Raw genomic sequence first — 115343 nt, 5'->3', positions numbered from 1 at the left:
CGCTGCGGCTGCCCACCGCGTAGATCAGGTGGTCGTACCCGAGGGTGCCGCCGCCGGCCAGCGAGACGGTGCGCGCCTGCCGATCTATCCCGGTCGCGGTGTCGACCACGAGCTCGACGCGTTCGCTCAGGACGTCCTTGTAGTCGACGACCGCGTCGTCGGACCCCGCCACCAGCTGATGCAGGCGCAGGCGCTCGACGAAGGTCGGGCGCGGGTTGACGAGGGTCACGGCCACGTCGTCGCGGCAGGTCAGGCGGTTGGCCGCCAGGACGCCGGCGTATCCGCCGCCGATCACGATGACTTCGGTCCGGCCGCCGTTGTGCTTCGTCATGGTCTTTGTTCCGTTCGCTCGGGGATTCGCACACAAGGCGCCGGGCGAAGGGAACTTGTGACACGGTGTGGCCCGGATCACATTCGGTGGTGGATCGGGGCGCGTCGGACGGGTGGACGCGCTGGAGGCGGAGCCGAGCGGCCGGCCCCGAGACTCCCGTCCGGTGACCGGCCGGAGCCGCCGGATCGTGTTGCCGGAAGGTCGGTGTTCAGCTTCCGTTCCAGGTGCGGGGCAGGAAGTCCCCGATCAGCGGGGCGATTTCCGGGAGCTTGTCCTCCAGGGCGAAGTGGCCGGTGTCCAGGATGTGCAGCTCGGCATCCGGGAGGTCGGCGAGGTACGCGTGTGCGCCCGGTTCCGGGAAGAAGATGTCGTTGCGGCCCCAGAGGATCAGCGTCGCCGGGCGGTGTTCGGCCAGCCAGACCTGCCACTTCGGGTACAGCTCGACGTTGGTGTGGTAGTTCAGCGCCAGATCGACCTGGGCCTCCTTGCGCCCGGGTCGGTCCAGGAAGTGCTGGTCCAGGGTCCAGCCGTCGGGGGCCACCAGGGTCGGGTCGGCCGTGCCGCCCTCGTACTGGCCCCGGGTGACCGGCAACACCAGGAGTTCGGCGGCCTTCTCCCGCGCGCCCGGCACGTCGGGGGTGAGCGCGATGAAGTCGCGGGCCATCTCGGACAGGCCCTCGGCGTACGCGTTGGCGTTCTGCACGATCAGCCCGGCCACCGCCGCGGGCCTCCGCTCGGCCAGTCGCAGGCCGACCGGGCCGCCGAAGTCGAAGGTGTAGAGCACGTACCGGTCCAGACCGAGCGCGTCCACGAACCCCTCGACCACGTCGGCGAGCCGCTCGAACGAGTAGGTGAACCCGGCGGGCACCTCGGTGTGCCCGAACCCGGGGTAGTCCGGCGCAACCAACCGAAAGTCGTTGCCCAGCGCGTCCATGAGGCGCCGGAACTGATGCGAGGCCGACGGAAACCCGTGCAGCAGAAGCAGCGTGGGCGCATCCGCGGGCCCGGTCTCCCGGTAGAACACCCGAACCCCGTCGACGTCCACGAAACGGTGTGCAACCTGGGGAATGGCGGCGATGCCCATGATCTCTACCTTCGTCGGCGTGCTGATGCCTCAGTTGTACAGTCGGGCGCACTAATGGGTCAAGTGCAATTCGATCATTAGGAAGGCGGTGTGGCGCCGCGTTGGCGGCGCGCGGGGCGCCTGGCACATCCGGAGCGGCGGTCGGTCTGCGCGGGGTTGCATCGCGGGACGGGATCGGTCGGCGCGGCCCCTGTTGCGCGGGCGGCCGCCCTTCGGCCGGTCCATATCGAAAACGATATGCATCACGGTCCAAAGGGCATTGGACGGGCATGTCGTTGCCGAGAGAAGCTCCCTGTGTGTGACGGGGCTTGTGGCGAAGGGATGGGCGATGGCACGGTCGGCGGCCGGGGAGAGTGTGCTGCCCGCGCACTATGTGGCGGGTGAGTTCACCCGGGCGGGTGGCGGGGCGTTTCCGCTGGTGAACCCGGTGGACGGGGCCGTCGTGGGGGAGGTGCCCGAGGCCGATCGGGCGATCGTGGATGCCGCGGTCGTGGCCGCGCGTGGTGCGCTCGGCGAGTGGGGCGCGGCGAGCGTCGAGGTACGGGCCGAGGCGATGCGGCGGATCGCGGACGGGATCCAGGCCCGGTTCGACGAATTCGTGGACGCCGAGGTCGCCGACACCGGCAAGCCGCGCGAGCTGGCGGCCGGCGTCGACATCCCGCGCGCGATCGGCAACTTTCGCGCCTACGCCGACCTGCTCTACGGGCGGCCCGAGCGCGCCCACTCGACCGCCGTGCCGGGCTGGAGCGGCGGCGTCGGCCAGGCGCTCAACTACACCGTGCGCCGCCCGCTGGGCGTGGTCGCGATCATCTCGCCGTGGAACCTTCCGCTACTGCTGCTGACCTGGAAGGTGGCCCCCGCGCTCGCGGCCGGAAACACCGTGGTCGCCAAGCCGTCCGAGGAGACGCCGTCCACCGCGACGCTGCTCGCCGAGGTGATCCACGACGCCGGGCTGCCCGTCGGCGCGTTCAATCTGATCCACGGTCACGGTGCGGGAGCCGCCGGAGAGTTCCTCACCGCGCATGCCGGCGTCGATGCGATCGCCTTCACCGGCGAGTCGGCCACCGGCAGCGCGATCATGCGCAAGGCCGCCGAGCACATCACCCCGGTGTCCTTCGAACTCGGCGGCAAGAACCCGGCGATCGTGTTCGCCGACGCGGACTTCGAGGAGGCCGTGGCGGGCACCGTACGGTCCGCCTTCACCCACTCCGGACAGATCTGCCTGTGCACCGAGCGGGTCTACGTCGAGCGCTCGATCTTCGCCGATTTCGTCGCCGAACTCGGCGCACGGGCACGGGCGTTGACCGACTACGGGCCGATGATCTCGGCGGCGCACCGGGACAAGGTGCTGTCCTACTACCGGCTTGCCGTCGAGGAGGGCGCCACGGTCGTCGCGGGTGGCGGGGTGCCGAGCTTCGGCGACGAGCGCGACGGGGGGTTCCACGTCGAGCCGACCGTGCTCACCGGCCTGGCCCAGAGCGCGCGCACCGTGCAGGAGGAGGTCTTCGGGCCGATCTGCCACGTGCTGCCGTTCGACACCGAGGACGAGGCGATCGCGCTGGCCAACGACAGCCGGTACGGCCTGGCCGCGACCGTGTGGACCCGCGACCTGTCCCGCGCGCACCGGGTCGCCCCGCGCGTCGAGGCGGGGATCGTGTGGGTCAACTGCTGGAATCTGCGGGACCTGCGGACGCCGTTCGGCGGGATCAAGGCATCCGGGATCGGCCGGGAGGGCGGCGAGTACTCGTTGGACTTCTTCTCCGAGCCGGTGAACATCTGCATCAAGATCTGAAGGATCGGTTCGTGACGGTGACGGTGACGGTGACATGACGGAGACAGAGACAGCGATGAATGCCATCGACGACGCCGCCGCGCGGCTGCTCGACGCGGAGCGGACCGGTGTGCCGTGTGCGCCGATCCGCGACCTGATCACCGGCGTCGAGGACGCGTACGCGGTCCAGGAGCGACTGACTCTGGGCCGGCTTGCCGAGGGCCGCCGGCTGGTGGGGCGCAAGATCGGCCTGACCTCCGCGGCCGTACAGCGCCAACTCGGGGTGCGGGAGCCGGACTTCGGCATGCTGTACGCGGACATGGCGGTGCCGGACGGTGCCGAGATCCCGGTCGGCGCCGTGCTCCAGGCCCGGGCCGAGGCCGAGGTCGCGCTCGTGCTGGACGCCGACCTGACGCACGAGCGGCACACCGTCGCCGACCTGATTCGGGCCACCGCCTTCGTGCTGCCCGCGATCGAGGTGTGCGGGAGCCGGGTGCGGGACTGGGACATCACCCTCGCGGACACCATCGCGGACAACGCCTCCTCCGGGATGTACGTGCTCGGCAACCGACCGACGGCGCTCGGCGACCTGGACCTGCGCCTGGCCGGCATGGTTCTGGAGCGGCGCGGCGAGCCGGTCTCCACCGGTACCGGCGCGTCCTGCCTGGGCCACCCGCTGAACGCCGCGATCTGGCTCGCGGACACCCTGGTCCGGCTCGGCCGACCGCTGCGCGCCGGGGACACCGTGCTCACCGGCGCGCTCGGCCCGATGGTGGCGGTCGCCCCGGGCGACGTACTGGAGGCCCGGATCGACGGGCTCGGCGACGTCCGGGTCGCATTCGCGGCGACCACCCCGCAGGAGGAGACCTCGTGAGCAACAACCGACTCGAAGCCGTGACCGGCGTCGAAGACCGAGGCCGAGGCCACGCCGACGCCGAACTCGTCGCCCACCTCGCCGGCATCCTCGACGAGGCGGCCACGGCGCACCGGACCGTGGCCCGCCCGACCGACACCACCGACCTCGATCTGGCCACCGCGTACCGGGTGCAGCGCGCGGTGATCGACCGCCGGCTGGCCCGGGGCGAGGCACTGATCGGCGTCAAGATGGGCTTCACCAGCCGCGCCAAGATGGTCCAGATGGGCGTGGACGACGTGATCTGGGGCCTGCTCACCGACGCGATGCTGGTCGAGGAGGGCGGCGTGCTCGACCTGGCCGAGCTGATCCATCCCCGGATCGAGCCGGAGATCGCGTTCCTGATCGGCAGCCCGCTGTCCGGCACGGTCACCCCCGCGGAGGCGGTCCGCGCGATCGCCGGCGTCGCGGTCGCCTACGAGGTGCTGGACTCGCGCTACGCCGACTTCCGGTTCACGCTCCCCGACGTGATCGCGGACAACGCCTCGGCGGCCGGCTTCGGGTTCGGCCCCTGGCACGACCCGGCCGGGCTGGACCTAAGCAACCTGGGCCTGCTCGTCGAGGTCGACGGGCGCGTCGTGGCGAGCGGTTCCTCGGCGGCGATCCTGGGCAACCCGCTGCGTTCGCTGATCGCGGCGGCCCGGCTGGCCGCCGAAGCCGGCCTCGAACTCCGGCCCGGATGGGTAGTGCTCGCGGGGGCTGCCACCGCCGCGCTGCCACTGCCCGAGGGCGTGCACGTGCGCGTGTCCGCGGCCGGCCTGGGCCGCGCGGAGGTGACCACCCGATGAGCGCCGACGACGGCATCCTGGTCGCCGGCAAGGCCACCCCGCGCGGCCGATTCCCACACGTCAAGCGGGCCGGTGACTTCGTCTACGTGTCCGGCACCAGCTCCCGGCGGCCGGACGGCACGTTCGTCGGCGCGAGCGCGGACGCGATGGGTACCACCGACCTGGACATCCGAGCGCAGACCCGGGCGGTGATCGAGAACATCGCCGACCTGCTCGCCGCCGCCGGCGGCGGCCTGGCCGATGCGGTCTCGCTCACCACCTACCTGGTCAGCATGAACGATTTCGGCGGCTACAACGAGGTCTACGCCGAGTACTTCGACGAGACCGGTCCCACCCGCACGACCGTCGCGGTGCACCAACTCCCGCATCCGCACCTTTTGATCGAGATCTCCTGCGTCGCGTACCTGCCGCGGCCCACCCGATCCACCCCGTCGAACCCCACCGCCGCCGGCGCCGTCGAGTCCTGAGGCGACAGCGACGACGAGAGAAAGGGACCGCGAGATGAGCCTGCCGAAACTGACCAATGGCATGCCGTTCAACTTCAACCGGTGGATCGACGAGCACCGCGACCTGCTGAAGCCGCCGGTCGGCAACATCCAGATCTGGACCGAGGCAGACCTCGTGGTCACCGTGGTCGGTGGGCCCAACCAGCGCACCGACTTCCACGACGACCCGATCGAGGAGTTCTTCTACCAGCTCCAGGGCAACATGGTGCTTCGGGTGATGGAGGAGGAGGGCAAGCCGCCGGTCGACATTCACATCAACGAGGGCGATGTCTTTCTCCTGCCGCCGCACGTGCGGCACTCGCCGCAACGGCCGGAGGCGGGCAGCATCGGCCTCGTGGTCGAGTTCAGCCGGGCCGAGGGCCTGATCGACGCGTTCGAGTGGTACTGCGTCGAGTGCCACCGGCTGGTGAACCGCCTGCCGGTACAGCTGCGTTCGATCGTCGACGACCTGCCGCCGCTGTTCGAGGCGTTCTACGACGGGGACCGTACCTGCCCGCACTGCGGCGCGGTTCACCCGGGCCGGGAATGGCCGGAGGCACTGCGCCCACGGACCGTGCCGGGAGCCGACACCTCCGCGTGACGCCGGTCCGCGTGCGCGCGGTCCCTGGGACTCCGGTCGGTGTGCCTGTGGTCCGCGCTCATGCGGTCCGCGTTCCCGCGAGCCGTGGGACTGTCGGCACCGGGCCCCGCGACCCGATCTCCCCTCAGCCGAGCCGCACCACTCACCCGATCTCCACCACTGCCCCGACCGCCGGCCGAGCCCGGCGGTGAACCACGGAGGTTCCGTGACTGTCATCGACGTCCACTCGCACGTCTTCCCGAGGATCTCGCAGGCCGAGAGCCGCATCCTGACGGGCGCGGGCGAGCCGTGGCTGCGGGTCCACGGTGACGGCACCGGGATGATGATGAGCGGCGAGGACGAGTACCGTCCGGTGATCGCGCCGCTGTGGGACCCCGAGCGCCGGTTGGCCGACATGGACGCGCTCGGCGTGGACGTACAGGCGATCTCCTCGACGCCGCTGATGTTCGGGTACGCAGCCGAGACCGCACGTGCGGTCGAGTGGTGCGACCTGGTCAACGAGCGCATCCTGGACTACTGCTCGCTCGACCCGGGGCGGCTGTTGCCGTTGAGTCAGGTCCCGCTCCAGGACATCGGCGCGGCCTGCGAGACCGCGTCCCGGGCGGCGGCGGCCGGGCACCGCGGCGTGCACATCGGCAACCACGTGGGCGAGCGGTACCTCGGTGACGACGGGATCGTGGAATTCCTCGCGCACTGCGCCGCCGAGGAGATCCCGGTGCTCGTGCACCCGTGGGACATGCTCGGCGGCGAGCGCATGCGCGGGCACATGTTGCCCTGGCTGGTCGGGATGCCCGCGGAGACCCAGCTGAGCATCCTCGGGATGATCCTCCAGGGCGCGTTCGAGAAGTTGCCCGAGTCGCTGAAGTTGTGCTTCTGCCACGGCGGCGGCAGCTTCGCGTTCCTGCTCGGCCGAGCCGACAACGCCTGGCACAACCGGGACCTGGTCCGGGCCGATTCGCCCAGACCGCCGTCGGAGTACGTGCGCCGGTTCTACGTCGACTCGGCCGTGTTCGACCCGCGCGCACTGCGACTGCTGGTCGAGGTGATGGGGCCCGACCGGGTCATGCTCGGAACCGACTTCCCCTTCCCACTGGGCGAGTCGGACCCCGGCGGCGTGGTCCGGGCCTGCCCGGAACTCACCGCGGAGCAGCGCGAGTCGATCCTCGGCGGCAACGCGGCACGATTCTTCGGACTCGGCACGCGACGAGCCCGGGCCGCCGGGCCCGCCGGCACCGCACCCGGGACGGCCCGGCAGTCGGCGGGCGAAACCGCGCCCGGGACCACGTCCGAAACCGCGCCCGGGTCGGCACGGGATGCGGCGCGGGACGCGAAGCAGGAAGCCCCGCAGGCCCCGGCGGCGGCCTCGGCGCGACACATGGCGCACCTCACGAAGGGACTGAAGCGATGACCGACCGGACCAAGGTCGCCATCATCGGGTCGGGCAACATCGGCACCGACCTGATGATCAAGATTCTTCGGGTGTCCCGAACGCTCGAACTCGCCGCGATGGTGGGCATCGACCCCGCCTCGGAGGGCCTGGCCCGGGCCACCCGGTTCGGTGTGCCGACCACGGACGAGGGCGTCGAGGGCCTGATCGCACTGCCCGGGTTCGCGGACATCGAGATCGTGTTCGACGCGACCTCGGCAGGCGCGCACCGGCACAACGCCAAGGTGCTGGCGCCGTACGGGAAGCGGCTGATCGACCTGACGCCGGCCGCCCTCGGCCCGTACGTGATCCCACCGGTCAACCTGGACGAGCACCTGGACGCGGCCAACCTGAACATGGTCACCTGCGGCGGCCAGGCGACCGTGCCGATCGTCGCCGCGGTGTCGCGCGTGACGCCGGTGCGCTACGCGGAGATCGTCGCGTCCATCTCCTCCCGCTCGGCCGGCCCCGGCACCCGGGCCAACATCGACGAGTTCACCGAGACCACCTCGCAGGCCCTGGAGCAGGTCGGCGGCGCGGCCCGGGGCAAGGCGATCATCGTGCTGAACCCGGCCGAACCGCCGATGATCATGCGGGACACGGTGTACTGCGTGATCGGTGAGGACGGCGACGAGGCGGCGGTGACCGCGTCGATCCTGACCATGGTCGGCGAGGTCGCCGAATACGTGCCGGGCTACCGGCTCAAGCAGGACGTGCAGTTCCGAGCGATCGCCGCGGGCGATCCGTTGGCCGAACTCGCGGGCGGACCCGGGCGGTTGGTCTCGGTCTTCCTGGAGGTCGAGGGCGCGGCCCACTACCTGCCGGCCTACGCCGGAAACCTGGACATCATGACGTCCGCCGCGCTGCGCGTGGCAGAGAGGTCGGCCACCCGATGACGTACGAGATCTACGTTCAGGACGTGACCCTGCGGGACGGCATGCACGCCATCCGGCACCGGTACGGCACGGACCAGGTCCGCGAGATCGCCGCCGCGCTGGACGCGGCCGGGGTGGATGCGATCGAGGTCGCGCACGGCGACGGGCTGGCCGGGTCGAGCGTCAACTACGGGCCGGGCGCGCACTCCGACGACGAGTGGATCGCCGCGGCGGCGGAGGTGGTCACCCGGGCCAAGCTGACCACGCTGCTGCTGCCGGGCATCGGCACCCTGGCCGAATTGCGCCGGGCCTACGACCTGGGCGTTCGCTCGGTCCGGGTGGCCACGCACTGCACCGAGGCGGACATCTCCGCCCAGCACATCGCCGCGGCGCGCGAGCTGGGCATGGACGTCGCGGGCTTCCTGATGATGAGTCACCTTGCCCCGGCGGACGAACTGGCGCGCCAGGCACGGCTGATGGAGTCCTACGGCGCCCACTGTGTGTACGTCACCGACTCGGGTGGCCGACTCACCATGGACGGCGTGCGCGACCGGGTACGGGCGTACCGCGAGGTGTTGGCGCCGGAGACCGAGATCGGCATCCACGCGCACCACAACCTCGGCCTGGGCGTGGCCAATTCGGTGGTGGCGGTGGAGAACGGCGTGCGCCGGGTGGACGCCTCGCTGGCCGGGATGGGTGCGGGTGCGGGCAACTGCCCGTTGGAGGCGTTCGTCGCGGTCGCGGACCTGATGGGGTGGCGACACGGCTGCGAGGTCTTCCGGTTGATGGACGCGGCGGACGACATCGTGCGCCCGTTGCAGGACCGCCCGGTCCAGGTCGACCGGGAGACCCTGACCCTCGGCTATGCGGGCGTGTACAGCAGCTTCCTGCGCCACGCCGAGGACGCGGCCGGCCGATACGGCCTGGACACCCGGGACATCCTGGTCGAGGTCGGCCGGCGCGGCATGGTCGGGGGCCAGGAGGACATGATCGTCGACATCGCGCTGGACCTGGTGAACGCCGCGAAATAGCGGGCGGACGTGCACGGGAGCCGGTTTCGCCGAGGAGGCGGGACCGGCTCCGGTGTCTGCTCCGGAGTCGGCTCCCGGGTCGGCTCCCGGATCGGCTCCCGTGCCGGTTCGCGCCGGGCCGGTATCGCCCGAGACATGAGACGAATTTCGCCCGGGCCTTGACTGGTATAGACCATTCGTATTGAGTGAGCCCCGCAACACCCCGTCCAGGGGCCTCGATCGAGGCAAGCGCCGGTCCCGGTACGGCCATCGAAGTACGTGTATCGGTACTTCCGTCGATCACGCGCAGTGTGTCGTCCTGTGCGAGGGAGTGGGCTTTCCATGGCGAGAAAACGGATCGTGGCGTTCCTGTTGGCCATCGTGGTGATCGGGGCGTTGGCGGCGGTGCTGCCGTTCGCCTCGACCGCGTCCGCGGCGAGTTGTGCGACCGGATGGAACTCGTCGGCCGTCTATACGGGCGGCGCGACCGCCTCGTACAACGGACACAACTGGGGCGCCAAGTGGTGGACCCAGGGCGAGGTGCCCGGAACCACGGCGGTCTGGGCGGACCAGGGCTCGTGCGGCGGTGGCGGCGGCACGACCACGGGCGGCGCGACCGGCGGCTCCACCGGGGGTGGCGGCGGTACCTGTACGTTCCCGAACTGGGTTGCCGGCACGTCCTATTCGGTCGGTGACGTGGTGCGCTACAGCAACGGAAACCTCTACCGGGCGAAGAACGCCAACCCGGGCTACGACCCGGTGATCAGCACCTGGTTCTGGGAGCCGTTCACCTGCGGCGGCTCGACCACCGGCGGCTCGACCACCGGTGGAAGCACGGGCGGAAACGGCGGCAACCCCGGCGACTTCGTGGTGAGCGAGGCGCAGTTCAACCAGATGTTCCCGAGCCGGAACCCGTTCTACACCTACGCCGGCCTGACCGCCGCGCTGAGCGCCTACCCGGGCTTCGCCAACACCGGCAGCGACACGGTCAAGAAGCAGGAGGCGGCGGCGTTCCTGGCCAACGTCAGCCACGAGACCGGCGGTCTGGTGTACATCGTCGAGCAGAACACCGCGAACTACCCGCACTACTGCGACGCCAATCAGCCGTACGGCTGCCCGGCCGGGCAGGCCGCCTACTACGGGCGCGGTCCGATCCAGCTGAGCTGGAACTTCAACTACAAGGCGGCCGGCGACGCGCTGGGCATCAACCTGCTCAACAATCCCAACCTGGTCCAGACCGATCCGGCCGTCGCCTGGAAGACCGGCCTCTGGTACTGGAACACCCAGAACGGCCCCGGCACGATGACCCCGCACAACGCGATGGTCAACGGGGCGGGCTTCGGTGAGACGATCCGCAGCATCAACGGCGCATTGGAGTGCAACGGCGGCAATCCGGCGCAGGTGCAGAGCCGGATCAACCGCTACCAGTCGTTCGTGGCGATCCTTGGCACGAGTGCCGGCAGCAACCTGGGCTGCTGAGTCCGGGCGCGGGGCGGGCGGGCCCAGGAGCGGCCTCGGCGGGCCCGCCCCGCGGTCGTTTCGGTACGTCAGCGTGTGCGGCGTGTGCGTGTGCGTGCGTACGTGTGGCGTCGCGGGTCAGGCCGGCGGTGCCGGCGGCTCGCCCTCGACGGTTATCCGGGCGACGGTGTCGTAGAAGCACAGGTGCCCGGCGATGGCGGGGACGGCGTCGATCGGGTCGGGGTACTCCCAGGCCACGTCGGTCCGCGGGCCGGTGTCGCCGTTGCCCAGGTAGGTCCAGTAGGAGGCCTCGCCCTTGAACGGGCACGTGGTGTGGGTGTCGGTGGGCTCGAAGCGGGTCAACTCCACGTCGTCCGGCGGGAGGTAGTACCGGATCGGCAGCCCGGTCTCGAAGAGCACGACCGGTCGCTCGGATCGGGCGACGATCTCGCCGTCGATCTCGACCGTCACGGTCTGCGTGCTGTGCACGGTCGTCACGAGGTGACCCCGCGGGGGTGTCGACATGCGCATCTCCTTGGGTGTCGCCGGCGGTCGTGGCGCCGCCGGACGTCCTTCGGACAACCGGCACGGTCGGCGAACCATTCCGGCCGGTGCGGGTCGGCGTCGTCCACCGAACGTGTGAGAAACGTGTGGATCGATTCAATTGGTATAGACCTATTGCTCGGGTCCAGGCCACCGGCTAGCTTTTCAGGGTGCGCGCCGGCACGACAGCACGACCGAATTACCGTTCCAGCAAACCGAGTTGCCCTCGGGGCGAGAAATGGAGTCGAGCACATGCGCAAGGCTATGGCGGGTGTCGCGTTGACCGCGGCGTTGTTGGGCGTGGGGGCTGCCGCGCAGCCCGCGATGGCGGACCCGGCCCCGGGTGGCAGCTTCATCTTCTACGGCTACTACCCGTCGCAGGCGTCCTGCGACGCGGCCGGCCGCGCCGCCGCACCGGCACACGGCCCGGTGTACCTCTGTCTCAACAACGGCGGCACCCTCTGGTCGCTCTGGGTGCACTAGGACCACGATCCGACGGCCGGGCCCGGGCGTCGGAGCAGGGCATGAACGGGGCGGCGCCACCGGGAGGTGGGCCGCCCCGTTCGGGCAGGTCGGGCGGCGGTCAGGCCGGCGCCGCCACGATCGCGGAGGCGGCCCGGGAGGAGTCCTTGGCGCGGAAGGCGACGAGGCGGCGGTCCGGGGAGACCGCGCTGCTGGGCGGGACCAGGGCGAAGGCCATCACGAGTTCGTTCCGGTCCGGCTCCATGGTCGGGTAGATCAGCAGGCAGCCACGACGCGGCGCGACCAGGCCGTCGGCGACCGGGTCGCCGATCGAAGGTCCACTACCGGCGATGCGCCGGGCCGCGTAACGATGCGGCGGAAAGCTCACCTTGTTGAACAACGTGCCCGTACGTCGGTTTCGGCTGACCACCGCGAGCGGGCCGAAGCCGTGCAGGGTCACCGACGCGCGATCGGGATCATGGAGTTGCGGCGCGATCACGACCCAGTCCTCGATGTGGTCGGCGATCCTGGGGTTCTCCAGGTACACCAGGTCCGGGCCGAACTGGCCCGGATCCGACCAGCGCAGCTCACGCAACACGGGCAGTAGCCGCGTATTCGTGATCCGACCGAGGTATGCCGGGAACCGGCGCAGTCGATCCTCCACGGGAAAGGCCAACTCGACCTGCCCCCGGTCCAGCGCGGCGATCACCGGGGCGAACCGCTCGACGTTGTGCCGTAGGTCGGCCGGCTTCGTCGGATATCCCGAACGCTCCACCCACAACCCCGGCGACCGGGTCTCCACCAACTCCGCGTTGAACATCTTGTTGCGTGCCGTCGGTCTGAGCCACGGCAGCCGCTGGGTGACCAGTGGCGGGATCTGTGCCGGGGTCACCTGGGGAGCGCCGTCGACGAGTTCGGCGTACAGCCGGAGTTGGTCGCGAAATTCCTCCTCGTCGCGACAGATCGCCTCGAACGCCTCGTACAGGTCGCCGTTGCGACCGCCCTCGTCCCGGCCGATGTACAGCCGAACCAGGTCGCGATAGTTCTTCCGGAAACCGAACCAGCGCCCCATCTGCATGAGTGTGTCGCCGGCGAGCGTCTTGCGCCGGTAGTAGGAGACGGTCAGGCCCTCGATGGTGAAGCCGCGCGAGAGCTTGGCGCCGCCGACCAGGATCCGCCAGACCTTCTGCCGGTCGAAGTCCGCGGTGCGCTGCTCGATCTCCTTGTCACCGTTGATCACCACCACCGGACTGCCGATCGAGTCCTCGATCCGCATCGCGGCGATGCCGATGTACGGCGCGATGTCGGCGTACGACCCGGGGATCGCCGCGCCCGCCGCGTGTGCCTCGCTGACCGGTCGCACGTCCTGCTCGTACAGCCGGCGCAGCCTGGCCTGCGCGCCCGAGCCGAGGTAGCCCGCGCGGCGCCAGATGGCGTTGATCAACTCGGCTTGGTCCCGGTGTACATGCGTCTTCACCGACTCGTGCACGAGCATGGTGTGATGCCGGAAGTGGTCGGCGCCGAGGCCGTAGTCCTCGCGGAACAACTTGATCGCGCCGGTCAACACGAACATGTCGATCGCGGTGCACAGGTCCGTGTCGTCGTCATCGTGCAGCGGCCGGACCGACCGTACGTGGGCGAGACCGGCCGAGTTGGCCACCGTGCGCTCGTCGGCGGGGATCGTGGAGTCGATGTCGTGGAAGTCGGCGACGCCCATGTAGCCGGCCGGGCGATCCAGCGAGATGACGAAGTCCTTGGGGAAGATGTCCTCGGCGTCGGCCGGATCGATGAACACGTTGGCGAACGGGGTCGCGGTGTAGCCGACGTACTGGGCGCGCGGCAACATGCCGAGCAGTTCCGAGATGATCCCGTTGATCGCGGTGCGCTGAACTTGGTCCTGGGCCCACTTCCTCGGGTCCGAGGTGTTCACCGACGCCTGATCGGACTCGTCGTCGATGATCAGCGTGGGGATCTCGCCGCGCTCGGTCTTGATCCGGCCGAGGTCCTTGACCAGCTTCTTGAGCACCGAGGCGTTCTTCTTGACCACCATCAGCCGGGCCGAACTACGGTGCAGGTTCTCCGGCGCGTACAGCGGGGTGAACCGGTCGGCCTTCTCGAACTCCAGCGCGCTGAGCCCCTGACGCAGCGCCTGATAGTCGTCCTGATGCCGGGTCAGTCGCACGATGTCGAAGCCGCCGAGCCGGGACGGCAGCGCACCGTGCCGCAGGAACTTGCCGTCCAGCCGGTCCCGGTCGTCCAGGTAGTCGTAGTCGCGGAACGCGAGGGTGCCCGCATCCGGATCCTGGCCGTAGTAGATGTTCTCGACGCCGACCAATTCCATGTCCAACCGGCGCTGGGTCTGCGCGCGCAGCGCCTCGATGGTGCCGGTCAGCACGATCACCAGGCGGTAGCCCGCGTCGATCGCCTTGGCGACGACACCGGTGAAGTTGGCGGTCTTGCCGCTTTGTACGTAGCCGACCACCAGGCCCTTGGACTGGTACGGCTGTTCCCCGGCCGGGTCGGCGAGTCGTTCGACCACGCGGGTCGTGTCGCGATCGAGTGCGGCGACGGCCTCCGGAGCCCACTTCTTGCCGAGCAGGGTGTCTCGATAGGCGTCCCAGTAATGGCTGTGGTGTCGGGCCACATCCTGGGTGTACCAGGGATCGCAGCCCTCGTCGGTGATCACCACGGCGCCGCTTCCGCGCGCGAACGGTGCGCGTCGATCCAGGAGTTCGCGGGTCGCGGGTTCCAGGCCCAGGGCCTGGTAGGTGGCGGCGCGGCGTTCCTCGGTGTTCGAGGCGGTCTCACCGTCGGCGAAGTCCCAGCGGCTGAGCCGGTCGCGCCACAGGATCAGCAACGGGTCGTCCGGGTGCGCGTGGTGCAGTCGGCGGCGCAGCGCCGGCTCGCCGAGGTCGGGGAGCGGCCCACCGTGTTCCTCGGCCTGGTAGGCCAGCGCCTTCGCCAGGTTCCTGGGGCCCGTGGCCATGCCGCCGAAGGCCGCCCGGTGCAGTGCGAGCAGCGCGAGGTCGTCGGTCACCGGTGCCCGTCCTTCGGGTCGTGCGGGTCGGACAGGCCCGACGCGACGTCGGGCGGCAACGTGCCCAGGTCGACGGTACGGTCGAGTCCGTCCGGGGAGGGGGCGATCGAGGGGATCAGATCGGCGACGTCGATGCGGTAGTCGATGTCGACGATGCGCACCGTGAGGGACTCGGGCAGGGTCTGGAGGAGGCTCTGGGTCAGCCGAGGAAAGTCCGCGTCCACCGGGAATGCGAGCGTGGCCCCGGCCGGCGCCCAACGATGCTCGCGGGGAATCGCGTGCCCGCCGGCGGTGACCAGTAGACGCCGGGCGTCGAAGTCCTCCAGGGCCCCCGGAGCTTCCGCGCGGATGGCCGAGCGGATGCTTTCGATCAAACCGAGTACGGTGCGACCGGCGTCGCTCTCCTCGACCATGTGCGAGACGAACCACAGTGGTCGATCCGCATGCGGCGTGAGCTGGGTCAGCCCATGGATCGTGTGCACGCGGGCCCGCCCGGCGACGGTCTTGACCTCGATGTCGTACGGGCCGACCGTGAAGTCGTGGTCCGCGCACTTCGGGTTCTGCCACGCGTCGACGGCCGCGTGCCAACCCCGGGCCGCTGCCAGGCCGATCAGCGTGAGCAGTTCGCCGAAGAGGCCGATCTCCTCTTCGAGCGACATCTGCCGACCTCGGGCCAGCAGCTTGCGCCAGGCCATCACTGTCGTCTGCACGGCCGCTACCGGAGCGACCCCATCCTCCTGGACACGATCCGCGATCTCACAACACACGATGTGGAACTCGCGGAGCAGCTTGGTCTGTTCGATGAAGACGTGGAGGAACTGCGCACCCCCATCCAGCACACACACCGCCCGAATCCCCTGTGTCCCCAGCCGCGGCGCCTTCGTGCCGGGCGGGACCGGGATGCGCAGGGCCGGGCGCAGGCCGCCCGCCTCCAGGTGCCAGTACAGCGGCGGATCGCCCTCGACCGGGATCAGCATCGGCATCCGGTTGTCGAGGTGGTCGCGCAGCGCGTCGCAGCTCAGGTGCCTGCTGCGACGGTCCGGGCTCACGAGGCGCCCTCGGAGCCGTACTTGGCGGTCTCGCTCTTGACCGCGGTCAGCAGCAGCGACTGCCACAGGTCCAGGTTGTCCTTGACCCGCGGGCCGATCCGCTCGCCCGTGAACGCCTCGTTCATCAGCAGGTACAGCAGCGTCTTGAGCACCGGCACGTCGTTGAGGCCGCCGCGTCGGCCGCCCAGCAGCGCGGCGCGGAACTGCTTGTTCAGCAACAGTCGGCGCTCCTCGCGGTCGATCGCGAAGAACACGTCGCCGCCCAGCGGCGCCCAGCGCACCTCGATCGGCTCCTCGCCCGGTACGAAGGGGAGTTCCTCCTCGATCGCGGCACGCAGCTCCGGGGCGAAGCCCTTCCCGGGCGGCAGCACCGCCTTGCGCTCGCGGGTGGTGGTACGGGCCTGGCGGTAGGCCCCCTCGGCGTCCTTCAGGAACTCCAGGAAGGTGCGCCCGTCGGCGTCGGTGGCGCGTTCGACCGCGTCCACGAAGCCCGGGATCGGCTGTAGTTCGGCCTTCTTGACGGTGAGTCCGAACGCCTGCTCCGACTCGGCCGGCAGATCGAATTCGATCCGGGCCAGCGACAGGTGCTGCTCGCCCTGACGCAGCCCGTGCCAACCACCGGCCTGCACGAGTCGGTCGTTGCGGTAGGCGTACAGGCCCTGACGGGCCAGGACGCCGCCGGGGAGGCGGAATTGCTCGGCGTTGGAGCGCGGTGTCCACACGTGGGCGGTCAGCTCCAGTGCGCCCACCCCGTCCAGGGTGGTGGTGAACGTGCGCGGGTAGCCCGGCAGTCCGGAGATCGGATAGCCGAACGGGTCCACGCCCTGGACCTGCCAGGTCATCGGCGGCGTCGCGTCGTCGGTGCCGGAGACCGCGATGGTGATCCGGATCCGCCCGTCGGCGAGGAAGCGGTGCAGGTGCAGGCCGAGATGGTCGGCCAGCGAACGCATGGTCTTGGTGAGGTAGATGTCGGTCTGTCCGGCGTCACCGCGTGCGGGGAAATCGCGGACGCCGTCCCAGCGCACCGCGGTGCCGTTCCACATCACGTACTCGTCGTACAGGTCCAGGAAGCGCTTGGCGAACTCCAGCTCGACGATGTCGCACTGGAAGCTCTCCTGCGCCTGCTCGGTACGCCAGCGCCGGCCCACCGTGCCGGCCCGCTTGGCGCGGCTGATCACCGTGACGCTCTCCGCGTGGCTGAAGGACGCCGCCTTCAGGCCCATCCCGAACATGCCGAGCGCCTTGTCGCCGTACGCGCGCCGCTTGCCCACCGTCATCGCGGTGTCCAACTCGGCCTCGGTCATCCCGCGTCCGTTGTCCACGACGACCAACGAGGTCAGCAGGTCACCGGTGCGCTGGAAGTGCACGACGACATCCGAGGCGCCGGCGTCGATCGAGTTGTCCACCAGGTCGGCCACGGCCTCCTCGAAGCGGTAGCCCTGACTGGCCAGTCCCTTGATGTACCCGGGATCCGGGGGCAGGTGCTTGCTGCCGCTCGTAGGTACGTCGAAACGCCAGTCGTCCATGCCCACCCCTGGATCCCACACCCTCGGTGCGCGCAGTCGCGCGCCCGCCCCATTTGCGCTGGACCGACCGTAGCGGTTGGGCCGGCAACCCAAAAGCGGAACGCCCGACTCGTGACTTGCGCGGTACCCGGACGGGGCGAGGACCGGGCCGAGCGGCGGCTACAAACCCCGGCGCAGTCGCGGCCGGGCGAAGTCGGCCCACTGGCTCGGGAATTCCTCCTCGATGCGTTGCGCGAGCGCGACCTCCTCGCCGTAGAGCAGGCCCCACGTGAAGGAGCTCTCGCCCGCGCCGTGGGCCGCGATGGCCAGTCGGCGCAGGGCCTTGCGGGTCTGCACGCTGTCCTGGTGCGTGCCCAGCAGGCTCTGGATCCGCTTGGCCCGCTTGGTGAGCCGCTTGGCGGGTTTGCCCAGCGCCGGGCGGGTGGCCTCGCCCGCGTAGCGGACCCGTTTGGCGGCCTTGCGCACCTCGTGCAGAGCCGTGTCGCGGGCCCGCCCGGCGGGGGAGCGCAGCGCGACCCGGGCCCGCCTGGAGATCCGCCGATCGCTGCGGCGCAGGGCGGCCGCGGCCGGACGGCGGGCCGGTTGGCCCGCCCGGGCGGTGAACGGCGGCCGGGCGAGCAGGACGTCCAGCGCGTCCAGGAGGGCGAAGTAGCGTGCGCCGTCGAGTTCGGCGAGGATCCGGACCCGGGCCTCGGCGCGGCGCCGCGCGTCCCAGGCGGTCAGCCGGGCCTCCACCGGGCCGAGTACCGCCTCGGCGGGCAGCGCGGCGATGCGTTCGCGCAGCCGTTCGACCAGCACCTCCTGGTCCCGAGCCCGACCCAACTCTGACGCAAGCCACTTGAGTTCGGCGCCCAGGATGCCGGTCACCCGCTCGTCGAGCACACGCGAGAAGACCCGGAACGCGCTGCGCAGCCGCCGGGTGGCGACCCGCATCTTGTGCACCGCGTCGGGTTCGTCCAGGCGCACCCGGGGGTCGTAGGCGAGCAGCGTTTCCACCTGCTCGCGGACGTAGTCCAGCGCCACCGCGCCGGCGCTTCCCGCGCGCGGCCTCGCGATCCGGCGCTCCGGCCGCAGGCCCGCCTCGGCCAGCGCGTGCCCGAGCTTGGACGCCGCCTCGGAGCGCCGCCAACCCCCCTTGGTCAGCCGCCGATCCAGCGCGTCCAGCAGCGCCGGATCACCGTCCACCAGTTCGACCTCGACCTCGGTCCAGGACATCGTGGTCATACCCGGCCCGACGAACACCTCGGCGGTCACCGTGTCGTGTGCGATCTCGGCCAGGGTCGGCCCGCCCGCCCGGACGATCCGCACCTCGCGCACGGTCCGCAGCCGCACCGTCGGCACCGGCTCGCCGCCGCGCGTGTACGCCCGGATCCGCACCGCGAGCCCGTCCGGCACCTCCCGCTCGGACGCGCCCAGCGGCTCCCGTACCTCGTCCCGCGCGTCCACCCCGGCAGGCAGCTTCAGATGCCACCCGGCATCCGCGCCCCCGGTTCGTCGGCGCAGCGTGATCCCGCGCGCGGCCAACGCCAGACCGGGCGTGTCGAAGTACATCGCGTCCAGCTCGACGGTCTTGCCGACCTCGACTCGCACCCCGTCCGACATCCCGGCGAAGTCGGGCACACCGACCCCATCCGGCGCGACATATTTGCGCTCGACCTCACGCACGACCTGGGCCATGGCATGCACCTGCTTCCTCGGAGCGTCGCGAGGGCTCGACCGGGTCGTCGAGCACCCCGCGGGGCGGATGGCCGACGCGTCCGGAACCGGAGCCGGCCGACCGGTCTCGCGGATACCTGTGCCCGATTCGGCCGGCCCGACACGGGTGGGCGTGCCGGCTCAGGTGTCGAAGGTCCAGGCGAACATGACGTGGTCTGACTCGGTGTCGGCCGTGGCGGAGCGGTAGGTCGCGACGGCGGCCTCGTTGTCGCGGTCGGTGAGGACCCACATGCCGTAGCAGCCGCGTTTGCGGGCCAGCTCGGCCAGCGCCTCGGTGAGCGCGCGGCCGACGCCGTGGCGCCGGTGATCGTCGGCGACGGCCAGTTCGTACAGGAACATCTCGGTGCCCTTGTCCGGGTGCGTCGTCTCGACGCCGGTGACCATCCCGACCGGGGTGGCGCCCACGTAGGCGAGCAGGATGTGATGCCCGGCCTCGCCCAGGAAGCGGGCCGCCCAGTCCGGGCGTACCGGGTCGTCGAAGAGGTCCCCGGCCGCGATCACGTCCGCCACCGTCGTCACACGCCGAATCGTCGCCACATTCGTATCCACGACGACATTCAACGAGATTTGGCCCCATTCCAGAAGCCGCTGCAGGCAATGGACACCCCATGGTCGGGGCGGGGCGGGGGCGCTTCAAGCCTAAATGCGGGCATTGGTACGGGTCGGGTATGGGTGTTGTCGAGGGCCGGCCGTGCGATTCCCGGGCAGCTTCGGTCCCGGCGCGGTCTCGTCGCCGCGCGCCGCGCGCCGCGCGCCGCGGGTTGCGGGTTGCGGGTTGCGCCGGCAGGCCGCACGGCTACTTGTCGGACGACCTCATGCCGAACGACAGTGCGCGGCGCACGTCGCGGCCGGCCTGGCGGGATTGCGCCCAGACGGTGCGTGAGATCGCGCCGACCGGTTCGAGCGTCGCGCGCCAGGCGTGTGCGAGTGCGCGAGAGGCCGGTGTCAGGACCGCCGTCCTCGCCCGCACCAGCGGTCGCCGGATCAGCACGCGCAGCGCCCGAGCGGTCGCGCCACCCAGGAGCACCGTACGGCGCCCGACACGGATCGCCGGTCGGACCGTCGCGAAGTGCAGTCCCCGGCCGAGCGACCGGCCCGCCGACATGGTCCTGCGGCCGACCCAGCGCGCCGGCACCACGATCAGGAAGCGCAGGGCTCGGCCGATCAGTCGGACCAGGATCACGGTTTTGTGCCCCGCCCAGCGCAGCGGCAGCACGATGAGGAAGCGCAGCGCCCGACCGATCAGCCGGACCAGGATCACGGTCTTGCGGCCGGCCCAGCGCAGCGGCAGCACGATCAGGAAGCGCAGCGCCCAGCCGAGGGCCCGACCGAGGGCTCGGACGAGGCGGACGACCCGATGCCAGGCCCAGACCACCGGTCGGGCGACGGCCATCTCGAACACGATTGCGATGCCGCGCCCGATCATCGCGAGGCCGCGCCCGGCGAGCCGCAGTGCACGCAGCGTGCCGCGGCCGGCCCAGCGGATCGGGACGACGAGGCCGAGGTAGAGCGCACGTTCGGCGATCCGGGCGCCCAGGAGCAGGCCGTGTCGGATCAGGGCGGCTCCGCGGACCAGGCCGCGCCATACCCACGCGGCCGGCCTCGACACGGCGTGCCGGAGCACGAAGCCCACGCCCCGCCCGAGCGCGACCAGGGCACGTCGGCCGACCCGCGCAATGGCCACGACCCCGCGCCCCAGCCATTTCAGCGGCACGATCAGTACGTAGTGGAGCCACCGTGCGAAGCCGCGACCGATCACCCGGGCGGCCCGCCAACCCCAGCGGGCGGGCACCACCAGAAGCAGGTACAGGGCGCGTGCGAGTGCGGTGCCCAGCATGCCGGCGACGCGGATCGTGAAGCGGGCGAGTGCGATCAACCCGGTGCCGAGCGGACGCAGCAGCGCAGTCCGGACCCAGCGCAGCGGCAGCACGACGGCATACCGGCCGAACAGCCGCAGCCCGCGCCACGACACGTCGACGGCCAACCACCGCAACCCCCGGCCCACCGCGAACACACCGGCCCGCACGGCCTTCGCGAGCGGGACGAGGATCAGCCTCCACAGCCACGTGTCGAGCCGGCGCCCGACGGCCAGGATCGTCCGCACGATCGGGACCAGGAGCCAGTCCCACACGGCGACCTTGAGTGCGCGCCCCAGCCCCACCAGGAGCCGACCGGCGGGGAACACGATCCGGTCCCGGGTGTCCCGGGCCAGGACCTTGAGTAGTTCCCATGCCAATCGGGTGGGCAGCAGCACCATCACCGCGATGATTCGGATCGGCCAGCGGATCAGGTCGTAGAGCAGACCGGTCGGTTCCGGCGCGGACGCGGGTGCTTGACGACCCGTCATCGGTTGGTCGGGCTTGCGAGGGTGCGCTTTCCGGAGGTCCGTCTTGTGCGGGTCCGCTTTCCGGAGGTCCGTCGCCTCCCGGTCCGTCGGGCGATCGAGCGACACCCGAGAAACCGTCGTTTGCCCATCCAGGGGCGGGCGTTCGCTGTCCTGCCGGGCGGTCGAAGGGTCTTTGCCCGGATCAACCGGAATATCACCGTCCGGTTGATTGCCGTTGTGCACGGTTTCCTGCATGGCGTCCCCCCGAGGTGACCCGGCCCCCGCCGGATCCTGCCTCCGTGGGACACCGCGGCCGGCGAATCCTCACGCTCCGCACGCGAGGAATCTTTCGGGCGGGGTGGGTGCGGCGGTCGACGCGGAGGCGGACGCGGAGACCGGCGCGGGGGCGAAGCGGGATCGACCCGGCCGGCCGATCCCGCGCCGCACCGACGAGTGCCTCCGCGCCCGTACCGACCGCACGCCCGCCACCCCCCGCCCCGCGTCCCCACGCCGCGTCCCCCGCACCCTGCCCTTCCGCACCCCAGCGCGTGTGTACAGGTCCGGTCCGCGCGCCGCCCGGGCGATCGCGGGCCGGATTCGGGCTCGGGCTCGGATCCGCGGCCGATCAGACCTCCTGGCGGACCGGTTCCGGCAGCCGCGTGCCCTCCGCCGGCAACGTGGCCGTGTCCGGCTCGGCGGCCGTGGGCGCGGCCGGTGCGCGGCGCAGCAGCAGTCCGACCGCGCCGACCACCACCGCGATGGCGATCAGGTAGGTGAAGGTGCCCTGGAACGCGGGCACCACGGCGTGGCTCTCGGTGCGCTTCTGCAGGACCAGTGCGGCGATGGCGATACCGAGCGTGCCGCCGATCTGGTTGCCGAGGTACACGGCCGCGGTCGCGCTGGGCACCGACTCCGGGGCCACCGAACCGAACACGGAGGACATCGCGGGTGCGCCGACGAAGCCCAGGCCCGCGCCGGTCACCAGCGAATAGCCCACCAGGATCGCCGTGTTCGTACCGGCGTCGGCGGTGCTGAAACCCAGGATGCCGAGCGCGGCCAGCACGCCGCCGAACGGGATCAGCGCGCGGGCGCCGATCTTGTCGAACAGTTGGCCGGCGATCGGCATGCCGATCCACACGCCGACGCCCTGCGGCACCAGCAGCAGGCCGGCCGCCATCACGCCGCGGTCGCGTGCCACCTGGTAGTACAGCGGGATCAGGAACAGCAGCGAGAACAGCAGGATGCCGGTCAGGAACACCGCGCCGATGCCGCCCGCGAAGCCGCGGATCCGGAACAACCGCACGTCGATCAGCGGGTGTTCGGTGCGCAGCGCGTGCAGCACGTAGCCGACGATCAGCGCGGTGCCCGCGACCAGCGCCGCGATCACCCGCGGTGCGCCGAAGCCGCTGTCGCCGGCGGCCTGGGAGAGGCCGTAGACGACGGCCGCGAAGCCGGGGCACAGCAGCGAGATGCCGCGTGCGTCCAGCGGCGGCGGCTCGCCCTCGCGCGGCGGATCGGCCGGGATCTGCCGGTAGGCGAGCGCCAGGGCGACCACGCCGATCGGCAGGTTGATGATGAACATCCAGCGCCAGTTCGCGTGTTCGAGCAGGACGCCGCCGAGGACCGGGCCCAGGATCGGACCCAGGGTGACCACGGCGCCGACGATGCCGATCATCTTGCCCGCCCGCTTGGGCCCGGCGGCCAGGGCCAGCATGGTCAGCAGGGTCGGCTCCAGCGCACCGACGCCGATGCCCTGGAGCACCCGGAACGCGATCAGGCTCTCCGCGTTCCAGGCGATCGCGGACAACGCCGAGCCGGCCAGGAAGACGGTCAGACCGGTGAGCCACACCGTCTTGCCGCCGAATCGGCCGGCGGCCCAGCCGGCCAACGGCACGGTCGCGGCCAGGGCCAACAGGTAGCCGGTGGCCACCCATTCGATGGTCTCGAGCGGTGCGTCGAAGTGTTCGCCGAGGGTGTCGATGCCGACGTTGACGATCGTGGTGTCCAGGATCCCCATCACGCCGCCGAGCAGCATCACCAGCATCAGACGCAGGAGTGGCCCGTCGATTTTGGTCTCGGGGTCGGGGGGTGCGGTGGCCATGAATGCCTCCAAGTTACCGATGAGATCAGTTAACTAAACTCGCGAGTAAAAATTAACAGCACGTCTGGTAGCGTCGCAACATGGTCGAGGGAACGAAGAGAACGGCGACGCGAGCGGCCGGCGACACGGCGGCACGGACCACGCCCGCGGGCCGAGCGGCAGCGGGATCGGCGACGACCGGATCGGCAACGAGCGGATCGACAACGACCGGATCAGTGCCCACGGGACCGTCGGCGGCGGATCCGACGACAACCCGCGCGTCCGCGTCCGCGCCCCCTCCTGCCCACGGCACCACGCGCGGCCGGATCGACAAGCGTCGGGCGATCCTGGCCGCCGCCGAGGCGGTGTTCACCCGCGAGGGCTACACGCAGGCCGGCATCGATGCGATCGCCGCCGAGGCCGGCGTGTCCAAGCCGACCATCTACAACCACCTCGGCGGCAAGGAGAACCTCTTCCGCACCGTCATGGTCGAGGCCGCGATCGAGTCCAGCGGCCGGATCCTGGCCGCGCTGGAGGCGTTCCCCACCGATGCCGAGGAGTTGCATTCGCGGCTGACCGCGATCGCACACCGCGTCGTGCAGTGTCAGGCGGGCGAGAAGGGTTGGGCGCTCCAGCGGCTGGTGTACGCCGAGGCGGCGCGCTTCCCGGACCTGTACGACACCATCCGCGAGGGTGGCACCGTCCAGATCATCGACGCCCTGGCCGGCCGGCTGGCCCGGCTCGCGCACGGCGGACACCTGGACATCGACGACCCGGTCACCGCCGCGAACCAGTTCCTGGCGCTGATCTCCGGCGACCTGCCCACGCTCACCGCGCTGGGCACCCGGCCGGTGGACGACGCGGCCCTCGATCGCGCGGTCACCGCCGGGGTGACCACGTTCCTGCGCGCGTTCGCCCCGCGCGAGGGCACAGCGATCACGACGCGGCCCCGCCACTGAGCACCCGCCCACCGCGCGCCTCCGGCTCCCCGGGGCCTGCCGGACTCGCCGGACCCGCCGCGTCCGCCACCTCGCCGGCCGTCGCCGCGCCGACCGTCTCGACCGCCGCTCCGGACGCCACCTGCGCACCCCGCGCCACTGTTTCCCCGGGCGCCTCCGCCACCCCGGCAACCTTCCCCGCCCCCGCCCCAACCGCCGCAATCGGGCGCGGTACGGCGGCCAGCAACTCGCGCGTGTAGGGCGCCTCGGGCCGGGTGAACACCCGCTCGGCGTCGCCGCTTTCCACCACCCGGCCGTCCTTCATCACCAGGATGCGATCGCTCACGTGCCGGATCACACCCAGATCGTGCGAGATGAACAGCAGCGCCAGGCCCAACTCGGCCCGCAGATCGGCGAGCAGGTCCAGGATCTGCGCCTGGATGGACACGTCCAGCGCGGACACCGGCTCGTCGCACACGATCAACTCGGGCGACGGTGCCAAGGCCCGGGCGATGGCCACCCGTTGCCGCTGGCCGCCGGACATGTCGCGCGGTCGCCGATCCAGCAGATCCGTGGACAGGCCGACCTGATCGAGGAGTTCGAGAACCCGGGCGCGATGCGCGGCGCGGGTGGAGCGCAGCCGGCCGCCCGGCAGCCCCGCCGCGGCGACCGCCTCGCCGAGGATGCGGGCGACCGGATACCGGGGGTCGAACGAGCCGAGCGGGTCCTGCTGTACGGCCTGGATCCGGCCGCGCGAGGCGCGCCGCGCGGATTCGGGCAACTCGCTCCAGGGCACGTCGCGAAAGCGCACCACGCCCGCATCGGGACGTTCCCAACCCAGCACGATCCGCGCGACCGTGGTCTTGCCGGACCCGGACTCGCCCACCACGCCCAGGGTTTCGCCCGCCCGCAACTCGAACGACACGTCCCGCACCGCGTGGTGCCGGGTCCCGTCCGGGCCGCGGAAGCGCTTGCCGATCCCGGTCGCCTCCAGCAGCACCGCGCCCACCGGCGGCGCGGCGGGCACCGCGACCCGGGTCGGGCCGACCGGTGCGGACAGCCGGGTCCCCTTCGCGTGGCCCGACGGCACCGCCGCGAGCAGTGCCCGGGTATAGGTGTGCTCCGGCTCGGTCAGGACCCGTTCGGCGGGCCCCTGTTCGACGATTCTTCCCGCGTGCATCACCGCGATCCGGTCCGCCAGCCGGGCCACCGCGGCCAGGTCGTGGCTGATCAGCAACACGGCGGTGCCCTGCTCCTTGAGTCGGCCCAACAGGGCGAGCACCTGGGCCTGCACGGTGACGTCGAGCGCGGTGGTCGGCTCGTCCGCGAGCAGCAGTTCGGGGCCGCCGGCCAGCGCGGATGCGATCAGGGCGCGCTGGCGCAGGCCGCCGGAGAGCTGGTGCGGATACTGCCTCGCGCGGCGCGCCGGATCCGGGATGCCCACGTCGTCCAGGAGTTCGAGCACACGATCGCCGACCCGAGCGCGTGGTACCACCGCGTGGGTGCGCAGCGCCTCGGCGACCTCCGCGCCGACCGTGCGCAGCGGGTCGAGCGAGACCAGCGCGTCCTGGAGGACCAGGCCGATCCGGCGGCCCCGGAGCGCCCGCCAGCGCGATTCGGACAGCCTGCTCAGGTCGGTGCCCGCGAAGGCGAGTCGGCGGGCGGTCACCCGGGCCCCGCCGCCGGTGAGTCCGACCAGGGTGCGCGCGGTGACGCTCTTCCCGGAGCCGGACTCGCCGACCACGGCCAGGCATTCGCCGCGTGCGAGGGTGAACGACACGTCGCGCACCACCGGTTCTCGGCCGGGAAAGGCGACGTCGAGTCCGTCCACGACGAGCAGCGGCTCGGTCGGGGCAGTGCTGGTCATCGGGGAATCCCTCCGGCGAAACGGGTACGGGCATGCCGACCGGCCACGTTCACCGCGATCACCGCGCAGGTGACCGCGGCGCCGGGGAAGACCCCGATCCACCACGCGGTCTCCAGGAAGCCGCGCCCCTCGGAGAGCATCGCGCCCCATTCGGGTGAGGGCGGTTGCGCGCCCAGGCCCAGGAAGCTGAGCCCGGACGCATAGATCAGCGACGTGCCGAAGCCGACCGTGCCCAGCACCAGGAGCGGCCCGATCGCATTGGGCAGCACATGCCGCACGATCAGCACGGGTCGGCGCAGACCCAGGCCGGCCGCCGCCTCGACGTATCCCGAACGCCGCACCACGAGCGCCTCGGCGCGAACCAGGCGTGCGTAGCCGGGCATCGCCGCGACGGCCACCGCGACCATCACGTCCACGGTGCCGCGGCCGAGCAGGGTGACCACGAACAGCGCGAGCAACAACTCGGGCAGCGACAACATGATGTCGGCCAGGCGCATGCAGAGCTGATCGGCGGCCCGGCCGCCGAGCGCCGAGAGCAGCCCCCAGACGGTGCCGCCGACCAGGGCGAATGCGGTGGCGCCCAGGCCCAGCAGCAGGGAGGGGCGGGCGCCGTGCAGGACCCGGGCGAACACGTCGCGGCCGAGTTGATCGGTGCCGAACCAGTGCTCGGCGCCGGGTCCCCGCAGAGCGGCGAGCGGATCGGTCTCGATCGGTGAGGTGCCGGTGAACAGGCCGGGCGCGAGCCCGATCAGCGCGAACAGCACCAGGACGGCGAGCGCCACCACGACGCTCGGACGCGGGGCGGCGCGCCGGCGGATCCGGACTCGCCGTTTCCCGGGTGCCAGGGTCTCGCTCATTCGCTCATCCCTTCCGCAGCCGGGGGTCGACGACGGCGTAGAGCACGTCGGTGAGTTGCGAGATGAGCACGAAGACCAGGGCGGCCAGCAGCACGACGCCCATCACCACCGGCATGTCCTTGGTGTTCACCGACTGCAGTGTCAGGGCGCCGATGCCGGGCCGGGCGAAGACCTTCTCGACCAGCACCGTGCCGCCCAGCAGGGTGCCGGTCAGCCAGCCCGACAGGGTCAGCAGCGGGATCGCCGCATGCCGGAAGGCGTGCCGGACCCGCACCGCACCCCGGCTCAGCCCGCGCGCTCGCGCGGTGACCACGAACGGCTCGGCCAGCGCCTTCTCCAAGCCCTCGCGGAACACCTGGGCCAGCACGCCGGCGATCGGCAGGGCGAGTGTCACCGCGGGCAGCACCAGTGTCTGAATGCCCTCGGTGCCGGCCACCGGGAACCACTGCAGGCGGAACGAGAACACGGTCAGGAGCACGATGCCCAGCCAGAACGACGGCGTGGAGACCGCGACCAACTCCCAGGCACCGAGCGCCGAGCGCAGTACCGACCGGCGCCCGGCGGTGGCAAGCGCGGAGACCACCGCGATCGCCACCGCCAACACCAGGGCAGCCATCGCCAGTTCGAAGGTCGAGCCGAACTGCTCGCCGATCAGCGCGGACACCGGCTGCTGGAGCTGATAGGACTCGCCCAGCCGACCGTGCAGCAACTCGCCCAGATAGTGCAGGTATTGACTGATCAGCGGATCGTCGAAGCCGTAGTCGGCCCGGATTTGCGCGCGCACGGCGGGAGACGCGGTGGTCTGCGGGCCCAGCAGCGTGGCCACCGGATCGCCCGGCAACAGCTTGAGTCCGGCGAACGCGAGTGTCGCGGCGCCGAGCAGCACCGAGGCGATCGCCACCAGCCGCCCGCCCACCGCGCGCAATACGCGCGGCAGTCGGGCCGGCTCGATCGATGTCACGGCGGAGGTCATCGCCGTGCGGTCCACACGTCGTGGAACAGCGGCCAGGCATTCGGGTCCAGCCGCAGCCCGTTGATCTGCTTTCCGGTCGCGAACAGTGTGGTGGCCGAGTAGAGCGGCACCACCGCGGCGTGCTCGACCACCCACGCCTGGGTCTGTGCGTAGAGCCGGTCGCGGGTGGGCCGATCCAGCGTCGCCGCCGCCGCGTTGGTCCACTCGTCGATCTGCGGGTTGCTCAGCCAGGCCGCGTTCTGTCCGCCGGCGCTGGGCAGGTTCGCCGAGTTGAAGTACAGCCGCAGCACGTCCGGCTCGAACCGGGCCCAGCTCATGTCCAGCACGTCATACTTGCCGGCGTACGCGTTCGTGGTGAACGCGCCCAAGTCCAGCGCCGGACGCTGGACCTCGACGCCGATCTTCTTCAGGTCCGCCTGCACCGCCTGGGCCAGGATGTCGCGCTGCTCGCGTACCGCCGCCGGTGCACTCGGCCACTGCACGCTCAGTCGTTTGCCCTCGCGGGTCCGGTAGCCGTCGCCGTCACGCGCGCTCCACCCGGCCTCGTCCAGCAACCGCCCGGCAAGCGCCGGGTCGTAGGGCCAACTGTTCTCCAGCGACCTGTCGTAGGCGGGTGTGGCCGATCCCAGCGGGCCCCAGGCACGCCGATACTGGTCGAAGTAGATCGACTGGATGTTCGGCCCGATGTTGATCCCGCGCTGTACCGCCCTGCGCACCCGCTCGTCGTCGAACGGCGCCCGGGTGGTGTTCAGGAACAGGCTGTACACGGCGCCGGCGAAATCGTGGCGCAGGACGCGTACGTCCGCGCGCCCCTCCAGGCTCTTGACGTTCACCGGCGGGATCGACCCGGCGATGTCCACCTGACCGCCGGAGAACGCACCCACCCGGACCGAGTCCTCGGGCAGGAAGCGGAAGGTGAGCCTGTCCAGGTAGGCGGCGCCCTGGTGCTTGGATCCGGCGGGCGCCCAGTTGTACGCCGGATTGTTCTCCAGGGTCAGGCTCTGGCCCTTGGTGTGCGCCGCGAACCTGAACGGCCCGGTGCCCACCAGTTGCGCACCGCCCGCGCACAACTTGTCGCCGCTCGCGGCCAGGGCCTGCGGCGAGTAGAAGCCCAGGTAGGCGGTGCTCGCGGCCTGGAGGAACGGCGCGAACGGCTTGGCGAAGGTGACCTTGACGGTCGCCGGGTCGAGCACCTCGGCGCCGGTATAGGGGCCGAGCAGACTGGCCGCGTACTGGGACTTGGTGGTCTTGGCCGCGATCCGGTCGAAGTTGACCTTGACCGCGTTCGCGTCGAAGGCGGTGCCGTCGGTGAACTTCACGTCGGTGCGCAGCTTGAACGTGTAGCTCGTCAGGTCAGGCGCGGTCTCCCACGAAGTGGCGAGCCAGGGATGGAAGTTGCCCTGATCGTCCTCGGAGACCAGCGAGTCGAAGACGTTGCGCTGAATGGACGCGGTGATGTCCTGCGGACTGACGTGGATGTCGAAGCAGGTCGGCTCGGTGTTGATCGCCACGGTGGCGGAGCCGCCCTTGACCGGCGGACCCGCGTCCGCCTCCGCGCCGGCCTTGCCGGTCTCGGCGGTGGCGGAACAGGCGGACAGGACCAACGCGGCGGCCAGGGCCGCACCGACGATTCCGGGTAGACGTGGTCGGATTACGCGCATGGTCGAGTCCTGTCGAGAGTGGGAGGTGCTGCGAAAGAGGCGCAGGGCGGAGCGACGACCGCCGCCGGCACATCCAGGAAAGTAGTGGCGCCGCGCCGACCCCCAGCACCCCTAACGAACCCCTACCGACCCTTGTCGGTACGCGCGTGATCGGGATGTTGGCCGGAGTTGTCCGCCCGGGCGGCATTCGTACGCCCGGCCCGCGGCAGAATGGGACGAACGGCGCGTGCGGGTGTCGGCTTTCTTTCGCGACACCTTCGTGTTGACGCGACGCGAGCGGATTTCTAGACTGCCGTGCAGCTATGAAGCGAAAGTCCGGATCACCGACTCAGAGCTTTTCTACTTCTTCTTCGGAGATGGCCGTGCAGGGGACCCGTGGTGCGAGCGCCTCGCGACTCGCCCTGGTGTCCCGCCTCGACGTGGACCTCGCGCGCATGTCCAGCGGACTGTGTCGCTGAATCCGTCGTCGTAGGGATCGTTCGTCGGGTCGAGGCCCATGTGTTGCCCGGTGCCGGGAGCGCCCGGTAGCGGGTGCGCATGGCCGTCGCACCCGTACATCCGACCAGGACCGGATCGATCCCTCTCCGTTTCCGAGGTCTCCTCGGGCTCGCCGGCATGCCCGGCGGCTCCGGCGCCCCGGGCCCCGAAATCGTGCGTCCCGGTCGTATCGAGGCGTGGATATCCTGCCTCGCCGCGGACCGGGCGTGGTACGCGCGTGGGGAAATATTAATCAGAGTTAATAGCGAATTCAACACGCGGAAACGCATGGATTTCCGCCGGGGGAGTGGCACGTGTTTTTCGTGGGGCGTACCGAGGAACTCAGCCGATTGGATACCGCCCGGGCCCGCTGCGCGACGGGCGTCGGCGGCGTGACCACCGTCTGCGGACCCGTGGCGGTCGGCAAGACCGCCCTCCTGCACACCTTCGGCGATCGGGCCGCGACCGACGACGCCCTCATCCTGCGCGCCGTCGGCACCCCGATGGAGCAGGACTTCCCGCTCGGCGTGGTCCGCCAACTGGTCCAGTCCGCGCCCCTGGCGGACGCGGACGCGCAGCGGATCGGCAGGCTCCTGGACGACGGCGCGTACACCGCCGCCTTCGGCGGCACCGACGCGTTGGATGCGACCACGGTGCGCGCGGTGCACGAACTGTGCGCGGTGATCCTGGCGTTGGCCGTGGTGAACCCGGTCGTGGTGGTGGTGGACGACATCCAGCACGCCGACCCGGTGTCCCTGCAATTCCTGGCCCACCTGATCCGTCGGATCCGCAGCGCAGCGGTTCTGGTGCTGCTCGGCGAGCGCGAGCACGCCGCCGCCCCCTCGGCCGCCTTCGCCGCGTTCTCCGCGGACGTCGAACGCCAGCCGCACCACCAGCGGATCCGCCTCGGACTGCTCGGCAAGGGCCCGATCACCGAATTGCTCGGCCACCACCTCGGCCCGGTCGCGGCCGCCCGGCTGTCCGCCGACGTGCTCGAACTCAGCGGCGGCAACCCGCTGTTGGTCCGTGCCTTACTGGAGGACATGGGCCCCGGGGCGCGCTCCGACCCGGCGCGGCGCCCGTTGCGGCCCACCGTCGCGGACGCGTACTGCCGGGCCGTGGTCGGCTGCCTCTACCGGCTCGACCCGGCCACCGTGCAGGTCGCACGCGGACTGGCCGTGCTCGGCGAATCCGAGACCACCGAGGGCCTGGCCGAGCTGCTCGAACTCGAACCCGCCACGGCCACCCGCGCGGCGCGCACCCTCAACGACGCCGGCCTGGTGGCCTGCGGCAGATTCCGCGACGACCGGGCCCGGTCGGCGGTGCTGGACACGATGACCCGCCCGGATCGCGAGCGCGCGCACGGCCGGGCGGCGACCCTGCTGCACATCGACGGCGCCCCCTCCGAGTCGGTCGCCAAACACCTCGCGGGCGCCGGGGACTTCCGCGCCCCGTGGGCGGTTCGCACACTGCGCGAGGCGGCCGAGACGGTGGTCGCCGAGGGCGATCTGCGGCTCGCCGTGGACTACCTCAAGCTGGCCGAACGGATCGCGCCGGACGAATGCACCCGGGTGTCGATCAAGGCGTTCCTGATCGGCCTGGAATGGCTGGTCAACCCGGCCGCCGCGGCCCGACACGTGCCGTGGCTGGCCACCGCCGTGCGGGACGGCCGGCTCGGCGGTCGCGACGCGCTGGTGTGCGTGCGCTACCTGGCCTGGTACGGCCGACTCGACGAGGCCAAGGCCGTGATCGACGCCGGTTGGCGCTCCTGCGCGCCCGGCGAGGCGGACGCATGGGTCACCGCCGCCGAGGCCCGCGCCGCCCGGACCTGGCTCAAGTACTGGTATCCGGCCGGGGACGCGGGTCCGGCCGGGCCCGAACCGGAGGTGTCCCCGCTGCCCGCGACCATCGGCCGGATCGAGGGACTGGACCTGCTGACCGCCGTACTGGCCGGTCGGCTGAGCGGCGACCAGGTCTACGACCGCGCCGAACGCATCCTGCGCGGCTCGCGCCTGGAGGACGCCACGGTGGAGTCGCTCACCTCCACGCTGACCGCGCTCGTCTACGCCGATCGGGCCGCGCAGGCGCAGGAGTGGTGCGTCGCGCTGATCGACCGGGCCGCCGCCCGGCGCAGCCCGATCGCCCATGCCCTGCTCGCCGCGGTGCTCGGCGAGATCGCGGTCCGTCAGGGCGACCTGCTCGGCGCCGAGGACAGCGCCAAGACCGCGCTGACCCGGATCGTGCCGGAGGGCTGGGGGGTTGCGGTGGGCGTCCCGCTGGCCGCGCGGATCTCCTCGGCGGTGGCCCGGGGCGACCACGAGCAGGCCGCTCGCTACCTGGAACTGCCGGTCCCGGGCGCCATGTTCCGCACCCCGGCCGGACTGCACTACCTGCACGCGTGCGGCCGGTACAACCTGGCCACCGGCCGCCCCGACGCGGCCCTGCACGACTTCATGTCCTGCGGCGAGCTGATGACGGCGTGGCGGATGGACCTGCCCGGGATCGTGCCGTGGCGGGTCGAGGCGGCCCGCGCCCACGTGCGGCTGGGCGACCCGGAAGCGGCTCGGGAACTGCTCGCGGAGCAGTTCGACCGATTGCCCGACGAGCCGTCCCGCACCCGCGGACTCGCGCTGGGCGTCCAGGCCTCGGTCGTCGAACTGCGTCGTCGACCCGCGCTGTTGTGGGAGGCGATCCGCGAACTCCAGGCGTGTGGCGATCGCTTCGAGCTGTCTTTGGTCTTCGCCGACCTGGGCGACGCGTACCGCGAGCTGGGCGAGTTCGGCCGGGCCCGGCGCGCGGCGCAGCGGGCCCGACACCTGGCCGAGATGTGCCAGGCGGAACCGCCGCGCACCCTGGTGCGGACCGAGCGGCTGGCCGCGGTACCCGACCGGGACGGCGCGATACCCGAGGCGCCGGAGCCGGCGCCGCTGCACGAACCGGCCCGGATCGGCGAGTCCGGCCGGGTCGGCGAGTCCGGCCGGGTCGGCGAGTCCGGCCGGGTCGGCGAGTCCGGCCGGGTCGGCGAGTCCGGCCGGGTGCGCGCGCCGGAGCCGCCCGCGATGGTCGCGGCGCCCTCCGGCGTCGACGAACAGTCCGGCGCGGGGCTGAGCGACGCCGAACGCCGGGTCGCGGCACTGGCCGCACAGGGTCAGACCAACCGGGAGATCTCGCGTCGGTTGTTCATCACGGTCAGCACCGTCGAACAACACCTGACCAGGGTCTATCGCAAACTCGGCGTGGCCCGCCGGCTGGACCTGCCGCCCTGGCTGGAGGAGGAGATCGCGGGCTGAACGGCCCCCGACCGGGAGTGGGACCGGGGCTGCCGCGCCGACGCGCGGCGGACTCGGAACACCCCGGTCGGGGGCCCTTTTCGTGGGTCCTCGCCTGTGGGGTCGGTAGGGGATCGACAGGGGTTATCGGGGTGGGGTGCGCCGGACGAATCTGGAGACCGTTCGGCGCATTCGTCGCCGTTCGGGATCGGACCGTTCGGATGAGGGGCGAGCACTCCGCGATGATGAGCCGCGAGAACACCACCGGCAAGAGCGACCGGCACGGCACCGCGATCGCCGTCATCGGGACGGCGTGCCGGCTGCCGGGCGCCGCCGACCCCGCCGCGTTCTGGGAGTTGCTGCGCGAGGGCGCCGCCGCGGTGGGCGAACCCACCGCAGCGCGTCGACGTGGCGCCGAACTGCGGCCCGGGGGCTACCTGGACCGGGTCGACGCCTTCGACGCGGCCTTCTTCGGGATCTCGCCGCGCGAGGCGGACGCGATGGACCCGCACCAGCGGCTGTTCCTCGAACTCGGGTGGGAGGCCGCCGAGGATGCCGGTCTCCCACCCGGATCGCTGGCCGGCACCCGGGCCGGGGTCTTCGTCGGCGCGATCGCCAACGACTGGTCCACGGTCGTCCACCGGCACGGCACCGACGCGATCACCCGACACACCTTCACCGGCGTCGCCCGCGGCCTGATCGCCAACCGGCTGTCCTGGGCCCTGGATCTGGGCGGCCCGAGCCTGACCGTCGACACCGCGCAGTCCTCCTCGCTGGTCGCGGTACACCTGGCCTGCGAGAGCCTGCGCAGCGGCGAGTCGACCGTCGCGTTCGCCGGCGGCGTGCACCTCAACCTGGCGCCGGAGAGCACCGTGGCGGCGGAACGCTTCGGCGGTCTCTCGGCCGACCACCGCTCGTTCACCTTCGACGCGCGGGCCAACGGCTTCGTGCGCGGCGAGGGCGGCGCGGTGGTGCTGCTCAAGCCGCTGGAGGCGGCACTGGCCGACGGCGACCCGATCCACGCGGTCATCCACGGCAGCGCGGTCACCAGCGACGGCGACACCGACGGATTCACCGTGCCGGACGCCGGCGCGCAGACGGACGTGCTGCGCCGGGCGGCTCACGCGGCGGGCATCACCCCCGAACGGATCCAGTACGTCGAACTGCACGGCACCGGCACCCGGGTCGGCGACCCGATCGAGGCCGCCGCCCTGGGCGCGGCGTACGGCGCGGGGCGAACGGGCGTCGATCGGGTCGCGGTGGGCTCGGCGAAGACCAACATCGGCCACCTGGAGGGCGCGTCCGGCATCGTCGGCCTGCTCAAGACCGTGCTGGGCATCCGGCACCGCACCCTGCCCGCGAGCCTGAACCACGCCACCCCCAACCCGGCGATCGACCTGGACGCGGCCGGCCTGCGGGTGCAGACCGAACCCGGCCCCTGGCCGCACCCGGACCGCCCCCTGCTCGCCGGGGTCAGCTCGTTCGGGATGGGCGGGACGAACTGCCACGTCGTGCTGGGCGAACCGCCCGCCACCCGCTCCGCGGACCTGCCCGGAGCACGCGCGTTCACCGAGGCCGCCACCGTGCTCCCGTGGCCGCTGTCCGCCCGCGACCCGCAGGCGCTGCGCGGTCAGGCCGAGCGGCTGCACGCGGCGCCGACCGCGCACACCGCGCCGCAGGACGTCGCGCTGACCCTGGCCGCCGGCCGTAGCGCGTTCGAGCACCGGGCCGTCGTGCTCGGCGCAGACTCCGCCGAACTCCTCGAAGCCACCGCCGCGTTGGCCGCCGGCCTGCCGACCGCCCGTGCGGTGACCGGGCGCGCCCGCCCGCACACCTCGACCGTGTTCGTCTTCCCCGGCCAGGGCTCGCAATGGATCGGCATGGCCGGCGAACTGCTGCACGCCTCACCGGTGTTCGCCGCGCACCTGGACGCCTGCGCCGACGCGCTCGCGGCACACGTGGACTGGTCGCCGCACGACGTCCTGCGCGACGCACCCGGCGCGGCCTCCCTGGAGCGGGTGGACGTGGTACAGCCCGTGTTGTTCGCCGTGATGGTCTCGCTGGCCCGCCTGTGGGAGGCGTTCGGGGTCCGCCCGGACGCGGTGATCGGGCATTCGCAAGGCGAGATCGCCGCCGCGCACATCGCCGGAGCGCTGACCCTGGCCGATGCGGCCCGCCTGGTGGCCCGACGCAGCCGACTGCTGGCCGGCCTCGCGCCCGGCGGCGGCATGGCCTCGATCCCGCGCCCCGCCGACGAGGTGCGCACCACGCTCGGCGACCGGGCCGACCGGGTGGGCATCGCGGCGATCAACGGCCCCGCGTCCACGGTGGTCTCCGGCGACCGGGCCGCGCTGGACGCACTGCTCGCCGAGTACACCGCGGCAGGTGTGGATGTGCGGGCCATCCCGGTCGACTACGCGTCGCACTCGCCGCACGTGGAGCCGTTGCGCGCCGACCTGACCCGCGAACTCGCCGGGATCGCACCGGGCCCGAGTCCGATCGCGTTCTACTCCACCGTCACCGGCGGCCTGCTGGAGACCACCGAACTGGACGCCGACTACTGGTACCGCAACCTGCGCGGCACGGTGCGCTTCGACGACGCGGTCCGCGCCGCGCTCGCCGACGGCCGGCGCACCTTCGTCGAGGCGAGCCCGCACCCCGTGCTGACCATGGGACTTCGGCAGATCCTGGACGCGGACGAGATCGCCGGCGCGCACGCGCTGACCGTGGGCACGCTGCGCCGCGGCGACGGCGGCCCGCGCCGGTTGTTGACCTCGCTGGCCCAGGCGTACGTACACGGCACCCCGGTGGACTGGACCGCCGCGCTGCCGGCGAGCGCCCGACGCACCGCGCTGCCCACGTACGCGTTCCTGCGCACCCCGCACTGGATCGCCGAACCCGCCGAACCCGCCGAACCCGCAGCGCCCACCACCGCTTCGCCCGCCGCCGCTCCCGACACCGCCGCACAGGCGGCCGCATCCGAGGACCCGGCCACGCAGCCGGAGTCGGCCGCCGCGACCGGGCCCGACCCACTGATCCTGGTCCGTGCCACCGCCGCCGTCGTGCTGGGCTACGCCGGCCCGGGCGCGGTCGACCCGGACCGCACCTTCAAGGACCTCGGCTTCGACTCGGTCGGCGCACTGGAGTTCCGCGACCGGCTGGCCGCCGCTCTCGGGACCCGGCTGTCCGCCTCGCTGACGTTCGACCACCCGACCCCCCGGGCGGTGGCCCGCCGACTCGCGGACCACACGGCCGGCACCGTGCCCGCCGGCGCGGGACCGTCCGGGGCCGCGCCGGCGCCGGTCGCGCACGAGGACGACCCGATCGTCGTCGTCGCGGCCGGCGGCCGGTGGCCCGGCGGCGCGGACACCCCCGAGGCGCTGTGGGACCTGCTCGCCGACGGGACGGACACGATCGGACCGTTCCCGAACAACCGCGGCTGGGACCTGGACGCGCTCTACGATCCCGAACTGGCCCGGCCCGGCACGTCCTCCGTGCGCGCGGGCGGCTTCCTCTACGACGCGGACGCGTTCGACCCCGGCTTCTTCGGGATCAGCCCGCGCGAGGCGGCCGCGATGGACCCGCAGCAGCGCCTGCTCCTGGAGACCGCGTGGGAGGTGGTCGAGCGGGCCGGCATCGCGCCGAGCACGCTGCGCGGCACCCGGGCCGGCGTGTTCGTCGGCGCCATGCCGCAGGACTACGGACCGCGCCTGCACGAGGCCCCCGAGGGCTACGGCGGCCACCTGCTCACCGGCAGTCTGAGCAGCGTCGCCTCCGGCCGGTTGGCCTACACGCTGGGCCTGGAGGGTCCGGCCCTGACCATCGACACCGCGTGCTCCTCGTCCCTGGTCGCCCTGCACCTCGCGGTGCGTGCACTGCGTGCGGGCGAATGCACCCTGGCGCTGGCCGGCGGAGTCACGGTGATGTCCACGCCTGGCATGTTCACCGAGTTCAGCCGGCAGCACGGGCTCGCCCCGGACGGGCGGTGCAAGCCGTTCTCGGCCGCCGCCGACGGCACCGCGTGGGCCGAGGGCGTCGCGCTGGTCCTGGTGGAGCGCCTGTCCGACGCCCGTCGCCTGGGCCACCCGGTACTCGCGGTGGTGCGCGGCAGCGCGGTCAACCAGGACGGCGCGTCCAACGGGCTGACCGCCCCCAACGGCCCGGCCCAGCAGCGGGTGATCCGCCAGGCGCTGGCCGACGCCCGGCTGACCCCGGCCGAGATCGACGCGGTCGAGGCGCACGGCACCGGGACCACGCTCGGCGACCCGATCGAGGCGGAAGCGCTGCTCGCCACCTACGGTGCGGACCGTCCCGAGGGTCGCCCGCTCCTGCTCGGCTCGGTCAAGTCCAACCTCGGACACACCCAGGCCGCCGCCGGGGTCACCGGCGTCATCGCGCTGATCGAGGCGATGCGGCACGGCGAACTCCCGCGCACCCTGCACCTGGACGCGCCGTCCCCGCACGTGGACTGGTCCCGTGGCGGTGTCGAGCCGCTCGCCGCGCGGAGCGCCTGGCCGCGGCACGATCGGCCGCGCCGCGCGGCGGTGTCCTCGTTCGGGATCAGCGGTACCAACGCACACGTCATCCTGGAACAGGCCCCGCCGACCCCGCCCTCGACCGGTACCGACCAGGGCGGCCCGTGGTTGTTGTCCGCCGCGAGCGAGGAGGCGCTGGGCGCCCAGGCGGCTCGGCTGCGCGCCCACCTCGCCGACCACCCGGACGCCGCCCTCGGCGACGTGGGCTTCGCGCTCGCCGACGGTCGGGACACCTTCGCCCACCGGGCGGTGGTCACCGGAACCGGCCGGGACGACCTGCTGCGCGGTCTCGACGCACTGGTCGACGGAGTCGATGCGGCGAACCTGATCCGCGGCGAGGCCCGCCCGGCCGGGCCACTCGCCGTGCTGTTCGCCGGCCAGGGCAGCCAGCGCGTCGGCATGGGCCGCGAACTGTACGCAGCGGAGCCGGTGTTCGCCCGCGCCCTGGACGAGGCACTGGTGCACCTGGACGCCGCCCTCGGTCGCCCCCTGCGCGACCTGCTGTTCGCCGCGCCGGACAGCCCCGAGGCCGCGCTGCTGCACGCGACCGAGTACACCCAGCCCGCGCTGTTCGCGGTGGAGACCGCGCTGTACCGACTCGCCGAGTCGTACGGGATCCGCGCCGACCACCTGATCGGCCACTCGATCGGCGAACTGACCGCCGCGCACATCGCCGGCGTGCTCACCCCGGCCGACGCCGCGACCCTGGTGGTGGCCCGCGGCCGGTTGATGGGCGGTCTGCCGGCCACCGGCGCGATGATCGCGCTCCAGGGCACCGAGGAGGAGATCGCCGAACTGGTCGCCGGACGCGAGGCGCACGTGGGCATCGCGGCGATCAACAGCCCCGATTCCGTGGTCGTATCCGGTACCGCCGAGATCGTCGAAGAGTTGGCGGCGCGATGGCGCGCGACCGGCCGCAAGGGCAAACGACTCCGGGTCAGCCACGCGTTCCACTCGCCGCACATGGACGCCGTCCTGGCCGAGTTCCGCGCCGTCGCGGCGGGCCTGCGCTTCGCCGCACCGCGCATCCCGATCGTGTCCAACCTGACCGGAGAGGTGGCCGACGCCGCCGAACTGGCCGACCCGGACTACTGGGTTCGGCACATCCGCGAGGCGGTCCGGTTCCGCGACGGCATCCGCACCCTCGCCGAACTCGGCACCACCACCTACCTCGAACTGGGCCCCGACGCGGTGCTCACCGCACTGACCCTGGCAAGCCTGGACGACCCCGCGCCGGTCGTGCTTTCCGCACTGCGCGCCGACCGTCCCGAAGCACACACCTTCACCGGTGCCCTGGCCCGCCTGCACGTCACCGGCACGCCGCTCGACTGGACCCCGACCTGGGCCGACCGCGCGGTGCGGCGCGTCGACCTGCCCACGTACGCGTTCCAGCGCCGCCGGTACTGGCTGGATGCCCCGCAGCCCGCCGCCGACCCGATCTCGGCCGGATTCGATCCGAGCGAACACCCGCTGCTCGGCGCGGGTTTCGAACGCGCGGACGGCTCAGGGCCGGTCTGGACCGGCGTGTTGTCCGCCCGGACCCCGTGGCTGGCCGAGCACGCCGTGCACGACACGATCCTGCTGCCCGGCACCGCCTTCGTCGATCTGGCGCTGTACGCCGCCGCGCAGGTCGGTGCCGGCGGCATCGACGAACTCGTGCTGGCCGCACCGCTGGTGTTGCCCGCGGACGGCACGGTGCGGATCGAACTCGCGGTGGGCGCCGCGGACGCGGACGGTACCCGACCGGTGACCGTGCACTCGCGTACCGCCGACGCCACCGCCTGGACCCGGCACGCCGCGGGCCGGCTGACCCCGGCCGAAACCGCCGAAACCGGCCGGGCGCAGGGCGCGTGGCCGCCGCGGGACGCCGTGCCGATCGACGTCGAGGACCTGTACGGGCGGCTCGCCGACCTGGGCTATCACTACGGCCCGACCTTCCGCGGCCTGTTCGCCGCCTGGCGGCACGGCGACGACCTGCTCGTGCAGGTCGCCCTGCCGGAGTCGACCGAGGAGGCCGGGCACCGGGTCCACCCCGCACTGCTGGACGCCGCGCTGCACGGCGTGGTGGGGCTGCTGCCCGGCGCCGAACCGGGCGCGCCCACCCGGTTGCCGTTCGCGTGGGCCGGGGTCACCGCACACGCGGTGGGCGCCCGGGAGCTGCGGGTGCGGATCGCGCCGATCGGCCCCGACGCGGTCGCGCTGACCGCGGCCGACGCCGAGGGCACGCCCGTGCTGTCGATCGACCGGCTGACCCTGCGGGCGATCCCGGCCGAGCGGCTCGGCGCGCGGCCGACGGCTGCGGAGGACTCCTGGTATCAGGTGCACTGGGTGCCGGTGCCGGCGGCCGGGGTGGTGTCGGAGGTGGTGCCGAGCCCGAGCCCGGTGCCGGGCGCCGATGTCGAAGTCGAAGTCGAAGTCGGGCAGGGTCGCTGGGTCGTGCTCGGGAGCGGGGGGTCGAGCCCGCTCGGGGCCGCCGCCCAGTCGGCGGCTTTCGGTCGGCCGGTGGAGGTGCACGCCGACGTTGCCGCGCTGCGCACCGCGCTCGCCGCCGGGGCGACGCCGCCCGCCTACGTGCTGGTGCCCTTCGATCGGCCGATCCCGGCCCTGGGCACCGTGGTCGCCACCCACGCGGTCACCGAGCGGGCCGTCACGCTGCTGCGCGAATGGTCGGCCGAACCGCGCTTGGCCGACACCGAACTCGTCCTGGTTACCCACGAGGCGGTCGCCACGCACGCCGGCGAGGATGTCCGCGATCTGACCGCCGCCGGCCTGTGGGGCCTGGTCCGTGCGGCGGCGGGCGAACACCTCGGCCGACTGCGCCTGCTCGACCTGGACCGGCACCCCGACTCGGCCGCCGCCGTGCCGTCGGCGCTGGCCGGCGGCGAACCGCACCTCGCCCTGCGCGACGGCGCGATCCTGGCACCGCGACTGGCTCCGGTACGTCCCGGGGACGCGCTCGAACCGCCCGCCCCGCCCGCACCCTGGCGCCTGGACGTGATCGAGCCCGGCAGCATCGACCACATCGCGCTGCTGCCCGCCCCCGAGGCCGCCGCGCCCCTGGCGCCCGGCCAGGTGCGGATCGCGGTGCGCGCGGCCGGCCTGAACTTCCGCGACGTGCTGATCGCGCTCGGCGGATACCCCGGCGCCGCCCGGATCGGCGCGGAGGGCGCCGGCCGGGTCCTGGAGGTCGGCCCGGACGTGACCGAACTCGCGGTCGGCGATCGGGTGATGGGCCTGCTGCCCGGCATCCTGGGCTCACACGCCGTGGTCGACCACCGCATGCTCACCCCGATCCCGGCGGGCTGGACCTACGCCCAGGCCGCGACCGTGCCGGTGGCGTTCCTGACCGCCTACCACGGCCTGATCGAACTGGCCGGCCTACGGCCGGGCGAATCGGTACTGGTCCACGCCGCCACCGGCGGAGTCGGCACGGCCGCCGTGCAACTGGGCCGACACCTGGGCGCCGACGTCTACGGCACCGCAAGCCCGGCCAAGTGGCCCACGCTGCGCGCCCAAGGGCTGGCCGACGACCGGATCGCCTCCTCGCGCACCCTCGACTTCGAGACCGACTTCCGTGCCGCGACCGCGGGACGCGGCGTCGACGTCGTACTCAACTCGCTGGCCCGCGAATTCACCGACGCCTCACTGCGGTTGCTCGCGCCCGCCGGCCGATTCGTGGAGATGGGCAAGACCGACCCGCGCGAGCCGGCCGCGGTCGCCGCCGCACACCCCGGCGTCGACTACCGCGCATTCGACCTGCTGACCCTGGAACCGGCCCGGATCGGCCGGATGCTCCGGGTATTGGCACCGCTGTTCGCGGCCGGCACGCTCACCCCGCTGCCGGTCACCGCGTGGGACATCCGACACGGCGTGCGGGCGCTGCGCCGGCTGAGCCAGGCCCGACACACCGGCAAGCTGGTGCTGACCATCCCGCCGATACCCGGGGGCCTCGACCCGACCGGCACCGTGCTGATCACCGGCGGCACCGGCGCGCTCGGCGCACTCGCCGCCCGCCGGCTGGTCACCCGGCACGGCGCCCGCCGGCTGCTGCTGGTCGGCCGAGCGGGGCCGGCCGCCCCCGGAGCCGACGAACTGCGCGCCGAACTGGCCACATCGGGCGCCGAGGTGCAGATCGCCGCGTGCGACGTGGCCGACCCGACCGCCCTCGCCGAGCTGCTGGCCGGCATCCCGGCCGCCCACCCGCTCACCGCCGTCGTGCACACCGCCGGCGTGGTCGCGGACGGCGCGCTCACCACCACCGACCCCAAGCGGCTGCACGCCGTTCTGCGGCCCAAGGTGGACGCCGCGTGGAACCTGCACACCCTCACCGCCGACCTGGACCTGTCCGCGTTCGTGCTGTACTCGTCGGCCGTCGGCGTACTCGGCAACCCCGGCCAGTCGGCCTACGCCGCCGCCAACACGTTCCTGGACGCGCTCGCCCACCACCGACACAGCCACGGCCTGCCCGCGACCTCGATCGCATGGGGCCACTGGGCCGAGGCCGGCGGCCTGGCGGCGCACCTGACCGACGTGGACCGCCGCCGGATGGCGGGCAGCGGACTGGCCCCGATGAGCACCGAAACCGGCCTCGACCTGTTCGACCGCGCACTGGACACACCACTGCCCGCCCCGCTCGCGGCCCGGCTCGACACCGGCGCGCTGCGTCCGGACGCGGCCACCGAGCTCTTGGCCGACGTGGCCCGCGCGGCCACCCCCGGGCGGGTACCCGCGCAACGCGGCGCCCCGACCCGCGCGGGCGCGGTCCGCAGGCCCGCGGCCGGGATCCGGGAGCGGCTCGCGGGCCGCCCGGTGGACGAACAGCGGCGCGAGTTGCTGCTGTTCGTCCGGCACACCGCGGCAGCCATCCTCGGGCACGACGGCCCGGCCGCGATCAAACCGGAACGCGGCTTCCTGGAGACCGAGTTCGATTCGCTGGGCGCGATCGAGCTGCGCAACCGGATCAACGCCGGCACCGGTCTGGAGCTGCCCTCCACGCTGATCTTCGACCACCCCACGCCGATCGCGCTGGCCGAGCACCTGCGCGAGCGCCTGTTCACCGCGACACCGCCCCCGGCTACCGGCTCGCTGCTCGCCGAACTCGACCGGTGGCAGGTCTCGTTGACCGACCTACTCGCCGACGGCGCGGTTCCCGACGAGGACTTCCGCACCGGCGCGGTCAGTCGGCTGTACGACCTGCTGGGTCGGCTCGGGGCCGCTGCTCCCGGGGATCCGACCACGGCGCTGATCGAACAGCTCGGCGCGGGCGGCGACGACGAGCTCTTCGACTTCATCGACAACGAACTCGGCATCTCCTGAACCCGGCCCACCCACTGCCCCGCGGGGCGCCCAGTACTCGCACCACGACCACGGCGAAGCCGCCGCACGGAAAAGGCAGATACCCCATGGCGAACGAAGAGAAGCTGCGTGACTACCTCACCCGGGTGACCGCCGACCTGCACCAGGCCCGGCGCCGGCTGCGGGAGAACGAGGAAGCCCGGAACGAGCCGATCGCCGTGGTCGGGATCGGTTGCCGACTGCCCGGCGGCGTGCGCTCGGCGGCGGACCTGTGGCGGCTGGTGACCGAGGGCCGCGACGCGATCGGCGGCTTTCCCACCGACCGCGGCTGGGACCTGGACGGCCTGTACGACGCGGACCCGGACGCGGTCGGCAAGACGTACACGCGTCAGGGCGGATTCCTGTACGACGCGGCGGAGTTCGACGCCTCCTTCTTCGGCCTCTCGCCCCGCGAGGCACTCGGGGCGGACCCCCAGCAGCGGCTGCTCCTGGAGACCGCGTGGGAAGCACTGGAGGACGCCGGGATCGACCCGGCGGCCGTCCGCGGTTCGGCAACCGGGGTGTTCGCCGGCGTGATCGCCCAGGAGTACACCCCGCGCCTGTACAAGACCACGCCCGACCGGGTGGACGGCTACGTGCTGACCGGCAGCACCACGAGCGTGGCGTCCGGCCGGATCTCCTACACCTTCGGCTTCGAGGGCCCGGCCGTCACGGTGGACACCGCATGCTCGTCCTCGCTCGTCGCGCTGCACCTGGCCGCCCAGTCGCTGCGCTCGGGCGAGTGCAGTCTCGCGCTCGCGGGCGGCGCGACGGTGATGGCCTCGCCCGGGATGTTCGTCGAGTTCGCCCGCCAGCGCGGCCTGTCGGCGGACGGCCGCTGCAAGGCGTTCGCGGGCGCCGCGGACGGCACCGGTTGGGCCGAGGGCGTGGGACTGCTCGTCCTGGAACGGCTCTCCGACGCGCGCCGGGCCGGACGCCGGGTGCTCGCGGTGATCCGCGGCAGCGCGGTGAACCAGGACGGCACCAGCAGTCAACTGACCGCCCCGAACGGCCCGGCGCAGCAGCGGGTGATCCGCAGGGCATTGGCGAACGCGGGCCTGACTCCGGCCGACGTGGACGTGGTCGAGGCACACGGCACCGGCACCCGGCTCGGCGACCCGATCGAGGCGCAGGCCCTGCTGGCCACCTACGGCCGCGACCGCGCTCCGGAACGGCCGCTGTGGCTGGGCTCGTTGAAGTCCAACATCGGGCATGCGCAGGCCGCCGCGGGGGTGGCGGGCGTGATCAAGATGGTCCAGGCGCTTCGGCACGGTGTACTGCCAAAAACGCTGCACGTGGACGAGCCCACGTCGCATGTGGACTGGTCCTCGGGCGGCGTACGACTCCTGACCCGGCCTCGGCCGTGGCCGGACACGGCGGCGCCGCGTCGGGCCGCCGTCTCCGCCTTCGGGGTCAGCGGAACCAACGCGCACGTGATCCTGGAACTGCCGGACGAGGACCGCGAGTCGGCGCCGGCTCGGGCGCAGGTGTCCGCGCCGTCGACTCCCTGGGTGCTCTCCGGCACGTCCGCGCAGGCACTGCGGGCCCAGGCCGCCCGGCTGGCCGACCACCTCGACGCGCAATCCGTCGCGGGCGCCGCGGAGATCGGCTTCTCGCTCGCGACCTCGCGCTCGGTCTTCGCCGAACGGGCGGTCGTGGTCGGCGCGGATCCCGCCGCACTGACCACCGGGCTCGGTGCGCTGGCGCGCGGCGAAGCGGCACCGGGCCTGGTCACCGGCTCGGCCGACGCGGCCGGCCGGACGGTGTTCGTCTTTCCCGGGCAGGGCTCGCAGTGGACCGGGATGGCCGCCGACCTGTACGCCCAGTCCCCGACCTTCGCGGCCCGCTTCGACGAGTGCGCCAAGGCGATCGAACCGCACGTCGACTGGTCGCCGGTCGAGGTGTTGACGGGTGTGCCGGGTGCGCCGTCGTTGGATCGGGTGGATGTGGTCCAGCCGGTCTTGTGGGCGGTGTTGGTCTCGCTTGCCGAGGTGTGGCGGTCCTACGGGGTCGTGCCGGATGCGCTGGTGGGTCACTCGCAGGGGGAGATCGCGGCGGCGGTGGTGGCCGGTGGGCTGTCCCTGGAGGACGGCGCCACGGTCGTCGTGCTGCGCAGCCGGGCGATCGTCGCGCTGTCGGGTCGGGGCGGCATGGCGTCGGTGGCGTCGGCCGAATCGGAGGTGCGGACGCGGATCGCCGGGTGGGGTGGGCGGATCTCGGTCGCGGCGGTGAACGGACCCGGACAGGTGGTCGTCTCGGGCGAGCCGGAGGCGCTCGCGGAGTTGGTCGCGTCAGTGACGGCGGAGGGTGGTCGGGCCCGGCTGATCCCGGTGGACTACGCGTCGCATTCGGCCCAGGTGGAGGAGATCCGGGAGCGGATCGTGGCCGATCTGGCCGGGATCACGCCGGTGTCCGGAGCGATTCCGGTGTGGTCGACGGTGACCGACGACTGGATCGATACGGCCCGGTTGGACGGTGCGTACTGGGCGACCAACCTGCGCGAGACCGTGCGGTTCGCGGCGGCGGTGCGCGGTCTCGTGGAGGCGGATCACGGTGTGTTCGTCGAGGTGAGCCCGCACCCCGTGCTCACCGCCGCGATCCAGGAAACCCTGGAGGAGGTCGGCGCGGCCGACACCGTGGTCGTCGGCACGCTGCGCCGGGACCAGGGCGACCTGGTCCGGCTGCACACCTCGCTGGCCGAGGCGTTCGTGCGCGGCGTGCCGGTCGCCTGGGACGCGGCGTTCGAGGCGGAGGCGGTCGAGCGGGTGTCCCTGCCGACCTACGCCTTCCAGCGTGAACGTTTCTGGTTGGACACGGGCGAGTACGCGCCGCCCACCGCGGCGGCCGTCGACTCGGCGTTCTGGGATCTCGTCGAAGGGGGCGACCACGCGGGCCTGTCCGCCGCGCTGGGCGACGTCGACGGCGATCTGGCCGAGCCGCTCGGTGCGGTACTGCCCGCACTGTCGTCGTGGTGGGAGCGCCGCCGCTCCGATGCGGCCGGCGATGCGTGGCGGCACCGGATCGTCTGGCGCCCGGTGGCCGCCGCGCCCGAGGGCCGACTTGCCGGGACCTGGCTGCTGCTGGTCCCGGAAGGCTTGCAGGACACGCCGTGGGTCGAGTGGTTCGGTGCCGCGCCGGCCGCCTCCGGAGCCCGGGCACTGCCCGTGGTCGTCGGACGGGATCGGGTGGATCGCAGCGCGCTGGGTGCGCTGTTGACGGCGGCCGTGGCGGCGGCCGACGGGCCGATCGCCGGGATCGTGTCGCTGCTCGCGCTCGCCGAGGGTCCGGTCGCCGGGTTCCCGGCGGTGCCGTGGGGCGCGGCTGCGACGGTGGCGCTGGTCCAGGGCCTGGGCGACGCGGGTGTGTCGATCCCGGTGTGGGCGGTCACGAGCGGTGCGGTCTCGATCGGCGACGACGACCCGGTGCGGGCGCCCGAACAGGCCCAGATATGGGGCTTCGGCGGCATCGCCGCGGCCGAACTGCCCGACCTGTGGGGCGGCCTGATCGACGTGCCGGCCGAGATTCCGGCCGACGCCGAGCCCGCACGATTGGCCTCGGTGTTGTCCGGTGCGGCCGGCGAGAGCGAGATCGCGGTCCGCGGTTCGGCGGTATGGGCACGCCGGTTGGTCCGGGCGCCGCACGGGGCCGGTGCCGCCGGGTCGTGGCAACCGTCCGGGACGGTGCTGATCACCGGTGGCACCGGCGCGCTGGGCGGGCATGTGGCCCGCTGGGTCGCCGGGCGCGGGGCCGCGCACGTGCTGCTGGTGAGCAGGTCGGGAGCGGACGCCGCCGGCGCGCCGGAACTCGCCGCGGAACTGGCCGGGTTCGGCGTACAGGTCTCCTTCGCGGCCTGCGATGTCGGCGACCGGGCCGCGCTGGCGGACGTACTCGCGGGCATCCCGGCCGAGTTCCCGCTGACAGCCGTCTTCCACGCGGCGGCCGTGCTCGACGACGCGCTGATCGCCGATCTGAGCATCGATCAACTCGACCGCGTGTTGCGGGTCAAGGTGGACGCAGCCCGCCACCTGGACGAGCTCACGCGCGACCTGGACCTGTCCGCGTTCGTGCTCTTCTCCTCGCTCGCGGGCATCTGCGGCGTACCCGGCCAGGGCAACTACGCACCCGGAAACGCCCATCTCGACGCCTTGGCCGCCCGGCGCCGGGCCGCCGGGTTGCCCGCGACCGCGATCTCCTGGGGCCACTGGGCCGGCGGCGGGATCGCCGCGCCCGAGGTCGAGCAACGATTGGCCCGCCAGGGGCTGCGGATGCTCGACCCCGAACCGGCCGTCCGGGTACTGGGACAGGTGCTCGACGCCGACGAATCCCACCTGACGGTGTGCGACATCGACTGGGACGTGCTGTTCCGGGATCGACGCGCGCCGCTGGTTCGCGAGTTGCTGCAAGCGAGGCGCCCGGATGCCGCCGCGTCCGCCACTACCCTCGCCGAACCGGGCGCCGGTGGGGACGACTTCGCGGCTCGGCTGACCGGGCTCGGTGCCGCCGATCGACTGCGCTTCCTGGTCGAGGTGGTGCGCACCCAGGCGGCGGTCGTCCAGGGGCATCGCAGCGCGACCGCGGTGGATCCCGGAAAGCCGTTCCGCGAGCAGGGGTTCGACTCGTTGACGGCGGTCGAGCTGCGCAATCGGCTGACCGCCGAGACCGGCCTGCGGCTGCCCGCGACGCTGGTCTTCGACTACCCGACCCCGAACGCGCTCGCCGAGTTCCTGCGCGGCGAACTCCTCGGGGAGATCGAGACGACCGACGACGCCACCGCGCAGGGTGAGGCACACGCCGACGACCCGGTCGTGATCGTCGGGATGGCCTGCCGGCTGCCCGGCGGGGTGACCTCGCCGGCCGACCTGTGGCGGCTGGTGGCGGCGGGCACCGACGCCGTCGGCGAATTTCCCACCGACCGGGGCTGGGACGTCGAGGGGCTGTACGACCCCGATCCGGACCGGGTGGGCACGTCCTACACCCGCAGCGGCGCGTTCCTGCCGGACGCGACCGAGTTCGACGCAACCTTCTTCGGCATCTCGCCGCGTGAGGCGCTCGCCATGGATCCGCAGCAGCGGCTGCTCCTGGAGACCGCGTGGGAGGCGTTCGAGCGGGCCGGCATCAACCCCGACACGCTGGTCGGCAGCCGGACCGGCGTGTTCGCCGGAATGGCCGGCCACGACTACGGGCGCGGTTCGACCGAGACGCCCCCGGGCCTGGAGGGCTACCTCGGCACCGGGAGCGCGGGCAGCGTCGCGTCCGGTCGGATCTCCTACTCGTTCGGTTTCGAGGGCCCGGCGGTGACCGTGGACACCGCGTGCTCGTCGTCGTTGGTCGCGCTGCACCTGGCCGCCCAGTCGCTGCGCTCCGGCGAAAGCGACCTCGCGCTGGCCGGGGGCGTCGCGGTGATGGCCACACCGGGCATGTTCGTCGAGTTCTCCCGGCAGCGCGGGTTGTCCGTGGACGGCCGTTGCAAGGCGTTCGCCGGTGCCGCCGACGGCACGGGCTGGGCCGAGGGCGTCGGCCTCCTGCTGCTCGAACGCCTGTCGAACGCCCGGCGCAACGGGCACCGGGTGCTCGCGGTGGTGCGCGGCAGCGCGGTGAACCAGGACGGCGCGTCCAACGGTCTGACCGCGCCGAACGGCCCTTCCCAGCAGCGGGTGATCCGTCAGGCGCTCGCGAACGCGGGGGTCTCGGCGGCCGATGTGGACGTGGTGGAGGCGCACGGGACGGGTACGACGCTGGGTGATCCGATCGAGGCGCAGGCGTTGTTGGCCACCTACGGTCAGGGACGACCGGCCGATCGGCCGCTGTGGTTGGGTTCGTTGAAGTCGAACATCGGTCATGCGCAGGCCGCTGCGGGTGTGGCGGGTGTGATCAAGATGGTCGAGGCGTTGCGACACGGGGTGTTGCCGAAGACGTTGCACGTGGACGAGCCGAGTCCGCATGTGGACTGGTCGGCGGGCGCGGTGCGGTTGTTGACCCAGGCCCGACCGTGGCCGGAGGCGGATCGGCCGCGTCGGGCGGCGGTGTCGGCGTTCGGGGTGAGTGGGACGAACGCCCACGTGATCCTCGAACTGCCGGAGGACGACGGGCGGCAGGTCGAGGAGCCCACGACGCAGCCCACGGACGGCGTGCTGCCCTGGGTGTTGTCGGGCCGGACACCGGACGCGCTGCGGGCGCAGGCCGGCCGGATCCGAGGCGCACTGGGCGAGGACCCCGTGGACGTCGGCTTCGCACTGGTCACGTCACGCGCGCTGTTCGCCGAACGGGCCGTGCTGGTCGGCGATTCGGCCACGCGGGTGGCGGGCCTGGATGCGGTGACGCGCGGCGAGGGTGCCGCGGGCGTGGTGACCGGGTCGGCCGGGCCGCTCGGGAAGACGGTCCTCGTCTTTCCCGGGCAGGGCTCGCAGTGGACCGGGATGGCTGCGGAACTGCACGCCCAATCAACTGTGTTCGCAGCGCGGTTCGAGGAATGTGCGGCGGCCCTGGCGGAATTCGTCGACTGGTCGCCGGTCGAGGTGTTGACGGGTGTGCCGGGTGCGCCGTCGTTGGATCGGGTGGATGTGGTCCAGCCGGTGTTGTGGGCGGTGTTGGTGTCGTTGGCCGAGGTGTGGCGGTCCTTCGGGGTCGTGCCGGATGCGCTGGTGGGTCACTCGCAGGGGGAGATCGCGGCGGCGGTGGTGGCCGGTGGGTTGTCCCTGGAGGACGGTGCGCGTGTGGTGGCGTTGCGCAGTAGGGCGATCGTGGCGCTGTCGGGTCGTGGCGGGATGGCGTCGGTGGCCGAGCCGGTGGCGGCGGTCCGCGAGCGGCTTGCCGGGTGGGACGGGCGGATCTCGGTCGCGGCGGTGAACGGTCCCGGACAGGTGGTCGTCTCCGGAGAGCCGGAGGCGCTCGCGGAGTTGGTTGCCTCGGTGACGGCGGAGGGCGGTCGGGCCCGGCTGATCCCGGTGGACTATGCGTCGCATTCGCCGCAAGTCGAGGCAATCCGGGAGCGGATCGTGGCGGACCTGGCCGGGATCGCGCCCGTCTCCGGGAGCGTCCCGGTGTGGTCGACGCTGACCGGGGACTGGATCGATACGGCGCAGCTGGACGGCGCGTACTGGGCGAGCAACCTGCGGGAGACGGTGCGGTTCGAGGAGGCCGTGCGAGGGCTTGCGTCTTCCGGGCATGGGGTGTTCGTGGAGGTGAGTCCGCATCCGGTGTTGACGTCGGCGATCGAGGCGACGTTGGAGGAGGCGGGTGCGCCGGATTCGGTCGTGGTGGGGACGTTGCGACGCGATCAGGGTGGCCTGCAACGCCTGTACACCTCGCTGGCCGAAGCCTTCGTCCGCGGCGTGCCGGTGGACTGGACCGCCGCGTTCGCCGGCGCTCGACCGCGCCCGGTCGATCTGCCCACGTATCCCTTCGAGCGCAGGCGCTACTGGCTCGACGCCGGGGAACAGGCCGGGTCGACCGGGTCGAAGGGCGGCGGCGCCGGCTCGGGGGACACGATCGACGCGGCGTTCTGGGCGCTCGTGCAGAGCGGCGACCGGGACGGGCTGGCCGAGGCGTTGGGCTCGGACGCCTCGGCGGAGTCGCTGGAAGCCGTGTTGCCCGCACTGTCCTCGTGGTGGGACCGCAGGCGCTCCGGCGCCACCCTGGACGCGTGGCGGCACCGGATCGTCTGGCGCCCGGTCGGTGGTACCGAACCCGGCAGCCTGCGCGGCACCTGGTTGCTCGTGGTGCCCGAGGAGGCGGCGGCGACCGCGTGGGCGGATTTCCTGACCCCCCTGCTGGCCGCCGCCGGGGCCCGGGTCGAACGGGTGCCGGTCGCGCGCGACCAGGGTGAGCGGGCGGCGCTGCGGGTCCTGCTGACGGGACAGCACGAGCCGGTCGCGGGTGTGGTGTCGCTGTTGGCCTTGGCCGAGGGCACGGTGGACGGGTTCGACGCGGTGCCGTGGGGTGCGGCGGCGACGGTGGCGCTGGTTCAGGCGCTGGACGACGCCGGTGTGCCCGCGCCGCTGTGGGCGGTCACCGGCGGTGCGGTGTCGGTGGGCGGGGCGGACCGGGTCCGGGTGCCCGAACAGGCACAGGTGTGGGGCTTCGGCGGGGTCGTCGCGGCCGAGAGCCCGCAGTCCTGGGGCGGTCTGATCGACCTGCCGGGCGAGTACCCGGGCCCCGACGCCGAAGCACCCGCGTGGGCCCGCCTGGTGGCGGTCCTGGCCGGTGTCCTGGACGAGAAGGACGTCGCCGTGCGGTCGACCGGGGTGTGGGGGCGCCGGTTGGTGCGTGCGCCGCTCGGTGCCGCGCGGCCGGCCGGGACATGGCAACCGTCGGGCACCGTCCTGGTCACCGGGGGCACCGGTGCGCTGGGCGGGCGCGTTGCTCGCTGGGCGGCGGAGCGCGGGGCCGAACACGTGCTGCTGGTCAGCCGTACCGGCGCGGACGCGCCCGGTGCGGACCGGCTGGCCGAGGAGGTGCGCGCACTGGGGGCCAGGGTGTCCTTCGCGTCGTGCGACGTGGGGGACCGGGACGCGCTGGCGGCCGTACTGGCCGCCGTTCCGGCGGAGTTCCCGCTGACCGCGGTGTTGCACGCGGCGGCGATCCTGGACGACGCGGTGATCGGCGAGTTGACCGTGGAACAGCAGCAGCGGGTGTTGCGGGTCAAGGTGGACGGCGCCCGACACCTCGACGAACTCACCCGGGACGCGGACCTGTCGGCGTTCGTGCTGTTCTCCTCGATGGCCGGCCTGTGCGGCGTCGCCGGCCAGGGCAACTACGCGCCGGGCAACGCGTATCTGGACGCTCTTGCGGCTCGGCGTCGGGCCGACGGGTTGCCGGCGACCTCGGTGTCCTGGGGGCACTGGGCCGGTGGCGGGATCGCCGCGCCGGAGATCGAGGAGCGGCTCGGTCGACAGGGGCTGACCATGCTCGATCCGGCGCTCGCGGTCGAGGCGCTGGGGCGGATCCTGGACGCGGACGAGAGTCACCTGGCGGTGTGCGACATCGACTGGGACGTGCTGTTCCGGGGTCGTCCGCACCCGCTGGTCGCGGAACTCCTGCGCGCACCGGCGACATCGGCCGGAGCAACCGGCTCGGCCCCGGCCACAGCCACCGCCGAGACGGCGGCGGGCAGGTTGACCGCGGCGCTCGCGGACCTGGCCGAGGAGGAGCGCCGGCCGCATCTGGTCCGGCTGGTACGCGCCCAGGCGGCGATCGTGCACGGGCACCCGTCCGCCGACGCGGTGGCGCCCGGAAAGCCGTTCCGAGAGCAGGGGTTCGACTCGTTGACGGCGGTCGAGCTGCGCAATCGGCTCACCGCCGAGACCGGCCTGCGGCTGCCCGCGACGCTGGTCTTCGACTACCCGACCCCGAACGCGCTCGCCGAGTTCCTGCACGGCGAACTCGTGCCGCACACGGTCCCGAGCGCCGACGCCGTGCGGGCCGAGATCGACCGGCTGGAGGAGTTGCTGGCGCATGCCGCCGCCGTCGATCCGGCCGAGCACGCGGCAACCGCGCTACGCCTGGCCGAGATCGCCGCGCGCTGGGCCGCCGGCGCGCCCGCCGACGCCCCCGCCCGGCCCGAAGTCGCGAGCATCGCCGAGGAGATCGACTCGGCCGGCGACGAGGAGCTCATCGAATTCATCGGCAAGCAGTTCGGCATCTCCTGACTTGTCGGTCCCTGCGAAAGGCACAACCATCATGAGCGACCAGCAGATCCGCCACCTGCTCAAGCGGCTCACCGTCGAGCTGCACGACACCCGGGAACGGCTCAAGGAAGCGCAGAACCAGACCCCCGAGCCGATCGCGATCGTCTCCGCCGCGTGCAGGCTGCCCGGTGGCGCCGAGTCGCCCGAGCAGTTGTGGCGCATCCTGGCCGAAGGCATCGACGTGGTCGGCGACTTCCCGCAGGACCGCGGCTGGGACGTCGAGGAGTTGTACGATCCGGATCCCGATCGACCCGGCACCTCGTACACCCGGCAGGGCGCATTCCTGTCCGACATCGCGGGGTTCGATGCCGAGTTCTTCGGCATCTCGCCCCGCGAGGCGCTCGCCACCGACCCGCAACACCGGCTCCTGCTGGAGACCGCCTGGGAGTTGTTCGAGCGGGTCGGCATCGACCCCACCACGCTGGCGGGCAGCCGGACCGGCGTCTTCGCGGGTCTGAACGGCCAGGACTACGCGGCCCGGCTGACCGCGGTGCCCGACGAGGTCGGCGGGTACATCGGCAACGGCAACGCGGCGAGCGTGGCGTCCGGGCGGATCGCCTACTCGTTCGGATTCGAGGGTCCGGCGGTGACCGTGGACACCGCGTGCTCGTCCTCACTGGTGGCGTTGCACCTGGCGGCGCACTCGTTGCGCAGCGGCGAATGCGACCTGGCGCTCGCGGGGGGCGTGACGCTGATGGCGTCGCCGCTGGGGTTCATCGAGTTCTCCCGGCAGCGCGGCCTGGCGCCGGACGGACGCTGCAAGGCGTTCGCCGGCGCGGCCGACGGCACCGGCTGGTCCGAGGGCACCGGCCTGGTTCTGGTCGAACGGCTGGCCGACGCCCGTCGGTTGGGCCATCGGGTACTCGCGGTGCTGCGCGGCAGTGCGGTCAACCAGGACGGTGCGTCCAACGGGCTGACCGCGCCGAACGGTCCTTCCCAGCAGCGGGTGATCCGGCAGGCGCTGCGCAATGCCCGGCTGACCGCGGCCGACATCGACGCGGTCGAGGCGCACGGCACCGGGACGACGCTGGGCGACCCGATCGAGGCGCAGGCGCTGATCGCGACCTACGGCCGGGACCGGCCCGAGGACCGGCCGTTGTGGATCGGCTCGGCCAAGTCCAACATCGGGCACACCCAGGCCGCCGCCGGGATCGTCGGCGTGATCAAGATGATCGAGGCGATGCGGCACGGCGTGCTGCCCAAGACGTTGCACGTGGACGAGCCGACCCCGCACGTGGACTGGTCGGCGGGCGCGGTCCGCCTGCTCACCGAGGCGCGCGCGTGGCCGGAGACCGGGCGTCCGCGTCGGGCCGGCATCTCCGCGTTCGGCGCGAGCGGTACGAACGCGCACCTGATCCTGGAGCAGCCCGAACCCGTCGAGGCCGATGCGGCCGTCCGACCCGTCGAGACGGACCGGGCCGACGAGGCGGTCGGATCGGGCGAAGAACGCGCGGGCGGGCTGCCCGCCGTGCCGTGGCTGCTCTCCGCGCGGACGCCCGCCGCGCTGCGCGCCCAGGCGGCAAAGCTCGCGGCACACGTCAGAGACGCCGCGGTCAGGGCGCGCGACATCGTCGACATCGGCCATTCGCTGGCCACTTCCCGGGCCAGGTTCGACGAGCGCGCCGTGCTGGTCGCCGGGGACCCGGCCGGGTTCCTGGCCGGCCTCGACGCGCTCGCGGCCGACCCGGCGGCCGCGGCGGTCACGGGCTCGGCGCGCGGTTCGGCCGCCGGATCCGGTGCGCTGGCCTACCTGTTCACCGGCCAGGGCAGCCAGCGGGTCGGCATGGGCCGTGAACTGTACGACGCCTACCCCGTGTTCGCCGCCGCGTTCGACGAGGCCGCCGCCGCGCTGGACCGCGAGCTCGCCGGCCACGTCCGACATCCGTTGCGCGACGTGGTGTTCGGGGTGGCCGAGGACGCGGCCGAGCAGCTGGATCGCACCGTGTACGCGCAGCCGGCCCTGTTCGCGATCGAGGTCGCGCTGTACCGGCTGTATGCGTCGTGGGGCCTGCGGCCGGACTTCGTCACGGGACACTCGCTCGGCGAACTCACCGCCGTACACGTCGCGGACGTGCTCTCGCTCGCGGACGCCGCGACGCTGGTGGCGGCCCGGGCCCGACTGATGCAGGCGATGCCGACCACCGGCGCGATGATCGCCATCCAGGCCACCGAGCAGGAGGTCGTCACCGCGCTGGCCGGGCACGAGGAACTGGTCGGCATCGCGGCGATCAACGGACCGCACGCGATCGTGCTCTCCGGCGACACCGACGCGGCACTCGCGGTCGCCGCCGGGTTCGCCGAACAGGGCCGCAAGACGAAGCGACTGCGGGTCAGCCACGCGTTCCACTCGCCGCTGATGGCCGGGATGCTCGCCGAGTTCGAGCGGATCGCGGCCACGCTCACCTACCGGGCACCACGCGTCCCGGTGGTCTCCAACCTCACCGGTCGGCCCGCCGGCATCGAGGAACTGGGCGACCCGGGGCACTGGGTGGCGCACGTGCGCCACGCGGTCCGCTTCCGGGACGTGATCGAGCACCTCGCGACGGCCGGCGTGACCACGTATCTGGAGCTAGGCCCGGACGGCGTGTTGACCGCGATGGCCCAGGACACCCTGGCCGAGGCGCCCGCCACCGGCGAGCCCGTCGCCGACAAATCCGCAGCCGACAAACCCGTGGCCGACGAGCCCGCGTTCGCCGCCGCGCTGCGTCGTGACCGGCCGGAACCGGACACCGCGCTGCTCGCGCTGGGCACCGCGTACGCGCACGGCCACGACGTGGACTGGTCCGCGCTGTACGCCGGTTCCGGCGCACGTCGGGTCGACCTGCCGACCTACGCCTTCCAGCACCGGCGCTTTTGGATCGAGCAACCGGCGGCCGGTGCCGCGAACGCCTCCGGGCTCGGACTCGCGGCGGCGGACCACCCGCTCCTGGCCGCCTCGCTGCGGGTGGCCACCGGCGAGGTCACGGCGGCGGCCGGCGGGACCGATGCGGTGCTGCTGACCGGCCGACTGTCCGTGCGCACGCATCCGTGGTTGGCCGACCACGTCGTATTCGGTTCGGCCCTGGTGCCCGGAACGGCCTTCGTGGAGGCGGCGATCCGGGCCGGCGACGAAGTCGGCCTGGACACCGTCGACGAGTTGGTGATCGAGGCGCCGCTGATCCTGCGCGAGCGGGACGCGGTGCATCTCCAGGTGGTGGTCGGCGACTCGGCGGGCGAGCGGGCCGACCGGCGGTCGATCGCGGTGTACGCGCGGCCGGAGCACGCCGAGCCGGACGCGCCGTGGGTGCGGCACGCGGCCGGCTTCCTGACCGCGTCCGGGGATGCGCCGAGCCTCGCCGCCGAGCCCGAGCAGTGGCCACCGGTCGGAGCGACGGTGCTCGACGTGAGCGGGGCCTACGCCGCGCTCGCCGAGGCCGGAATCGCATACGGGCCCGCCTTCCGGGGCCTGCGCGCCGCCTGGCGGCTCGGCGACGAACTGCTCGCCGAGACCGCGCTGCCCGCCGAACAGCACCCGGACGCGGCCCGGTTCGGCCTCCACCCGGCGCTGCTCGACGCGGCGCTGCACATCGCCTCGGTGCGTAGCCTGGACGAGTCCGACGCGGGTGAGGGCCGCCGCCTGCCGTTCGCCTGGAACGGTGTGCGGCTGCACGCCACCGGCGCGACCGCGCTGCGCATCCGGATCGCGATGACCGGTCCCGGGGAGCTGACCTTCACGGCCACCGACGAGAGCGGCGCGCCGGTGGTGTCGATCGAGGCGCTGGCGACCCGGCCGGTGACGGCGGATCAGCTGGACGGGACCCGCTCGGCCGGTCAGGACGCGCTGTTCGAGCTCGACTGGGTCGAACAACCCGCGGTCGCCGCGCCCGGTACGACCGCGGTGACCGCACTCGACGCGGACTCCGGGCAGCTCGACGACGGCACCCTCGTGCTGCTGGTCGAGGCCGCCACTGAGGACCCCGTCGGCGCCGCGCACCGCGAGAGTGCCCGCGCCCTGGCGGCACTCCAGGGCGACGCCGAGCGCATCCTGGTGCTCACCCGCGGCGCGTTCGCCGTGGCCGACGGCGACGTACCCGACCCGGCCGGCGCAGCGGTGGCCGGCCTGGTCCGCTCGGCCCAGTCCGAACAGCCGGGCCGGATCGTGCTGATCGACCTCGACGGGGACACCGCCGTGCCGGCCGCGGCGTACGCAAGCGCACTCGCGGCCGACGAACCCCAACTCGCGGTGCGCGCGGGGGCGCTGTACGTGCCGCGGCTGCGCCGGCCCGTGCCGCTGGATCCGCGCGAAGTGCGCGGCTGGGATCCCGAAGGCACGGTCCTGATCACCGGCGGCGTCGGGGCGCTCGGCGCCCTGCTCGCCCGCCATCTGGTGGTCGAACACGGCATGCGGCGGCTGCTGCTGACCGGCCGTCGGGGGACGGACACCCCCGGAGCGGCCGACCTGGTCACCGAGCTGACCGGGCTCGGCGCGCACGTGCGTGTCGCGGCGACGGACGTGTCCGACCGGGAGGCCCTGGCCGCGCTGATCGCGAGCGTGCCGGCGGCCTACCCGCTGACCGCCGTCGTGCATGCGGCCGGGGTGATCGACGACGGCGTGCTCGACGCCCTCACCCCCGAGCGGGTGTCCGCGGTACTGCGGCCCAAGGCCGACGCGGCCTGGCACCTGCACGAGCTGACCAGGCATCAGGACCTGGCGGGCTTCGTGCTGTTCTCCTCGGTGGCGGCGGTACTCGGCGGTCCCGGCCAGGGCAACTACGCGGCGGCCAACAGCTTCCTGGACGCACTCGCCGTCCGGCGCCGCGCGCTTGCCCTGCCCGCGGTGTCGTTGGCGTGGGGCATGTGGGCCGAGGCGGGCGGCATGACCGCGCACCTGGCCGAGGCGGACCGACAGCGGGCGGCCCGGGCCGGGATCCGCGCGCTGGCCTCGGCGGACGGGCTGCGGCTGTTCGACCTGGTGGTGCGGCCGGACGGTGGTTCGACCACGTCGGACCGGGCCGTGCTGATTCCCGCGCCGCTGGATCCGGCGGGTCTGCGGGCCCGACCACACGCCGTACCCGCGCTGCTGCGTGGCCTGGTCCGGCCGCAGCGGCGGCAGGCGGTCAAGGCGGCGGGCGCGGCCTCGCTCGCACAGCGGTTGGCCGGTCTCGGCCGGGCCGAGCGCGAGCAGGTGCTGGTCGACCTGGTCCGCGCCGAGGTCGCCGGCGTACTGGGTGCGGATCCCGAGGCGGTCGGCGCCCGGCGGGCATTCGGCGACCTGGGTATGGACTCGCTCACCGCCGTCGAACTGCGCAACCGGCTCAACGCCGGCACCGGCCTGCGGTTGCCCGCGACGCTGGTGTTCGACTACCCGACGCCGGGTGCGCTCGCCGAATACCTGCGCGGCGAACTGCTGGGCGACGCGCCGGCCGAGGCGGCGCCACCGGCCGCGGCGAACGGGCCCGTCGGGATGGCGGACGATCCGATCGTGATCGTCGGCACGGCCTGCCGACTCCCCGGCGGCGTCGCCTCCCCGGGTGATCTGTGGCGCCTGGTCGAAACCGGCACCGACGCCGTGGGGGAGTTCCCGACCGATCGCGGCTGGGACGTCGAGGACCTGTTCGACCCGGACCCGGAGGCGGCCGGCAAGTCGTACACCCGGCACGGCGGATTCCTCTACGACGCCGCCGACTTCGACGCGGGCTTCTTCGAGATCTCGCCGCGCGAGGCGCTGGCCACCGATCCGCAGCAGCGGCTGCTCCTGGAGACCACGTGGGAGGTGATCGAGCGGGCCGGCATCGACCCGACCACGCTGCGCGGCAGCCGGACCGGCGTGTTCGCCGGCGTGATGTACCACGACTACGCGCCGCATCCGGGCAACGTGCCCAGCGCGTTGGAGGGTTACGTCGGCAACGGCAACGCGGGCAGCGTCGCCTCCGGCCGGATCTCCTACTCGTTCGGCTTCGAGGGCCCGGCGGTGACCGTGGACACCGCGTGCTCGTCCTCGCTGGTCACCCTGCACCTGGCCGCGCAGTCGCTGCGGCTGGGCGAGAGCGATCTGGCGGTCGCCGGCGGCGTGGCGGTGATGGCCTCGCCGGGTGCGTTCACCGAATTCTCCCGGCAGCGCGGGTTGTCCGTGGACGGTCGTTGCAAGGCGTTCGCGGGGGCGGCGGACGGCGTCGGCTGGGCCGAGGGCATCGGCATGCTGCTCCTGGAGCGGCTCTCGGACGCGCGGCGCAACGGGCACCACGTGTTGGCGGTGGTGCGCGGCAGCGCGGTGAACCAGGACGGCGCGTCCAACGGTCTGACCGCGCCGAACGGCCCTTCCCAGCAGCGGGTGATCCGTCAGGCGCTCGCGAACGCGGGGGTCTCGGCGGCCGATGTGGACGTGGTGGAGGCGCACGGGACGGGTACGACGCTGGGTGATCCGATCGAGGCGCAGGCGTTGTTGGCCACCTACGGTCAGGGACGACCGGCCGATCGGCCGCTGTGGTTGGGTTCGTTGAAGTCGAACATCGGTCATGCGCAGGCCGCTGCGGGTGTGGCGGGTGTGATCAAGATGGTCGAGGCGTTGCGACACGGGGTGTTGCCGAAGACGTTGCACGTGGACGAGCCGAGTCCGCATGTGGACTGGTCGGCGGGCGCGGTGCGGTTGTTGACCCAGGCCCGACCGTGGCCGGAGACCGGCCGTCCGCGGCGAGCCGGAGTGTCCTCGTTCGGGGTCAGCGGCACCAACGCGCACGTGATCCTGGAACAGCCACCGCTGGAGGCCGAACCCGCCCCGAACGACCCGCGGCCCGACGTGGTGCTGCCGTGGATCGTCTCCGCCAAACGGGCACCCGCCCTGCGCGGACAGGCCCAGCGGCTGGCCGCATTCGCCGCGGACGACCCGGACCCGGTGGACGTCGGCTCGGCCCTGATCGCCACCCGGGCCGCACTCGAAGAGCGCGCCGTGGTGATCGGTGGACGCGGCTCGCAGGCCGCGGGGCTGGCCGCGCTGGCCCGCGGCGACTCGGCCGCCGGCGTGGTGACCGGCTCGGCGGCCGGCACGCTCGGCCGCACGGTGTTCGTCTTCCCCGGCCAGGGCTCGCAGTGGCCCGGCATGGCCACCGAACTCCTCGCCCAGTCCCCCGTGTTCGCATCCCGCTTCGGCGAGTGCGCCAAGGCGCTGGAGCCGTTCGTGGACTGGTCGGCCGTCGACGTGCTGACCGGTGTCGAGGGCGCGCCCACGCTGGACCGGGTGGACGTGGTCCAGCCGGTGTTGTGGGCCGTGCTGGTCTCGCTCGCGCAGGTGTGGCGCTCGTACGGGGTGATCCCGGACGCGGTCGTCGGCCACTCGCAGGGCGAGATCGCCGCGGCCGTGGTCGCCGGCGGCCTCTCCCTCGCGGACGGCGCGCGGGTCGTGGCGTTGCGCAGCAGGGCGATCGTCGCGCTGTCCGGGCGCGGCGCGATGGCATCGCTGGCGCTCACCGAGTCGCAGGTACGAGCGCGGATCACCGAGTGGAACGGACGGATCTCGCTCGCGGCGGTGAACGGCCCCGGGCAGGTGGTGGTGTCGGGCGAGCCCGACGCCCTGGCCGAACTGGTCGATTCGGTCACGGCCGAGGGCGGCCGGGCCCGACTGATCCCGGTGGACTACGCGTCGCACTCGGCCCAGGTGAACGAGATCCGGGACCGGATCCTGGCCGACCTGGCCACGATCGAACCGGTCTCCGGCTCGATACCGCTCCGCTCGACCGTCACCGGCGAGTGGCTGGACACCGCGACGATGGACGCCGCCTACTGGGCGGACAACCTCCGGGAGACCGTGCGCTTCGAGGAGGCCACCCGCGCGCTCGCGGCCTCCGGGCACGGCGTGTTCGTCGAGGTCGGCCCGCATCCCGTGCTGGTGGCCGCGATCCAGGAGACCCTGGAGGCCGCCGAGACGACCCGGTCGCTGGTGGTCGGCACGCTGCGCCGCGACCAGGGCGGCGCGCAGCGCCTGTACACCTCGCTCGCCGAACTGTGGGTGCGCGGCGTCGAGGTCGACTGGAGCGCCGCCTACGCCGGATACCGGCCGCGGCGGGTGGAGTTGCCCACCTACGCATTCCAACGCGAGCGGTACTGGCTGGACGGGAGCCGGACCGCCCAGGGCGCTGCGACCGGGTCCGGTCCGCTGCCGGGCGAGCCGGAGCAGCGGCTCGCCGAGGACGCGGCACCCACACTGCCGGGTCGGCTCGTCGGCCTGGCCGGCGTCGAACGCGACGCCGCGATCCTGGAGTTCGTGCGCACCGAGACGGCCGCCGTGCTCGGGCACGGCGACCCGGTCGCCATCGAACCCGAACGCGCCTTCCGTGAACTCGGGTTCGACTCGCTGACCGCGGTGGAGTTGCGCAACCGGCTGAACGCGGGGTCGGGACTGCAACTGCCCGCCACGCTGATCTTCGACCACCCGAACCCGGCGGCCGTCGCCGAGTTCCTCGCGCAACAACCGGCGATCGCGGCTCCGGGCCTGCCGCTGCCGGCCGCTCTGGGCGAACTCGACCGACTGGATGCCGCGCTGACCGCGGACCTCGGCGACACGGATCGGCGGTCGGCGATCATCGACCGGCTGCGGAGGCTGGCCGACAAGTGGAGTGAGCCGGCCGTCACCGCGGGGCCCGCGATCTCCGACGAGATCGACCTGGACAGCGCCAGTGACGAGGAACTCTTCGGCCTGCTCGACGGCAACCTCGAATCCTTCTGATCCCCCCGGACCCACCCACCCCACCAGGAAAGGCAGTTCCATGTCGGACGAAGACAAGCTCCGGGGATATCTCAAGCGTGCGCTGGCCGATGTCCGCCAAGCCCGCAACCGGGTCCGCGAGGTGGAGGCGAGCCGGCACGAGCCGATCGCGATCGTCGGGATGGCCTGCCGGCTGCCCGGCGGCGTCGAGTCGCCCGAAGACCTGTGGCGGCTGGTCGAATCGGGCACCGACGCGGTCGGCGAGGCGCCCACAGATCGCGGCTGGGACCTGCGCGACATCTACGACCCCGACCCGGACCGACCCGGCACCACCTACACGACCGCAGGCTCCTTCCTGCCGGACGCCGGGGACTTCGACGCGGCCTTCTTCGGCATCTCGCCGCGCGAGGCGCCGGCCATCGACCCGCAGCAGCGCCTGCTCCTGGAGACCGCGTGGGACGCGTTCGAGCGGGCCGGCATCGATGTCACCGGGCTGCGTCGGACCCGGACCTCGGTGTTCACCGGGATCGCCGGCATCGACTACGCGCCTGCCCTGGATCAGGTCCCGGAGGAGTTGGAGGGATATCTCGGCACCGGAACGCTCGGCAGTGTGGCCTCCGGCCGGATCTCGTACACCTTCGGCTTCGAGGGCCCGGCGGTGACTGTGGACACCGCGTGCTCCTCCTCGCTGGTGGCGCTGCACCTGGCCGTGCAGTCGCTGCGCGCGGGGGAGAGCGATCTCGCGGTCGCGGGCGGGGCCACGGTGATGGCGTCGCCGATGGGCTATGTCGAGTTCTCCCGGCAGCGCGGGTTGTCCGTGGACGGCAGGTGCAAGGCGTTCGCCGCGTCGGCCGACGGCACCGGATGGGCCGAGGGCGTCGGCGTGCTGATCCTGGAGCGACTCTCCGACGCCCGGCGGCTCGGCCACCGGGTGCTCGCGGTGGTGCGCGGCAGCGCGGTGAACCAGGACGGCGCCTCGAACGGCCTGACCGCGCCCAACGGACCCGCACAGCAGCGGGTGATCCGGGAGGCGCTGGCCAACGCCGAGCTGGCCACGGCCGATGTGGACGTGGTGGAGGCGCACGGGACGGGTACGACGCTGGGTGATCCGATCGAGGCGCAGGCATTGTTGGCCACGTACGGGCAGGGTCGGGATGCCGATCGGCCGCTGTGGTTGGGTTCGTTGAAGTCGAACATCGGTCATGCGCAGGCCGCTGCGGGTGTGGCGGGTGTGATCAAGATGGTCGAGGCGTTGCGGCACGGCGTGTTGCCCAGGACGCTGCACGCCGAGGAGCCGACGCCGCATGTGGACTGGTCGGCGGGCGCGGTCCGGTTGTTGACGCAGGCGCGACCGTGGCCGGAGGCGGATCGGCCGCGTCGGGCGGCGGTGTCGGCGTTCGGGGTGAGCGGGACGAACGCCCACGTCATCCTCGAACTCCCGGAAGCCGAGGTCGAGATCCCGGCGGAGCGGGACGAGCTGCCGGAGCCTGCCGTGTTGCCGTGGGTGGTGTCGGCGAAGACGCCGGAGGCATTGCGGGCGCAGGCGGGTCGACTCGCGGAACGGCTCGGCACGGACCCGTCACCGCGGACCGCCGATGTGGGCTTCTCGCTGGTGTCCACCCGGGCCACCTTCGGCGAGCGGGCCGTGGTGGTCGGCGACCGGAACGCGCTGACCGAGGCGCTGGACGCGGTACGGCGCGGCGATTCCGCGACCGGCGTGATCACCGGATCGGCCGGGCCGCTCGGGAAGACCGTGTTCGTCTTTCCCGGCCAGGGTTCGCAGTGGTCCGGCATGGCGGCGGAACTCTTCGCCCGGTCGCCGGTGTTCGCGGCCGGCTACGAGCAGTGCGCCAAGGCACTGGAGCCGTTCGTCGACTGGTCGCCGGTCGAGGTGTTGACGGGTGTGCCGGGTGCGCCGTCGTTGGATCGGGTGGATGTGGTCCAGCCGGTGTTGTGGGCGGTGTTGGTGTCGTTGGCCGAGGTGTGGCGGTCCTTCGGAGTGACCCCGAATGCGGTCGTGGGGCATTCCCAGGGGGAGATCGCGGCGGCGGTGGTGGCCGGTGGGTTGTCCCTGGAGGACGGTGCGCGTGTGGTGGCGTTGCGCAGTAGGGCGATCGTGGCCTTGTCGGGTCGTGGCGGGATGGCGTCGGTGGCCGAGCCGGTGGCGGCGGTCCGCGAGCGGCTTGCCGGGTGGGACGGGCGGATCTCGGTCGCGGCGGTGAACGGTCCCGGACAGGTCGTCGTCTCCGGAGAGCCGGAGGCGCTCGCGGAGTTGGTTGCCTCGGTGACGGCGGAGGGCGGTCGGGCCCGGCTGATTCCGGTGGACTACGCGTCGCATTCGGCCCAGGTGGAGGAGATCCGGGAGCGGATCGTGGCCGATCTGGCCGGGATCGCGCCCGTCTCCGGGAGCGTCCCGGTGTGGTCGACGCTGACCGGGGACTGGATCGATACGGCGCAGCTGGACGGCGCGTACTGGGCGAGCAACCTGCGGGAGACGGTGCGGTTCGAGGAGGCCGTGCGAGGGCTTGCGTCTTCCGGGCATGGGGTGTTCGTGGAGGTGAGTCCGCATCCGGTGTTGACGTCGGCGATCGAGGCGACGTTGGAGGAGGCGGGTGCGCCGGATTCGGTCGTGGTGGGGACGTTGCGACGCGATCAGGGTGGCCTGCAACGCCTGTACACCTCGCTGGCCGAAGCCTTCGTCCGCGGCGTGCCGGTGGACTGGGCGGGTGCCTACACCGAACACCAGCCGGATCGCGTCGAGTTGCCCACCTACGCCTTTCAGCGCAGGCGCTACTGGCGGGAGACCCTCGCCCGACCCGCGGCCGACGCCGCCGCGCTGGGTCTACGTTCGGTCGATCACCCCCTGCTCGGCGCGTCCGTGCGCACCGGCGACGGCGACGACGTGCTGCTGACCGGACGGATCTCGGTGCGTTCGCATCCGTGGCTGGCCGATCACGCGGTCCAGGGCACCGTGCTGTTGCCGGCCTCCGCGTTCCTGGAGCTGGCGGTGCGGGCAGGCGACGAGGTCGGCCTGGACACCGTCGACGAGTTGGTGATCGAGGCGCCGCTGATCCTGGCCGATCCGGACCAGGCCGTGCACCTCCGGGTCGCGGTGGCCGCGACGGGCGAGGACGGACGCCGCCCGTTCGCGGTGTTCTCACGGGAGGAGTCGGCTTCGGACGACGCGGAGTGGGTGCGGCACGCCGGCGGGTTCCTCGGACCCGAACCGGTCGGGGCCGAGGACGGACCCGCGCCCGGCCTCGGCGACTGGCCGCCTGCCGACGCGGTCGAGGTGCCGGTGGCCGACGCCTACGAGCTGTTGGCCGCCGCCGGGATCGACTACGGGCCGGTGTTCCAGGGGCTCCGGGCGGCCTGGCGCGCCGACGGGGCGCTGTTCGCGGACGTCGTGCCGGACGTGGAGCAGACCGACGACGCGGCCCGGTTCGGGGTGCATCCGGCACTGCTCGACGCGGCGCTGCACGTCGCGGTGGTGGATGCGCTGCGGCGCGCCGAGGAGGCCGACGAACCGGCCGCGATCAGCCTCGCCTACGCCTGGAACGACGTGCGGCTGCACGCGACCGGAGCCGACCGGCTGCGGGTTCGACTCACCCCGGTCGGACCGGACGCGGTGTCGATCGAGACCTTCGACGAGACCGGGGCGCCTGTGCTCTCGGTCGGGTCGCTGATCTCGCGCCCCGTACCCGGTGGCCGGCTCGCCGGCGCCGGCAGTCGACCGCGGGTGGTCGGGGCCGGCGCGCCGAACCCGGGCGCCGCACGGCGGACCCGGCGGACCGCGCGCTCGGCGCCGGCGATCGCCCGATCGACGCTCGCACAACGGCTCGCGGCGGCCTCCGAGGGCGAGCGGGAGCAGATCCTCGCGGACCTGGTGCGCACCGAACTCGGCGTCGTGCTCGGTCACGCGGCCGACGAGTCGGTGGAGGCCGACCAGGCGTTCCTGGAGGTCGGCCTCGACTCGCTGACCGCCGTGGAACTGCGCAACCGGCTGGCCGCCGCGACCGGTCTCCGGTTGCCCGCCACGGTCACGATCGCGCACCCCACCCCGCGCGCCCTCGCCCTGCACCTGCGCGCCGAGCTGGCGGGGCAAAGCAAGGCGCCCGTGTCGCACGCGGGTTCGGAAGAGGCTCCCGTCGAGCGCACCAGGGGTGCGCTGGCCGCCTTCTACGTCCAGCTGTGCGCGGCCGGGAAGTACAACACCGCGGCAGAGGTGATCATGGCCTCCGCGGGCCTGCGGCCGTCCTTCCCGGAGGCCGAACGGGACCGACACGTCAAACCCGTGCTGCGCTTCGCCGGCGGCGATGCCGGCCCCGCGATCGTCTGCTTCCCGTCGCTGAGCGCGATCTCCGGGCCGCACGAGTACGCCCGGTTCGGGCAGGTGTTCCAGGGCGAGCGGGACGTGTTCGTGATCCAGACGCCGGGCTTCGCGGCCGACGAGTCGTTGCCCGATCACGCCGACACGCTGCTGCGCATGCACGTGGAATCGGTGCGGGCGACCGTGGGCGATCGACCGTTCATCGTGGTGGGGCGCTCGATGGGCGGCTGCATCGCGCACGAGGTGACCCGTCGACTGGAGGCCGAGGGGGTCAGGCCGCTCGCACTCGGGCTGATCGACACGTTTCCGATCGACACCGCGCTGGTGCCGGGCATGGACTGGTGGCTGCCCGCGATGATCGAGGGTCTGCTCGGCCGGGTCGCGCAGTACGACATGACGCTGGACGACACCAACCTGAGCACGATGGGCCTGTACCAGAGGCTGTTCGCGGACTGGAAGCCGCAGCCGATCGCGACGCCCACCCTGGTCGCGCAGGCACAGACGCCGGTGGCGGGCACCGTGATCGACCCGGAGGGTCGCTGGGACTGGCGGGCGTACTGGCCGCTGCCACACGACCTGATCGGCATCACCGGCGACCACTTCACCGTGCTGGAGGACCACGCCGACCTGACGGCGACGACGATCGTGGACTGGGCGGCCGGGCTGTCCGGGTGACCCGCGCCACCACCGCAGTGACCCGCAACACCACTACGAGGCTGGGAAATTCATGACGAAGGTACTGTCCCCGGTGGATCTGGCCGAGATCCACCGCACGCTCGCGCTGTTCGCGCACGTCTTCGACAACGGCGACGTGGCCGGGCTCGACCTGGTGTTCACCGAGGACGTCGTGGTCGAGATCGGCGTCGGCCCGGCGCGGGCCTTCCGGGGCATCGCCGAGTTCGCCGAGTACACCCGGGGCAAGAGCGCGGCGACGCCCGACCACCACACGCTCAACACCACCGTCGAGGTGGACGAGCACGGTCAAGTCCAGGCGCGCAGCCGCTACATCGGGATCAACCCGGCCGGTCGGCTCACCGGCGGCGAATTCCTGGACATTCTGCGCCGCACGCCGGCCGGCTGGCGGATCGCCTATCGACTGAGTCTGCCGCGGGCCCCACGGCAGGCGGGCGCGGGCGTGGTCAAGGCCGAATTCCCGCTGCCGGTCCGGCTTTCCGAGGTGGTCGCGCCGTGACCGCCCGACCGACCCTGCGCGCCGAGGACGTCGCGGAAATTCACGACACGCTCGCGCTGTTCGCGCACGTCTTCGACAACGACGACATCGCGGACCTCGCCCGGGTGTTCACCGACGACGCGGTGATCGAGAACACGATCGGAAGCGGTTACACGATCGACGGCCTGGCCTCGGCCCGGCAGTTCACCGGTCGGCGCAGCCCGGACACCCCCGACCACCAGACCCTGGACACGGTGCTCCTGGTGGACGCGAGCGGCACGGTCCGGGCCCGCAGCCGCTACATCGCGACGCTGATCGACGGCGAGGTGCACGGCGGGGACTACTACGACATCCTGGAGCGCACCGCGCGCGGTTGGCGGATCAGGTACCGGGTCTCGGTGCCGCGGCACCCGATCCTGGACCGGATCGACCTGCCGGCAGAGTTCGCCGACGCGTGGCGGCCCACCGCGGAGAACGTGGTCCGGTTCGAACGGGACTGACCGACGGATCCGGGCGGGGCCGACACGTTCGGGACGGACCGGCGGTCACGCCCGGCCAGGACCGGCCGACGCACCCCGGAAGGAGCGGTCGACGCGTTCGCGGCGTCCGCCCCACGGACCCGGACCGGGGCCCGAGGACACGCCTCGGGCCCCGGCCGACCGAATCAGTTCCGGCGGGCCACCGCGATCGTGGTCAGTGCGATGCCCGCATCGACCTGCCAGCGCCCGGCGAACCCGTCCAGCGGACGGTCCTCGATCAACAACCGGGCGGCGAAGGTGCCGGCCGCCGGGTCGAACTCGATCTCCGCCTCGGCGAAGTCCAACCAGCGCTCGGTGAGCGGGAACCACGCCTTGTAGACGGACTCCTTGGCGCTGAACAGCAGCCGGTCCCAGGCGATGTCGGGCCGACCGGCGGCCAGGTCGGCCAGGTGTTTGCGCTCGGTCTCCGACGAGACGGTCGTCAACACCCCGTCCGGCAGCGGCAACGCCGGTTCGGCGTCGATGCCCAGTGTGAGCAGCGCGGCCCGATCCGCGACGGCCGCGGCGCGATATCCGGCGCAGTGCGTCATGCTGCCGACCACGCCCGCCGGCCAGCCGGGCGCACCGCGCAACCCCGGCAGCAGCGGCGCGGCCGGCACCCCCATTCGGGCCAACGCCCGTCGCGCGCACCTGCGTACGGTGGTGAACTCGCGGCGGCGCTTGTCCACCGCCTTGGTCAGCAGCGCCTCCTCGGCCGGGAACAGCGGCGGCCCGTCCGGGTCGTCGAAGGATTCCTCGGCGAAGACCTCCGGCGGCAGTATCCGGGCGATCATCGAACCTCCGGCGTCGGCTCGGGAGATGGTCATCGGGCACCCGCCTGCCGGCCCGAGCCGGTGGTCGCGGCGGTGTCGCTGCTCTCGGCGGGCACGATCCGGCGCGGGATCGGCCGCCGCAACCCGTTCTTGCGCTCGCGCGGATAGCCGAGCGAGACCTCCTCGAAGCGCACCCCGTCGTACCACGTGGTGCGCGGGATGTGCAGGTGGCCGTACACCACGGCGGCGGTCGGGAAGCGGCGATGCCAGTCGGCGGTCAGTTCGGTGCCGCACCACTGGACGAACTCCGGGTGCCACATCACGTCCGTGGGCTGCCGGACCAGCGGGAAATGATTGACCATCAGCAGCGGCGCGGCCGGATCGGCCGCCGCCGCGAGCCGGCCCTCGCTGTACGCCACCCGGGCCCGGCACCACTCGCCGCGGCTCGGATAGGGGTCGGGGTGCAGCATGAACTCGTCGCTGCACACCACGCCCGCCTCGTACGCGGCGTCCAGCGCCTCCTGCTGCGTGGTCGCGCCGGGCGGGCGCCAGGTGTAGTCGTAGAGCACGAACAGCGGTGCCACGGTGACCGGGCCGCCCGGCCCGTCCCAGACCGCGAACGGATCCTCCGGTGTGAGTACGCCCAATTCACGGCACATCGCGACCAGATGCCGGTAGCGCCGCTCGCCGCGCAGTTGCACGGGGTCGTCCGGGGTGGACCACAGCTCGTGGTTGCCGGGCACCCAGATCACTCGCGCGAAGCGGTCGGCGAGTAACCGAAGGGTCGCCATGGTGTCGTCGACGTGCTCGGCCACGTCACCCCCGACGATGATCCAGTCGTCGTCGGTACGGGGCCGGATGCCGTCGACGATCGCGCGATTGGACGGGATCGCGGAATGCAGGTCGCTGACGGCGTACAACGCGCGCTCGGGCGAACGGGCAGTGCTCATCGATCGACCATAGGCGGATTCGAGGGGTGCAGGGAAGGCCGACGCGGCCGAGTGCAGTTACCGCGCAATTCCCGTGCAAGGCCGCGTAGGGGTTGGTCAGGGGTACGCGACACGCCCGCCATATGTCACCGTCGTCAGTGAGCAGATCCGGACTGCCGGTGAGCAAGGCCGGACTACCGGTGAGCGTGACCCCGACCGCCAGAGAGAGGGAAGAGCCGTTGCGGTACGAGATTCTCGGCCCCGTGCGGATCGTCGACGGTGCCGAGCCGCGTACGATCGCCGCGCCCAAGCCGGAGACCCTCCTGGCCGCCCTGCTCGCGCGCCGGGGCCAGTTGTTGACGGTCGAGCAGATCGTCGCCGAGATCTGGCCCGGCGCCCGACCGCAGCGAGCCAAGTCCACGGTGCACGTGTACGTGTCCCGACTGCGGGCGATGCTCGGCACCTCGGGACCCGCGCGCAGCGGCCCGTTGGCCACGTGTGCCGGCGGCTACGTCCTGCACACGGGACCGGACCGGTTGGACGCGGACGCCTTCCACGGCCTGGTCGACCGGGGCCGGGCCGGTCTGCGGGCCGGGCGCCGGCACGAGGCGGCCGAGACGTTCACGAGTGCGCTGGACCTGTGGCGCGGGCCGGCCTACGCGGGTGTCGCCCACGGCCCGATCGTGCGGGCGCACTCCGCACGCCTGGAGGCGTCCCGGCTGGAGTGCCTCGAACTGCTGGTCGAGGCCGACCTGGCGCTGGGCCGCTATCGGGAGAGCGTCGCCCGGCTGTACGCGCTGACCGCCGAGTATCCGCTGCACGAGAACTTCGCCCGGCACCTGATGGTCGCGCTGTACCACTGCGGCCGCCGCGGCGAGGCACTCACGGTGTACCGGGACGCCCGCGCCGCTCTGCGCGAACTGCTCGGCCTGGAGCCGTCCCGCGCGCTGCGCGAAGTCCAGCACGCGGTGCTCACCGGCGTGGAACCCCTGGGCGCGCGCACCGACTCGCTGGCAGGCTGACCACGGTCGCTTCGGCGACGACGACCGCGCCGGCCGTCGTGCCGGCAGCCCCTGCCGCGGCGGCCACGAGCAGACCCGCCACGACCACGGCGGTCACGACCACAGCAGCGACGAACAAGAAGGGCTCGTCATGACAACCGCCTCCGCCCTGTCGGACGCCTGGATCCGCCGGTTCCACCCGACGCCGTATCCGCTCCCGCGCCTGGTCGCCCTGCCGCACGCGGGAGGCTCGGCGAGCTTCTGGTTCCCGCTGTCGGCGGCGCTGAAGAACCGGGCCGAGGTGCTGGGCGTGCAGTATCCCGGCCGCCAGGATCGACGCGCCGAACCGCTGATCGACGACGTCCCCACGCTGGCGGACCGGATCACCGCCGCACTGGATCCGTGGCTGGACGACGGGCGCCCGCTGATCCTGTTCGGCCACAGCATGGGCGCGGTCCTCGGCTTCGAGGTGGCCCGTCGGCTGCGGGTGCGGCCGGCCGCGCTGATCGCCTCCGGCCGGCGGGCCCCGGACCGGCAGCGCGACGAGAAGCTGCACCTGCTCGACGATGCGGGGCTGGCCGCCGAGCTTCGCTCGATGAGCGGGACGGACGCGAGCCTGCTGGCGAACGACGAGGTGTTGCAGATGGTGCTGCCCGCGCTGCGCGCCGACTACCGCGCGATCGAGACGTACAGGTGCACGCCCGGCGAGCCGCTGGAGTGCCCGATCACCGTCCTGACCGGCGACGCCGACCCGAAGGTCACCATGGACGAGGCGATGTCCTGGCGCGACCACACCAGCGGCACGTTCGCCCTGCACACCTTCTCCGGCGGCCACTTCTATCTGACCGAACACCAGGCCGCGGTCACCGCACACATCGCCGACGCGATCTCGGCGGCGACGGGCCGCCCGCGGACCGGCTGAGCGGGCGAACGTCGCCGGGCGCGGCGCCGGCGCCCCGGCGCTCGCTCGAATGGCTCCCGGTTCGCCGGCGGGGCAGCGGTCCGGGAGAAGTGGGTCGGTGGGCCTCGGATCGAACAGGTGTGCGAAGTGCGCTCCGGGCTCCGCCGGCGGCCCCGGTGCGCCCCGCCGATGATCGAGGCATGGCCGGTCAGGATCAAGTTCATGCCGTGTTGCCCGAGATCGAGCCGATGCTTGCCACCTCGGCGCCGTTGCCGGGCGAGGGATACGACCTCGACTGGGGATTCGAGATCCAGTGGGACGGCGCCCGTACGGTGGTGTACTGCGCGGGTGACGGAACCCTGCGGCTGGTGTCCGGCGACGGTGCGGACGTCACCCGCACCTACCCCGAGCTGGCCGGGATCGGTGAGCAGCACGGGCAGCGGCAAGCGGTCCTCGACGGTGAGATCGTGGTCCTGGACGACCGCGGGCGGCCCGACGTCGAACAGCTCCGCCGGCGGATGGGCGTGGTCAATCCGCGCAAGGTGGCCCGGCTGACCATGGACGTGCCGGTGCACCTGATGCTCTTCGACGTGATGTACCTGGACGGCCGGTCGCTGCTGTCGACCCCCTACCGAGAGCGCCGGATGTCGCTGGCCGGCCTCGACCTGACCGGCCCCCGGTGGTCGACGCCCGAGTGGACCGAGGGCGACGTGCAACACGCCTGGGCGACGAGCCTGCGGAACGGGTACGAGGGCATCGTCGCCAAGCGCCTGGCCTCGGACTACCAGCCCGGACGGCGTTCACCCGACTGGATCAAGGCCAAGCACATCGAGACGCACAGCGTGGTCATCGGCGGTTGGATCGAGGGCCGAGGCGAGTTGCGCGGTCTCCCGGGCAGCCTGCTCGTGGGCGTCGACGCACCGGACGGCCTGCGCTTCGCGGGCATCGTGGAGCACGGCCTGTCCGCCGCCGAACTCGGTGAACTCGGCGAATACCTGGGTGCGCTCGCCCGCCCCGACACACCCTTCGCGGACTTCGTCGACGCCCCCGGCGCCCAATGGGTCGAACCGCGCCTGGTCGCCGAGGTCACCGTCTCCGGCTGGACCGCCACCGGCCGACTGCGCAACGCCACCTGGCAACGCCTGCGCCCGGACCTGACGCGGCGCTGAGCGGCGCGCGCCGGCCGGGTCGCCTCACGGGTTCGACGGACCGTGGAAGTAGTGGCCCCCGTCCAGGTCGTCGACGAGGCCGGGGCCGGTCGGTTGCCGGTTCAGCAGGTCGCGGGTGAGCGCACTCGACGTGGGGGCGTCGGCCGCGAAGAAGACGCTCAGCCAGCCGAAGTGCTCGCCTGCCTCCTCGGGCGTGACGGCTGCCGTCGGGACGGCGAGGTGTCGGCCGATCAGCTCGGCGATGGTACGGCCCGGGACACCCTCCTCGGCCACGCCGTGCAGGATCGAGCCCGCCGGGGCCTGTTCCAATGCCAGGCGGAACAGGCGCGCCGCGTCGGAGCGGTGTACCGCGGGCCGGCGGTTGGACCCGTCGCCGACATGGGCGGACACGCCCTAGTCCCGAGCGATGCCGATCAGCATCGACACGAAGCCGCGATCACCCTCGCCGTGCACCGTCGGAGGCAACCGCAGGACGGACGAGCGCACGCCCCGGTCGGCGAACGCGAGCGCCGCCAGGCTCCCGGCGGCTCGCGGCGTCGTGGCGGCGTCCGGCATGTCGCGTTCGGTGGCCACGGGCGCCGCGACGAGTCGGGCCGATCGGAGCCTTCGAGCGCGGCGCCGAGCGTCTCGATCGCGCGGCGATCGGTCGCCGCCGCCTCCGCGTGCCGGGTGAAGTCGTGGACGAACGCGAGGTGGATTACCCCGTCGGCACCGGCCGCGCCGGCGCGCAGGCTCTCCGGGTCGTCGAGGGCGCCGCGATGCACCTCGGCTCCGGCGGCGGCGAGGGCGTGGGCCGAGGCGTCCGAACGGGCGAGCCCGACCACCCGATGGCCTGCGGCGATCAGCTCGGGAACGACGGCGGAGCCGATGAAGCCGGTTGCGCCGGTGACGAAGACACGCATGGGGAGAACTTCCGATCGGTGGTCGTGGTCGGTGCTGGACGGCGCACGGTGCGAGGTCCGCGCCGAACAACACTTCGCGCTTGTCGGCGTAGTGCCGGAAGAACGTTCGCTCGGTGAGCCCCGCCCGCTGGGCGATGTCCGCCACGGTGGTCTGTTCGAACCCGCGCTCGCCGTAGAGCTCCAGGGCCGCTTGTTCGAGCCGCCCCCGTGCGTTCGGCTCCCATCGACTCTCGCGGCCGAAATCCGCCTATGCAGGGTGATTCGGGCGCGGGACGATGAGTCTCCACATCGAGTGCCAAGGGCGACGACTGCGGAAGGGCCGGACGTCGAACGGGCGTTCCGACTCGGGCGGTTCGACGGGTCAACGGATTCGGTTCAACGGACTCGGGTCAACGGATTCGGTTCAACGGACTCGGGTCAACGGATTCGGGTCAACGGATTCAGGTACGACAGCGCAACGCCCGACGACGCCTCCGACGACGTCCCCACGTCCGCCGAGGAGACCATCCGTGCTCTCGCTGCCTCGCACCCTGTCCGCGACGGCCGTCGCCGTCACCGTCGTCGCCGGCACCGCAATCGTCGCGCCGACCGCCCACGCCGCGACCGCCTCGAACTACGCGGCGCTGGGCGACTCGTACAGCGCCGGTGTCGGCGCCGGCAACTACCTCCCCGACAGCGGCGCCTGCAAGCGCAGCGCCAACGCCTATCCGGCCCTGTGGAATCGGACCCACCCGGGCACCTTCGCCTTCGCGGCCTGCTCCGGAGCCAAGACCGCCGACGTGCGCGCCGGCCAACTCTCCGTGCTGAACTCCGCGACCTCACTGGTGACCATCAGCATCGGCGGCAACGACGCCGGTTTCGTCGACACCATCATGACCTGCGTGCTCGCCTCCGACAACGACTGCTCCGTCGCCGTCGCCAAGGCCAAGACCTACGCCACCGACAAACTCCCCGCCGACCTCGACGCCACCTACGCACAGATCCGCAACCGCGCGCCCAACGCCCGCCTGATCGTGCTCGGTTACCCGCGCCTGTTCGAACTCGGCTCGTGCTTCCTGGGCCTGAGCAAGTTCAAGCGCACCATCCTGGACCAGGCCGCCGACACGCTGGCCGAGGTCACCCGGCAACGCGCCGGCGCCGCGAACGCCGATTTCGCCGACGTCCGCACCCGCTTCGCCGGACACGGCGTCTGCGCCTCCAACGCCTGGATCCACGGCGTCACACTGCCCATCGAGGAGTCCTACCACCCCACAAGCAGCGGCCAAAGCCAGGGCTACCTTCCCGAACTCCAAGCCCTCACCGGAATCCGAGTCGGCTGACCCCGCAGCCCGCCCGACAGGCGCCGGCCACCCCCAAGCCGCCGCGGCCGCCCCGATCGCCACCGCGCCCGGGGCCGGCCGTGCGCCCGCAACGTACGGCGCACACCCGGTCGCGCACTCCACCCGCGCGCGCCGGCTACCGGTCATCGGCAGCGGGATGCCACCCTGGACGGCATGCCTACCACCAGCGTCCGCGGCAAGACCATCACGTTGCCCGACACCCTCGACGAGATCCGCGCCAACCTGCCCGAGGAACGGCGCGCGGAGTTCGACCGGGTCATCGGGAGCACGCCCTTGCGCCAGATCCCGCAGGTCGCACTCATGGAATTCGCCCTGCCGCCCGAAGCCCATGAGGACGACGACGCCCAGGTTGCCCGACTCCGCGCCGGCGACTTCTCCGGCCTCCACAACGCCGACGGCAGCCCGTTCGTACCGCCGGAGCCGTCCGAATGAGCCGCTACTACGTCGCCTACACCGACGAGGCCGAACACGGACTGGCCGGTCTCAGCCCCGCCAGTCGAGCCGGCGTGAAGAAGTCATCGAGCGCACCATCGGCAACGACCCCTACGGCCACGGCTCCGCCCCGGTCCGCGGCGACAAAGACAGGCGCCACGCCTCCATCTCGACCGTGATCGTGCAGTACGAGGTGTCGGCGTCCGTGCTGACCGTCACCGTCCTGCGCGCCGTCGCCTGGTAGCCACCATCCGATCGCCGGCCGGGACGGCCACCCCAGGGTCGTGGTCGAGGCCCGGATGGGTCGCCGGCTCCAGGGCCGAGCGGGTCAACTCGCATATGCCCGGATTGGAGTGCCGGGTCTCGGAGACGCGGGAGTTTCGGTGGGAGCGGTCGGCCACATCGATCCTGAATTCCGCCGGCCCGGTCACGCCCACGGAGACACCGGAGGCTGTCGGATGAGGTGTGCCCCACTCGTGCCCCAGATGATCTTCGATGACTGTGCGGACGGCGAAGATACGGGAATCTCCGAGCGGGATGCACGCCCCTCGCCGGCTATTTCTCCGGTTGGGTGAAACCCCGGGCGATGACCATGCGTTGGATCTGGTTGGTGCCCTCGAAGATCTGCATGATCTTGGCTTCGCGCATGTAGCGCTCGACCGGGAACTCGCGGGTGTAGCCGCAACCGCCGAAGACCTGGACCGCGTCCGTGGTGACCTTCATCGCCGCGTCGGTGGCGATCAGCTTGGCCACGCTGGCCTGCCGGCCGTACGGCCGGCCCAGGTCGCGGCGGCGGGCCGCGTCCAGGTAGGTGGCACGCGCGGAGTCGACGGCGGCGGCCATGTCGGCCAGCAGGAAGCCCAGGCCCTGGTGGTCGACGATCCGGCGGCCGAACGTGGTGCGTTCGTTGGCGTAGTCCACCGCCGCGTCCAATGCGGCCTGGGCCAGGCCGGTCGCACACGCCGCGATGCCCAGCCGGCCCGAGTCCAGCGCGCTCAACGCGATGGCCAGACCCTGCCCCTCGGCGCCGATCAGGCGGTCCTGCTCCAGGACCGCGCCGTCCCAGAACGCGCTGGTCGTGGGCACCGCGTTGAGGCCCATCTTCTCCTCGGGCCGACCGAACTCCAGGCCCTCTGCCGCACCCGGTGCCAGGAAGCAGGAGATGCCCCGATTGCCCTCGCCGGTCCGGGCGAACAGGGCGTAGAAGTCCGCCTTGCCGCCGTGCGTGATCCAGGCCTTGGTGCCGTTGATCCGGTAGCCGTCGGCGACCGGACGCGCCTTGCAGATGATCGCCGCCGCGTCCGAGCCCGCGTGCGGTTCGGACAGGCTGTAGCCGCCGACCAGCCGACCCTCCAGCATCTGCGGCAACCACCGCTCGCGCTGGGCGGGCGAACCGTAGGTGGCCACCGGGAAGCAGGCCAGCGTGTGCACGCTGGTGGCGACCGCGACCGCAGCCCAGCGCGCGGCCAGCTCCTCCAGCACCTGGAGGTAGACCTCGTACGGCTGACCGCCGCCGCCGTCCTCCTCCGGGTACGGCAGGCCCAGCAGGCCCACCTCGCCCAGGACGCCGAACAACCCTTCCGGGTAGGACTCCTCGCGCTCGTGCCGGGCGGCCACGGGCGCGAGTTCGCGGTCGGCGACGGTACGGGTGAGATCGAGCAGGTCCTCGGCTTCCCGAGTGGGCAGGAGGCGGTCGACGGTCACGGCTGCTCCGGAGGTCGGGGAAGGCGGGGGAGGGGAGGAGGTGTGCGGGAGAGAGGCTGGCCGGCCCGGGTCGACCGGGCCGGCGTCGGCGAACGGGCGGGTCAGCCCGCGGTGACGAGCTCGGTGCCCGAGGTGCCCGAGGTGCCCGAAGCGTCCGAAGGGTCCGAGCCGCCCGAGGTGCCCGCGACGGCCGCAGGTGCGGTCAGCGCGGCCAGCGCGGTCCGTACCGCCGTGCGGTATTCGGCGACCCGGGCGAGCTTGATCTCCTCGTAGCCGCGGATCGTCTCCGGCAGCGCCACCAGCTCGACCACCGCGTCGACGTTGGCCGCGGACAGCTCGCGCAGCGCCGTGCGGACCAGATCGCGGTACTGCGGCACCAGTTCGCGCTCCACCCGACGCACCTCGGCGTAGCCGAACAGGTCCCAGCGGGTCCCGCGCAGCCCGCGCGCAGCCCGCAGCGCCCGGAAGGCCGGACCGGCCGTGCGGCGCAGCCGGATCTTGCGGTTCATCCCCAGGTAGCGCAGCACCGGCGGGTGCAGCAGCACCGAGACCGCCGCGTCCGGACCGAACTCGGCGTCCCGCCGGGCCTGTTCCACCGGGTCCAGGTGCAGGCGGGCCACCTCGTACTCGTCCTTGTACGCCATCAGGTGGTGCAGCGCCTTCGCGTACGCCACCGCGACCCGCTCACCTGCGGCCGCGCCCGCCCGCTCGACGGCCAGGGCCCGGATCGTGCGCACGTCGTCGGCGTACCGGCGGGCGTAGGTCGCGTCCTGGTAGCCGGTCAGGTCGGCGATCCGTGTGCCCAGCACCTCGCGCAGCTCCGCGTCGCCGCCCGAGCCGTCGGCCAGGGCGACCGAGGCCGCGTCGACCTCGACCACCGCGCGCGGCGGCGCGGCGACGGCGGCGGCGAGCACCGCGGCCGGGTCCACGGCCATCGCCCGACCCCAGCGGAACGCCGCCAGGTTCTTGGCCACGGCCGCGCCGTTGAGGTTGATCGCCTGCTCGATCGCGTCCGCGCTCAGCGGCAGGCAGCCGTGCTGGAACGCGGCGCCGATCAGGATCATGTTGGCCGGCATGTGGTCGGCGAACAGCGCCTCGGACAGGCCCAGGGCGTCCAGGTACAGGTTGTCGGCCTGCCGGGTGGCCGCGTCGATCCGCTCCAGCGTCTCGGTCGGCGAACCGGGCAGTGCGATCTGGTTGGTGACCATCGCGGCGGTGGGCACGATCGCGGTGTTGACCACGGCGATCGTGCGCTTGGGGTCGGCGGTGGCCAGGTTGCTCGCCGCCGCGGTGCCGAGCAGGTCGAAGCCGATCAGCACGTCCGCGCCGGCCCGCGAGGCGCGCAGCGCGCCGTCGATCGGCCGGTTCGAGATGCGCAGGTCGGACACCACCGGACCGCCCTTCTGGGCCAGACCGGTCTGCTCCAGGCCGGCCGCGTGCAGCCCGTCCAGGTGTGCGGCCATCTGCAGGATCGAGGACACCGTCACCACGCCGGTGCCGCCGATGCCGGGCATCCGCACCAGCAGGTCGGTGTCGGCGAACCGGGGCTGCGGCAGGGCCGGTTCGAACGGCAGGTCCGGTATCTGCCGGGCCTTGCGGGTACCCGGCTCGACCAGCAGGAAGGACGGGCAGTCACCCTTGAGGCAGCTGAAGTCCGAGTTGCACGAGCCCTGGTGGATGTGCGTCTTGCGGCCGAACTCGGTGTCCACGGGCTGCACCGACAGGCACGTGGACTTGTCGCCGCAGTCTCCGCAGCCCTCGCACACCCGCTCGTTGATCACCACCTTCTCGGCCGGCGTCGGCAACTGCCCACGCTTGCGCAGTCGGCGCTCCTCGGCCGCGCAGCGGTCGTCGTGGATCAACACGGTGACCCCGTCGAGCGCGGCCAACTCGACCTCGGCCGCCGAGAGTTCGTCGCGGTGCCGGACACTGGCGATCGGGTCGAGCCGAACTCCGCGGTAGCTGCGCGGGTCGTCGGTGGTGACCACCACCCGGCGCACCCCCTCGACCGCGAGCCAGCGGGTCAACGCCGGTACGTCCAGGCGGCCTTCGGCCTTCTGACCACCCGTCATCGCGACCGCGTCGTTGTACAGCAGCTTGTAGGTCATCTTGGCGCCGGCCGCGACGGCGGCCCGGATCGCCAGCGAGCCCGAGTGGTGGAAGGTGCCGTCGCCGAGGTTCTGCACGAAGTGCTTGTCGTCGGTGAACGGCATCAGGCCGATCCACTGCGCGCCCTCGCCGCCCATCTGGGTCAGCCCGAGCTGGTGCCCTCGGCCCTTGCCGTCCAGCGCGATCATCACGTGGCAGCCGATGCCGACGCCGACCAGGGTGTCGTCCGCGGTGCGGGTGGACGCGTTGTGCGGACAGCCGGAACAGAAGTACGGGGTCCGCGAGGCCAGCATCGGCAGTGCGATCCGCGACGGGCGCTTGGGCGCGAGCGTGGCCAGGTACGCGGTCGCGGAAGCCGGCAGGTTGTCCGCGCCGATCCGGGCGGCGACGGCGCGGGCTACGTCGTCCGCGCCGAGCGTGCCGCGCGCGGTGAGCAGCGGGCGGCCGGTGTCGTCCCGGCGACCGACGATGCGCGGCGCGTCGGGACGGCGGTACAGCGCCTCCTTGAGGCGGGCCTCCAGGAATGGCACCTTGTCCTCGACTACCAGGACCTCGTCCAGACCGGCGGTGAGCTCGGCCAGTTCGGCGTCGTCCAGCGGGAACGGCATGCCGATGCGGATCAGCCGCACGCCGAGCGCGTCGTCCGCGTCCAGGCCGAGGTCGGCGAGTGCGCGGCGGACCACCGAGAACGACACGCCCGCGGCGAGGATGCCCAGACGGGCGTTCGGGGCGTCGCGCACGATCCGGTTCAGGCGGTGCTCACGGGCATACGCGCGGGCCAGGTCGAGTCGACGGGTGATCAGGTCGTGCTCGGCGTCGAGCGCTGCCGGACCGACCATCGTGGGCAGCGTGCCGCGCTTGGTCGTCGCCGGGACCGGGATGTCCCTGCCCCACTCGGACACGTCCACCGTGGTCGACGCGTCGGCGATGTCGGCGACGATCTTCAGGCCGGTCCACAGGCCGCAGGCGCGGGACATGGCGACCGCGTGCAGGCCGAACTCGACGATCTCGCCGATCGTTCCCGGCGCGAGCAGCGGCATCGACAGGCTTTCCATCATCGGCTCGCACGAGCTGGGCACCGTCGAGGACTTGCTGCCCGGGTCGTCGCCGATCCACGCGACCGCGCCGCCGAGCGGGGCGGTGCCGGCCATCGTCGCGTGCCGGATGGCGTCCGCGGCCCGGTCCAGGCCCGGGTTCTTGCCGTACCAGAACCCGGTCACCCCGGCGTGACGGGCGCCCGGGGTCTGGTCCACCAGCTGGGTTCCGGCGACGGCGGTCGCGGCCAGCTCCTCGTTCAGGCCCGCCTGGAACACCACGCCGGCCGGGTCCAGGAAACGCTTGGCGCGGCCCATCTCCAGGTCCACACCACCCAGCGGCGAACCCTGGTACCCGCTGACGAAGACCCGCGTGTCCAGGCCGCGCGCGGTGTCCAGCCGGCGCTGCTCCAGGGTCAGCCGGATCAGCGCCTGCACACCCGAGATCAGTACCCGGCCCTGCTCGGCGGTGTACTTGTCGTCCAGGGACACCGAGGCCGCAACGGGCGCCGTGGTGGACGGCGATTCGGGGGCCGGAAGCGAAGGCGAAGCCTGATCTGTGCGCACGAAAGCCTCCGTCGAAACCGGGTGGGGTGGGGGTGGGGTGCGGTAAGCACACCAACGGCGCCGTCCGGACGCAAGTACCTTGCGGGATCTCGGGTGAAAGACGCAAAGTTCTTGCCCATGTGGGTGATGGGGGTGACTTAGTTTGCGCGTGAAGCAGGTTACCGACGAGTTGGGTTTCGGTGCGTGTCGTTCGACCCGGGTGCTCTCGGGGTAACCGAGGACCCGGAACGAGTGCGCGCGGGGAGGCCGAAGACCCGGTGTGGGTGCTCTCGGAGTGGCGAGGATCCGGTGCGTCCGGCGCGCATCGCAGGCATCGTGGGTGCGGGCCGAGCGAAGGGCGGTGCGGACGGGATGGACGATCCGAAGGTGCGGGAGCAGGCGGTCGCGCAGGCGCGGACCCGGGCCCCCGGGCAGGACGCGGAGGTACGGGAACTGCGTGCGCTCGGCGAGTTCCGTGATGTCGAGCATCTGTACGGCGGGATCTGGCCACCCGTGCCGGGCCAGGGCCCGCCGGTGAGCGTCGAACTGCTGCGGGCCTTCGCGCACGCCGGGAACTACGTCGCCGGGGCCTATCGGGACGGCCGGCTGGTCGGCGCGGCGGTCGCGTTCTTCGGCGCGCCGATCGGCGAGACGCTGCACTCGCACGTCACCGGCGCGCTGGCCGGAAGCGGCGTGGGCTTCGCGCTCAAGACGCACCAGCGGGAGTGGGCCCTCGCCCGCGGGCTGCGCCGGATCACCTGGACGTACGACCCGCTCGTGCGCCGCAACGCGCACTTCAACCTGGCCAAGCTGGGCGCGCGACCCGTGGAGTACCTGCCGAACTTCTACGGCGAGATGGTGGACACCGTCAACAGCGGCGACGCGAGCGACCGGGTCCTGGTGGTCTGGGAGTTGAACGACCCGAGGGTGGCGGCGGCCGTGCGGGGCGAGTGCATGCCGATCGTGCCGCCTGCGGACGCCGAATCGGCGCTGGCCGTGCGCGACGGCCGGCCGGTGCTCGCCGACACGGACGCCGAGGTCGTACTGGTCGCGGTCCCGGCGGACATCGAGGCCCTGCGCCGGACCGACCCCGACGCGGCCAGATCCTGGCGGGAGGCCCTGCGCGAGGCACTGGGCGGGCTGCTCGACGCGGGAGCCACGATCCTGGGCTTCGACCGGGAGGCGGGATACGTGGTGTCCCGGGCGCGGGTCGGGTGAGATCGCCGCGAACCTTCGTCATCCGGAACGTGTGGGCCGCCGATCTCGACGCGTGCGCGGCGCTGCTCGCGCTGCACGAGGGTGCTCCCGTGGCCGCCGAACCCGCCCTGCGAGCGCGCGTCCGTGCGTGGTTCGACCGCCCGGACGGCTGTTTCCTGGTCGCCACCGAGCCCTCGGATCGCGCCGACCCGGTGGTCGGCTACGCCCGCGCGGTGCACCTGGACCCGTCGCCGACGGCCCCCACCGGCTACTACCTGGCCGGAATCGTGGTCGCCCCCACCGCCCGACGCACCGGCCTGGGTCTGCGCCTGACCCGAACCCGCCTCGCCTGGATCGCCGAACGCGCGGATTCGGCCTGGTACTTCACCAACGCCCGCAACACCGCCTCGCTCCGCCTGCACGAATCCCTGGGCTTCCACGAGGAATCCCACGACTTTGCCATCCCGGGTGTGTCCTTCGCCGGAGGCCGGGGCATCCTGGCTCATCTCACCCTCGACGACTCCCCGTGCCCGATCGCGAACCGAGAAGCCGGCCCGGCGTGACGGCTCCGATCAACCTGCCCGCACGCCGGGTGGACGGCAAGGCGGAAAGTGGCCGGCGTGCGGCGGCGGCGCTCGGAGCGCGAGCGTGGTGGTGGTCGCGTTGTCTCGGTGAGGGAGGGTGGGGCTTCTGTCCTGCCCAACCATTCGGTCGAGTCTGTTGATGGTTCCTTCGAGTGCATGGTTGCCTCGGATCTGCCCGAATTCGGGCAGATTCTTGCCGTCGGTGCCGGGTGGGGCCAGGATCGGGGTGTGGCCGATGGCGAACTGGTGGAGCGGATCGCGGCGACGACCGGACTGGCGCCAGCCGAGGCGGAGCGGATCGTCGAGGACGTGCTGGCCTGGTACCGCGAGCCGGTCGAGGAGTACGTCCGGCGGCGGCATCGTCATCACCGGGTCTACGGCAAGCGCAATGCACAGATCTACCGCCTGATCGCCGCCGAACTGGACGAACGCCTCGTCGCACCGCCGGAGTTGACCGAGCGTCAACTGCGCCGCGTCATCTACGGCTGAGTCGATCGGCCCGGCGCGGCCGGGTGCCTTCGGCGTGGCCGGGAGCGTCGTCCGGGCGAGGTGGCCGGCCGTGCCGGTCGAAGCCATGCGCGCCGGGCGGCCGGGGGTAGTTGGGGCGCCCGAACATACCAATCTGCCCGAAACATCACGATCGACCGGGAAACATACCGACCTGCCAGGAGCAAGGAGCGCAGCAACATGTGCGGAATCGTGGGCTACATCGGCGCGCAGCAAGCCGCCCCCATCCTGCTGGAAGGGCTGAGCCGACTGGAGTACCGGGGCTACGACTCGGCCGGTATCGCGGTGCTGGGCGGGCGCGGTGCGGCCAAGGTGTTCCGGCGGGTGGGCCGCGTGCATGCGCTGGCTGCGGCCGTGCCGGCCAAGACCTCGGGGCGGGTCGGTATCGGGCATACCCGCTGGGCGACCCACGGCGCGCCCTCGGAGGCCAACGCCCATCCGCACCCGTCGGCGGGCGGCCGGATCCAGGTCGTGCACAACGGCATCATCGACAACGCGGCCGCGCTGCGGGCCAGGCTCACGGCCGACGGCGTCGAGCTTGCCTCGGACACCGACACCGAGGTGCTGGCGCACCTGATCGCCCGCTCGGCGGAGGACACGCTCGAAGCCGCGGTGGTGGCCACGCTCGCACAGGTGACCGGTACGTACGCGATCGCCGTCGTGGACGCGGCCGATCCGGACCGGATCGTGGTGGCCCGCAACGGCTCGCCACTGGTGATCGGGGTCGGCGAGCGGGAGATGTTCGTCGCGAGCGATGTCGCGGCGCTGGTACGGCACACCAGTTCGGTCGTGCACCTGGAGGACGGCGAGCTGGCCACGGTCACCGCGACCGGCTTTCGTACCTTCACCCGGGAGCACCAGGACGTCGCCAAGACGCCCACCACCGTCGATCTCACCGTCGAGGAGCTCGAACTCGCGGGCCACGAGCACTTCATCCACAAGGAGATCCACGAACAGCCGTCCTCGGTGCAGCGCATGCTGGGCGGGCGTCTGGACGACCGGTTCGGTTCGGCCCGGCTGGACGGTCTCCGGATGGAGCTGCGCGAGCTGCGCCGGTTTCGTCGGGTGAAGGTGCTCGGATGTGGATCCGCCTACTACGTCGGCCAGTTGGGTGCCGCGCTGATCGAGGACCTGGCCCGGGTGCCGGCCGACGCCGAACCGGCCTCGGAGTTTCGCTATCGCAATCCGGTGATCGAGCCGGACACGCTGTACGTCGCGGTCAGCCAGTCCGGCGAGACCGCCGACACGCTCTTCGCGGTGCGTGAGATCCAGCGCAAGGGCGGCCGGGTGGTCGGCCTGGTCAACGTGGTCGGCTCGTCCATCGCCCGGCAGTGCGACGGCGGCATCTACCTGCACGCGGGGCCGGAGGTCTCGGTGGCCTCGACCAAGGCGCTGACCCACATGTCGGTGGGCTTCGCGCTGCTGGCGCTGGCGCTCGGGCGGGTGCACGACCTGTCGCACGCGGACGGGGCCCGGATCCTGGCCGGCCTCCAGGCGCTGCCCGGTCAGATCGCCGAGATCCTGGCCGACGAACAGACCGTCGCCGACGCGGGCCGCCGGCTCGCGGACGCGCGCAGCCTGTTCTTCATCGGCCGGGTACGGGGTTATCCGGTCGCGCGGGAGGCGGCGCAGAAGTTCAAGGAGATCACCTACCGGCACGCCGAGGCCTACCCCAGCAGCGAACTCAAGCACGGCCCGCTCGCACTGATCGACGCGGACCTGCCGACGGTGGCGATCATCCCGGACGACGACCTGGTCGGCCGCAACCTGGCGGCGGCACACGAGATCCGCGCGCGGGGCGGTCGGCTGACCGTGATCACCCACAAGGGCGTGGACCTGGGCAACCTCGAAGCCGACCGCATCGACGTCCCGCGCAACGAACCCGAGCTCGACCCGATCCTCCTCACCATCCCCACCCAACTCCTCGCCTACCACGCGGCCCGCGCCCTCGGCGAGGACATCGACCGCCCCCGAAACCTCGCCAAGTCGGTGACGGTCGAGTAGCCCGAACGCGGGTCCCCGAACGGGGGCCCGAATCCGCGTCGAGCCCGTTCCCGGAACAGCCGGAGGCGGGCTCGACCTGCGCCCGATGCGCAACTCCCGGCGCGGATTCGCCGGCGCACTCGGGCGGCTTGCGCCCCGAGACGCCGCGCACCGCGCACCACGCGTCGCATGCCGTGCCCACGCCACGCGCCGTATGCCGTGCGCACGCCACGCGCCCCGGGCCTCCCGTCGCATGCCGTGCCGCTCCGCGCCGAACGTCGTGCCGTGCGCACGGCACGGCCCACCTTGCTTGGCGCTACCCCTCGCGCCGCTCCCCGCGCCGCTTCCCGCCCCGCACCCGCGCCGCTCCGAGTCGCCCCGCGCACCGCACCCGCCCCGCGCCGCCTTACCTGTCTCCCGCACCGCACCCGCACTACGCCGCATCTGCACCGCACCCGGGTCCCGCGTTGCGCCGCTTCCCGCCCCGCACCGGCGTCTCGCGCTGCACCCGCCCCGCTCCCCGTGCCCCCGTGCCCCACGCCTCGCCCTGCCCCCGCCTCCGCGGCGCCCTCGCGCTAGGCCGCAACCGCCCCCGCGGTGCGCCGCTTCGCACCGGCCACGCCCGCGCCTCGCCGGCCCGTCCCACACCCTGGCCACCCCGCATTGCGCGCACTCCGCGCCCTGCACCCGCCCCGCCCCGCGCTGCGCCGAGCTCGCCTCACGCGCTGCGCCGCCCCGCCCCCGCATCCCGCCGCCGTGCCTGCGCCCCACGCCGCCCCGCCCCGCGTCCCGCGCCTCGGCCGGCCCGCGCCTCGGCTGCCCCGCCCCGCGAGGCCAACGTGTGGTGATTTGCGTGGATTGAGGGTGTCCCGGGCATGCGTCCTGGGCTGTTGCCCGGGAATCTATCGCGTTACATTGACTGTCGTCAGGATTGGTAGATACTGGCTCCGCGACTCCCGCTGACACCAGGATGAGGTGCGCGCACATGGAGCTGTTCCCTTCTGCTCACGTCGACACGTTCAGTCGTGATCGACTGCCACCGGCCGAGTTGTGGCCCGAACTGCGTTTCGAACTACCGGAATTGCGTTACCCGACCCGGCTCAACTGTGCTCGGGTGCTGTTGGACGACACCGTGGAACGGCTCGGTCCCGATCGGCGGTGCCTGGTCACGCTCGATGACCAGTGGACCTACGGTGACCTGCTGCTTCGGGCGAATCAGGTGGCCCGGGTGCTGACCGAGGACCTCGGTGTGGTGCCGGGCAACCGGGTGCTGCTGCGGGGGCCGAACAATCCGTGGCTGGTCGCCTGCTGGTTCGGCGTGCTCAAGGCGGGTGGCGTCGTGGTCACCACGATGCCGCTGCTCCGGGCGCACGAGCTGACCACGTTGTGCGAGATCAGCGTGCCCACGGTCGCGCTGTGCGACCACCGGTTCATGGACGAATTGGCGTCGGCCCACGTGCCCGGGTTGACCACCCTCGCCTACGGCGGCGCCGAGCCGACCGACCTGACCAGCCGCTGTGCGGACAAGAGCGGCGAGTTCGAGGCGGTGGACACCGCGTGCGACGACGTCGCGCTGATCGCGTTCACCTCCGGGACCACCGGTCGGCCCAAGGCCACCATGCACTTTCATCGCGACGTGCTGGCCAACTCCGACACCTTCGCCCGGCACATCCTCAAGCCCACCCCGGACGACCTGTTCGCGGGCACCCCGCCGCTCGGGTTCACCTTCGGCCTCGGCGGCCTGGTGGTCTTCCCGCTGCACGTGGGCGCGGCCAGCCTGCTGCTCGAACACGCCACGCCCGAGCGGCTGGCCAAGATCATCGCCGAGTACGGCGTCACCGTGCTGTTCACCGCGCCCACCGCCTACCGGGCGATCATGGGCGCCGGCCTGGCCGACCTGCTCAAGGGCGTGCGGCGGTGCGTGTCGGCGGGCGAGTCGTTGCCCGCGGAGACCTGGCACGACCTGCACGCGGCGACCGGGATCGAGCTGATCGACGGGATCGGCGCGACCGAGTTGTTGCACGTCTTCGTCTCCGCCGCGGACCAGGACATCCGCCCCGGCGCGACCGGCCGCGCGGTACCCGGCTTCGAGGCCGTGGTGCTCGACGCGGACGGCCGGCAGGTGCCGGACGGTACGCCCGGGCAGCTCGCGGTCAAAGGCCCGACCGGTTGCCGCTACCTCGACGACCCGCGGCAGACCAGCTATGTGCGGGACGGCTGGAACATCACCGGCGACACCTACATCCGCGACGCCGACGGCTATCTCTGGTACCAGGCCCGCAGCGACGACATGATCGTCTCGTCCGGCTACAACATCGCCGGCCCCGAGGTCGAACTCGCCCTGGCCGCACACCCGGACGTCGCCGAATGCGGCGTGGTCGGCGCGCCCGACCCCAGACGCGGCCTGATCGTCAAGGCGTACGTGGTGCTGCGCGAGGGGGTGGCCGCCGACGCGGAGACCGCCACCCGCATCCAGACCTTCGTCAAGCAGACCATCGCGCCGTACAAGTACCCGCGCGCCGTCGAGTTCGTCGCCGCCCTCCCGCGCACCGGCAACGGCAAGCTGCGGCGCGGCGAACTGCGCGCCTGGGCCCAGGCCGGCGCACCGCCGGCGCCGGCCGGGCCGATACCCCCGGCCGCGGCCGCGAACTCCCTTGCCCCGGAAGCCTCGTGAAAGGCAACGAGATGCAGGACGCCCGCCCGACCGAGACCGACCGGCTCGACCGACCCGACCAACCCGACCCGGCCGATCCGGCCGAGGACTCGGCCGACGCGGCGACGTTGCCCTCCGTGCTGATCGAGCGCCGGGTCGAATGGGTGGACACCGACGCCGCCGGCCACTACCACCACTCGGCCGTACAGCGCTGGGTCGAGGCGGCCGAGGCGGTCCTGCTGCGCCGACTGGGCGTGGCCGACCTGTTCGGCCGGATCCCCCGGGTGCACTTCGAGGTGGACTACCGCGAGCGGTTGTGGTTCGGCGAATCCGCGCACACCACGCTGCGGGTCGTGCGGGTGGGCACCAGTTCGCTGCATTACGAGTTCGAGGTGCGCGGCACCCAGGGTATGGCCGCGACCGGCCGCCTGTCCGTCGTGCACTGCCCGCCGGACGCGAAGGGCGCCCTGCCCTGGCCCGACGACATCCGGGCCACGCTGTCCCGGGGCGGCCCGCAACGGCCGGAGTCGTACGCCTGACCGCACACCGGCACGAGGGCTCGAACGGCGGCAACCACGAGCCCTCGACCCAGGCCGGATATCGCGCCCTGTTGACGACCGTGGAATTTATTACATACGCTCGGGTAGGCCCGGAACATTGGAGGACGCTGTGCGCATCGCAGTCATCGGTGGCGGGCCGGGTGGGTTGTACTTCGCCGCCCTCGCCAAGCAGCTCTCGCCGGCGGCGGAGATCACCCTGTGGGAGCGCAACGCTCCGGACGACGTGTTCGGCTTCGGCGTGGTCTTCTCCGACGAGACCCTGGACGGCATCGCCCAGGCCGACCCGCAGATCTTCGCCGCGATGTCCGAGGGGTTCGCCCGCTGGACCGACATCGACATCCGCTACGGCGGCAGCACCCTCACCTCCGGCGGGCACGGATTCGCCGCGCTGGGCCGGGAGCGGCTCCTGCGCATCCTCCAGGAGCGGTGCGCCGCGCTGGGCGTGGACCTGCGCTACCGCACCGAGGCCCCGGACGTGACCGAACTCGCGCGCACCCACGACCTGGTGGTCGCCTCGGACGGAGTGCGCTCCACGGTGCGCGAGCGCTACGCCGACACGTTCCGGCCGAGCCTGGACGAACGCGGCTGCCGCTACATGTGGCTGGGTACCGACAAGGTCTTCGACGCGTTCACCTTCATCGTGGACAAGCACGACTTCGGCGTGGTGCAGGTGCACGCCTACCCGTTCGACGACCGGCGCAGCACCTTCATCGTCGAACTGGCCGAGGACGCCTGGCGGCGCGGCGGATTCGCCGAGTTCGCCGGCCGCGACCTGCCGCGCGGCGCCAGTGACGACGCGGGCATCGCGCGCTGCGAGGCGCTGCTGGCCGAACACCTGGACGGCCACCGGCTGATCCCGAACAACTCGCGCTGGATCAGGTTCAGCACGGTGCGCAACGCCACCTGGCACCACGAGAACGTGGTGCTGCTCGGCGACGCCGCGCACACCGCGCACTTCTCCATCGGTTCGGGCACCAAGCTGGCGATGGAGGACGCACTGGCGCTGGCCGCGTGCCTGAACGAGCACGCCGGCATCCCGGCCGCGCTGACCGCCTACGAGGCCGAACGCAAGCCGGTGGTGAGCTCCACGCAGCGCGCCGCGCAGGCCAGCCTGGAGTGGTTCGAGAACATCGACCGCGCGGTGGGCCAGGCGCCCGAGCAGTTCGCCTTCAACCTGCTCACCCGCAGCCGCCGGGTCACCCACGCCAACCTGCTCGAACGCGACCCCGAGTTCGTCGCCCGAGTGGACGCGGCGTTCACCGCCGGCCGGCCGGACCGGGTGGACGCGGCGCCGATGTTCCAGCCCTTCCGGCTGGGTTCGGTCCGGCTGCGCAACCGTGTCGTGGTGTCGCCGATGGCCACGTATGCCGCCCGCGACGGACTCCCGGGCCCGTTCGAGTCCGCGCACCTGGGCGCGCTCGCGCTCGGCGGCGCGAGCCTGGTCTTCGCGGGCATGACGGCCGTACTGCCGAACGGCCGGGCCACCGAGGCATGCCCGGGCCTGTGGTCGGACGCGCACGAGGCCGCGTGGCGCGACGTGGTCACCCGGGTCAAGGAACAGGCGCCGGACGGACCGCTGTTGGGCATCCAGCTCAGCCACGCCGGGCGCCGCGCGGCGACCACCGTGCCGGACGCCGCCGGTCGGAGTGTGCCGCTGGGTCCGAACGGGTGGCCGACGGTGGCCGCGTCGGCGGTTGCCTGGGACGAGAACAGCGACTTCCGGCCGCGCGAGGCGGACCGGACGGACCTGGACGCGATCACCGCGGCCTTCGCCGCCGCCGCCGCGCGGGCCGACCGGGCCGGCTTCGACGCGCTCGAACTCCAGTACGGCCACGGCCATCTTCTGTCCGGCTTCCTGTCCCCGCTGACCAACCTGCGCGAGGACGAATACGGCGGCTCGCTCGCCGGGCGGCTGCGCTTCCCGATCGAGGTGCTGTCCGCGGTGCGCGCGGTGTGGCCGACGAACAAGCCGCTGGTGGTGCGGATCTCGGCGAGCGACTGGGCCGAGGGTGGCACCACCGAGGACGACGCGGTCGCGATCGCCCGGGCGTTGGCGGCGGCCGGCGCGGACGCGATAGACGTGTCCTCCGGCGAGGTGGTGCCCCAGGAGCGGCCCGCCTACGGGCGCGGCTACCAGACCCCCTTCGCCGACCTGATCCGCAACGCGACCGGCGTGCCGACCATCGCGGTCGGCGCGATCTCCACCTACGACGACGTCAACTCGATCCTGCTGGCGGGCCGCGCCGACCTGTGTGCGGTGGGCCGCGCCCACCTGTACGACCCGATGTGGACGCTGCACGCCGCCGCCGAACAGGGCTACTCCGGACCCGGCGCGCCCTGGCCGAGCGCATGGCGTCCGGGCAGCCGCAAGCCGCCCGGCCCGGGCAGCGACCGGGTGCCGCCGCGGCTGCACCTGCTGCGCGAGAGCGTCGAAGCGGTGCCGCGGCGCTGGCGGCCGGAGCACCATTCCCCGTTGGTGGCCGCACCCGGCCGGCGCTGACCCGGACCACGAGGAGCCCGACATGGACAGTCCCACCCCACCGATCGTGCTGACCGGCGAACAGCGCGACAATCCGCCCAGGTTCAAGGCCGCGGCCGTGCAGGCCGCGCCGGTCTACCTGGACGCGGCCGCCACCGTGGCCAAGGCGGTCGACCTCATTCGCGAGGCCGCCGCCAACGGCGCCGGGCTGATCGTCTTCCCCGAGGTGTTCGTGCCCGGGTATCCGTACTGGAACTGGACGATGAACCCGGTCCAGGGCTCGCCCTGGTTCGAACGCCTGTACCGCTCCTCGGTCGACGTGCCCGGCCCGCACGTGGAAGCGCTGCGCGCCGCCGCCCGGGCGGCCGGCGCGGTGGTGGTGATCGGCGTCAACGAGCGCGGCCCGCACAGCATGGGCGTGCTCTACAACACCATGCTGACCATCGACGCGGACGGCGAACTGATCGGCATCCACCGCAAGTTGGTGCCCACCTGGGCAGAGAAGCTGACCTGGACCGGCGGCGACGGCAGCTCGCTGCGCGTGCACCCGACCGGGATCGGCCCGCTCGGCGTGCTCGCCTGCGGCGAGAACACCAACACGCTGGCCCGCTTCAGCCTGCTCGCCCAGGGCGAACTCGTGCACGCGGCAAGCTACATCGCACTTCCGGTGGCACCGGCCGACTACGACATGGCGGACGCCATCGCGGTGCGCACCGCCGCGCACAGCTTCGAGGGCAAGGTGTTCTCCGTCGTCGCGTGCTCGACCATCTCGCCCGAGATCGTCGACGCCATCGCCGGCGACGACGCCGAGGTGCGCAAACAACTCGGCCGCGAACGCAGCGCGCTCTCCGGCATCTTCGGCCCGGACGGCCGCCCGGTCACCGAACCGCTGATCGACGACGAGGGCATCGTCTACGCCGACATCGACCTCGCCAAGTGCATCCAGCCCAAGCAGATGCACGACATCGTCGGCCACTACAACCGCTTCGACATCTTCCGGCTGAACGTGGACAACCGGCCCAGATCGCCGATCACGTTCAGCCACGAAAACGCCCCCACGCCCGTCGCACCTGCCCCCGAGGAGGAGAAATGACCACCCAGGACGACAACATGCTCGGCCGGGCCCGCGTCACCGACACCCCGGAACTGAGCGCCTACTACGCCGAGTTGGCCGAACGCGAGGCCGGTGCGCTGTGGACCGTGGCGAACGAGATCGAGCCGTGGTACCCACAGCCCAAGTCGGTGCCCACCCTGTGGCGCTACGCCGAACTGCGCCCGCTGGTGCGCAAGGCGCTCGACCTGGTCAAGGCGGACGACGCGGGCCGCCGCGTGGTGATGCTGGTCAACCCCGGGCGCCGGGACGTCAGCGCGGCGGCGGGCCTGCTCTACACCGGACTCCAGATCATGGGGCCGGGCGAGTCGATGACCGCACACCGGCACCAGGCCGCCGCACTGCGCTTCGTGCTGGAAGGCACCGGCGCCTGGACCATCGTGGACGGCGAGAAGCTCAAGGTCGGCGCCCGCGACTTCGCGATCACCCCGAACGGGACCTGGCACGAGCACGGCAACGAGTCCGACGACGCGCCGGTGATCTGGCAGGACGGCCTGGACATCCCGCTGGTCAACGCGCTGGACGCGGGCTTCTACGAGGTACACCCGGACGTGTACCAGGTGCCCGGCAAGGTGGTGAACAGCTCGGTCCTGACCTACGGCGGCAACCTGGTGCCGTACGGCACCGAGCGGTGGACCCGGCCGTACTCGCCGCTGCTGGCCTGGCCGTGGGAGCCCACCTACCAGGCCCTGCTCGACCTGGCGAAGGCGAGCGAGGGCTCGCCGTACGACGGCGTGATCATGGAGTACACCAACCCCGTCACCGGCGGCTCGGTGATGCCGACGATGAGCGCGCACATCCAACTCCTGCGCGCCGGACAGGCGACCAAGGCACACCGGCACACCGGCTCGGTCGTCTACACCGCGGCCAAGGGCCACGGCGTCTCGATCGTCGGCGGGCAGCGCTTCGAATGGCACGAGGGCGACGTCTTCGCGGTCCCGGCCTGGGCCTGGCACGAACACGCCAACCTGGACGCATCCGAGGACGCGGTGCTGTTCTCGTTCAACGACTTCCCGGTGATGCGCTCGCTCGGCTTCCACCGCGAAGAGGCGTACGTCGACAACGACGGACACCAGCCGACCCGGTGATCCCCCGATCGGCGCGCACGGGCGCCCGATCGTGGATCCAACGATGTGCGACACCCACGACGACCCGGGCGGCGCGACCGCGCCGCCCGGACGCAAGGACAGTGAGGACACCCCCATGCGCCTGGTCACCTACACCGTCGACGGCTCGTCGGCCCGCCTGGGCGCCGAGGACGGCGCCCACGTGATCGACCTCGTGGCACTCGCCGCCGCCTCGGGCACCGAACTCCCCGGCGACCTGCTCTCGTTCATCCGCGCGGGCGCCGAGGCGTTCGACACCGCGCGGGACCTGCTGAGCGCCGACCCGGCGGGCCGACCCGCCGACGCCGTGCACGCGAGCGCCGACGTACGGCTGCTGGCGCCGCTGCGGCCCGGAAAGGTCATCGGCATCGGTCTCAACTACGTCGAGCACGTGGCCGAATCCAACCGCACCCTGGACACCGCGAAGGAACTCCCCGAGCGCCCGGTGCTGTTCGGCAAGCCCGCCACCGCCGTGACCGGCCCCGGCGCACCCATCCTGCACAACGGCAACCTCACCCAGCAGCTCGACTGGGAGTGCGAACTCGCCGTCGTGATCGGGCGGACCGCCTACAAGGTGAGCGAGGCCGACGCGTGGGACCACGTGTTCGGGTACAGCATCATGAACGACATCAGCGCCCGCGACCAGCGCCGCTCCGGGCAGTGGTTCTTCTCCAAGGGCCAGGACTCCTACGCCCCGTTCGGCCCCGCGGTGGTCACCGCCGACGACATCCCGGACGCGCAGGCGCTGGATCTGTCGCTGCGGGTCAACGGCGACGTCAAGCAGAAGTCCAACACCCGGCACATGCTCTTCGACATCCCGCGCCTGATCGCCGACATCTCCTCCGGGATGACCCTGGAGCCGGGCGACGTGATCTCCACCGGCTCCCCGTCCGGCGTCGGGGCGGCCCAGGTCCCCCCGCAGTACCTGCGCCCCGGCGACGTGGTCGAGGCGACCGTGGAGCGGATCGGCACCCTGTCCAACCCGGTGATCGACGCCCGCTGACGCGCGGCTCGCCCCCACCCTCGTTTCCGGTATTCAGCAGGAGGACCTCCGTGCGTCAACACCCCTACCGCATCGGCCAGATCGTGCCGAGCTCGAACGTCACGATGGAAACCGAGGTACCCGCGATCCTGCGGGCGCGCGAGACGGTCGCGCCGGAGCGCTTCACGTTCCACTCCAGCCGGATGCGGATGACGCACGTCACCCCCGAGCAACTCAAGGCGATGGACGCCGACTCCGACCGCTGCGCCGTCGAACTCTCCGACGCGCGGGTGGACGTGCTCGGCTACGCGTGCCTCGTGGCGATCATGAGCATGGGCCTGGGCTACCACCGGGTGTCCGAGGAGCGGCTGCACAGCCGGACCGTCGAGAACAACGCACCCGCCCCGGTGGTCACCAGCGCCGGCGCGCTGGTGCACGGGCTGCACACGATCGGCGCGCGCAAGGTCGCCCTGGTCGCGCCGTACATGTTGCCGCTCACCCGCACCGTCGTGGAGTACCTGGGCCACGAGGGCATCGAGGTGCTCGACTTCGAGGCGCTGGAGATCCCGGACAACCTCGACGTGGCCGCGCACGACCCGCTGCGCCTGCCGGGCATCGCCGAGCGGCTCGAATACGCGGACGCGGACGCCGTGGTGTTGTCCGCGTGCGTGCAGATGCCGTCGCTGGCCGCGATCGAGGAGGCCGAGCAGCGACTGGGCAAGCCGGTTGTCTCGGCCGCGGTGTGCACCGTGCACCAGATGTTGCGCGCGCTGGACCTGCCCGCCTTCGCGCCCGGCGCCGGCCACCTGCTGTCCGGGAAGTTCGCGGACACCCCGGCCGCCCCCTCCGGCGCCGCCTCCGCCGACGCGGGCCCGGCGACGTGACACCGGGCCGGGGCGGCCGCGACCCCGTCGTGAAGCTGCCCGCCGGCACGCTGCGCGGTCGCACCGAGGACGGCCTCGCGGTGTTCCGCGGCATCCCGTACGCGGCCGCCCCGGTCCGCGACCTGCGCTGGCGTCCGGCCCGACCGCATCCGGGGTGGGACGGCGTGCGGGACGCGGCCGCGTACGGGCCGAGCGCGCCGCAGATCGGGCGGGTCGACGCGGTGCTCGGCGGCCACGGTGCGCCGCCGTTCGACGAGGACTGCCTCACCCTCAACGTCTGGACGCCGGGCCCGGACGACGCCCGCCGTCCGGTCCTGGTCTGGATCCACGGCGGCGGCTTCGTCAGCGGCTCCGGCACGTTGCCGATCTACGCCGGCGACACCTTCGCGCGCGACGGCGACCTGGTCGTGGTGAGCATCTCCTACCGGATCGGCGCGCTGGGCTACCTGTGTCTCGGCGACGAGGAGGAGTGCGGCAACTTCTGGCTGACCGACCAGCTCGCCGCGCTGCGCTGGGTCCGCGAGCACATCGCGGCCTTCGGCGGCGACCCGGAGCACATCACCGTCGCCGGCCAGTCGGGCGGCGCCTTCTCCACGGCGGCACTGGCCGTGCACCCCGAGGGACGCGGTCTCTTCCGGCGCGCGATCCTGCAGAGCCCGCCGTTCGGGGTGGTCACACCCGATCGGGCGCAGTCGCTGCGCACCACGGACGCACTGCTGGACGTGGCCGGCGTCGCCGACATCGCGCAGCTGCGGGCGCTGCCGTGGGAGCGGCTGGTCGAGGCCACGATCGCGATGTTCGGTGTGCAGGCCCGCTGGGGACGGTGGCCGGTGCCGTTCCTGCCGCTGATCGACGGCTCGACCATGACCCGGCATCCGCTGGCGGCACTGATCGACGGGGAGGGGGATCCGGATCTGGACATCCTGCTCGGCTGGACGGCCGACGAGGCGGGCTTCGCGTTCGGCGCCAACGACATGTACGCGAACGCCACCGCCGAGCAGGTCCGGGCGCGCTTCGCCGAATCGTTCGGCACGCGAGCGGGCGAGGCGTACGAGATCTTCGCGGCCGAGCACCCGGAGGCCGACCCGCTCGGACTGCTGACCGACCTGGTCTCCGACGAGCTGTTCCGGCTGCCGGGGGCGGCCCTCGCACAGGCGCGCGCCGAACAGGGGCGGCCGATCCGGGTCTACCAGTTCGACTACGCGACCCCCGCGTACGAGGGCCGGCTCGGCGCGGCGCACTGCCTGGAGCTGCCCTTCACCTTCCGCAACGCGGACCGCTGGGCACACGCGCCGTTCCTGGCCGGAGTCGAGCCGCAGACCCTGGACGAGCTGGGCACCGCGATGCACGACGCGTGGATCGCGTTCGTACGCACCGGCGACCCGAATCACGCCGGGCTGCCCGCGTGGGAGCGGTACACCACGCCCGAGCGGGCGACCATGCGGTTCGCGGCGACGAGCACGGTGGGGACGGACCCGGTCGGGGCGGCCAAGCGTGGGCTGTACGGGGGTGGCGGGGCGGACGGGAGGGCCTGAGCGCGTCGGGATCGGCGCATCGGGGGCGGCGGATTTCGCGCGCTCCGACCCATCGCGCCGCCCCGGTGGCCGGCCCGTCGGGGGCGGTCGGTTCGGGCGCGTGGGCCATCGTGGCGGGTCGGGCGATTTGCGCGCTTCGACCAATGATCGTCGCGGTGGAATACTGGCACGCCGTTCCCCATGGAAGGAGGCCCTGGATGGGCTTCGGCCCCAAGTCCATGGCCACGCTCGGCAAGGCGATCACCGGCCGTGATCTTCCCGCCACGAATTCCGCCGCAGTATCGGGCGCATCGGGCGCATCCGGGGCGCCCCGCATGCGCCGGGCATTCGGGAGCCACAGCCGGGCGGACATTCTCGTCGTGGTCGTGGCGATGGCCGTCGACCTGCTGGGCTACGCGGTCACCATCCGCGGTCCCGGGCCCGGCGAGACGGCGGGCAACATCGCGTTCCTGGTCGCGGCGGCACTGTGCCTGATCGCGCGTCGGCGCGCCCCGGTCCGGGTGCTGCTGCTGGTGCTCGTCCTCCAGGTGGGGCTGAACCTGTTCAGCGACATCGGACAACGTTTCGGCTTCGTGTTGGCGGTCGCGCTGTACACCGTCGGGCTGTCCTGCCGGCCCAGGACGGTCGCCGCGGCCGCGGTGCTCACCATGGCCGCCCAGACGTCGGGCTACGCCAACGCGGACATGCCGCTCTTCTACAGCATCAGCGGCGATCTCGTGGCGACCGTGTTGGTCGTGGGCGCGAGCGCGGCGGTGCGGCACTGGCAGGGCCAGGTCGAGGTCAACCGCGAGTTGCTGGCCGAGCGGGCGCTGACCGAGGAGCGCCGGCGGATCGCCCGCGAACTGCACGACATCGTGGCGCACCACATCACCACGATGCATCTGATGTCCGGCGGCGCCCGGGCCAGCCTGGAACGCGACCTCGACGCCGCGCGCGGCGCGCTGCTCACGCTGGAGGCATCGGGGCGGGTCGCGCTGGACGAGATGCGCCAGCTGCTCGGCGTCCTGCGCAGCGACAAGGATCCGGAAACCGCGCCCTCGGCCCCGCAGCCCGGCGTCGACGACCTCGACCGGCTGATCGCCGAATCCTGTCTGGCCGGCCTGCCGACCGAGCTCTCGGTGATCGGCACGCGCCGCGAGTTGCCGTTGCCGGTCGGCCTCGCGCTGTACCGGATCACCCAGGAGGCGCTCACCAACGCCCGCAAGCACGCCGGCAGCGCGGCCATGGCGCAGGTACGGCTGGAGTACCTGCCGGATGCGGTGGCCATCGAGATCCGTGACGACGGTGGCAGCGGCGGCGGTGACGGCGGGGGCTACGCGATGACCGGTGGTGGGCACGGGCTGCTGGGGATGCGCGAGCGGGTGGCGGTGCACGGCGGGTCGTTCGAGGCGGGGCACGTTGCGGGCGGTGGATTCCGGGTCGCGGCGAGCATCCCGGTGGCGGCGGTGGAACCGGTCGTCGAGCCGGTTGTGGAACCTGCCGTCGAGCCGGTTGTGGGGCCGGTCGGCGGGTCGGGTGCGGGGCCGGTCGCCGAGCCGGTTGCGCGGTCGGGCGGTGGGTCGGCCGGGGAGCCGGTCGGTGGCACGACGGGGGAGCCGAGGGCGGGGGCCGTTCCCGCCGCGCTCACCCACCTGAGCCCGGTGGAGATCGAGCTGCTGCGCCTGGTTGCCGCGGGCAAGGCAAGCGGCGAGATCGCCGAGACGATGCGGATCGACGGCCCGACGGTCGCGCGGTACGAGAGCGGGCTGCTGGGCAAGCTGGCGCTTCGCGATCGTGCCCAGGCCGTGGTGGTGGCATACGAATCCGGCCTGGTCCGGGTCGGTCACACCACCGCGACGCGCTGACGCCGAGGGGTTCGCGGCGGTGCCCTCGCGGCGGTGCCCTCGTGGTGCGCTCGTGGCGAGGCGCGGGCACTTGTGCGTTCGCACCAAGGGTCGCCCTCGGGTTCGTCGTCACGGCCATGAGCCGGAGCGCCCGGTCGGCGTAGCGTGCCGGTACGCCGCCCGGCCCACCTGCGAAAGAGGTCCCATGACCGCAACCGTCGAACCCGCGTACTGGAATGCCCGCCTCGTCGAGCTGATCGCCGAATACGAGGTGCCGGGTGCGAGCCTGGCGTTTCTGCACGAGGGGGAGGTGCACTCCTTCGCCGCCGGAGTGCTCAACAAGGACACCGGGACGCCGGTCTCCACCGACTCGCTGTTCCAGATCGGCTCGGTCTCCAAGGTCTGGACGGCGACCCAGCTGATGCTGCTCGTCGAGCAGGGCCGGCTCACGCTGGACACGCCGGTCGTCGACCTGCTTCCCGAGTTCAAGGTCGTCGACGCCGAGGTGACCAAGACGGTGACCGTGCGGCACCTGCTGACGCACACCTCCGGCATCGACGGCGACCTGTTCACGGACACCGGGCGCGGCGACGACTGTCTGGAGAAGTACCTCACGGCCTGCGCCGAGCTGACCCAGATCCACCCGATCGGGGAGTCGTTCTCGTACTGCAACTCCGGCTTCGTGATCGCCGGGCGGATCATCGAGCGGCTGACCGGCAAGACCTGGGACCAGGCGCTGCGCGAGCAGATATGCGAGCCCCTGGGCCTGACGCACACCTGGACGCTGCCGGAGGACGTGCTGCGCTTCGGCGCGGCGACCGGGCACGTCGAGGACGGCAACCCGACCACGGTCTGGGGCCTGCCGCGGTCGATGGGGCCCGCCGGGCTGATCTGCGCGCGGGCGAGCGACGTGGTCGAGTTCGGCCGGGCCCACCTGGGCACCGAACTGCTGGCCGCGCCGGGCGAGATGACCGTGCCGCAGGTGCGCCTGCCGAACCCGTACACGCTCGCGCCGGAGTGGGGGATCGGCTGGATCCTCGACGAGTGGTCCGGGCACCGGGTGATCCTGCATGCGGGCAACACCATCGGCCAGTCCGCGATGCTCTGGGTCGTGCCGGACACCGGCACGGTGGTCTGCCTGCTGGTCAACGGCGGCGACTCCGGTGCGATCCAACGCGCGCTGGGCCGCGAGCTGTTCGCCGCGCTCGCGGACATCGAGATGCCGGAGCAGCTCGGCCCGCCCGAGACGCCGGTGGACGTGGACGTCACCGGGTACGTCGGGACGTACGAGCGGGTGGGCTGCCTCGCCAAGGTGAGCGTCAACGACGACGGCAAGCTGCACCTGCACATCGAGGTCACCGGCGCGCTGGCCGACATCTCGCCGGACATGCACTGGGACCTGGTACCCGTCGACGCGACCACGTTCGTGGGCCGGCGCGAGGGTAGCCCGCTGTGGGACAACGTGGTCTTCTACGAACTCGCGGACGGCTCCCGGTACATCCACATGGGCGTACGCGCCACCCCGAAGACGGCCTGACCCCTCACGTCGCCGGCCACCGCGCGGGTCACGCCCGCGCGGTGGCTCGGACGAAGCGGGCCCAGGGGGCGCGGCGTACGGCGAAGGCGTCCGCCCGCCGTTCGGCCGGGGAAGCTCGACCCGGCGGTGGGCCGGCGCATCCACCGGGTGGCCCGGGAGCAGGGGCGGGGCCACCGAGATCCCGGCCTCCCTCCCCGTACCGACCCGCCGCCGCGGCGGATGCGCCGCACCGGGACCCGAGCGGCGATCCGACCGGGGCACCACCCGACGCGGCGACGGCCCGCCGGGTGGTGCGGGTGCGGGTCCGGGCTTACGGTCGAACGAGTGGGCGGGAACACCGCCCGGGGTGGGCGGTCCGCCGCCCCTCCCGCCGGACGGCGCCGCAGGGACGCGGCCCCGGCAGCGCAGGACCGCAGGACCCATCATGGCGAAACCGTACGCGTCACCCTCGCAGACCGCCGCGGCCTCCCAGCGAAGCGGCGGCAGTGGCGCCGCGCTCGCGGTGATCGCCTCGTGTCAGTTGATGGTGGTCCTGGACATCACCATCGTGAACATCGCCCTGCCGCACATCCAGCGCTCGTTGGAGTTCTCCACCACCAGCCTGTCCTGGGTGCTCAACGCCTACACGCTCACCTTCGGCGGCCTGCTGCTGCTCGGTGGGCGGGCCGGCGACATCCTGGGCCGGCGGCGGGTGTTCATCTTCGGCGTGTTGTTGTTCGCCCTCGCCTCGCTGCTCGGCGGATTCGCGCAAAGCGCCCCGCAACTGCTGGCCGCCCGAGCGATCCAGGGGGTGGGCGGCGCGATCGCCTCGCCCACCGCGCTCGCACTGATCACGACCACCTTCGCCGAGGGCCCGGCCCGCAACCGGGCCTTCGGCGTGTTCGCCGCGGTCTCCGCGGGCGGCGGCGCGATCGGATTGCTGGCCGGCGGAATCCTGGTCGAGTGGCTGGACTGGCGGTGGGTTTTCTTCGTCAACGTGCCGATCGGCGTCCTGATCGCGCTGGCCACGCCGCGCTACATCCGCGAGTCCGAGCGACATCCGGGCCACTTCGACCTGCTCGGCGCACTCACCTCCACGCTCGGGATCAGTTCGCTCGTCTACGGCTTCATCCGCGCCGCGCAGGAGGGCTGGCGGGACGCCCTGACCCTGGCCGCGTTCGGGGCGGCCGTGGTGCTGCTCGCGCTCTTCCTGGTGATCGAGCGCAACTCCCGGCAGCCGATCACTCCGCTGGCGATGTTCGCCGACCGCAACCGGGCGGGCACCTACGGCATGATGCTGTGCCTGGCCGCGGCGATCTTCGGGATGTTCTTCTTCCTGACCCTGTTCGTGCAGGACATCCTGGGCTTCAGCCCGCTGCGGGCCGGTCTCGCGTTCCTGCCGATCAGTGCGGTGATCGCGGTGGGCGCGGGCGTCACCTCGCAACTGTTGCCGCGTTTCGGACCCAAACCGTTCATGGTCGGCGGCGCGCTGCTGGCGGCGGCCGGACTCGCCTGGCTCACCCGTACCGACATCCACAGCACCTACGCCGGGAGCATCCTGGGGCCGACGCTGGTGTTCGGCGTGGGCATGGGCATGCAGTTCGTGTCACTGACGCTGATGGCGGTGTCCGGCGTCGCCGCCCGGGACTCGGGTGCGGCGTCCGGCCTGCTGAACGCGATGCAGCAGGTGGGCGGATCGCTCGGACTGTCCATCCTGGTCACCGTCTTCGGCACGGCAAACCGCAACGAGGCCAAGGAACAGGTGCCCGACTTCCTCGCGCAGGCGAGCCCGGTCGAGCGGGCGAACTTCGAGCGCACGGGCGAACTGCCCGCCCCGTGGAGTCACCAGGTGCTGACCACGGGCATCTCCGCGGCCTTCGTGGTGGCCGCGATCTTCGCGGTGATCGCCGCGGTGGTCGCCCTGTTCGTCATCCAGGTGCGCGCCTCGGACCTGGAACGGCTGCGCGGCGGAGGCCCCGGGCCGACCGGGTGACCGGCGGGTGGGCGGTACCGTGCCCGGCGGGCGGAACGTGCCAGGTGGGCAACTGCCGTGCCAGTGCCGCAGGTTGCGGGGCCTTCGCGGCTTCTGCGATCGACGTCAGGAGTTCGAGGCAGCGGGTCAGGTGGCGGGTGGCGATAGAGGCCGCAGGGGCGGCGTGTCGTGACTTCGGCCACCGCGGACTTCCGTTCCTATTCCTGTTCCGTGCGGAACCACCGAGTAGGGTGAGCGTCCGACGGGCGGACCGGGAAAGGACGTCGCATGGGCGAGATCAAACGGCGCCCCGGACGGCCGCCCCTGATCGATCGCCACAAGATCATCAATGCCGCGCTCGAACTCGTCGCCGCCGGCCGCCCGTTGAGCATGCAGGCCGTCGCGGACCGGCTCGGCGTACCCCGCGGCACCCTCTACCACCACGTCGCCGACCGCGAGGAGATGCTCGCGCTGGTCGCCGTCGCCCGGCTCGACGAAGCCTTCGACGAGGCATGGATGCCCGCCCACGACGCCGACTGGCGCACCTGGGTATCCGCCTTCGCCCATGTCATGCGGGACACCCTCATCGCCCACGGGACCCCCGTGGACTACGTGCTCCTGGAACGCGTCGCCGGAAATCGCCAACTCGCCCACGTGGAACGCGCCCTCGAAGCGATGGTGCGCGACGGCTTCACCGCCGTATCGGCGGTGCGCGCCCTCGGCGTGGTCGCCGAACTCGCCTCCGCCGACGCCCGTGCCGTGGTCGTCCAAGGAGCCCAGGGCGCCGAGTCGTACGAATCGTTCCTGACCCTGATCCGCAACAGCACCGACCGCCCACTGCCCCTCCTGGCCGCCGGCACCCCGGAAACCCCGGACCAGGACGCCCAGTTCGCCATCAGCCTCGATGTAGTCCTGGCCGGCATCACCGCCGTTCTTCTCCCCCGACAGCCGGCCGCCGCACGGCCACCGAACTGACCGACGAGCCAACTCCGACATGCAGGCGGGCAGATGGGCGACCAGCGCCCGCGCTGCCGACCGGCCCTTCGCCTCATCCCACGGCGGACACGACCACTGAGGAAGGCGAGCCGACCGCACACTCGAACGTGCCGCTTGCCCATAGGACTCCCAGGGCGTCATCCCGAAGCGATACATACGAGCGTAGTTCGTCCTGCGACCGACCTCCCGACGTAGACGAAGAGGATAGGCGGCGGCCGATATCCACACGTTCGGAGCCCGCCCCACGGCCCGTCACCCGGTGTCGGACGTCGACCCGGACGGCACCGTCGGGGCATAGCCCCCGTCACCCTCGTGCGGTGGACACATCCCCGAGCCCGGTCACGGACCACGCGCCCGCGGCCACCGGCTCGGCCCTCAGACCTTCCCCGGCCGGGATCAACAGGTCCAAGGCGAGCAATGCGTCGATCAGGGCATCGGCGCGGGGAGCGCTGACGCCGTTGCCGGTCAGAAACTCCACCAGCAGCTCTCGCGTCGCAGGTTCGCCCAGTTCCACGACGGTTTGCCAAGCCGCGCGGACGTCCGGATCGGCGGTGACCCCGGTGGCGTCGAGGAACCCACGTGCGGATTGCGGGTCCCTCAAGTACTCGTCGAGCCGGTCGCAGACCGCGGCTGCCGAAACTCCCGGCTCGGCGAACCGTTCCTCGACCAGATCGAGCAGGATCGGCCAACCACCGGTGCGTTCCAGCAGGACATGGACGTCTGCCTCGGTGCTGAACGAGCTCTCCCGCCCGTCCGCGGTGCCCCAGGCCCACACCCCGTCCGCCGAGAGGCGAGTGAGAGAGACGACGCTCCCCGGATCGGAGCGCAGATCGGGGTCGGTGACCGCGAGGAGGACGTCGGCGTAACTCGCGTCCACGACGATGGTGGCCGCGCGGGTGCGCCCCGGTCGCGGTTCGGTTTCGAGCGCTTGACTCACCGCTTTGAGTACCGTCTCGTCGTCGCACCCGCAGAGGTTGTCGACGATGACCGGGTGTCGGCGGTCGGGCTGCTCGCACCGCAACGCCTTGCGGTAGTCGATGACCTTGACGGGTTCGTGGTAGCGGAAGCGGTCGGCGGCGGATTCGGCCGCCTCGCGGAGCGCGGGCATCACTCGGCCGACGCATGTGGCCGGCGTTCCGAGGACGATGCGTACCTGGTTGAGCCCTTCACCGAGCACATCCGTCGTCTGGCGCCACGTAAGTGGCGAGGTCTTGCCGCTGCGCAACCTGGTGCGCGACGCGGAAGCGGACAGCCGCGTGATGGTCGTCCACCGATCACTGCAGAGGGCATCCTCCACCGCCTCCGCCGTGCCCAGCATGCGCAGCACGTTCGACGACCGAACCCGCCAGGTCTGGTCGCCAACGCGGGCGAGTACCCCCAAACCCACCATCTCCTCCAGCAGCGCGCGGAATTCCTCGGGCGCGAGCCGCTCGAACCCGGCTTCCCACCACGTGCGGCACTCGGCCTTGAGTTCCGCCGTGGTCATGCTCCCTCGGCGCCCCTCGTGTGCAGCGTGGGCCATGACCAGAGCGATCAGCTTGTACCGGCTGTCCAGGTTGAGGGTGAGTTCGATGGCCTTGGCGACACTGGTGCGGAACGTCTCCGCGGACAGCACCGTGTCCAAGAGCTTGCGGTTGACGAGGTATGGCGGTGACGCCTGTGTTTCGGCGCGAAGCGTGAGCACCGCGTCGACGATCGCCTCGCCGGCCAGTTGCAGGAGCTTCGGCTGGTAATAGCAGTGCGTGAGGATCTGGTGCACGAGTGCGTCGCTCTCGAAGTGGATGCCCATTGCCTCGGTCGGGACGCGCAGGAGGTCGTGTGCCGCCTTCGGATTCAACGGACCGATGACCGTGGACGCCCCGAAGTGCGCGTCGGCGAGTGGCTGATTGGGCAGGCCCGCGAAGCGCTGCACTTGGTGGAGACCGGCGAATACGACCTTGAACCGTCGGTCGGTGTCGTTCATCAGGTCGCGGAGTCGGGCCGTCTCCCGGAAACCCGTCTTGGCATCCGCCTCGAAGAACGAGTCGCATTCGTCCAACAGGAGGAGCAGCCGACGACGGGAGTCTTCACCGAGCCAAGCGCGGACGTCGCGGCCGACATTGTCGGCGTTGAACGGTTCGATGGCCCCCTTGCGCCGAACGATCACCTCGCGTTCGGCGAGCGCCCCACCAATGCGCGACCATGCCTCGCGCAGTGTTACGTCGGATCCGTCCCCGGCGCCCGGGAGGCACACGTACGCCCCCAGGTAGTCCGCGATACCGGCGAAGTGACGTTCCGTGGCGCGCAGGAGTGCCGACTTGCCGAATTGCCGTCCCCCGTAGATGAGGCTGGTGCCTCCGGGGTCCATCAGTGCGCTGCGCTCGGCCTGACGGCCGTAGAACATCTCGGCCGGGACGCGCTCGTTCACGCTGGGGCAGTACGGGTTCACCGCGGCGAAGGGCAGGAGCAGTCGCATGGTGGCGTTGATGCGCCGGTAGCCGCGGCTGCCGAGGTAGGCCAGGGCCGTGTCGTCGAGTACGGCGATCGGCTTGTCTCGGTTCCGGACCGCTTCGTCCGCGAGTTGCCGACGGTGCGCGGCGGAGAACGGACCGAACAGGCAGACCAGGACGGGGATGTCCGAGGCGTCCTGGCGGACCCAGCTCACGATGGTTCGCACGTCCGTCAGTTCACGCACCATGAGAAGCCGCAACCGATTCCCGATCTTCGAACCGAACGTCGGGACAAGGGGGTCACCGATCCGGCGGACGTTGACCAGGTCCACCCATCGCCGTTGCGGCGGCGTGTCCTGAAGGTCGGGGCTGGGCTTCCAGTTCGCGTACTCGATGCCCGCCAGGCGCAACGGCGCGCGCAGGAAGGACGTGGGGTCGCCGCGCCGGGTGCGGAGTCCATCCTTGGCGTCCCGCCACAATCGGAACGCCTCGCCGGTGCTTCGGCGTTCGTCGGCGCCCAGACGGGTGTAGTCCAGCGGCCCGAAGCGCTCCCCGGTCTCGGCCGCGCGGATCACCGCTTCGCTCAACCCGTCGGCAAGCGCGTCCGGGACGGCCGGGAAGTATTCGCCGAGTTCGTCGTGGGCTTCGCCGTCCGGCGGGAGGATGCCGTCCTTAGCGTTGAGCAGGTACTCCTCCGCGGTAGCCAGGTCCCCCTCGGCGACCCGGGATTCGATGGCGTCCCGAACGTCGGCGACCACACCCTCGTGGTTCAGGAGCGCAAGTGCCAGGGCCTCGTTGAGCGAAGCCCTGGCATGTGCCGCACACTCTTCGAGTGCCGCCTCGACGGCATCGAGTTCAGCGCCGACGGTGCCCAGGTCGCTGCGTTCGATGTCGGCCACGGCCAGTGCCGCCCCCAGTCGGCTGCGGTCCGCGTCGACCAGCCGGCCGTGCCGTGCGGCGCTGTCCACCGCCCTGCCGACGGCCGTGTGGCGGTCCCGCAGCTCACGGCGGACCAGTTCGTGCTTCTTGGTGATGACCTGGAACCAGTCGGCGGTAGGGTCCCCGAGCATTTGCCGGTCGGTCCGGGACAGGGATTCGGCCAGCAGTTGCGCGCCTCCGAAGTCAGCGGCGTCCACGCGGGCGAGGAAGGCCGTGCGCGCATCGGTGGTCACCGCGCGCGCGATGTCCTCGGCGGTTGCCGGTGCGCACAGCGCCGCGTCGTCAGTGAGTCGCACCCGTGCGGACCTCAAGAGTTCGGCATTCAGCAGCAACGCGGGTTCCGGGTCCGGTCCGCTCAGTGTGCGTCCGTCGAAGAGTGCGATGGTCGTGTCCAGGCTGTCGCGCACGAATCGCGCGACGGCCGGGATCACCGTGTCTGCGGTGGTCGCGGCGTACCGGTCCAGCTCCGCCCGAACCTCGTCGCGGCAGGCCAGCAGCGCATCGCGCAGCTCTTTCAGTGGGCGTGCGCTCCACGGGTCGGCGTCCACGGTGGCCGCCGCGGCATGCTGGGTGTCCTGCACCCATTGCCGGACGAACGCCAGCGATTCCCGGGCCGATTCGAGCAGCCGGTTGCGAGCGGCCCCCTCCAGTCGAGGGGCGCCGGGTTCCCGGAACGCGCGATCGACGGCGGCGAGTTCGTCCTCCAACGCCCCGCTCTTGCTGAGTCGGCGCAACGTGGCGGCGGTCTGTGGTGCGTATCCGCGGTCGTTGGTCGCCGCGGCTGCGAGGAGTTGCCCGATGAGGCCGTTCTCCGGGTGCCACCAGCGGTCCGCGATCACATTCGCCCGCCCGAACGAATAGTGTCGCGGGCGGGTGAGCATGGCATCGGCCGCGTCCGCACTTCCGCGCGCGAGCCGATCGGCGTCGGAGATGGGGCTCAGCAGGCGCAGCCGTTCGGGCTGAGCCAAGGCACCCTGCTCGGAAGCAGTGGCGATCCGCTCGGCCACGGCGCGGACCGCAGGCAGGTCCGACATTCCTGTGGTGGCACCGCGCAGCAGGTCCTGCGTGAAGTGTCCGCAGAGCACCGCGGCGCGGGTGGCAGCGGCCACGGCGAGCAACTGTGTGACGCGACCGGGCCGCAGGCGCGCGGGGTCGACGCCCGCGAGTCCGACGCGCAGGCGCTCACCGAGGACGCCGGAGTCGCCGCGCACCGATTCCGCGTAGGTGCACGCTTCGAGGACGCCGGAGCAGCCCGCCGCGAAATCACCATCGCGGGCCGCCGCGAATTCGAGCGTCCCGGCCAAGTGGTGTGCCAAGCCGAGCCGTTGAGTCTCCAGGAGGTTCGCGAACAACGCCGAGACCCGATCGGCCGACATCGTGGTCGGCGCGGCGGGCACGACCTCGTGGCGCACTGCGGCCGACAGGTGGTCCGCGTCGGTGGTGACCGTGTCCTCTCCCGCCCGCACGGGAGAGGACACGGTCACCACCGGTTCGCCCGGCTTGGTCGCCGCGGGCGCTTCCGGGTCCGGCGAAGGAGAAGTGCCCTCCGCGGTACCGGAGTCGACTGTTCCGGAGTCGACGGCTTCCGGTTCCGTACCGGGACCGTCCGGGGCAGCTGGGACGGCGTCCTGCGTGTCTTCGGAAGCGGCGCGGGCGGGCCCGACCGGCTCCGCATCGGCCGTTTCCGTGAACGAGAGCTGACCGCGCAACGCTGCGGTGACCAGGCTGGGATCGGGAAGAGTCGCCCGCACACTGTCGGCGAGGATGTCCACGGTGTCGTCGTCCGCGTCCCGGGCGACGGCATCCACGAGCTGCACGAGGCCGGCGAGCGCCTGCGCCCGCGCACGCTGTCCCTCGTCCCATGTCCCCGCGTCAGAGGCCAGTGCCCGTGCCTCGGCTTGCACTGCGGCAAGGGATTCGGCCCGATTCGGTGGGCCGGTAAGCACGGCGATGCGCTCCAGCTCGCCCACGTTCTCCGCCTCGGCTGCCGTCCGGCGGGCCTGGAGGAGCTCGGCCATGCCGCGTCTGGAGTCGGGGATCTCCTCGACGGGCAGTCCGAGATCCTCGCCGATCCTGACGCGCGTCGTCCGAAAGGCCGTCCTGACCGAGTCGATGTCCGAAACGTCTTCATCGGCCGGGGGCCGACCGGCTGCCAGCGCAGCCTGCATCGCGTCGAGGGCACACCGGGCCGCGTCGATGGCCCGGTCCAGCTCACACAACTCGGGTTCCGCCGCCACGGCCATCGGGGAGTCGCCCGGCGAGATGTCCGGTTCTTCCGCGAAATCCCCGCACGCGCTGACGAACTCGCGGCAGCCCGCCTCGACTTCCGCGATGGTTGCGACGTCCCAGTTCTCCGGTGCCAGTTGCGCGTCGGTGATTGCGACGCGCAGAAGCGTTGCGGCGGCCGGCCCGGCTCCCCACCAGGACAGCACGGCGAGGCGAACGAGGTTGCGGTCGAAGGTCACATTGTCCAGCGTCTGCCGCAGCACATCGTCCACCGGGGACGAACCGGGTCCGGCAGGTGCCAGGACATCCATGATCGGGCGCGTCAGGAGCTGTGCGATTCGGTGCCGCCGCTGCGGGTCGAAGCGGCGGAGCAGGGTGAGTGCGTGTTCGGCCGCGGTGCGGGTGGGCTTGCGCGCGGGAGGGATCATCAAATCACGGAGCAACGAGGTGCGTTGAGGGTTGGGCAGCCGCCACATCGCGTCGACGAGCGCCTGGGGTGATACCAGCGCTACACAGTCGTTCAACGGGTCGCCCAGGTTCGCCAATCGTTTTGCGACCGCTTCCTTGGCCTCGACGATGTGCTTGTCCGTCGGTGACAGATTCGGGTCCTCGCGCAGTGCCTGGATCTCCTCGGGAAACGTCGCCGCCCAGATCCGGTCGTCCATGGTCGTCGGCCTCACGGTCATCGCAGGCTCCCTTGCTCGGGGCGGTGGTCGGGTTCCATCTCGGGGGCGTCGTGGCGCACACCCCGGCTGTGCCGACGCACGAAGGTCGTACCAGGGGGCAGTTCCGGGTCCTCGCCGTGCAGACGTGCGTATTCCGCGTACTCCGCACACGCCTGTGCGGACGCCCGCCATCCATCGGGCAGAACCCGCAGGAAGGGAGCGACCGTGTGCAGGCCGACAACTACCGACTCTGCGTTCTCGGATGCCGTCGCACGAGTGGCGGTGGCATGCTGCCCCGCCTCCGGCGGCCACCAGGTGAACGTGTCGGGTTCTCGATGTGCCACCAGGCCGGTGTGAACGGATGAATCGGTGGCGCCGACGGTGACGTGAATCAGGCCGGCATCGATCAGCGTTGTGCATGCCGCAGCGACGGTCCGACGCAGCAGTGCCTCGTCCACGTCGCGATGGTCGAGGAGCAGGGCGGTCATGAGTTCATCCGCCCGCAGGCTGCGTTCACCCTGCGGCCCGCTCTCCCCGGCGAATCGGATCCTCGTGAGTACCGCACCGCGAATGTTGTCGTCGAACGTGCTTCTACCGGTGCCGGAGCCCGTGCGGTGCGGCCCCGGCAGGTCGACGCGCACCCGGGCACCTCCGGGGGCCCAACAAGCGACGGCTCGCTGCCCCGGTTGCACCACCATGGGCCAGGTGAACAGTAGAGCGCCATCTTCCACGGAGGCTTGTTGCAACGCCTCGGCAGGGAGCAGCGGGCGATCGGGCTCCGCGTGGAGCTCCACCAGGACGAATTGCCGATCACCCCACTCATCGCTGCGACATGCGGGCAGCGGCATGATGCCCTGGTCCAGCACCGTGGCGGTCAGGCTCACCGAGGTGACGAACAGGCTGTCCGGGTACCGGGTGACATCGAACTCGTCATCGTCCCCGGGCGTGTCTTCGTCCACCGGCGACACCAACCACATTCCGCCACCCTGCCACGGCTCGTGCAGGGCGACGTTGCCGTGGCGCCCGGGCCCCGCCGCCTGGCGTGCAATGGCCAAGTGGGCGTGGACGAGCGTCTCGGCGAGTGCCGCCCCGGCACAGGCGGCGTCCTCGCCGTTGCCGTCTCGGGTCCGGTACGACGCCGCGTAGGACGTCAGCGCGGGAAGGATCGCGGTGAGTCGGTCCTCTCCGGGTTTTGCATGCGTGACCCGGTAGGCCAAGTCTCGCAGGTCGCCGCCTCCGAAAGGGCCGGCGGAGGCCATGCGGGCATCGAACCGCGCCTTTGGCGTCGCGTACCCCGCCCAGTTCAGCATCCCGGGTGCGGACTCGACTATCTCGGCCACCGTCCTGAGCGTGGCAAGCACCGCCTTACGCAACAGTCGTTCGTCCTCGGGGTCGTCCAACAGACCGGCCAATACGCCAAGGTCGAGTAGTCGGCGGCGGTGGCGGACGAGGTGATCCGCGTAGGCGTCGAGGTCCACGGCAATCCCGGCAGAACCGGGAGCGGGCCTGCGACAGGGGGCGGCCCGGCAGACATGGCCGAACGGATCGATGGATGATCCTCGCCTTCCTTCGCGGCACCTGCGAAGTTCCGCTCCCTCACCCCCTTCCCAGGCCAGGAAGGCACTCCAGTCGACGATGACACGTTCGCGAAGGAACGGATCCGGGGCGTCCGAGGAGACGGGGACCTCGCGTGTGGGGAACCACGCGTGCGGATCGACCCAGCCGTCCTCGTCCCAGATTCGTGCCTCGTCGCCGAACACCGCCACGACCTCGCCCCACAAGGTGTGGTGATTGCGTGTGTGCTCGACGAACGCGCCTATGGGCAGCGCCTCGAGGGACGTCTGTACATCGACGAAGGCGTCCGGTACGTCGCGATAGCAGCCCTGCGCCGGGTCGAAATCGAAGTGCAGGGCGTTCCAGGCGGTCGCCGGATGCAGTGGTGCCGAGCGAACTCCCGCCACATCGCCCAGAAAACGTTCGATCCTGGCGCGGTGCTCGACAGACATCGCGGCGGTGCCGTACAGCAGTTCGGCGCCGAACAGCGGCTCCTCGCGCCAGACCACCCGCCCGCGCCCGAGCGCTTCGACCACCCCGATCACCCGCCCGATCCGGCCGGAGAGGCGGCGCGCGATCGACGCGATTCCCGTTCCAGGTGGTCGGCGTAGCGCCGGATGCCGTCCGTTGTCTCGACGACCCGACCTGCGATCGCCAATCGGGTGAGCGAGTCCTCTACGTCGAGCAGTCGGATGCCCGGGTCGACGCCGCGGAGGCGGTGGTAGAGCAGCCGAGGCCACAAGGGGCGTCGACGGCCGGTCACGAGGGATACGTAGGAGTCTTCACCGCGCAGCACCCGGTGGATCATCCCCGGGGTCAGCCCGCGGAAGCAGTCCCACAGCAGCGCCACGATCCAGCGGTCCAGCGCCTCGAGGTACTGCCCGGTCTCGCGCCGCACCGAGGGTTTCGGCCGCGGAGTCTCCAGGGCATCGAGCAGTGTCGGGCGAGGTCCCTGGGCGAGATCGTCGGCCCGGCTCCAACAGTGCGAACAGCGGCAGAGCCCGTTGTCCTTGCAGGATGCTCCTGCCGGCACCGGCTCGCGGAAGTACTCGGCGATCCCGTCGACGGCACACCTGCGCGAATCCGTGTACCAGGCCGCCAACGCCTGGTACTCCCGGCGATTGCGCTGTTGCCCGGTGGTCATGCCGGCCAGGTATCGGGCCGGCAGCGCCGCCGCGGCCACGGTTCCCGCAGGGCTGGTGGTGGCTACCGCCACCAGGGTCCGGTAGTTGCCCGCCTGCGACACATCCAGGAGTCCGAGGTCGTGCAGACCCCCGAGGAACGCCCACGTTGCCGCGGGGTCTGCGGCAAGGTCCCGATATCCGGCCACCTCGGCGGACAACGCATGGTGGATGTCCACCGTCGCCGTGTGACCCGGGACATCCGCTTCGGTCGCCAACAGCACATCGAGCGCCGCGGCAGCCACGGCGTCCAGGCCGATCGTGGCGGCGCCGCCCGACGGGCGGCCGATTCGGACCGCTGCCGGGAAGTCTCCGCCGTCGGCCAGCACCCCTGCGGACGACAGTACGGCGACGGCCCCGATCACGGCCGTCCGGTATTGCTCGGCGCTCCTGACCTGACGCGCCATGCCGGGTTCAACCAGACCATCCCGTACGTCGTCGCCCACACAGGTGTCCGCCATCCGGACCGGATCCAGCCAGCCGTCCGCCGAAGCGGCCCGCATCACCGCTTCGCCGAGCCGCGTGAGTACGGCGTCGGGCAAGCGCTGTGAACCCATCCAGGCCACCATGCGCAGCCCGCGCCCTGTTCCCAGCGCCAGACCCGCGGAAAGGGCGTCGACCGCCTCCGGGGGCCGCTGCGCCTGATCCCGACCCGCCCGCCCGAGTTGCTGGTAGAGCGCCGCCAGGTCGGACGGCGGCGAAACGGTGAACACCGCCCGGATGTCGGGGCGGTTCATTCCGAGGCCGAAGGCCGAGGTGGCGACGATCACCAGTGGCACGAAACCTTCGTCGCCTTTGCTCGGCGCTTCGCGGAACTCGGTCAGCACCGACGCCTTTTCGGCCTCCGACAGGCGACCGTGGAAGCGCCGCACATGCCTGCTGCCGGTTTCGCCGACGAAGGTACGCAGGTGGGCGTAGAGGGCCTCGACCTCCTTGACGGTCAGGCAGTACACGATGCAGTGCCCGTCGCAGGCACTGACCACCTGCTCCACCAGCCCGGCTGTCGCCGTCCGTCCACCGGAGGGCATCCACCGCCGGTACAGCGCCAGTTCGGGACGCAGGGCACCGGCCTTGACGGTCACAAGTCTCTCGTCGGACGCCACTCGGGCGGGCAGCCCGAACAGGATGGCGCGGAGCCCTTCCACCACCGTGTCGTTGGCGGTTGCGGTCACCGCGGTGACGCGCACTCCGTGTTCCTCGCGAAGTTCCTTGAGCAGCCGGGCGGCCCTGCGAAAGCTGGGTCGGAAGTCATCGCCCCATTGCACGAAGGTGTGCGCCTCGTCGACGGCGATCCGCCTCAGGATGCCGCGTCGTGCGGCCGTGCGCAGTGCCTCGGCGAAACGTCGGTCGGCCAATCGCTCCGGGGAGAGGTACACCAGCTTGATCCCGTGCGAGACCTCGCCGGTCAGCTCCTGGATCACGTCGGTCTTGCCGGTGCGGCTGTTCGACTCGGCCAGCGGTCCCACCAACGCGCGGACGGCGCCGCCGATCGACGCGTTCAGCTCCATGGCCTGATCGGCCATCAGGGCGACGAGCGGGGACACCACAACCGTGACGCCGGGGAGGACGAGGGCCGGCAACTGGAAGGTATAGGACTTGCCTGCGCCGGTGGGCAGCAGCGCCAGGACATCGCGGTCGTCGGCCACCGCCCGCAGCACGTCCTCCTGGTACGGCCGCAGCGTCAACGCTGCCGTCTCGAAGCGCAGGTGCCCGGCGACTTCGGCGCAGCGTCGGACGAGTTCGTCGGCCGGCGTACCGTGCTCGCGTGTCGCGTCCACCTCGTCCCGGGACATCGCGAGATTGCGTATCGCGAGCATTTGCGGCAGCAGGGTGTGCCGGTCGAGTGCTCCGGGCGTGCACAGTGCCTCGGCACGTCCGTGGGCGAGGCGACGTCGGTCCGCCAGGAACCGCCAGATCCTCGCCCAGCCCTCGGCCATCGTGGTGAGGTTGCCCCCGCATTTCTCCCCGGTCGCGGGGTCGAACTCCAACAACTCGGCATCGAGCGACTCCAGGAACACCTTGCGATAGGTACGTCGAAGCGCGGTCCGGCCGGCAAGCCTGCGGTCACCGACCACGATCACCCCGACGTGCTCGCTGCTGCGGATCAGGCGACCCACCGCCTGCCGGAGGTCGACGGCCGCCAGCGGCAGGTAGTACTCCTCGGCCGCGACCCGATCGGGGTCCGGGTGCCCGTCGGCTTCGGCCCGGGCGGCGACGGCCGCGCGTCGTGCCGCCACGACCGGGTCGGCGAACGGCGCGAAAGGCAGCTTGTTGATCCACACGAGGCCGAGGCGATCGTGGGCGAAGTCGACTCCCTGCCACAGGCCGCGCGTGGCCACGCATACCCCGCCCTCGGCCGAGAACTCGGACACCGCACGGGCGTTCCCCAGGATGGGGGCGACGTGGACGGGGACGTGGGGTGCTTCGCCCGGCAGCAGTCGCAGCAGGTGTTCCGCGGTTCCGGAGGCCGCGGCCTTCGATGTGGTCAGCACCAGGGCGCCGTTGCTCCAGGCTTCCCCGGTGGCGTCGACACCGACCACCTCGCGGACATAGCCGGCCACCTGGTGCGCGAGGGTACGCATCGCGCCCTCGGCCTGCTCGGCCCAACTGGGAAAGTCGGTGAAGCACACCAGGCGGGCCTGTTTCCGCAGGTCGAAGACCCCTGGCAGAGCGTGCGCCGTGACCCGGTCGGCCAGGCCCAGCCGGCCGCGGATGTACCGCCAGTCGCCGGAGACGCGCAGGGTCGCGGACACGTAGACCGTGCGGGAGAAGGCCGACAACGCCTGCTGCCAGTTCTCGTCCCGGGCAAGCTCAATCGGGCCGGTCGCCACGGTGAACCCGTATCTGCGCGGCGATTGTGCCAGCCCGGTGACGTCCACTTCCGTCGCGTACACGACGCGGTTCGAATGCCGAAAGAGCTCTGGCCCGGCCGTGACGGGCGCGCCCGGCCCCGGACGGTCGCCGAGGTCTTCCTCGGTCCCGGTGGCCGGCTCGGAATCGCCGTCGGAGTCTCCGGCGGTCTCGGACCCCCGGTAGTCGACAGGTGCGGAGGCGGCCGGATCGGGACGCGGCGCGAACACGCCGCTCGCGTCCGTGCTGATCCGTTCGCAGGCGGTGGTGACTTCATGCAACCGGGTGGCGAGCGTACGCGTGTGCTCCCTGTCCCACCAGGACGACCCGACGTCGCCGCCGGAGTCGAGCCGGCGCAGCAAGGCGGCCCGCGCCCGCGCGGTGAACCCGGCCAGAGTGCCGATCTCCTGCACAAGATGCCGGGCCGCCGGTACCTTGCCCAACCCGGCATGCGGGCCGGCCAAGGTGGCGCTGCGGTGTCCGGGTTCGCCCGTCTCGGCGTCGAACACGGTGGCGGCCTGGCGGGGGAGTCGAGCCGCGCCGAGGAACGCCTCCAACTCGGCGAAGGCATGGACCAGTTCCGGCGTGGAGTGTGCCCTGCGCTCGCGCAGCCAACGTCGCGCCTGAGTGGCGATCTGCTCGACGGCCCGATAGTCGACCTCGGCCCCTGCCGCCTGGGTCGCCGCTTGCTCCAGCGCATGTGCCTCGTCGACGATGAGGAGCGTATGAGAGCCGTTCGTCGCCAGACGGTCGATGTGGCCGAGGAGCAGCGCATGGTTGGCGATGACCAGGCGGTGTGATTCCAGCGCCTCGGCGACGGTGTCCGTGTGGGCGGCCAGCACGGAGGGGGCATCGGCGCTGTAGTCGCCGCCGTTCTGCGACAGGGACTCCAGCCAGAGGCCCAGCACGTTGCCATCGTTGGCGGATACGTACTCGGCAAGGAACGTGGTGACGTCGCCGGGGTCGGCGCTGTGTGCCCACCACCGTTTCAGTGCGG

Annotated in this window: 59 protein-coding genes and 3 pseudogenes (2 of these 62 cut by a window edge); 39 read left to right on the top strand and 23 right to left on the bottom strand. The window is 72.2% G+C overall.

Annotated features, from left to right (window positions below; genetic code table 11):
• A protein-coding gene (locus tag ACZOOI_RS04320) for an NAD(P)/FAD-dependent oxidoreductase (RefSeq protein WP_465279481.1) crosses the window boundary here: on the bottom strand, window positions 1–331 show its 5' end (the start). It extends 872 nt beyond the left edge of the window; only the first 331 of its 1203 coding nucleotides appear in the window; the start codon lies at window positions 329–331; the stop codon falls past the left edge of the window.
• A 208-nt stretch (window positions 332–539) separates the two neighbouring features.
• A complete protein-coding gene (locus ACZOOI_RS04315; RefSeq protein ID WP_465279480.1) occupies window positions 540–1415 on the bottom strand; it encodes an alpha/beta fold hydrolase in 876 nt (291 codons plus the stop codon).
• A gap of 328 nt (window positions 1416–1743) precedes the next feature.
• Here ACZOOI_RS04315 and ACZOOI_RS04310 point away from each other — a divergent pair, with 328 nt between their 5' ends.
• From ACZOOI_RS04310 to ACZOOI_RS04270, 9 genes are all read left to right on the top strand, one after another.
• The gene (locus tag ACZOOI_RS04310; protein WP_465279479.1) at window positions 1744–3207 is read left to right on the top strand and encodes a 2-hydroxymuconic semialdehyde dehydrogenase; all 1464 of its coding nucleotides are present in this window, start codon (window positions 1744–1746) and stop codon (window positions 3205–3207) included.
• A gap of 55 nt (window positions 3208–3262) precedes the next feature.
• Window positions 3263–4060 (top strand): 2-keto-4-pentenoate hydratase, encoded by a 798-nt coding sequence (locus ACZOOI_RS04305; protein WP_465279478.1) that lies wholly within the window; start codon window positions 3263–3265, stop codon window positions 4058–4060.
• A complete protein-coding gene (locus ACZOOI_RS04300) occupies window positions 4057–4887 on the top strand; it encodes a 2-keto-4-pentenoate hydratase (RefSeq protein ID WP_465279477.1) in 831 nt (276 codons plus the stop codon). Before ACZOOI_RS04305 ends, ACZOOI_RS04300 begins: the two co-directional genes overlap by 4 nt.
• Window positions 4884–5354: a RidA family protein gene (locus ACZOOI_RS04295; RefSeq protein ID WP_391585086.1), complete on the top strand. Its 471-nt coding sequence runs from the start codon at window positions 4884–4886 to the stop codon at window positions 5352–5354. The genes ACZOOI_RS04300 and ACZOOI_RS04295 overlap by 4 nt, the downstream gene beginning before the upstream one ends.
• Window positions 5355–5388: 34 nt before the next feature.
• Window positions 5389–5973 carry a 3-hydroxyanthranilate 3,4-dioxygenase gene (locus tag ACZOOI_RS04290; RefSeq protein ID WP_465279476.1) on the top strand — a complete coding sequence of 195 codons (585 nt, stop codon included), beginning with the start codon at window positions 5389–5391 and terminating at the stop codon, window positions 5971–5973.
• A 205-nt stretch (window positions 5974–6178) separates the two neighbouring features.
• Window positions 6179–7381 carry an amidohydrolase family protein gene (locus tag ACZOOI_RS04285; protein WP_465279475.1) on the top strand — a complete coding sequence of 401 codons (1203 nt, stop codon included), beginning with the start codon at window positions 6179–6181 and terminating at the stop codon, window positions 7379–7381.
• Complete coding sequence (locus ACZOOI_RS04280; RefSeq protein WP_465279474.1) at window positions 7378–8295, top strand: acetaldehyde dehydrogenase (acetylating); 918 nt, start codon at window positions 7378–7380, stop codon at window positions 8293–8295. Before ACZOOI_RS04285 ends, ACZOOI_RS04280 begins: the two co-directional genes overlap by 4 nt.
• On the top strand, window positions 8292–9305 hold the full coding sequence (gene dmpG / locus ACZOOI_RS04275; RefSeq protein ID WP_465279473.1) for a 4-hydroxy-2-oxovalerate aldolase: 1014 nt from the start codon (window positions 8292–8294) through the stop codon (window positions 9303–9305). The genes ACZOOI_RS04280 and dmpG overlap by 4 nt, the downstream gene beginning before the upstream one ends.
• Window positions 9306–9626: 321 nt before the next feature.
• The gene (locus tag ACZOOI_RS04270) at window positions 9627–10763 is read left to right on the top strand and encodes a glycoside hydrolase family 19 protein (protein WP_465279472.1); all 1137 of its coding nucleotides are present in this window, start codon (window positions 9627–9629) and stop codon (window positions 10761–10763) included.
• Between the two features lie 117 nt (window positions 10764–10880).
• Here the strand turns inward: ACZOOI_RS04270 and ACZOOI_RS04265 are convergent, their stop codons facing one another.
• The gene (locus tag ACZOOI_RS04265) at window positions 10881–11267 is read right to left on the bottom strand and encodes a DUF427 domain-containing protein (protein WP_465279471.1); all 387 of its coding nucleotides are present in this window, start codon (window positions 11265–11267) and stop codon (window positions 10881–10883) included.
• Between the two features lie 270 nt (window positions 11268–11537).
• Between ACZOOI_RS04265 and ACZOOI_RS04260 the strand changes: the two genes are divergently transcribed.
• Window positions 11538–11768 (top strand): hypothetical protein, encoded by a 231-nt coding sequence (locus tag ACZOOI_RS04260; protein ID WP_391585091.1) that lies wholly within the window; start codon window positions 11538–11540, stop codon window positions 11766–11768.
• Window positions 11769–11868: 100 nt separating this feature from the next.
• Here the strand turns inward: ACZOOI_RS04260 and ACZOOI_RS04255 are convergent, their stop codons facing one another.
• From ACZOOI_RS04255 to ACZOOI_RS04225, 7 genes are all read right to left on the bottom strand, one after another.
• Entirely contained in the window at window positions 11869–14784 is a 2916-nt protein-coding gene (locus ACZOOI_RS04255) for a Z1 domain-containing protein (RefSeq protein WP_465279470.1), read from the bottom strand.
• A complete protein-coding gene (locus tag ACZOOI_RS04250; RefSeq protein ID WP_465279469.1) occupies window positions 14781–15833 on the bottom strand; it encodes a PD-(D/E)XK motif protein in 1053 nt (350 codons plus the stop codon). Before ACZOOI_RS04250 ends, ACZOOI_RS04255 begins: the two co-directional genes overlap by 4 nt.
• Window positions 15830–17359, bottom strand: a complete 1530-nt coding sequence (locus tag ACZOOI_RS04245) for an ATP-binding protein (protein WP_465279468.1) — start codon at window positions 17357–17359, stop codon at window positions 15830–15832. Before ACZOOI_RS04245 ends, ACZOOI_RS04250 begins: the two co-directional genes overlap by 4 nt.
• 159 nt (window positions 17360–17518) lie before the next feature.
• Window positions 17519–19036: a CYTH and CHAD domain-containing protein gene (locus ACZOOI_RS04240; protein ID WP_465279467.1), complete on the bottom strand. Its 1518-nt coding sequence runs from the start codon at window positions 19034–19036 to the stop codon at window positions 17519–17521.
• A gap of 159 nt (window positions 19037–19195) precedes the next feature.
• Window positions 19196–19594: a GNAT family N-acetyltransferase gene (locus ACZOOI_RS04235; protein ID WP_465279466.1), complete on the bottom strand. Its 399-nt coding sequence runs from the start codon at window positions 19592–19594 to the stop codon at window positions 19196–19198.
• Between the two features lie 277 nt (window positions 19595–19871).
• Window positions 19872–21422 carry a hypothetical protein gene (locus ACZOOI_RS04230; protein WP_465279465.1) on the bottom strand — a complete coding sequence of 517 codons (1551 nt, stop codon included), beginning with the start codon at window positions 21420–21422 and terminating at the stop codon, window positions 19872–19874.
• Window positions 21423–22026: 604 nt separating this feature from the next.
• Window positions 22027–23502 (bottom strand): DHA2 family efflux MFS transporter permease subunit, encoded by a 1476-nt coding sequence (locus ACZOOI_RS04225; protein ID WP_465279464.1) that lies wholly within the window; start codon window positions 23500–23502, stop codon window positions 22027–22029.
• 215 nt (window positions 23503–23717) lie between these two features.
• Here ACZOOI_RS04225 and ACZOOI_RS04220 point away from each other — a divergent pair, with 215 nt between their 5' ends.
• Window positions 23718–24440 (top strand): TetR/AcrR family transcriptional regulator, encoded by a 723-nt coding sequence (locus tag ACZOOI_RS04220; RefSeq protein ID WP_465279463.1) that lies wholly within the window; start codon window positions 23718–23720, stop codon window positions 24438–24440.
• Here ACZOOI_RS04220 and ACZOOI_RS04215 read toward each other — a convergent pair.
• From ACZOOI_RS04215 to ACZOOI_RS04200, 4 genes are read right to left on the bottom strand one after another with little or no spacing between them, the layout of a single operon-like run.
• On the bottom strand, window positions 24418–26286 hold the full coding sequence (locus tag ACZOOI_RS04215; protein ID WP_465279462.1) for a dipeptide ABC transporter ATP-binding protein: 1869 nt from the start codon (window positions 26284–26286) through the stop codon (window positions 24418–24420). The genes ACZOOI_RS04220 and ACZOOI_RS04215 overlap by 23 nt on opposite strands.
• Entirely contained in the window at window positions 26283–27143 is an 861-nt protein-coding gene (locus tag ACZOOI_RS04210) for an ABC transporter permease (RefSeq protein ID WP_465279461.1), read from the bottom strand. The genes ACZOOI_RS04215 and ACZOOI_RS04210 overlap by 4 nt, the downstream gene beginning before the upstream one ends.
• 4 nt (window positions 27144–27147) lie before the next feature.
• Window positions 27148–28116, bottom strand: coding sequence for an ABC transporter permease (locus ACZOOI_RS04205; protein ID WP_465279460.1), 969 nt, complete (start codon window positions 28114–28116; stop codon window positions 27148–27150).
• Window positions 28113–29777: an ABC transporter substrate-binding protein gene (locus ACZOOI_RS04200; RefSeq protein ID WP_465279459.1), complete on the bottom strand. Its 1665-nt coding sequence runs from the start codon at window positions 29775–29777 to the stop codon at window positions 28113–28115. Before ACZOOI_RS04200 ends, ACZOOI_RS04205 begins: the two co-directional genes overlap by 4 nt.
• Window positions 29778–30568: 791 nt before the next feature.
• Here ACZOOI_RS04200 and ACZOOI_RS04195 point away from each other — a divergent pair.
• From ACZOOI_RS04195 to ACZOOI_RS04165, 7 genes and pseudogenes are all read left to right on the top strand, one after another.
• Entirely contained in the window at window positions 30569–33544 is a 2976-nt protein-coding gene (locus ACZOOI_RS04195; RefSeq protein ID WP_465279458.1) for a helix-turn-helix transcriptional regulator, read from the top strand.
• Between the two features lie 200 nt (window positions 33545–33744).
• Window positions 33745–43374 carry a type I polyketide synthase gene (locus ACZOOI_RS04190; RefSeq protein ID WP_465279457.1) on the top strand — a complete coding sequence of 3210 codons (9630 nt, stop codon included), beginning with the start codon at window positions 33745–33747 and terminating at the stop codon, window positions 43372–43374.
• A gap of 86 nt (window positions 43375–43460) precedes the next feature.
• Window positions 43461–53039 carry a type I polyketide synthase gene (locus ACZOOI_RS04185; protein WP_465279456.1) on the top strand — a complete coding sequence of 3193 codons (9579 nt, stop codon included), beginning with the start codon at window positions 43461–43463 and terminating at the stop codon, window positions 53037–53039.
• 28 nt (window positions 53040–53067) lie between these two features.
• Window positions 53068–65479: pseudogene (locus ACZOOI_RS04180) on the top strand (type I polyketide synthase); the annotation flags it as partial.
• A 15-nt stretch (window positions 65480–65494) separates the two neighbouring features.
• Window positions 65495–66760: an alpha/beta fold hydrolase gene (locus tag ACZOOI_RS04175; protein ID WP_465281110.1), complete on the top strand. Its 1266-nt coding sequence runs from the start codon at window positions 65495–65497 to the stop codon at window positions 66758–66760.
• A 52-nt stretch (window positions 66761–66812) separates the two neighbouring features.
• Window positions 66813–67277, top strand: a complete 465-nt coding sequence (locus ACZOOI_RS04170; RefSeq protein WP_465279455.1) for a nuclear transport factor 2 family protein — start codon at window positions 66813–66815, stop codon at window positions 67275–67277.
• Complete coding sequence (locus ACZOOI_RS04165) at window positions 67274–67756, top strand: nuclear transport factor 2 family protein (RefSeq protein ID WP_465279454.1); 483 nt, start codon at window positions 67274–67276, stop codon at window positions 67754–67756. The genes ACZOOI_RS04170 and ACZOOI_RS04165 overlap by 4 nt, the downstream gene beginning before the upstream one ends.
• A gap of 164 nt (window positions 67757–67920) precedes the next feature.
• Here ACZOOI_RS04165 and ACZOOI_RS04160 read toward each other — a convergent pair whose 3' ends face one another.
• Both ACZOOI_RS04160 and ACZOOI_RS04155 read right to left on the bottom strand, forming a co-directional pair.
• Window positions 67921–68568 carry a 4'-phosphopantetheinyl transferase family protein gene (locus ACZOOI_RS04160; RefSeq protein WP_465281109.1) on the bottom strand — a complete coding sequence of 216 codons (648 nt, stop codon included), beginning with the start codon at window positions 68566–68568 and terminating at the stop codon, window positions 67921–67923.
• Between the two features lie 29 nt (window positions 68569–68597).
• Window positions 68598–69497, bottom strand: a complete 900-nt coding sequence (locus tag ACZOOI_RS04155) for a metallophosphoesterase (RefSeq protein ID WP_465279453.1) — start codon at window positions 69495–69497, stop codon at window positions 68598–68600.
• A gap of 218 nt (window positions 69498–69715) precedes the next feature.
• Here ACZOOI_RS04155 and ACZOOI_RS04150 point away from each other — a divergent pair, with 218 nt between their 5' ends.
• From ACZOOI_RS04150 to ligD, 3 genes are all read left to right on the top strand, one after another.
• Window positions 69716–70498, top strand: coding sequence for an AfsR/SARP family transcriptional regulator (locus tag ACZOOI_RS04150; protein WP_465279452.1), 783 nt, complete (start codon window positions 69716–69718; stop codon window positions 70496–70498).
• Between the two features lie 130 nt (window positions 70499–70628).
• Window positions 70629–71399, top strand: coding sequence for a thioesterase II family protein (locus ACZOOI_RS04145; protein WP_465279451.1), 771 nt, complete (start codon window positions 70629–70631; stop codon window positions 71397–71399).
• 179 nt (window positions 71400–71578) lie between these two features.
• The gene (gene ligD / locus ACZOOI_RS04140) at window positions 71579–72547 is read left to right on the top strand and encodes a non-homologous end-joining DNA ligase (RefSeq protein WP_465279450.1); all 969 of its coding nucleotides are present in this window, start codon (window positions 71579–71581) and stop codon (window positions 72545–72547) included.
• A 24-nt stretch (window positions 72548–72571) separates the two neighbouring features.
• On the opposite strand, the pseudogene ACZOOI_RS04135 reads toward ligD, so the two are convergent.
• Together ACZOOI_RS04135 and ACZOOI_RS04130 are read right to left on the bottom strand one after the other, a co-directional pair.
• Window positions 72572–73449, bottom strand: a pseudogene (locus ACZOOI_RS04135) (SDR family oxidoreductase).
• A 61-nt stretch (window positions 73450–73510) separates the two neighbouring features.
• Window positions 73511–73633: pseudogene (locus ACZOOI_RS04130) on the bottom strand (TetR family transcriptional regulator); the annotation flags it as partial.
• A 325-nt stretch (window positions 73634–73958) separates the two neighbouring features.
• On the opposite strand from ACZOOI_RS04130, the gene ACZOOI_RS04125 reads away from it, so the two are divergent.
• Complete coding sequence (locus ACZOOI_RS04125; RefSeq protein WP_465279449.1) at window positions 73959–74768, top strand: SGNH/GDSL hydrolase family protein; 810 nt, start codon at window positions 73959–73961, stop codon at window positions 74766–74768.
• 174 nt (window positions 74769–74942) lie between these two features.
• Window positions 74943–75221 (top strand): hypothetical protein, encoded by a 279-nt coding sequence (locus tag ACZOOI_RS04120; protein ID WP_465279448.1) that lies wholly within the window; start codon window positions 74943–74945, stop codon window positions 75219–75221.
• Window positions 75222–75776: 555 nt separating this feature from the next.
• Here the strand turns inward: ACZOOI_RS04120 and ACZOOI_RS04115 are convergent.
• Together ACZOOI_RS04115 and ACZOOI_RS04110 are read right to left on the bottom strand one after the other, a co-directional pair.
• Window positions 75777–76925: an acyl-CoA dehydrogenase family protein gene (locus ACZOOI_RS04115; RefSeq protein ID WP_465279447.1), complete on the bottom strand. Its 1149-nt coding sequence runs from the start codon at window positions 76923–76925 to the stop codon at window positions 75777–75779.
• A gap of 101 nt (window positions 76926–77026) precedes the next feature.
• On the bottom strand, window positions 77027–80635 hold the full coding sequence (locus ACZOOI_RS04110; protein WP_465279446.1) for an indolepyruvate ferredoxin oxidoreductase family protein: 3609 nt from the start codon (window positions 80633–80635) through the stop codon (window positions 77027–77029).
• 351 nt (window positions 80636–80986) lie between these two features.
• On the opposite strand from ACZOOI_RS04110, the gene ACZOOI_RS04105 reads away from it, so the two are divergent.
• The 16 genes from ACZOOI_RS04105 to ACZOOI_RS04030 all read left to right on the top strand — a co-directional run bounded on the left by ACZOOI_RS04105 (window position 80987) and on the right by ACZOOI_RS04030 (window position 102481).
• Window positions 80987–81832: a GNAT family N-acetyltransferase gene (locus ACZOOI_RS04105; RefSeq protein WP_465279445.1), complete on the top strand. Its 846-nt coding sequence runs from the start codon at window positions 80987–80989 to the stop codon at window positions 81830–81832.
• Entirely contained in the window at window positions 81829–82374 is a 546-nt protein-coding gene (locus ACZOOI_RS04100; RefSeq protein ID WP_465279444.1) for a GNAT family N-acetyltransferase, read from the top strand. The genes ACZOOI_RS04105 and ACZOOI_RS04100 overlap by 4 nt, the downstream gene beginning before the upstream one ends.
• A 48-nt stretch (window positions 82375–82422) precedes the next feature.
• Entirely contained in the window at window positions 82423–82884 is a 462-nt protein-coding gene (locus ACZOOI_RS04095; RefSeq protein WP_465279443.1) for a hypothetical protein, read from the top strand.
• A gap of 198 nt (window positions 82885–83082) precedes the next feature.
• The gene (gene glmS, locus ACZOOI_RS04090; RefSeq protein ID WP_465279442.1) at window positions 83083–84906 is read left to right on the top strand and encodes a glutamine--fructose-6-phosphate transaminase (isomerizing); all 1824 of its coding nucleotides are present in this window, start codon (window positions 83083–83085) and stop codon (window positions 84904–84906) included.
• A gap of 964 nt (window positions 84907–85870) precedes the next feature.
• Window positions 85871–87559, top strand: a complete 1689-nt coding sequence (locus tag ACZOOI_RS04085; RefSeq protein WP_465279441.1) for an AMP-binding protein — start codon at window positions 85871–85873, stop codon at window positions 87557–87559.
• Entirely contained in the window at window positions 87556–88077 is a 522-nt protein-coding gene (locus ACZOOI_RS04080) for an acyl-CoA thioesterase (RefSeq protein WP_465279440.1), read from the top strand. The genes ACZOOI_RS04085 and ACZOOI_RS04080 overlap by 4 nt, the downstream gene beginning before the upstream one ends.
• 130 nt (window positions 88078–88207) lie before the next feature.
• A complete protein-coding gene (locus ACZOOI_RS04075) occupies window positions 88208–90598 on the top strand; it encodes an oxidoreductase (RefSeq protein WP_465279439.1) in 2391 nt (796 codons plus the stop codon).
• A gap of 22 nt (window positions 90599–90620) precedes the next feature.
• Window positions 90621–91670 (top strand): carbon-nitrogen hydrolase family protein, encoded by a 1050-nt coding sequence (locus ACZOOI_RS04070; protein WP_465279438.1) that lies wholly within the window; start codon window positions 90621–90623, stop codon window positions 91668–91670.
• Window positions 91667–92776: a cupin domain-containing protein gene (locus ACZOOI_RS04065; protein ID WP_465279437.1), complete on the top strand. Its 1110-nt coding sequence runs from the start codon at window positions 91667–91669 to the stop codon at window positions 92774–92776. The genes ACZOOI_RS04070 and ACZOOI_RS04065 overlap by 4 nt, the downstream gene beginning before the upstream one ends.
• A gap of 43 nt (window positions 92777–92819) precedes the next feature.
• On the top strand, window positions 92820–93797 hold the full coding sequence (locus ACZOOI_RS04060; protein WP_465279436.1) for a fumarylacetoacetate hydrolase family protein: 978 nt from the start codon (window positions 92820–92822) through the stop codon (window positions 93795–93797).
• A gap of 104 nt (window positions 93798–93901) precedes the next feature.
• Entirely contained in the window at window positions 93902–94660 is a 759-nt protein-coding gene (locus tag ACZOOI_RS04055; RefSeq protein ID WP_465281108.1) for a maleate cis-trans isomerase family protein, read from the top strand.
• A 29-nt stretch (window positions 94661–94689) separates the two neighbouring features.
• A complete protein-coding gene (locus ACZOOI_RS04050) occupies window positions 94690–96195 on the top strand; it encodes a carboxylesterase/lipase family protein (RefSeq protein WP_465279435.1) in 1506 nt (501 codons plus the stop codon).
• A 197-nt stretch (window positions 96196–96392) separates the two neighbouring features.
• Window positions 96393–98039, top strand: coding sequence for a helix-turn-helix transcriptional regulator (locus tag ACZOOI_RS04045; RefSeq protein WP_465279434.1), 1647 nt, complete (start codon window positions 96393–96395; stop codon window positions 98037–98039).
• A 184-nt stretch (window positions 98040–98223) separates the two neighbouring features.
• A complete protein-coding gene (locus ACZOOI_RS04040) occupies window positions 98224–99555 on the top strand; it encodes a serine hydrolase domain-containing protein (protein WP_465279433.1) in 1332 nt (443 codons plus the stop codon).
• Between the two features lie 424 nt (window positions 99556–99979).
• Entirely contained in the window at window positions 99980–101527 is a 1548-nt protein-coding gene (locus ACZOOI_RS04035; RefSeq protein WP_465279432.1) for an MFS transporter, read from the top strand.
• Window positions 101528–101794: 267 nt separating this feature from the next.
• A complete protein-coding gene (locus ACZOOI_RS04030) occupies window positions 101795–102481 on the top strand; it encodes a TetR/AcrR family transcriptional regulator (protein ID WP_465279431.1) in 687 nt (228 codons plus the stop codon).
• A 325-nt stretch (window positions 102482–102806) separates the two neighbouring features.
• Here ACZOOI_RS04030 and ACZOOI_RS04025 read toward each other — a convergent pair whose 3' ends face one another.
• The 3 genes in view from ACZOOI_RS04025 to ACZOOI_RS04015 are tightly spaced (at most 5 nt apart) and all read right to left on the bottom strand, a layout consistent with a single transcriptional unit that may run on beyond the window.
• The gene (locus ACZOOI_RS04025) at window positions 102807–108782 is read right to left on the bottom strand and encodes a hypothetical protein (RefSeq protein ID WP_465279430.1); all 5976 of its coding nucleotides are present in this window, start codon (window positions 108780–108782) and stop codon (window positions 102807–102809) included.
• Complete coding sequence (locus ACZOOI_RS04020; protein ID WP_465279429.1) at window positions 108779–110851, bottom strand: hypothetical protein; 2073 nt, start codon at window positions 110849–110851, stop codon at window positions 108779–108781. Before ACZOOI_RS04020 ends, ACZOOI_RS04025 begins: the two co-directional genes overlap by 4 nt.
• A 5-nt stretch (window positions 110852–110856) precedes the next feature.
• A protein-coding gene (locus ACZOOI_RS04015) for a DEAD/DEAH box helicase (RefSeq protein ID WP_465279428.1) crosses the window boundary here: on the bottom strand, window positions 110857–115343 show its 3' portion. The gene runs 1561 nt beyond the window's last position; only the last 4487 of its 6048 coding nucleotides appear in the window; its start codon lies beyond the right edge, outside the window; the stop codon is at window positions 110857–110859.

Source organism: Embleya sp. L77 (assembly GCF_055557415.1).
Note: the sequence above shows the minus strand (reverse complement) of the source record. Positions and strands in the feature narration are given on the sequence as shown.

What these genes read in the sequence shown, in the direction of transcription:
- ACZOOI_RS04315 (WP_465279480.1), bottom strand. Translation starts at nt 1,415, where the DNA reads ATGGGCATCGCCGCCATTCCCCAGGTTGCACACCGTTTCGTGGACGTC.
- ACZOOI_RS04310 (WP_465279479.1), top strand. Translation starts at nt 1,744, where the DNA reads ATGGCACGGTCGGCGGCCGGGGAGAGTGTGCTGCCCGCGCACTATGTG.
- ACZOOI_RS04305 (WP_465279478.1), top strand. Translation starts at nt 3,263, where the DNA reads ATGAATGCCATCGACGACGCCGCCGCGCGGCTGCTCGACGCGGAGCGG.
- ACZOOI_RS04295 (WP_391585086.1), top strand. Translation starts at nt 4,884, where the DNA reads ATGAGCGCCGACGACGGCATCCTGGTCGCCGGCAAGGCCACCCCGCGC.
- ACZOOI_RS04290 (WP_465279476.1), top strand. Translation starts at nt 5,389, where the DNA reads ATGAGCCTGCCGAAACTGACCAATGGCATGCCGTTCAACTTCAACCGG.
- ACZOOI_RS04280 (WP_465279474.1), top strand. Translation starts at nt 7,378, where the DNA reads ATGACCGACCGGACCAAGGTCGCCATCATCGGGTCGGGCAACATCGGC.
- dmpG (WP_465279473.1), top strand. Translation starts at nt 8,292, where the DNA reads ATGACGTACGAGATCTACGTTCAGGACGTGACCCTGCGGGACGGCATG.
- ACZOOI_RS04270 (WP_465279472.1), top strand. Translation starts at nt 9,627, where the DNA reads ATGGCGAGAAAACGGATCGTGGCGTTCCTGTTGGCCATCGTGGTGATC.
- ACZOOI_RS04265 (WP_465279471.1), bottom strand. Translation starts at nt 11,267, where the DNA reads ATGTCGACACCCCCGCGGGGTCACCTCGTGACGACCGTGCACAGCACG.
- ACZOOI_RS04260 (WP_391585091.1), top strand. Translation starts at nt 11,538, where the DNA reads ATGCGCAAGGCTATGGCGGGTGTCGCGTTGACCGCGGCGTTGTTGGGC.
- ACZOOI_RS04245 (WP_465279468.1), bottom strand. Translation starts at nt 17,359, where the DNA reads ATGGACGACTGGCGTTTCGACGTACCTACGAGCGGCAGCAAGCACCTG.
- ACZOOI_RS04240 (WP_465279467.1), bottom strand. Translation starts at nt 19,036, where the DNA reads ATGGCCCAGGTCGTGCGTGAGGTCGAGCGCAAATATGTCGCGCCGGAT.
- ACZOOI_RS04230 (WP_465279465.1), bottom strand. Translation starts at nt 21,422, where the DNA reads ATGACGGGTCGTCAAGCACCCGCGTCCGCGCCGGAACCGACCGGTCTG.
- ACZOOI_RS04225 (WP_465279464.1), bottom strand. Translation starts at nt 23,502, where the DNA reads ATGGCCACCGCACCCCCCGACCCCGAGACCAAAATCGACGGGCCACTC.
- ACZOOI_RS04215 (WP_465279462.1), bottom strand. Translation starts at nt 26,286, where the DNA reads ATGACCAGCACTGCCCCGACCGAGCCGCTGCTCGTCGTGGACGGACTC.
- ACZOOI_RS04210 (WP_465279461.1), bottom strand. Translation starts at nt 27,143, where the DNA reads ATGAGCGAGACCCTGGCACCCGGGAAACGGCGAGTCCGGATCCGCCGG.
- ACZOOI_RS04205 (WP_465279460.1), bottom strand. Translation starts at nt 28,116, where the DNA reads ATGACCTCCGCCGTGACATCGATCGAGCCGGCCCGACTGCCGCGCGTA.
- ACZOOI_RS04200 (WP_465279459.1), bottom strand. Translation starts at nt 29,777, where the DNA reads ATGCGCGTAATCCGACCACGTCTACCCGGAATCGTCGGTGCGGCCCTG.
- ACZOOI_RS04190 (WP_465279457.1), top strand. Translation starts at nt 33,745, where the DNA reads ATGAGGGGCGAGCACTCCGCGATGATGAGCCGCGAGAACACCACCGGC.
- ACZOOI_RS04185 (WP_465279456.1), top strand. Translation starts at nt 43,461, where the DNA reads ATGGCGAACGAAGAGAAGCTGCGTGACTACCTCACCCGGGTGACCGCC.
- ACZOOI_RS04170 (WP_465279455.1), top strand. Translation starts at nt 66,813, where the DNA reads ATGACGAAGGTACTGTCCCCGGTGGATCTGGCCGAGATCCACCGCACG.
- ACZOOI_RS04160 (WP_465281109.1), bottom strand. Translation starts at nt 68,568, where the DNA reads ATGATCGCCCGGATACTGCCGCCGGAGGTCTTCGCCGAGGAATCCTTC.
- ACZOOI_RS04155 (WP_465279453.1), bottom strand. Translation starts at nt 69,497, where the DNA reads ATGAGCACTGCCCGTTCGCCCGAGCGCGCGTTGTACGCCGTCAGCGAC.
- ACZOOI_RS04145 (WP_465279451.1), top strand. Translation starts at nt 70,629, where the DNA reads ATGACAACCGCCTCCGCCCTGTCGGACGCCTGGATCCGCCGGTTCCAC.
- ligD (WP_465279450.1), top strand. Translation starts at nt 71,579, where the DNA reads ATGGCCGGTCAGGATCAAGTTCATGCCGTGTTGCCCGAGATCGAGCCG.
- ACZOOI_RS04120 (WP_465279448.1), top strand. Translation starts at nt 74,943, where the DNA reads ATGCCTACCACCAGCGTCCGCGGCAAGACCATCACGTTGCCCGACACC.
- ACZOOI_RS04105 (WP_465279445.1), top strand. Translation starts at nt 80,987, where the DNA reads ATGGACGATCCGAAGGTGCGGGAGCAGGCGGTCGCGCAGGCGCGGACC.
- glmS (WP_465279442.1), top strand. Translation starts at nt 83,083, where the DNA reads ATGTGCGGAATCGTGGGCTACATCGGCGCGCAGCAAGCCGCCCCCATC.
- ACZOOI_RS04085 (WP_465279441.1), top strand. Translation starts at nt 85,871, where the DNA reads ATGGAGCTGTTCCCTTCTGCTCACGTCGACACGTTCAGTCGTGATCGA.
- ACZOOI_RS04070 (WP_465279438.1), top strand. Translation starts at nt 90,621, where the DNA reads ATGGACAGTCCCACCCCACCGATCGTGCTGACCGGCGAACAGCGCGAC.
- ACZOOI_RS04065 (WP_465279437.1), top strand. Translation starts at nt 91,667, where the DNA reads ATGACCACCCAGGACGACAACATGCTCGGCCGGGCCCGCGTCACCGAC.
- ACZOOI_RS04060 (WP_465279436.1), top strand. Translation starts at nt 92,820, where the DNA reads ATGTGCGACACCCACGACGACCCGGGCGGCGCGACCGCGCCGCCCGGA.
- ACZOOI_RS04055 (WP_465281108.1), top strand. Translation starts at nt 93,902, where the DNA reads ATGGAAACCGAGGTACCCGCGATCCTGCGGGCGCGCGAGACGGTCGCG.
- ACZOOI_RS04045 (WP_465279434.1), top strand. Translation starts at nt 96,393, where the DNA reads ATGGGCTTCGGCCCCAAGTCCATGGCCACGCTCGGCAAGGCGATCACC.
- ACZOOI_RS04040 (WP_465279433.1), top strand. Translation starts at nt 98,224, where the DNA reads ATGACCGCAACCGTCGAACCCGCGTACTGGAATGCCCGCCTCGTCGAG.
- ACZOOI_RS04035 (WP_465279432.1), top strand. Translation starts at nt 99,980, where the DNA reads ATGGCGAAACCGTACGCGTCACCCTCGCAGACCGCCGCGGCCTCCCAG.
- ACZOOI_RS04030 (WP_465279431.1), top strand. Translation starts at nt 101,795, where the DNA reads ATGGGCGAGATCAAACGGCGCCCCGGACGGCCGCCCCTGATCGATCGC.
- ACZOOI_RS04025 (WP_465279430.1), bottom strand. Translation starts at nt 108,782, where the DNA reads ATGACCGTGAGGCCGACGACCATGGACGACCGGATCTGGGCGGCGACG.